The organism is Sphingomonas faeni (assembly GCF_024273235.1).
In the GTDB taxonomy this organism is placed as follows: Bacteria; Pseudomonadota; Alphaproteobacteria; order Sphingomonadales; family Sphingomonadaceae; genus Sphingomonas; species Sphingomonas faeni_A.
In genome coordinates this window covers 1-91,331 of record NZ_JANBVH010000019.1, presented here as the reverse complement: position 1 = coordinate 91,331, position 91,331 = coordinate 1, and the positions used below count along the sequence as shown (strand labels likewise).

93 protein-coding genes, 2 pseudogenes and 1 riboswitch are annotated in these 91,331 nt (G+C 63.6%); of the genes and pseudogenes, 40 read left to right on the top strand and 55 right to left on the bottom strand.

The features are described 5' to 3' along the window. A protein-coding gene (locus tag NLI89_RS12205; protein ID WP_439144508.1) for an IS3 family transposase occupies positions 1-1,107 on the bottom strand; the annotation gives its coding sequence in 2 pieces (ribosomal slippage) (positions 1-855 and positions 855-1,107; 1,108 coding nt annotated over the 2 pieces). This gene is flagged as partial in the annotation. 138 nt (positions 1,108-1,245) lie between these two features. Further along, positions 1,246-1,322, top strand: a riboswitch (Fluoride riboswitch). 23 nt (positions 1,323-1,345) lie between these two features. On the opposite strand from NLI89_RS12205, the gene NLI89_RS12200 reads away from it, so the two are divergent. Then, complete coding sequence (locus NLI89_RS12200; protein WP_254687267.1) at positions 1,346-2,710, top strand: voltage-gated chloride channel family protein; 1,365 nt, start codon at positions 1,346-1,348, stop codon at positions 2,708-2,710. Positions 2,711-2,720: 10 nt separating this feature from the next. On the opposite strand, the gene NLI89_RS12195 is transcribed toward NLI89_RS12200, so the two are convergent. From NLI89_RS12195 to NLI89_RS12170, 6 genes are all read right to left on the bottom strand, one after another. Then, positions 2,721-3,197, bottom strand: coding sequence for a hypothetical protein (locus tag NLI89_RS12195; protein ID WP_254687266.1), 477 nt, complete (start codon positions 3,195-3,197; stop codon positions 2,721-2,723). Between the two features lie 12 nt (positions 3,198-3,209). Continuing rightward, positions 3,210-4,454, bottom strand: a complete 1,245-nt coding sequence (locus NLI89_RS12190; protein ID WP_254687265.1) for a molybdopterin-dependent oxidoreductase — start codon at positions 4,452-4,454, stop codon at positions 3,210-3,212. 106 nt (positions 4,455-4,560) lie between these two features. Continuing rightward, the gene (locus tag NLI89_RS12185) at positions 4,561-5,712 is read right to left on the bottom strand and encodes a TDT family transporter (protein WP_254687264.1); all 1,152 of its coding nucleotides are present in this window, start codon (positions 5,710-5,712) and stop codon (positions 4,561-4,563) included. Next, on the bottom strand, positions 5,709-6,581 hold the full coding sequence (locus NLI89_RS12180; protein ID WP_254687263.1) for a LysR family transcriptional regulator: 873 nt from the start codon (positions 6,579-6,581) through the stop codon (positions 5,709-5,711). The genes NLI89_RS12185 and NLI89_RS12180 overlap by 4 nt, the downstream gene beginning before the upstream one ends. 88 nt (positions 6,582-6,669) lie before the next feature. Continuing rightward, on the bottom strand, positions 6,670-7,653 hold the full coding sequence (locus NLI89_RS12175; protein WP_254687262.1) for a malate dehydrogenase: 984 nt from the start codon (positions 7,651-7,653) through the stop codon (positions 6,670-6,672). 46 nt (positions 7,654-7,699) lie between these two features. Next, a complete protein-coding gene (locus NLI89_RS12170) occupies positions 7,700-8,869 on the bottom strand; it encodes a YncE family protein (RefSeq protein ID WP_254687261.1) in 1,170 nt (389 codons plus the stop codon). A 244-nt stretch (positions 8,870-9,113) separates the two neighbouring features. Here NLI89_RS12170 and NLI89_RS12165 point away from each other — a divergent pair, with 244 nt between their 5' ends. The 3 genes from NLI89_RS12165 to NLI89_RS12155 are packed head-to-tail and all read left to right on the top strand — an operon-like array spanning position 9,114 to position 11,412. Continuing rightward, positions 9,114-9,593, top strand: coding sequence for a hypothetical protein (locus NLI89_RS12165; RefSeq protein WP_254687260.1), 480 nt, complete (start codon positions 9,114-9,116; stop codon positions 9,591-9,593). Between the two features lie 23 nt (positions 9,594-9,616). After that, the gene (gene copM / locus NLI89_RS12160) at positions 9,617-9,997 is read left to right on the top strand and encodes a CopM family metallochaperone (protein ID WP_254687259.1); all 381 of its coding nucleotides are present in this window, start codon (positions 9,617-9,619) and stop codon (positions 9,995-9,997) included. Then, complete coding sequence (locus NLI89_RS12155) at positions 9,994-11,412, top strand: YncE family protein (RefSeq protein ID WP_254687258.1); 1,419 nt, start codon at positions 9,994-9,996, stop codon at positions 11,410-11,412. Before copM (NLI89_RS12160) ends, NLI89_RS12155 begins: the two co-directional genes overlap by 4 nt. A gap of 507 nt (positions 11,413-11,919) precedes the next feature. On the opposite strand, the gene NLI89_RS12150 is transcribed toward NLI89_RS12155, so the two are convergent. From NLI89_RS12150 to NLI89_RS12135, 4 genes are all read right to left on the bottom strand, one after another. Then, the gene (locus tag NLI89_RS12150; RefSeq protein ID WP_159513025.1) at positions 11,920-12,567 is read right to left on the bottom strand and encodes an RES family NAD+ phosphorylase; all 648 of its coding nucleotides are present in this window, start codon (positions 12,565-12,567) and stop codon (positions 11,920-11,922) included. Continuing rightward, positions 12,564-13,322, bottom strand: a complete 759-nt coding sequence (locus NLI89_RS12145) for a hypothetical protein (protein ID WP_159513024.1) — start codon at positions 13,320-13,322, stop codon at positions 12,564-12,566. The genes NLI89_RS12150 and NLI89_RS12145 overlap by 4 nt, the downstream gene beginning before the upstream one ends. Before the next feature lie 454 nt (positions 13,323-13,776). Beyond that, positions 13,777-16,152, bottom strand: coding sequence for a hybrid sensor histidine kinase/response regulator (locus tag NLI89_RS12140; protein WP_151989837.1), 2,376 nt, complete (start codon positions 16,150-16,152; stop codon positions 13,777-13,779). Positions 16,153-16,232: 80 nt separating this feature from the next. Further along, positions 16,233-16,676, bottom strand: a complete 444-nt coding sequence (locus tag NLI89_RS12135) for a MerR family transcriptional regulator (protein WP_234422486.1) — start codon at positions 16,674-16,676, stop codon at positions 16,233-16,235. Between the two features lie 69 nt (positions 16,677-16,745). Between NLI89_RS12135 and NLI89_RS12130 the strand changes: the two genes are divergently transcribed. Both NLI89_RS12130 and NLI89_RS12125 read left to right on the top strand, forming a co-directional pair. After that, on the top strand, positions 16,746-17,408 hold the full coding sequence (locus NLI89_RS12130; protein WP_151989839.1) for a cation transporter: 663 nt from the start codon (positions 16,746-16,748) through the stop codon (positions 17,406-17,408). 338 nt (positions 17,409-17,746) lie between these two features. After that, a complete protein-coding gene (locus NLI89_RS12125) occupies positions 17,747-18,196 on the top strand; it encodes a hypothetical protein (protein WP_199860798.1) in 450 nt (149 codons plus the stop codon). Here the strand turns inward: NLI89_RS12125 and NLI89_RS21890 are convergent. The 17 genes and pseudogenes from NLI89_RS21890 to NLI89_RS12045 form a co-directional block, all read right to left on the bottom strand. Beyond that, positions 18,127-18,273, bottom strand: a complete 147-nt coding sequence (locus NLI89_RS21890; RefSeq protein ID WP_225883583.1) for a YHS domain-containing protein — start codon at positions 18,271-18,273, stop codon at positions 18,127-18,129. The genes NLI89_RS12125 and NLI89_RS21890 overlap by 70 nt on opposite strands. 347 nt (positions 18,274-18,620) lie before the next feature. Continuing rightward, positions 18,621-19,619 (bottom strand): annotated as a pseudogene (locus tag NLI89_RS12120) (HAD-IC family P-type ATPase); the annotation flags it as partial. A gap of 208 nt (positions 19,620-19,827) precedes the next feature. Beyond that, positions 19,828-20,034, bottom strand: coding sequence for a hypothetical protein (locus tag NLI89_RS12115; RefSeq protein WP_159513023.1), 207 nt, complete (start codon positions 20,032-20,034; stop codon positions 19,828-19,830). A gap of 356 nt (positions 20,035-20,390) precedes the next feature. Continuing rightward, entirely contained in the window at positions 20,391-21,308 is a 918-nt protein-coding gene (locus tag NLI89_RS12110) for an NAD(P)/FAD-dependent oxidoreductase (protein WP_159513022.1), read from the bottom strand. Between the two features lie 79 nt (positions 21,309-21,387). Beyond that, positions 21,388-21,858, bottom strand: a complete 471-nt coding sequence (gene copM, locus NLI89_RS12105; RefSeq protein ID WP_236559362.1) for a CopM family metallochaperone — start codon at positions 21,856-21,858, stop codon at positions 21,388-21,390. Beyond that, entirely contained in the window at positions 21,855-22,541 is a 687-nt protein-coding gene (locus NLI89_RS12100; RefSeq protein WP_159513021.1) for a ZIP family metal transporter, read from the bottom strand. Before NLI89_RS12100 ends, copM (NLI89_RS12105) begins: the two co-directional genes overlap by 4 nt. Next, entirely contained in the window at positions 22,529-22,876 is a 348-nt protein-coding gene (locus tag NLI89_RS12095) for a hypothetical protein (RefSeq protein ID WP_159513020.1), read from the bottom strand. Before NLI89_RS12095 ends, NLI89_RS12100 begins: the two co-directional genes overlap by 13 nt. 62 nt (positions 22,877-22,938) lie before the next feature. Continuing rightward, positions 22,939-23,295: a flagellar hook-basal body complex protein FliE gene (gene fliE / locus NLI89_RS12090; protein ID WP_151989786.1), complete on the bottom strand. Its 357-nt coding sequence runs from the start codon at positions 23,293-23,295 to the stop codon at positions 22,939-22,941. A 59-nt stretch (positions 23,296-23,354) separates the two neighbouring features. Next, positions 23,355-25,838 (bottom strand): heavy metal translocating P-type ATPase, encoded by a 2,484-nt coding sequence (locus tag NLI89_RS12085; RefSeq protein ID WP_151989787.1) that lies wholly within the window; start codon positions 25,836-25,838, stop codon positions 23,355-23,357. Beyond that, positions 25,831-26,448: a cation transporter gene (locus NLI89_RS12080; protein WP_151989788.1), complete on the bottom strand. Its 618-nt coding sequence runs from the start codon at positions 26,446-26,448 to the stop codon at positions 25,831-25,833. The genes NLI89_RS12085 and NLI89_RS12080 overlap by 8 nt, the downstream gene beginning before the upstream one ends. Further along, positions 26,445-26,822: a hypothetical protein gene (locus NLI89_RS12075; RefSeq protein WP_254687257.1), complete on the bottom strand. Its 378-nt coding sequence runs from the start codon at positions 26,820-26,822 to the stop codon at positions 26,445-26,447. The genes NLI89_RS12080 and NLI89_RS12075 overlap by 4 nt, the downstream gene beginning before the upstream one ends. Beyond that, the gene (locus NLI89_RS12070) at positions 26,819-27,307 is read right to left on the bottom strand and encodes an SRPBCC domain-containing protein (RefSeq protein ID WP_151989790.1); all 489 of its coding nucleotides are present in this window, start codon (positions 27,305-27,307) and stop codon (positions 26,819-26,821) included. The genes NLI89_RS12075 and NLI89_RS12070 overlap by 4 nt, the downstream gene beginning before the upstream one ends. Positions 27,308-27,362: 55 nt before the next feature. Beyond that, positions 27,363-30,581, bottom strand: coding sequence for an efflux RND transporter permease subunit (locus NLI89_RS12065; RefSeq protein WP_151989791.1), 3,219 nt, complete (start codon positions 30,579-30,581; stop codon positions 27,363-27,365). A gap of 4 nt (positions 30,582-30,585) precedes the next feature. Continuing rightward, positions 30,586-31,758, bottom strand: coding sequence for an efflux RND transporter periplasmic adaptor subunit (locus NLI89_RS12060; RefSeq protein WP_151989792.1), 1,173 nt, complete (start codon positions 31,756-31,758; stop codon positions 30,586-30,588). Beyond that, positions 31,755-33,068: a TolC family protein gene (locus tag NLI89_RS12055; protein ID WP_151989793.1), complete on the bottom strand. Its 1,314-nt coding sequence runs from the start codon at positions 33,066-33,068 to the stop codon at positions 31,755-31,757. The genes NLI89_RS12060 and NLI89_RS12055 overlap by 4 nt, the downstream gene beginning before the upstream one ends. Positions 33,069-33,125: 57 nt before the next feature. Beyond that, complete coding sequence (locus tag NLI89_RS12050) at positions 33,126-33,458, bottom strand: hypothetical protein (protein WP_151989794.1); 333 nt, start codon at positions 33,456-33,458, stop codon at positions 33,126-33,128. Between the two features lie 32 nt (positions 33,459-33,490). Continuing rightward, positions 33,491-34,141 (bottom strand): cation transporter, encoded by a 651-nt coding sequence (locus NLI89_RS12045; RefSeq protein ID WP_151989795.1) that lies wholly within the window; start codon positions 34,139-34,141, stop codon positions 33,491-33,493. A gap of 70 nt (positions 34,142-34,211) precedes the next feature. On the opposite strand from NLI89_RS12045, the gene NLI89_RS12040 reads away from it, so the two are divergent. After that, positions 34,212-34,604, top strand: a complete 393-nt coding sequence (locus NLI89_RS12040) for a MerR family transcriptional regulator (protein WP_151989796.1) — start codon at positions 34,212-34,214, stop codon at positions 34,602-34,604. A 320-nt stretch (positions 34,605-34,924) separates the two neighbouring features. Here the strand turns inward: NLI89_RS12040 and NLI89_RS12035 are convergent, their stop codons facing one another. Both NLI89_RS12035 and NLI89_RS12030 read right to left on the bottom strand, forming a co-directional pair. Beyond that, positions 34,925-35,308: a MerR family DNA-binding protein gene (locus NLI89_RS12035; RefSeq protein WP_151989797.1), complete on the bottom strand. Its 384-nt coding sequence runs from the start codon at positions 35,306-35,308 to the stop codon at positions 34,925-34,927. Continuing rightward, positions 35,305-37,566 carry a heavy metal translocating P-type ATPase gene (locus tag NLI89_RS12030; RefSeq protein WP_234422476.1) on the bottom strand — a complete coding sequence of 754 codons (2,262 nt, stop codon included), beginning with the start codon at positions 37,564-37,566 and terminating at the stop codon, positions 35,305-35,307. Before NLI89_RS12030 ends, NLI89_RS12035 begins: the two co-directional genes overlap by 4 nt. 414 nt (positions 37,567-37,980) lie before the next feature. On the opposite strand from NLI89_RS12030, the gene NLI89_RS12025 reads away from it, so the two are divergent. Beyond that, the gene (locus NLI89_RS12025; RefSeq protein ID WP_145147227.1) at positions 37,981-38,313 is read left to right on the top strand and encodes a four-helix bundle copper-binding protein; all 333 of its coding nucleotides are present in this window, start codon (positions 37,981-37,983) and stop codon (positions 38,311-38,313) included. 34 nt (positions 38,314-38,347) lie between these two features. Here NLI89_RS12025 and copD read toward each other — a convergent pair whose 3' ends face one another. Both copD and copC read right to left on the bottom strand, forming a co-directional pair. After that, positions 38,348-39,277: a copper homeostasis membrane protein CopD gene (gene copD / locus NLI89_RS12020; RefSeq protein ID WP_151989798.1), complete on the bottom strand. Its 930-nt coding sequence runs from the start codon at positions 39,275-39,277 to the stop codon at positions 38,348-38,350. A gap of 2 nt (positions 39,278-39,279) precedes the next feature. Further along, entirely contained in the window at positions 39,280-39,651 is a 372-nt protein-coding gene (copC, locus tag NLI89_RS12015) for a copper homeostasis periplasmic binding protein CopC (protein ID WP_151989799.1), read from the bottom strand. A gap of 119 nt (positions 39,652-39,770) precedes the next feature. Here copC and NLI89_RS12010 point away from each other — a divergent pair, with 119 nt between their 5' ends. The 14 genes from NLI89_RS12010 (at position 39,771) to NLI89_RS11945 (ending at position 53,246) form a co-directional block, all read left to right on the top strand. Further along, positions 39,771-40,043 carry a hypothetical protein gene (locus tag NLI89_RS12010; RefSeq protein ID WP_151989800.1) on the top strand — a complete coding sequence of 91 codons (273 nt, stop codon included), beginning with the start codon at positions 39,771-39,773 and terminating at the stop codon, positions 40,041-40,043. Then, positions 40,040-40,480 carry a periplasmic heavy metal sensor gene (locus tag NLI89_RS12005; protein WP_151989801.1) on the top strand — a complete coding sequence of 147 codons (441 nt, stop codon included), beginning with the start codon at positions 40,040-40,042 and terminating at the stop codon, positions 40,478-40,480. Before NLI89_RS12010 ends, NLI89_RS12005 begins: the two co-directional genes overlap by 4 nt. Further along, complete coding sequence (locus tag NLI89_RS12000) at positions 40,477-41,070, top strand: RNA polymerase sigma factor (RefSeq protein ID WP_151989802.1); 594 nt, start codon at positions 40,477-40,479, stop codon at positions 41,068-41,070. Before NLI89_RS12005 ends, NLI89_RS12000 begins: the two co-directional genes overlap by 4 nt. 46 nt (positions 41,071-41,116) lie before the next feature. Continuing rightward, complete coding sequence (locus NLI89_RS11995) at positions 41,117-43,093, top strand: copper resistance system multicopper oxidase (RefSeq protein ID WP_151989803.1); 1,977 nt, start codon at positions 41,117-41,119, stop codon at positions 43,091-43,093. Between the two features lie 65 nt (positions 43,094-43,158). Next, a complete protein-coding gene (locus tag NLI89_RS11990) occupies positions 43,159-44,307 on the top strand; it encodes a copper resistance protein B (RefSeq protein ID WP_151989818.1) in 1,149 nt (382 codons plus the stop codon). Next, positions 44,298-45,053, top strand: a complete 756-nt coding sequence (locus NLI89_RS11985) for a PepSY domain-containing protein (protein WP_151989819.1) — start codon at positions 44,298-44,300, stop codon at positions 45,051-45,053. Before NLI89_RS11990 ends, NLI89_RS11985 begins: the two co-directional genes overlap by 10 nt. After that, positions 45,050-45,643, top strand: a complete 594-nt coding sequence (locus NLI89_RS11980; RefSeq protein ID WP_409349185.1) for a DUF305 domain-containing protein — start codon at positions 45,050-45,052, stop codon at positions 45,641-45,643. The genes NLI89_RS11985 and NLI89_RS11980 overlap by 4 nt, the downstream gene beginning before the upstream one ends. An 81-nt stretch (positions 45,644-45,724) precedes the next feature. Continuing rightward, positions 45,725-46,099 carry a DUF305 domain-containing protein gene (locus NLI89_RS11975; RefSeq protein ID WP_151989804.1) on the top strand — a complete coding sequence of 125 codons (375 nt, stop codon included), beginning with the start codon at positions 45,725-45,727 and terminating at the stop codon, positions 46,097-46,099. 58 nt (positions 46,100-46,157) lie between these two features. Then, complete coding sequence (locus NLI89_RS11970; RefSeq protein ID WP_151989805.1) at positions 46,158-46,604, top strand: DUF411 domain-containing protein; 447 nt, start codon at positions 46,158-46,160, stop codon at positions 46,602-46,604. A 38-nt stretch (positions 46,605-46,642) separates the two neighbouring features. Further along, entirely contained in the window at positions 46,643-47,002 is a 360-nt protein-coding gene (locus NLI89_RS11965) for a hypothetical protein (protein WP_221211910.1), read from the top strand. 88 nt (positions 47,003-47,090) lie between these two features. Next, positions 47,091-48,320: a TolC family protein gene (locus NLI89_RS11960; RefSeq protein ID WP_151989806.1), complete on the top strand. Its 1,230-nt coding sequence runs from the start codon at positions 47,091-47,093 to the stop codon at positions 48,318-48,320. A gap of 11 nt (positions 48,321-48,331) precedes the next feature. After that, on the top strand, positions 48,332-49,786 hold the full coding sequence (locus NLI89_RS11955; protein WP_234422475.1) for an efflux RND transporter periplasmic adaptor subunit: 1,455 nt from the start codon (positions 48,332-48,334) through the stop codon (positions 49,784-49,786). Next, on the top strand, positions 49,783-52,923 hold the full coding sequence (locus NLI89_RS11950; RefSeq protein WP_159513019.1) for an efflux RND transporter permease subunit: 3,141 nt from the start codon (positions 49,783-49,785) through the stop codon (positions 52,921-52,923). Before NLI89_RS11955 ends, NLI89_RS11950 begins: the two co-directional genes overlap by 4 nt. After that, positions 52,920-53,246, top strand: coding sequence for a copper-binding protein (locus NLI89_RS11945; protein ID WP_159513018.1), 327 nt, complete (start codon positions 52,920-52,922; stop codon positions 53,244-53,246). Before NLI89_RS11950 ends, NLI89_RS11945 begins: the two co-directional genes overlap by 4 nt. 238 nt (positions 53,247-53,484) lie before the next feature. Here NLI89_RS11945 and NLI89_RS11940 read toward each other — a convergent pair whose 3' ends face one another. From NLI89_RS11940 to NLI89_RS11925, 4 genes are all read right to left on the bottom strand, one after another. Continuing rightward, the gene (locus tag NLI89_RS11940; RefSeq protein ID WP_159513029.1) at positions 53,485-55,434 is read right to left on the bottom strand and encodes a cytochrome c/FTR1 family iron permease; all 1,950 of its coding nucleotides are present in this window, start codon (positions 55,432-55,434) and stop codon (positions 53,485-53,487) included. Positions 55,435-55,584: 150 nt separating this feature from the next. After that, on the bottom strand, positions 55,585-56,649 hold the full coding sequence (locus tag NLI89_RS11935; protein WP_236559360.1) for a retropepsin-like aspartic protease: 1,065 nt from the start codon (positions 56,647-56,649) through the stop codon (positions 55,585-55,587). A 273-nt stretch (positions 56,650-56,922) separates the two neighbouring features. Then, the gene (locus NLI89_RS11930) at positions 56,923-57,696 is read right to left on the bottom strand and encodes a transporter (RefSeq protein ID WP_159513016.1); all 774 of its coding nucleotides are present in this window, start codon (positions 57,694-57,696) and stop codon (positions 56,923-56,925) included. Between the two features lie 67 nt (positions 57,697-57,763). After that, positions 57,764-58,162, bottom strand: a complete 399-nt coding sequence (locus NLI89_RS11925) for a MerR family transcriptional regulator (protein WP_145147252.1) — start codon at positions 58,160-58,162, stop codon at positions 57,764-57,766. Positions 58,163-58,528: 366 nt separating this feature from the next. Here NLI89_RS11925 and lpdA point away from each other — a divergent pair, with 366 nt between their 5' ends. Continuing rightward, positions 58,529-59,938 carry a dihydrolipoyl dehydrogenase gene (lpdA, locus tag NLI89_RS11920; protein WP_159513015.1) on the top strand — a complete coding sequence of 470 codons (1,410 nt, stop codon included), beginning with the start codon at positions 58,529-58,531 and terminating at the stop codon, positions 59,936-59,938. Then, positions 59,935-62,067, top strand: coding sequence for an NAD(+) synthase (locus NLI89_RS11915; RefSeq protein WP_159513014.1), 2,133 nt, complete (start codon positions 59,935-59,937; stop codon positions 62,065-62,067). The genes lpdA and NLI89_RS11915 overlap by 4 nt, the downstream gene beginning before the upstream one ends. A 63-nt stretch (positions 62,068-62,130) precedes the next feature. Here the strand turns inward: NLI89_RS11915 and arsH are convergent, their stop codons facing one another. The 9 genes from arsH to merC all read right to left on the bottom strand — a co-directional run bounded on the left by arsH (position 62,131) and on the right by merC (position 67,942). Beyond that, complete coding sequence (gene arsH / locus NLI89_RS11910; RefSeq protein WP_159513013.1) at positions 62,131-62,874, bottom strand: arsenical resistance protein ArsH; 744 nt, start codon at positions 62,872-62,874, stop codon at positions 62,131-62,133. Between the two features lie 30 nt (positions 62,875-62,904). After that, positions 62,905-63,228 carry a YnfA family protein gene (locus NLI89_RS11905; RefSeq protein ID WP_151989808.1) on the bottom strand — a complete coding sequence of 108 codons (324 nt, stop codon included), beginning with the start codon at positions 63,226-63,228 and terminating at the stop codon, positions 62,905-62,907. Continuing rightward, positions 63,225-64,511, bottom strand: coding sequence for an arsenic transporter (locus NLI89_RS11900; RefSeq protein ID WP_151989809.1), 1,287 nt, complete (start codon positions 64,509-64,511; stop codon positions 63,225-63,227). Before NLI89_RS11900 ends, NLI89_RS11905 begins: the two co-directional genes overlap by 4 nt. Further along, positions 64,511-64,939 carry an arsenate reductase (glutaredoxin) gene (gene arsC / locus NLI89_RS11895; protein WP_151989810.1) on the bottom strand — a complete coding sequence of 143 codons (429 nt, stop codon included), beginning with the start codon at positions 64,937-64,939 and terminating at the stop codon, positions 64,511-64,513. Before arsC ends, NLI89_RS11900 begins: the two co-directional genes overlap by 1 nt. A gap of 11 nt (positions 64,940-64,950) precedes the next feature. Further along, positions 64,951-65,283, bottom strand: coding sequence for an ArsR/SmtB family transcription factor (locus NLI89_RS11890; protein WP_151989811.1), 333 nt, complete (start codon positions 65,281-65,283; stop codon positions 64,951-64,953). Positions 65,284-65,367: 84 nt separating this feature from the next. After that, complete coding sequence (locus tag NLI89_RS11885; protein WP_151989812.1) at positions 65,368-66,717, bottom strand: dihydrolipoyl dehydrogenase family protein; 1,350 nt, start codon at positions 66,715-66,717, stop codon at positions 65,368-65,370. Positions 66,718-66,774: 57 nt separating this feature from the next. Continuing rightward, on the bottom strand, positions 66,775-66,939 hold the full coding sequence (locus NLI89_RS21745) for a GDCCVxC domain-containing (seleno)protein (RefSeq protein WP_302675749.1): 165 nt from the start codon (positions 66,937-66,939) through the stop codon (positions 66,775-66,777). 56 nt (positions 66,940-66,995) lie between these two features. Beyond that, positions 66,996-67,403, bottom strand: coding sequence for a mercury transporter MerT (locus NLI89_RS11880; protein ID WP_151989814.1), 408 nt, complete (start codon positions 67,401-67,403; stop codon positions 66,996-66,998). Next, a complete protein-coding gene (gene merC / locus NLI89_RS11875; RefSeq protein WP_151989815.1) occupies positions 67,403-67,942 on the bottom strand; it encodes an organomercurial transporter MerC in 540 nt (179 codons plus the stop codon). Before merC ends, NLI89_RS11880 begins: the two co-directional genes overlap by 1 nt. On the opposite strand from merC, the gene NLI89_RS11870 reads away from it, so the two are divergent. From NLI89_RS11870 to NLI89_RS11855, 4 genes and pseudogenes are all read left to right on the top strand, one after another. Beyond that, entirely contained in the window at positions 67,941-68,336 is a 396-nt protein-coding gene (locus NLI89_RS11870) for a MerR family transcriptional regulator (protein WP_151989816.1), read from the top strand. The genes merC and NLI89_RS11870 overlap by 2 nt on opposite strands. Before the next feature lie 138 nt (positions 68,337-68,474). Further along, positions 68,475-68,651 (top strand): annotated as a pseudogene (locus NLI89_RS11865) (integrase core domain-containing protein); the annotation flags it as partial. A gap of 306 nt (positions 68,652-68,957) precedes the next feature. After that, entirely contained in the window at positions 68,958-69,191 is a 234-nt protein-coding gene (locus tag NLI89_RS11860; protein ID WP_254687256.1) for a hypothetical protein, read from the top strand. Continuing rightward, on the top strand, positions 69,188-69,817 hold the full coding sequence (locus NLI89_RS11855) for a sensor histidine kinase (protein WP_254687255.1): 630 nt from the start codon (positions 69,188-69,190) through the stop codon (positions 69,815-69,817). The genes NLI89_RS11860 and NLI89_RS11855 overlap by 4 nt, the downstream gene beginning before the upstream one ends. A gap of 73 nt (positions 69,818-69,890) precedes the next feature. Here the strand turns inward: NLI89_RS11855 and NLI89_RS11850 are convergent, their stop codons facing one another. Then, a complete protein-coding gene (locus NLI89_RS11850; RefSeq protein ID WP_254687254.1) occupies positions 69,891-70,838 on the bottom strand; it encodes a hypothetical protein in 948 nt (315 codons plus the stop codon). 131 nt (positions 70,839-70,969) lie between these two features. Between NLI89_RS11850 and NLI89_RS11845 the strand changes: the two genes are divergently transcribed. The 6 genes from NLI89_RS11845 to NLI89_RS11820 all read left to right on the top strand — a co-directional run bounded on the left by NLI89_RS11845 (position 70,970) and on the right by NLI89_RS11820 (position 76,315). Next, positions 70,970-72,451 carry a TolC family protein gene (locus NLI89_RS11845; RefSeq protein ID WP_254687253.1) on the top strand — a complete coding sequence of 494 codons (1,482 nt, stop codon included), beginning with the start codon at positions 70,970-70,972 and terminating at the stop codon, positions 72,449-72,451. Next, positions 72,448-73,458 (top strand): HlyD family secretion protein, encoded by a 1,011-nt coding sequence (locus NLI89_RS11840; protein WP_254687252.1) that lies wholly within the window; start codon positions 72,448-72,450, stop codon positions 73,456-73,458. The genes NLI89_RS11845 and NLI89_RS11840 overlap by 4 nt, the downstream gene beginning before the upstream one ends. Next, positions 73,455-74,576 carry an ABC transporter permease gene (locus NLI89_RS11835; protein WP_254687251.1) on the top strand — a complete coding sequence of 374 codons (1,122 nt, stop codon included), beginning with the start codon at positions 73,455-73,457 and terminating at the stop codon, positions 74,574-74,576. Before NLI89_RS11840 ends, NLI89_RS11835 begins: the two co-directional genes overlap by 4 nt. Further along, positions 74,576-75,700: an ABC transporter permease gene (locus tag NLI89_RS11830; RefSeq protein ID WP_254687250.1), complete on the top strand. Its 1,125-nt coding sequence runs from the start codon at positions 74,576-74,578 to the stop codon at positions 75,698-75,700. The genes NLI89_RS11835 and NLI89_RS11830 overlap by 1 nt, the downstream gene beginning before the upstream one ends. Positions 75,701-75,939: 239 nt before the next feature. Beyond that, complete coding sequence (locus tag NLI89_RS11825) at positions 75,940-76,185, top strand: hydroxyisourate hydrolase (RefSeq protein WP_254687249.1); 246 nt, start codon at positions 75,940-75,942, stop codon at positions 76,183-76,185. Then, positions 76,139-76,315, top strand: a complete 177-nt coding sequence (locus tag NLI89_RS11820) for a hydroxyisourate hydrolase (RefSeq protein WP_254687248.1) — start codon at positions 76,139-76,141, stop codon at positions 76,313-76,315. The genes NLI89_RS11825 and NLI89_RS11820 overlap by 47 nt, the downstream gene beginning before the upstream one ends. A gap of 257 nt (positions 76,316-76,572) precedes the next feature. Here the strand turns inward: NLI89_RS11820 and NLI89_RS11815 are convergent, their stop codons facing one another. The 6 genes from NLI89_RS11815 to NLI89_RS11790 all read right to left on the bottom strand — a co-directional run bounded on the left by NLI89_RS11815 (position 76,573) and on the right by NLI89_RS11790 (position 82,120). After that, complete coding sequence (locus NLI89_RS11815; RefSeq protein WP_151992012.1) at positions 76,573-77,121, bottom strand: GNAT family N-acetyltransferase; 549 nt, start codon at positions 77,119-77,121, stop codon at positions 76,573-76,575. Between the two features lie 210 nt (positions 77,122-77,331). Then, positions 77,332-78,495 (bottom strand): patatin-like phospholipase family protein, encoded by a 1,164-nt coding sequence (locus NLI89_RS11810; RefSeq protein WP_254687247.1) that lies wholly within the window; start codon positions 78,493-78,495, stop codon positions 77,332-77,334. Then, on the bottom strand, positions 78,492-78,938 hold the full coding sequence (locus tag NLI89_RS11805; protein ID WP_165954596.1) for an acyl-CoA thioesterase: 447 nt from the start codon (positions 78,936-78,938) through the stop codon (positions 78,492-78,494). The genes NLI89_RS11810 and NLI89_RS11805 overlap by 4 nt, the downstream gene beginning before the upstream one ends. A gap of 1 nt (position 78,939) precedes the next feature. Next, on the bottom strand, positions 78,940-80,313 hold the full coding sequence (locus NLI89_RS11800; protein WP_151992014.1) for a Dyp-type peroxidase: 1,374 nt from the start codon (positions 80,311-80,313) through the stop codon (positions 78,940-78,942). Next, positions 80,313-81,008: a hypothetical protein gene (locus tag NLI89_RS11795; RefSeq protein WP_254687246.1), complete on the bottom strand. Its 696-nt coding sequence runs from the start codon at positions 81,006-81,008 to the stop codon at positions 80,313-80,315. The genes NLI89_RS11800 and NLI89_RS11795 overlap by 1 nt, the downstream gene beginning before the upstream one ends. Positions 81,009-81,031: 23 nt before the next feature. Then, the gene (locus tag NLI89_RS11790) at positions 81,032-82,120 is read right to left on the bottom strand and encodes a catalase family protein (protein WP_234422826.1); all 1,089 of its coding nucleotides are present in this window, start codon (positions 82,118-82,120) and stop codon (positions 81,032-81,034) included. 94 nt (positions 82,121-82,214) lie between these two features. Between NLI89_RS11790 and NLI89_RS11785 the strand changes: the two genes are divergently transcribed. Next, positions 82,215-82,856, top strand: a complete 642-nt coding sequence (locus tag NLI89_RS11785) for a TetR/AcrR family transcriptional regulator (RefSeq protein WP_254687245.1) — start codon at positions 82,215-82,217, stop codon at positions 82,854-82,856. Positions 82,857-83,211: 355 nt separating this feature from the next. Next, a complete protein-coding gene (locus tag NLI89_RS11780) occupies positions 83,212-83,856 on the top strand; it encodes a recombinase family protein (RefSeq protein WP_133192378.1) in 645 nt (214 codons plus the stop codon). A gap of 23 nt (positions 83,857-83,879) precedes the next feature. Here the strand turns inward: NLI89_RS11780 and NLI89_RS11775 are convergent, their stop codons facing one another. Beyond that, the gene (locus NLI89_RS11775) at positions 83,880-85,313 is read right to left on the bottom strand and encodes a transposase (RefSeq protein ID WP_240699135.1); all 1,434 of its coding nucleotides are present in this window, start codon (positions 85,311-85,313) and stop codon (positions 83,880-83,882) included. Between the two features lie 156 nt (positions 85,314-85,469). After that, complete coding sequence (locus NLI89_RS11770; RefSeq protein ID WP_254687244.1) at positions 85,470-86,054, bottom strand: recombinase family protein; 585 nt, start codon at positions 86,052-86,054, stop codon at positions 85,470-85,472. Positions 86,055-86,444: 390 nt separating this feature from the next. Here NLI89_RS11770 and NLI89_RS11765 point away from each other — a divergent pair, with 390 nt between their 5' ends. From NLI89_RS11765 to NLI89_RS11750, 4 genes are all read left to right on the top strand, one after another. After that, positions 86,445-87,629, top strand: a complete 1,185-nt coding sequence (locus NLI89_RS11765) for a tyrosine-type recombinase/integrase (RefSeq protein WP_151992504.1) — start codon at positions 86,445-86,447, stop codon at positions 87,627-87,629. A 640-nt stretch (positions 87,630-88,269) separates the two neighbouring features. Further along, positions 88,270-89,622 carry a plasmid replication protein RepC gene (gene repC / locus NLI89_RS11760; RefSeq protein ID WP_151992016.1) on the top strand — a complete coding sequence of 451 codons (1,353 nt, stop codon included), beginning with the start codon at positions 88,270-88,272 and terminating at the stop codon, positions 89,620-89,622. Between the two features lie 183 nt (positions 89,623-89,805). After that, the gene (locus NLI89_RS11755) at positions 89,806-90,693 is read left to right on the top strand and encodes a replication initiator protein A (RefSeq protein WP_151992017.1); all 888 of its coding nucleotides are present in this window, start codon (positions 89,806-89,808) and stop codon (positions 90,691-90,693) included. A gap of 92 nt (positions 90,694-90,785) precedes the next feature. Continuing rightward, positions 90,786-91,061, top strand: coding sequence for a hypothetical protein (locus tag NLI89_RS11750; protein ID WP_151992018.1), 276 nt, complete (start codon positions 90,786-90,788; stop codon positions 91,059-91,061). On the opposite strand, the gene NLI89_RS11745 is transcribed toward NLI89_RS11750, so the two are convergent. Next, a partial coding sequence (locus NLI89_RS11745; RefSeq protein ID WP_254687243.1) for a lytic transglycosylase domain-containing protein occupies positions 91,028-91,331 on the bottom strand: 304 nt, incomplete at its 5' end. The genes NLI89_RS11750 and NLI89_RS11745 overlap by 34 nt on opposite strands.

Here is a 91,331-nt window from a genome sequence, read left to right as displayed (position 1 = left end):
TATGGTGCCCCTCGGGGCGGTGTTGCACAACCCGCCTGGCAGCATCGGCGGGCGTCAGCCCGCCAACACCGCTATGCGGGCGCACATGGTTGTAGTCGTCGCGCCAGAGCCGCAGCACCGAGCGAGCGTGACCGAGCGACACGAACAGCGTCTCGTTGAGGCATTCGTCACGCAGACGACCGTTGAAGCTCTCGACGTAGCCGTTCTGCTGCGGCTTGCCGGGTGCGATGTAGTGCCACTCGATAGGTCGCTCCTGCGTCCATCTCAGGATCGCCAGGCTGGTCAACTCGGTGCCGTTGTCGCTCACGATCATCAGCGGCGGTACGCCTCTGATGGCGATGATGGCGTCGAGCTCACGAGCGACACGCGCGCCTGACAGCGAGGTGTCGGCCACCAACGCCAGGCACTCGCGCGTGAAATCGTCGACCACCGCCAGGATGCGGATGCGTCGGCCGCTGATCAGCGTGTCGCTGACAAAGTCGAGGCTCCAGCGCTGGTTCGGACCTTGCGGCAGCGCCATGGGCGCTCGGGTGCCCATCGCTCGCTTGCGGCCACGCCGGCGCCTGACCCGCAGGTTCTCCTCGCGGTACAGCCGCAGCAGCTTCTTGTGGTTCATGATCAGCCCCTCGCGGGCCAGCATGATCCCCAGCCGCCGGTAGCCGAAGCGGCGACGCTCCGCCGCGATCTCGCGCAGCCGCGACCGCAGGTCGCCATCATCACCACGCCGGGGCGCGTAGCGCACCGACGTCCTGTCCACGCCGAAGATGGTACACGCCCGACGCTCGCTGATGCCGAACAGCTGCCGAACATGCTCGACAGCCTTCCGCTGAGCGGCGGGCTTCACCAGTTTTTTGCGGCGACTTCCTTCAGCACGGCATTGTCGAGCATGGCGTCGGCCAGCAGCCGTTTGAGCCGGCCGTTCTCCTCCTCAAGCACCTTCAGCTTGCGCGCCTGCGACACGTCCATGCCGCCATACTTCGCCTTCCACGCATAGAGCGTCGCGCTGCTGATCCCATGTTTGCGACACACGTCGGCGGTCTTCATCCCGCCCTCCTGCTCGCGCAGCACCGCGATGATCTGCTCCTCGCTGAACCTGGTCTTCTTCACGTCCGTCTCCTCACGAAGGCGGACTCTAGCTCAAACTGGCAGAGTTTCAGGGGAGCACGTCAAGACGCTGCCGACTGCCCGGTCCGAGCATTTGCCCGACCAACATGCCCATTGACGGTTGGGGCAAACGTCTCATAGATCGACTTTGGCAATGGATTTCTGCCGGGCAATTTGGCCGAACCGCTCTGATAAGAGCTGATGATTCCTACTTGGCGCCTTCAGGCAGCAAGGAGGAATTGTGCGCGCTACCTTTCGCAATCTCGTCGGCACGCTGAACGTCGCGGCATTCATGCGCGATCGTCACGACCATGCGATCTCTGTCCTGCGCTGGGCGCTGATCTTGCTGCCCATGGCGGCACTCGTCGGGACGCTATGTGCGGCGTTCCTGCTGAGTCTCGATACCGTTACGCGACTGCGGTTTGCGTCGCCTTGGCTGCTCTATCTGCTGCCGGTGGGCGGGTTCGTTGTCGGATTACTGTACCATCTCATCGGGCGCTCGGTGGAGGGCGGCAACAACCTGATCGTGGAGCAGATCCACGAGCCTGGTGGCGGGGTGCCTCTGCGGATGGCGCCGCTCATCTTCTTCGGCACAGTGGTGACGCATCTTTTCGGTGGCTCGGCCGGACGTGAGGGCACCGCCGTCCAATTGGGCGGAAGCCTTGCCAGCGGTTTCGGCCGCGCGCTCCGCCTCGATGCGGGCGGCACGCGCATCCTGTTGATGACGGGTATCGCAGCCGGGTTCGGCGCGGTCTTCGGCACGCCGATCGCAGGCGCGGTCTTCGCGCTCGAAGTGCTGGCGATCGGCCGCGTCGAATACTCCGCGCTAGTGCCTTGCCTCGTTGCGGCGCTGGTCGGAGATTGGACGTGCCTCGCCTGGGGTATCCATCACGGTGTCTACCCGATCGGCGCGTCGATACCGGTCGATGCGCTGCTCGTGACGAAGGCAGGTGTTGCGGGGATCATATTCGGACTGGTTGGTCTGGCCTTCGCCGAAGCCAACCACCTGGTCGGGGGATGGCTCAAGCGGATTGTTCCCTATGGTCCGCTACGTCCAGTGATCGGCGGGGTCTTCGTTATCGCGCTCGTCTTCTTGTTCGGCACGCGCGACTATCTGGGCCTGGGTGTCCTGGCAGCGAGGCCCGACAGCCTTACCATCGCCAGCTTCTTCGGACCGGACACGCATCCGTGGAGTTGGGCGATCAAGCTCCTGTTTACCGTCGTTACGCTCGGCGCGGGTTTCAAAGGCGGTGAAGTCACGCCGTTGTTCTTCATCGGCGCAGCGCTCGGTAACGCGCTGGCGCCTTTCTTGGGCGTGCCGACGGGCCTGTTCGCCGCGATCGGCTTTGTCGCGGTCTTTGCCGGGGCCGCCAATACCCCGCTCGCCTGCACCTTCATGGGAATCGAACTGTTCGGCGCCGGCTATGCGGTGCCGATCGCCGTCGCCTGTTTCGTGGCCTATCTCTGCTCGGGCCACAACGGCATCTACCTGTCGCAGCGCGTTGCGATACCCAAGGTGCCCGCGAACGGCCTTGCCCCCAATGCAACACTGCGCGAGACACGTACACGCTGCACAGCACTTCGCGCGCAGAACCGCGTGCCGTGAGTTGATGGGCCTAGCCTGATCCCCCCGATACGTCGGGCGCAGCCTTCGGATCGGGGTCCTGTGCCTTGCCCTTCGCGGCGCCCGGCTGCTTTGTGCTCATGGCGGTCAGATAGGCAACGATCGCCGGCACATCGGCTGCGGCGACGGGCGCCTTGTAGACCTCCCGCATCTTGGTGACCTCCGCGGTCCACTGGTCGGCGGAGAGTGGTGGCTGGTTGAGCGCCATGCTCGCCGAATGACACGACGTGCAGTTGGCATTGATGACGTCGGCATGCGGGCCGGCGGGATATTGACCTTCGTCGGTCGGGAGATCGATCGAGGTGGACGCCAGTGAGAAACCGCGGGCCGAGACGCTAGGCGGTGGTGGCGCGGTCGGGGCGGCAGGCGTCGGGGCGACACGGCTGTTCGGGGAACCGATCGCAAGCAGCAGAACGACGGTCGCGCCGACGAACCCGAACGACAGCGTGCCGATGGAAGGCGTTTTCACAGGCGTTGCTCCTCAGCCGACGACGATGTTGGTGGTTTCGATGTTGCCGCGCATGAAACCGCCCGGGTTCCAGATCGGCATCATCGGCTGCGCGAGGCCGGCGGTGTTCCAGCAGCGCGACATCAGCCTGGTCGGGCCCGCATGGGTGAGCGGAACCTGCGCATCCCAGCGGCGGAAACTGTATTTGCCGTGATCGGGGCCGAGCGTCGTCTTGTACCAGGTCTTGCCGTTGTCGGTCGACACATCGACCTTGGCGACGCCGCAATCGCCCCCCATCGCAATGCCGCCCAGCGGGATCGAGCGGTCGAACGCGATCGCCTGCCCTTCGTCGAGGCTCGTGACCCAACTGCGCGGGATCATCTTGTTGATCGGAACGGCCGGGAAATCCTTCTGGCCCGGCCGCACGTTCGCGCCTGGAGTGTCAGGGATTTTGTAAGCCTTGGCCATCCAGTAACCGTCGTCGGGTGCGGCGAGCACCTCGATGTCGTTCAGCATCTTGACCCAATAGGTCGAATACCAGCCGGGTACGATCAGCCGGACCGGGAAGCCATTGAGGAGCGGCATCTGCTCGCCGTTCATTCCGAACGCCAGCATCACTTCGCCGTCGCGTGCGTGGTCGATCGACAGCGACTTGGCGAAATCCGGTGCGCCCGTGACCACCGGCTGGTCGAGCGCACCGAACCGTACCGCGACCGCGCCCGGCTTCACGCCGGCGATGTCGAGCACGTCGCGTAAGCGAACGCCGAGCCATTTGGCGTTGCCCATCGCCCCGTGACGCCACTGCGCGCCCGCGACGGGCGGCTGGAACAGCGCACGCGAATTACCCGAGCATTGGTTGATCGCCGCCAGCTCGACGCGCGGCAGCTTCAGCAGTTGCGCGAGCGAGATCGACAGCGGCCGCGTGACCGCGCCGTGCACCTTGATCCGGAATGCCTCGACATCGATCGCGGTCGGGATGTCGGCCCAGTGCCAGCGGACGAAGAACTGGTCGTTCGGCGTGAAGACGTCGCCATTGAACACGCTCATCGGCGTTTCCAGCAGCGGCGGGTGGATCCGCTGGAGGATCATGCTGCCCTTGCCGGGGAACGCACTGGTCATCGGCCGTTCCGATGGGCCACCCGGCAGATGCAGGTCGACCATGCTCTGCGCCAGCGCGGGTGCGGCGATCAGCGCGCCGCTGCCGATCGCGGCCTCTGCAAGAAAGCGACGGCGGTTCGTCGCCTGCGCCAGTTTCGTATCCAGGCTGTCCACCAGCATTCTCCCGTTATCTCATGATCTGTATGCGCGACCTGTCCGCCGGTCTGCCCGGTACGGGTCGATCAGATGCGCCGGTTCGATCCGGCAGGACGATCAGTTCGGCCCTTTAATTGGCTTGGGCGATGCAGGGCGACACGAACAGGTTGCCGCGCCAGCCACCTGCGACCGTCTTGGCCCCGACCAGTAGCCACATCGCTGCGAGCGCCACCGTGAGGACGGTGCCGACGATCCCGAAAAAGCCGAGCTGGAGCGTCGTGCCGAGCTTGAAGGTGGCGACCGTGTAGACGCCGAGCGGGAAGGTGTAGCCCCACCAGCCGAGGTTGAACGGGATACCCGCGCGCCAGTAGCGGATCGTGATCAGCGTCGCGAGCGCCAGCCACCACAGGCCGAAGCCCCAGAGCAACAGCCCGGCGATCGTGCCGATTCCTTGCGCCACTGCGCCGATCGAGCCAAGCCCGTTGGCGGCGAGGATCGCGGGCGCGTCGCTACCGAGCACCAGCATCCCGAGCGCGCCGGTGCCGATCGGACCGAGCGCGAGCCAGCTCGAGGCGGCCATGCTCTCGTGCGGCAGCTTGTGGAGCGCCATCCGCAGGATCAGGATCGCGAGAATGCCGAACGCGACCGGCACCGAATAGGCCCACAGGACATAGGAGGTCGCCAGCACCACGAACTGATGATGGGCGTCCGCCAGATGCGGTGCGAGCAGGCCTCCGCTCGCGCCTGCGACCTCGGCTGCGACCACCGGCAGCAGCCAGACTGCGGTCATCGCATCGAGACTGTGCTGGTGCCGTGTGAACATCAGATACGGGATCGCTACACCGCAGGCGAGCGACATCGCGACGTCGATCCACCACAATGTCTCGGCGATCGGGATCACGCCGGCGCCGAACCGCGGCAGGCCGAACGCCAGGAACCCGTTGATGATCGTCGCGAGGCCCATCGGGATCGTACCGATGAACATCGATACGGTGTTGTGCCCGAAGATCCGCCGCGCCTCGTGCCCGAAAATCGTCCAGCGCGCGGTGTAGAGCCCGGCGAACAGCGTGAAGAGCGCGATGTTGAAATACCACAACACCTCGCCGACCGGGTGCAGCGACGTGCCTACGCCCGGCACCTGCGGCAGGGCGAGCGCCAGGATACCGGTGCCCATGGTCGCGGCGAACCAGTTGGGGGTGAACTGCCGGATCATCTCGCGCGGTGAGTCGAGCCGGCTGAGCGGCTTCAGGCCATCAAGAACGGGTTTCAGATCGGCGGTCACTTGCCAGTCTCCTTGATGAGATCGGTCAGCGCGTCGGCCGCCCGGGTACGATAGCGCTCTTTATGCCGCAGCGCGTAGAACGGACGCCGCGGCAGACCGAGCGGCAGATCGTGCAACGTTCCGGCCGCGATTGCAGGTGCGACGACATGCTGCGACAGGACCGCGACGCCTGCGCCGGCCTCGACCGCGCTACGCACCGCCTCGTTCGACGGCAGGGTCAGCGCGGTGGTGAGGTCCGACGGATCGACGCCGCGCTGGCGCAACACCTCCTCGAACGACGAGCGCGTGCCCGATCCCTGCTCGCGGACGATCCAGCGCGCGGCGCGGATCCAGTCCTCGTCAATCGTGTCGGCAGCGCGGTTGCTAACCAGCACCATGCGGTCGTTCGCGACCGTCCAATGCGCGAGCGCGGGCTCGTCGATCACACCCTCGACGAAGCCGAGCTCGACCGCACCGTCGAGCACGCGCGCCGCGGCCCCTTCCGTGTTGTCGATCGCCAGTTCGATTGAGATCGCGGGGTAGCGCGCATGGAACGCGGCCAGCTGGCGGGGCAGCCAATAGCCCGCGATCGTCTGGCTTGCGACTAGCCGCAGAGTGCCGCGCTCCAGTCCTGCATATTCGGCCAGTGCAAGTTCCGCGCTGGCGGCACGGCCAAGCACTGCGCGTGCGTCGACCAGGAACATGCGGCCCGCTTCGGACAGTTCGATCCCGCGGCCGACCCGGTGGAATAGCGGCACGCCGTGGCGGGCTTCCAGCGCGGCGATGGCAGCGCTTGCGGCCGACTGCGTCACATTGAGCGCTTCGGCAGCGCGCGTCATGTGCTCGCGCTCCGCGACACCGACGAAAATCCTGAGTTGTTCGAGGGTCATGCCCGATCTCCTTGCCCTAATGATAGGGAAAGGAGATCAATCGCACCAACCAAAGATTATGGTCGTTCCAATCAGGTATGCCGATTGGTCATTTCAGAATATCGATGACCGCCTCACGTTCATCGACCAGTTCGGCAATCGTGCGATCGAGCATCGTTCGCTGGAATGGATCGAGGGTTAGCCCCTCGATACGCGCATAGCCACCGCGCTCGCAGTGCACCGGCACGCCGCACACCAGCCCTTGCGGGATACCGTAGGAGCCATCTGACACCACGCCCATCGACACCCAATTATCGCCTGCCCCGTGCACCCAGTCGCGCAGATGGTCGATCGCTGCATTTGCGGCCGACGCGGCCGAGGACGCACCCCGTGCTTCGATGATCGCGGTTCCGCGCTGCGCAACGGTGGGGATCAACGCTTCGCGGTACCAAGGCTCGTCTCCGATACGGTCGGCGAGCTTTTGGCCGTCGAGTTCGGCATTCCCCCAGTCGGCAAACATCGTCGGCGAATGGTTTCCCCAGACGACGAGCTTTGTAATCGCATCGACACCGACACCCGCCTTGGCGGCAAGCTGTCCCTGCGCGCGGTTGTGATCAAGGCGGATCATCGACGTGATGTTTTCGGCAGGGAAACCCGGTGCGCTTTGCGCAAGGATCCAGGCATTTGTATTGGCGGGATTGCCGACGACCAGGATCTTGGCGTCGCGTTTGGCCACTGCGTCCAGCGCTACGCCCTGCGTCTTGAAGATCGCTGCGTTGGCAGCGAGCAAATCACGGCGCTCCATGCCCTTTGAGCGGGGACGAGACCCGACTAGCATGGCCGCATCGATGTCCTTGAAAGCCACCATCGGATCATCAGTAATGATCACATCTGCCAGCAGCGGAAACGCGCAATCCTCCAGTTCCATGACCACTCCGCGTACTGCGTCCAGCGCCTGCGGCACGTCGAGCAGTTGAAGGATAACGGGCTGCTCCGGTCCGAACACGTCACCCTGCGCGACCCGGAAGAGCAGCGAATAGCAAATTTGTCCTGCGGCACCGCTGATCGCGATCCTGACGGGGGGCTTGGTCATTTTGGAAAGGGCTTTCGTTGGAAGATTACAGACGGTGTGAGACTGATCAACGCGCCGCCAGGGCAAGCGCCGCATCGCGCCCGGATGGCACCAGATTGGCGCGACCTTTTCCTGATCTTACGGCACCAGGAACGTAGATCAGGCTTTGCGCATCCGTACTGATCGGGATCGTCGACACGGTGGTGTACGTCAGCGTGTCGATCCCAGCGACCTTGTTGGTTCCGGCCAGGCTGGCATAGATCCTCGTACCATCGCCCGACGGCCAAACCGCACTCGGAGCCGCTTGTAGCGGGACGGTTGCCACAGCCTCCAGGCTGTCGGTTCTATAGACCTTGATTGCAGGTTGATCGCCGCCAACGCTGACATAGGCAAAGGAATCGTCTGCGCGCTGGGCGAAGTTGACCGCGCCCGTTGCTGGACCAGTGTTTATCACTTCGCGTACCGCAAACGGCGGTTTGGCAGCAAAGACCGTGGTCGTGCCGCTCTCGCGGCGTGTTGCCCAGATCTGTTTGCCATCTGGCGAGACCGCGATTGCTCCCGCACCTGCACCGTTGCTGGCAACGTGTCCGACGACGCGCCGATGCTCGACGTCGACAACCAGGATGGACGGCCTTTCAGTAAGCGATACAAAGGCATAGCGTCCGTTTGGCGACAGGATGGTCGCGCCCGCTCCGCCACTTGCTGGTACGCGGGTGATCTCCCGCGCGGTCTTAGGATCCACGACCGCGATGGCATGTTCATCGCCGAGCGAAACCCAGAGTTCGTGCCCATTGGGCGTAAACGCGACGGCAGTAGGCGACGTCTGGAACACGGTCCGGCCTCGTTCCGTGTTCGTGGCCAGATCTACGAGCGTCACACTGTGCTGCGCTAATGCCGATACCGCCAGGGTCCGCCCGTCACGCGTTGCAGCCAGGTGCTGGACTTTGAGGCTGGAAAAGCTGGGCTCAGCTATCGCGCTTTTGGCGAGGTCGATCCGTCCCAGTTCGTTGCCCGCTGCAGGATCGATGACAACGATCTTCGTCGATGTAGGGTCAGACACATAGATCCGGTCATGATGGCTGAGGTCGATATCAGCCTTCGACCACGGTGCCTGAACCGCCTTGATATCGTAGGCAAAGTCGTCCGCCGCAGGTGCAGCCCAATAGGCCTGAGCGATTGCCGGGACTGGCGCTACGGAGGCCAACATCGCGGCAACCAGAACGATCGCAGCTTTCATCGTTTGATCCTTATCACGGACCCGGCGGGTGATCGTGCCGATCCGATGCCGCTAGATCGACCGATATGTCCCTCGCGTCCAACGCATGGTCGCGATGATTTCAATACGAAAACGCGATCATAGGTCTGCAACCGTTCTTGTTAAATGATTGGAATGACCGTGGTTATGCGTTGGACCGACCGCCCCGCCGCAATCATCTATCCTGTCACGCTCGGCATTCATCGAGACGCGCGGAGACTTCCTCATGGCAACACAGCCGATCTACGATCTCGCTACCGAGACACTCGTTGCAGCTAAGCCTGTACGTCGACATCTCGCAATCGTGCCGGATGCAGGCAATTATGACGAGCTGGAAAGGACGGCTCCAGGCATCGCATCGCGCGGCGTCCATCCTGCCACGTTGGGCTTGCTCGTCGGCGTGTATGCAGCAATGTTGCTGACTTTCTGGACCTTCTTCGCACGTGATGCAGCTACGGCGCTCGTCCTGACGGTCGTGTCGGTCTTCATGATCCTGTATTTCGGTCTGATTGCTGGCGGCATCGTACTCAGCGATACTCCCGCCCCCGGCGAACCCCTCCGTTCGTTCTCGGAGTTCATCAAGGGCCCGGTCGATATCCTGACGGGCACGATCACAGGGCGCGAAGCGGCTATACAGATGCTCTTTCTCCCGGCCTGCATGGCCGTGCTAGCAACGATTATCGGCATCATCGCTCGCGTGTCGTAAACAGGAAAACTAGGGACAGGACGATGAGATCACGCACGACCTTGCTGATGGCGATAGGCTTGTCCGTATCGACCGCTGCTATCGCGCATACGGACGGCTTCGCGTCCGCGATGGATGCGGCGATGACGCGGATGCACGGCGCGATGATGACCGGCTATTCAAACGATCCCGATCGCGACTTCGCAAGGATGATGATCCCGCATCATCAAGGCGCGATCGACATGGCTGAGATCGAGCTGCGTTACGGCAAGGACGAACGCCTGCGCCGGCTTGCGCAAGGGATCATCGTCGAACAGCGTCAGGAAATCGCGGTGATGCAGGGCATCATATCCGAAGGCGGCGCGTTGCCACGTCACACCGAACCGACCGCGACTGGTCACCCCCATCACGGAGACCGTCCATGAAGCGTTTCACCCTAACCGCCTGCGCCGCCTTGTGCTTTTCAGGCCCTGCGTTTGCCCAGCAAGTGCCCAATGCGACCCCCGACATCCCTGTCAGCGCGCAGGACCGGTTCTACACGTCGGACCAGTTCTCCAACACCGTGTCGGTGATCGACCCGTCAACCAATACGCTGCTCGGCGTCATCAAGCTCGGCGACCAGACCCCCGCCAACCTTAGCCCGCTCTACAAGGGGCAGCTGCTTGTCCACGGCATGGGCTTCTCGCCCGATCGTAAGACGCTGGCGGCGATCTCGATCGGTTCGAACTCGGTGACGTTCATCGATACCGCGACCAATGCCGTGAAGCACACGACCTATGTCGGGCGCTCGCCGCATGAGGCGTTTTTCCGCCCCGACGGTCGCGAAGTCTGGGTCGCGGTGCGCGGCGAGGATTATATCCAGGTGCTCGACGGCAAGACCTTCGCGCCGACCACGCGCATCCCCGTCCCCAACGGCCCCGGCATGACGATTTTCTCGCCGAACGGAAAATACGGTTACGTCTGTTCGAGCTTCACACCAGAGACCGTGGTGATCGACACCGCCTCGAAGAAGATCGTCGGTCGCGTCAAGCAGGCGAGCCCGTTCTGCCCCGACATCGCCGCGACGCCCGACGGCAAGCAGGTCTGGTTGACGCTGAAGGACGTCGGCAAGGTCATGGTGTTCGATGCCAAGCCACCGTTCGCGATCCTGAAGACGTTCGACACCGGCGCGATCACCAACCACGTCAACATCGCCCGCACTAAGACCGGCCAGTTCGCCTATGTGACGGTCGGCACCGAGAACGTCGTCAAGGTATTCCGCACCACCGACTTCGTGCAGGTCGCAAGCATTCCGGTCGGCGCGCTGCCGCACGGCTTGTGGCCGTCGGGCGACGGCACGCGGATGTATGTCGGGCTGGAGAACGCCGACGCTGTTGCGGCGATCGACACCGCCAGCAACACCGTCATCGCGACGATTCCGATCGGTCAGGGGCCGCAAGGCGTGGCCTATGTTCCTGGCGCGGTGCCAGTAGGCGAAGGCCGTGCAAACCTGATACCGCTCGCACAGGCCGGCATGAAGATCCAGCTGACCCTCGCCGGGACTGGCCGCAGCCAGGTCACGTTGTTCGATCAGGGCCAGGTCCAGATCCTGCAGGCGGCGGTTGCGGGCCTCAGCCCAAAGATGCCCTATGTCCTTGGGCTATCTTCCCGCGCTGATGGTGGCGGCGTGATCCAGCCTCTGGCAAAGTTCATGACCAATCCGGCGGGCGGCGCGCTCGTCAACACGCTCGGACCGCTCCGCCAGATCGTCAGCGACGCGAAGGGCGACATGCGCCGGTACCTCGTCATTGCGTCAGGCGACCCGATGATGCCGGGCGCTGTCGTTCAGGTGCAGAAATGAGGGTTCAGGTGAACCCTGCGATCTCCTGTCCGTATCCAGTATCTTGGTCATGACGCCGGTATAGGTTGCCGCAGCGTCTTGAGACTGTCGGAAAACACATGATAGGCGACGCAGAGCACCGCAAATTCTGGAGAATTGCGGCGTGGGGCGGTGGCGCACGTGCTCTAGGTTCGCACTATTGTGCGAGATACCCTGTCGGATTGAGAAAGTGCGCGACAACCTCGGAGGCGGGGTTTTTCGTCAGGGGAGCCGCGGCTGTTATTTTGGCGTGAGATCGACGCCCCGCGGAGTCACTACCGTGCAGGCTGGCTCGATGCCGAGCAAATCTCGGAAGCCCCGCGAATGGCCGATTCATCCGAAACCCGACATTCCCGGCCGATTGCCCGAACGACTGCTTCGTCCCAGGTCTCGCCATTCCGGCAGCGATGCGCGACGATCCGCAAAGCTGAATGAACGTCGGAAGTTGGGGAGGCCAATAGGCGCCAGGAATGGCGGGAATTGGGTCGATCATACGATCAGCGATACGCCCGATCGATCCGCCAGTGCCTTGAACCGCGCGGCAAGGCTTGGGTCGGCATCAACCCGGACGGCGCTGACTACGCTGAGCGCTCCGGGCGGCACGCGATCGCCGAAGAACATCACCGCCAGCGACGAGGGATAGGCGCGAGACTCCCAGACCATCCCGTGCGTGGCGGCGTCCTTGCGGTGCAGCGCCGCGGACCAGCGCCGCGTATCCGAGAACTCGCTCGCGGGTGTGTCGATCAACTGATTGCGAGCAATGCCGAGTTTCATCAGGTCCGGCGCGAGGAAAGAGCGCAGCGCCAGCGGGCTGGCGACCCGCAGCACCGAGCAGCGCACATCCGCGAGCTTGCTAAGCGGAAACGTCTTGAAGGACTGAGCAGGATCGAGATCATGGAAGATCGTCTCGTAGACCGCGGCCTCAAATCCATCCGCGGCATAGGCGGTCGGCACGCGTTTGCGCACGGGGCCGATCGGCGCGAATCGCGAGGAGCCAAAGCCCGGATTGAACGCATCGCCGGCAAGCTTTTCGGCGTGAATGCGCCAGAGAACGGCGCCTACGGGCAGATCGGTGACGTGGGTCGCAAAGGCGGTCGGCGGTTTGGGGACAATGCCGGTCGGCGCCAGCGCTGTCACCCGCCGATCTCGTCGCTCTCATGCGCCGCGGCGTCGAGGACGGCCGCTTCATCGTCGAGGAGTTCCCTCGGAGCGGGTCCACCCAGCCACGAGTTGGTCGACACGAACCAGAAGGCGGTTTGCCATGGTGACCGGCTCGTCGGCAGGACCTCCAAAATCCTCTTGATGAGGGGAAGCGGCTTGCCGTCGGCGTCGAACTGGAAGGTCGGGAAGCGGTCCTGTCCCTGGTAGGGGACCGCGAAGACGCGGCGCTGCGCTTTCCAGCGCGCGGCGGTCTGGTGGCGGTTCTTGGCTTCATGCCCGGCGCGCGCCGCGACCTCGGCCGAGGTCAGCGTCTCGACCTCGTGCATGAAGCGCTGGCGGATGGCGGTGTTGTCAGCCGCGACTGCGGTATGGAACTCGGCCATCGGATCATGGGTATCGGCCAGGACGTCGAGGAGCTGCTCGATCTTGCGCTCGAGATGCCGCGCGCGGACATCCGGCAACAGCTTGTCGACGATTGCGTAGAGTGCCTGTCGATCCGGGTCGGCTGCGATGCCCGTGGCGGTCAGCTGCTCGATCGCGTGATCGACGGCGGTTCGATACTGTTCGGAGAAGCCCTCAACAGTAGGCGCTATATATAAGGTGTCGCTGGCGGCTTCGGAACGCGGAGCCCCGCGCCGCTTGGCCGGCTTGGCGCGCGCGGTCTCGACCAGGCTGGCGAACACCAGATTGGCGAAGGCGCTCGGATCGACAGCGGTGGCGAGGGTCGCCATGGACAGCTCCTGTGGTTAGTCTCGCTAACATATAACCGAACTAACCAAAATTGCCACCCCACGGAGGCAATGGCGCTTAGTCATGCTAACACATAAGCGATCTAACCACGCACGCCACTGCCGATGTTTATTCCAGTAACTGCCCTTCCTGGAAAAAAGAATGCGGCCGGGCAGGGAGGGTTTCGTCGGTTCTCCTGACATGTTGAAACCTTCGCCCGGGCGACACCCAGCGGCGATTTCCGTCCGAAGCATCGAGCGGTCGAACGGAGCAGGAGGTCGTCGGCGTGGCGCGGCATGAGTGGGCGTGACCGATAGCTCCTCAGTTTCCGAACGCATCTCTACCCGATTAATGATAGGTTTTGAGACATACTTTTGAGACAAGCTCTGGCTTCCAATGCGGCCCGAGAAATCTTTGGTTTGACCGCTGCCGCATGAGAGCGTCGACCGAACTCCGTCATGAGGTGCCACCGACGTTCATCATCTCCGCGACCTTGGCCGCGAGCCCTTGCATCGTGAAGGGCTTGGTCAGCAGCTCCATACCGGGTTCGAGGTGGCCGTTGCCGACCGCAGCGTTCTCCGCATAGCCAGTGATGAAAAGCACCTTCAGGTCGGGGCGGAGAGAGCGTGCGGCGTCCGCGACCTGGCGCCCGTTCATGCCGTTCGGCAAGCCGACATCGGTGATCAGCAGTTCGATCTTCGCGCCCGATTGCAGCACCTTGATGCCCGATGCACCATCTGCCGCGCCGATCACGGTGTAGCCCCGCTCGTCGAGCACCTCGTCGATGAGATGCCGGATCGTGGCTTCGTCGTCGACCACCAGGATCGTCTGACCGCTGGCCGTTGCGGCGGTAGCGATCGCCTCCTCCTCCTCGCCCAGCAGGGCATCGCCGGCATAGCGGGGGAGATAGATGCAGATCGTGGTCCCATGCCCCAGCTCTGAGTAGATTCTTACCTGGCCACCCGACTGACGAGCGAAGCCGTAGATCATCGACAGCCCGAGCCCGGTCCCCTTTCCGATCGGCTTGGTCGTGTAGAAGGGCTCGAAGGCGCGCTCGATTGTCGCTGGCGACATGCCCGTGCCGCTATCCGTGACGCAGATCGACAGATATTGCCCTGCCGACAGGTCGCGCGCACGGGCCGCCCGGTCGTCGAGCCACTTGTTCGCGGTCTCGATCGTGATCCGACCGCCATCGGGCATGGCATCGCGCGCGTTGATGCATAGGTTGAGAATCGCGCTCTCGAGCTGCGTCGCGTCGATCATGGCGGGCCACAACCCCGCCGCTCCCACAACCTCGATATCCGTGGTCGGCCCCACCGTTCTGCGCAGCAGGTCCTCGACCCCGGCGATGAGACGGTTGACGTCGGTTGGCCTTGGATCGAGCGTCTGCCGCCGTGAGAAGGCGAGCAGACGCTGAGTCAGGGAAGCTGCGCGCCGCCCAGCTCCCTGCGCTGCGTGAATGAAGCGCTCGGCATCGTCGAGCTTGCCTCGCTCCAGACGCATCTGGAGCAGTTCCAGATTGCCCATCATGCCCGTCAGGAGGTTGTTGAAGTCATGCGCCAGCCCTCCGGTGAGCTGGCCGACCGCCTCCATCTTCTGCGCCTGGCGTAGCTGATCTTCGAGTTGCCGCTGCCCGGTCATATCGACACCGACGCCGGTTCGCCGGACAGGCTTGCCGCTCTCGTCGAAGTAGGTGTGTCCACGCGACAGCACCCAGTGGATCGACCCGTCGGGGTGAACCAGACGATACTCAAGTTCCAGATCGCCTGATCGTTGCAGCCCGCCATCCATCGTTTTCTGCAGCGACGAGCGGTCCTGCGAATGGACGTTGGCCAGAAACTCTTCGCGCGGCAGGCCCGCTGCGGCCCGCTCCGGATCGAGCGCGTACAGGGCCGAGATCGCCGCGTCGCAGAAGAAGCAGTCGGACGCGACATCGTAGGTCCACACGCCGACGCCACCAACGGCTGAGAGGGCGAGGCGCGCAAAGTCCTGCTCGTCGTGCAGCCTTGCCTCCATCTCCCGCTCAGCGGTGACATCGCGACCCGTTGCATAGGCGATGCCGCCGGCCGGAGCGGCAACCCATGAGATAGTACGGGTCGAGCCATCCTTGTGACGGTAGCGGTTCTCGATCCGTGGCTGATTGCCGGCTGCAGCCGTTTCATAGGCGTCGACCGTCTTGCCGTGATCGTCCGGAACGACGAACTCGTTGACGTGATGCCCGACGAGTTCGTCAGGCGCATAGCCGAGGACCGTGGTCCAGGCTGGATTTACACGCTGGAAGACCCCGTCGAAGTCTATGACCACGAGAAGATCGGGCGATGCTTCCCAAAGGCGGTCGCGCTCGGCCGTGCGTTCGGCGATTTGCTGCTCGAGAGTTTGGTTGAACTGGCGCAATTTCGCTTCGCTCTCGCGCATTGCAGCCTCAGCCTCACGCCGAGCGCTGATGTCGCTTGCTGCCCCGAACCACTCGATGATCTCGCCATCTGCGCTCAGTAGCGGAACGGCACGGGACAGCGTCCAGCCGACGGTCCCATCCGCACGCACAACGCGATGTTCGAGATCGAATATCTTCTTGAGCCGGATCGCTTCATCGATGGCGGCGGTTACCGCCGGCTGATCGCTTTCGGGAATATAGGCCAGCAACCAGGAACGGTTCGGGTTGGATGACGGGGTGCTGGGCAGGAAACCGCCCCCATCCAGTTCCTTCATCTCGCCCCAATCCGGACTCATCCGGTACAGGACGTCTGTACTCGCTTCGGTCAGAAGCCGGAGCCGGGCTTCGCTTTCGAGTAGGCGCTGTTCGACGCTAACAGCGCTAGTGGTTTGATCCATTATATCACTCTTAACACGCTGATCTTCTTTTGGTCTCTAGCACTGCCCATTGCGGCACCAAACGCAATCAGGGCCTTCCATCAGTTCGGGCCGTGGGCTCGGCTCTGTGTGAAAGGCATGTCCACGGTCGGACCCAAGGCTTCGATAATCCTGCAGTCGGCCACGGTGTTTCGGCTGCAGGAGTCGATCAACGCGTCCAGTTCGCCCGCGAGGGCCGTCAGATCAGCAATTTTCCGCGTAATCGCATCCCGATGCCGATGGGCGATCACGTCCACGGCCATGCAGGACTGTTCGCGACGACCGGCGAGCCCCATCAGCTCCCGGACCTGATCGATCGAGAAGCCGAGATCGCGCGCTCGACGGATGAAGGACAATCGCCGCAGATGCTCGCCCTCGTACGTCCGGTAATTACCGGCCGACCGGGCTGGTGCCGGCAGCAAGCCGATCTGTTCGTAATAGCGGATCGTCTCGACCTTGGTGCCTGTCGCCGAAGCCAGCTTACCGATCGTCAGTTTCTCAGACACAGCCCTTGACCCTCTACCGACTAGAGGGTGCATATAGGCTGCTAGATCGATTCTACCGAGGTGGCAAAGATGGCCTGCACGAGCTGCGCGTCCGACAAGGCGGGCACCCTGAACGACCCAAAGTGGCGGCGCGCCTTGTGGATCGCGCTCGCCATCAACGGCGGCATGTTTGGGGTCGAAATCGTCGCTGGGATTACGGGCGGATCGAAAGCGCTTCAAGCCGACGCGCTCGACTTTTTCGGTGACGCCGCCAATTACGCGATCAGCTTGGGCGTCGCCGGGATGGCGATAGCTTGGCGCGCGCGGGCAGCGATGCTGAAGGGAGCGACGCTTGCCCTGCTCGGTCTTTATGTCTTGCTCGCGGCGGGCTGGGGCGCCTTCCACGGCACTGTACCCCATGCCGAGGTCATGGGCATCATTGGGGTCGCGGCGCTTATTGCAAACCTGCTGGTCGCAGTCATGCTGTACCGCTTTCGCAGCGGTGACGCGAACATGCGCTCGGTTTGGATCTGCTCGCGCAACGACGCGATCGGCAATATCGCCGTGGTGCTGGCTGCAGGCGGCGTCTTTGGTCTGAACAGCGCCTGGCCTGATCTTGTGGTGGCGACATTGATGGCGGTGCTCGGTCTGTCGGGCGGCTTCCAGATCATGCGACAGGCGCGTGCCGAACTGCGATCTGGTCTCACGCCTGCCCCCTCCGCTTACAGGCAGCCGTTGGAACGGGTTGGGTAAGCTTCTCCGGTAAAAAGCCGAATAAAGGGCTACCGACTTTGCCGTGTATTTTCGCCTTACACTCGTTCAGTCTGTTGAACTTGGGCCCGTCTCAGGCGGAACCAGGGCGTGAGATGCGTCGGTTCCACCATCGCTTGCCCGCTCGCGAATAGCTCTAGAACAGTTAGTAGGGACCTGTCGCTACCGAGGCGATCCTCGCAAAAACGTTCGATAGATGAACGCTCAGGTGCGGCGCGCGGCTGTCGCTCCTGCCGAAGAAATGCCGTCGCAATCTACCTCGGCGGGGAGGGCCTCGCCGAGGTAGCATTTCAGTTCGAGCCAGAATCGCTCTTGTCACGATGGCCGTCTGGATCGACATCGCCCGGAGTATGGCCAGGGTGATCGTGGTGCTCGCCTGGCACGTCCCGCTGGCCACTAGTATCCCGGTCGCCGTGTTCGTCGAGATCGCCGGGCACGTGGCCCGGGTGATCGTGGTGCTCTCCTGGCACCTCTTGCTGCCCGCTCGTGTCGCGGTGACCGTGGGGGTCGAGATCACCAGGCGTATGTCCGGGATGGTCGTGATGCGAGCCAAGCTTCTCTTCGGGCATTTGCGCTCTCCTTTATTATGGATTGTTCTAACGCGCTCGGAGGGGGTTAGTGTCCCGCTCGCGCCGTCGGCGACATATGATCGGGAGCCATGTTTAATGAAGGGCTGCCTTGATCGTGCGGCATCTCTCCCTCATCGATACCGGTCTGGCTCTGCTTCAAACCTTTGTTGGCATGCCGATGAGCAGAAAAAGAGCCGCTGATCCTCGCTATCGACGTAGTGTCTCGTCATGTGAGGGTCGATGGTTGCGCCGCAGACCGGATCTACCACGTCGTTCATACCAACCGTCGCGCCACCTCCATGATGGTGGTGGCCGTGATAGCCGTAATGTCCCCCCGAGCCGGCAGCGGAGCTGCTCATCTTCTGATCGTCCCCATCGTCCATTGTTGCTTCCCATTTAAAGTATGCATTCGACCGCTGAACCCAATTCACGCTTCTATCGTTCCCATGTATCGGCCGCCGTTCTTCTCAGGGAAGCCGGGGGTGATTGCGGGAAAAGGGTTCTATTCAGCGCGGCTAAGATCTTTGTCGACACCAATGATTTAGCGGTCGCAGCGGTGAAGATAGAGGGCGCACGTCACGCCGGCGGCTCTGCCGCCGACGAGCGATGCATTGTGCGATCGGCGTCATGCTGCTTGTACAGCGGGATCGCGATAGGCGAGCAGGCGCAGCGCATTAAACACGACCAGCAGCGTCGAGCCTTCATGCATCGCGACGGCCGGGCCGATCCCAAGGCCGAGGATCGTCGCGGGCACGAGTAACGCTACGACGCCGAGGCTGACGAACACGTTCTGCTGGATGATGCCGCGGGTATGGCGGCTCAAGCCGACGGCGAACGGAAGATGGGCGAGATCGTCGGCCATCAGTGCAACGTCGGCGGTTTCCAGCGTGACATCTGATCCGGCAGCGCCCATCGCGATGCCGACTGTCGCACTCGCCATCGCCGGCGGATCGTTTACGCCGTCGCCGACCATCGCCACCTTGTTTTCGCCAGCGAGTGTCTTGATCGCCGCGACCTTGTCCTCCAGCATCAGATCGCCCCAGGCCTCGTCGAGCTCAACCTCCTGGCGACGACATCGGCAACCTTTTGATGATCGCCCGAAATCATAATTATCCGAGTGATACCCATGTCGCGCAGACTCTTAAGCGCAACCTTGGCTGCCTCGCGAGGCATATCAATCAGGCCGATCGCGCCGATGTCCCGGTCACCCTTGCGCACCCATTGTGGTACGTCCGCTCTCGCGAAGGGCGGCGATCGCTTCGGTCGTAGCGGTGTGTAGTGCGGGGACACCCTCAACGGCGAACATCTCGGCCTTGCCGATCCAAACCGTTTCACGGTCGACAGTTGCGGTGACGCCGCGCCCTGTCAGGATCTTAAGATCCGTAGCGCTCGTAAGGTCGCGCCCACGTAGGCGCTCGCCTCCATCCTTGACGATCGTCTGCGTCAGCGGATGATCGCTCAAGGCTTCAACCGCTACGGCGAGTGCCAACAGATCCTCCGCACTCGCGCCGTCGACGGCCATCGTGTCGGTGATGCACGATCGCCCTTCCGTCAGCGTCCCCGTCTTGTCGAACGCAAACGCCTTCAGCGAGCCGAGGTTTTCCCTCGGCGCGCCGCCTTTCAGCCTGTAGCACACCCGGCACTCGGCACTCGGCACAGCGCTTCGCCGACAGTGCGGGCGCGCCGTTCATGGCTTATACCCTCAACCTGCCAAGTCGTATGGTCATATCGCCAGCTAATCGCAGCGCCCACAGTGAGGTGGTCCCATATTTCGGGCAGCAAGCTACCCTTCTTGGCCGAGCCAGCGCGCCCGCGACACCCCCTCCGCAAATTTAGTGAAACCAATCAATTTCACCTGCTACTTTCCGGAGAATACCAATGACCAAGTTCAAGCTCATCAGCGCCACTTTCGCCCTCACGCTCTCGACCGGCGCTTTCGCGGCGTGGCGAACTGCTGCGCCGACATGGCGGGCTGCAAGGACGGCGCTGACTGCTGCGATCATGGGGACAAGGCCAAGGGCGGCGATCACGTCGGCCACGCCATGCCGAACATGAAGTAACAAGGTTGCCGGGGGGCGGGGGGCCGCTCCCCGGCATTTAATTCTCGCCAGTCGAGCTAGGGTCCGGCCGCTGCATTCGCGGTCCCCGTTTTACCCCCTCGCGCCACGGGCGCATAGTCGAGGGCAGAGAAAGGCGCAGCGTTGCCGCTCGCCCACGGATCGCATCCTGCGTCCGCCCCATGTCGCGCGCGATCTGGCCAACACTCTGGCGTGCGTCGATCCGCTTGCGCAGTTCGACGTCGGTCTCGTCCGACCAACGCTGGCCATAGTTATGGGTCAAATCCCGGGATTCCATTGCGGGTAAGGCTGATAATCTTCCTTCAGCTGATCTTCGTTCAGCGGGTATGGCCATCGCGCTTGCGAAGGTCATTATGCAAAGTTGTCGCGGCGATAGCTGCATGGCCCATGGCGACGCTTATCTGATCCAGCGATATGACGATGTCGCCGGCAGCGTAAACGCCCGAAACGCTGGTGCGCTGTTTGGTGTCGACCACAATACAGCGCTCGTCGCTGAGCTTGGCCCCGAGCTGCCGCGCAAGGGCGTTATTGCTATCCGAACCGAGCGCTGGGTAGATCGTGTCAAACTGCAATTGTGTCTCATCGGCCAGACGCAGCGTTACGTGTTCTTCAGCAAAATCGATTTGGTCGAGCGCACTTGGCGCTACCGCAATACCTGCCGCCTCCAGCGCCCCGCGGTCGCAAGCGTCGAGTTCGAGCGTCTTGTGCGCCACTAGCGTTATTCGATCGGAAAACGTGCGGAGAAACAGCGCCTCAGCGACGCCATGAGTGTCCGCGCCGATGACGCCGATAGCTTGGCCAGTCGCTTCATAACCGTCGCAGATCGGGCAGTAGCGTAGCAGGCCGCGCTCCAGTGCGTCGCGATGGGTCGCAGCGTCGATCGAGGGGCGACGGTTCTCGACTCCCGTTGCGATCAGGATCGATCGCGCGGACAGGGTTATTCCAACTCCGCAAGCGTCGAAGTCATCAGCGTTTTGCGCCACCGTGTCGATGCGGCCGTTCACAATCGTAGCACCGTAGCGCTCGGCCTGTTCGCGCATCCGGTGTAAAAGGTCTTCACCTGCAATCCCGTCCGGAAAACCGGCGTGGTTGTGCGAACGCGGTATCCATTTCACCCGGCTGTTTCCCTCATCGACCACGATAATGCGCCGATGATAGCGTGCGAGGTAGATCGCGGCGGTCAATCCTGCTGGCCCCCCGCCGATGATGAGCGCATCGCATCGATATTCCGTCACGCCACCCGCCCCATCTGAGCCCGAGCGGGCATGGGGCACAGGGGTAGTGCAGCATCATCGGAATGACTGCGAGACATCATCAGGAGCCCTTTCTGGCAGCTCGACGCTCGGCAAGCCAAGCCCGCATCGTCGTGATCTCGGCCTGTTGCGTTCGGATCACCTCCTCCGCCATTTCCCGAATTTTCGGATCGGTGCCGTTGGCGATCTCGGCACGCGCCATCTCCACTGCACCTTCGTGATGCGGGATCATGCCGCGCAGGAAGTCGGTGTCCGGATCGCCGGTCGATGGCATGACCATGCTTGTCTTATCGTGCGCAGGGTTCGCCCCGTGGATCGCGTCCTTGGCATGCTGCACGTTCGATCCATGGATCGCATCGGTCGGACCGGATTCATTCGACGTGAATTGGTACGAAGGCTTCTCGGCCGAACACGCGGACAGGGCCGCAGCCACGCCCAAAATAAGCCATTGTGCCTTGATTATCGACATTTCATTCCCCTTGCTGGATCGATCGCGGCGCACGTCGGCGCCGTTTGAGGTCAGGCTCGTCACATCGCGATTTCCTCAATGAGGAGGAGCGAGAGGAAGCCGACGAAGAACATTGCGCTGATGAGCGGCGTGTCTGGCTTCTCGTGTGCTTCGGCCAACAGCTCTTCGGTGACGAGAAACAGGAGCGCCATGAGGCCGAAGCACAGGAAGCCCGCCACTACCGGAGGTGACAGGCCAGCGACAGGGATCGCCAGCAATGCGCCGATCGGCAGCAGCAGCGCGAGCGCCGTCACGGTGAGGATGATCTTGAGTTTTGAGGTAATGGATTCGGCGAGTTCCGTCGTCAGCGTTACACCTAGGAACAGCACCTCCAGCGTGAGCGCGACGGTGAGCAGGGCGCCCGCCTTGGCACCGGCGACGAACGCAAGGCCCAGCACCAGCCCGTCGACGACGATGTCGATCCCGACCGCCGATATCAGCGTGACCGGTCCCGCGGCGCGGGCTTCGTACGCCTTGAGCCCCAGCATGACCGCGACCCCCGCTGAGCCGCCGATAAAGGTTGCCAGCGGCGAGCCAGCATGCAGCACTTGGGGCAGGATTTCGGTTGCCGCAGCGGCGAACACGACACCGGCGGCGAGGTGCTGCATCGCGGATACAAAGGCGTCGCCGGGCCGACGCCATATCGCAAAGATGCCGCCTAGGATCACGGCAAGCACCGGAATGATCGTATAGGTCAGCGCCAGCATGATTTTCCCCTGAACGACAGATGCTCGTTGATGCCTTGCTTGCCGATCCGCTCGAGATGGAGCCGATCTTGGCCGATCATGACCGTAAGCCGTCCATCGGCAGTCCGGACCTGCGCGCGTGGCACAGTCAGTTGCTCACGATCTTCCCGCGTCGCACCGATGAGGTCGACGACGAAGGTATTGGCACTCAGACCGGTCACGATCGACGTTCTATCTTCACAGGTGAAGACATGCATCTGCATCTCGGAACCGGCCGACAACGTGTTGTGCGTATCGGCGTCGTCATCCTGCCGAACGGGCGAGCAGGCGCCCGCCAGCACGACGATCAAAGCCATGACCGCCCGCCAACCCCACACGCTCTTCGGCTTGGCCGTATGCGCAGGCGCAGGGAACTGAGTCATCCAAGGGGCATGCTCATAATGTCCTTGTAGGCTGACAGGAGCTTGTTCCTGACCTGAAGCGTCGCCTCGAAGGACACCGAAGCGCGGTTCTGCATCAGCGCCACGGTGGCGATATCGGTGGTCTCGCCACGCTCGTAGCGGTCGGTAGCGACGTCCTCGGCCTCCTGTGCCGCGTTCACCTTGCCGACGATGCCCTTCAGGGTGTCCCCAAACGTCGCCGGCGCGTCGGTCCGCGGCACGGTCGAAACCGCCCCAGGTGTCGTGGCTGGTGGCGTCAGGCGGTTGAGCGTCTGACTGCGCGCAAGGATCTGCGCACGGACGGCAAGGACACCGGACACGGTGGGATCGGACATCACGAACACTCCTTTCTAACCTGCGGAGACCGCATGCGATGGATGCGGTCTCCTGGGCATCAGGCGGTCTGCGTCGTGGCGAACCGATCGCGATAGGCGAGCAGACGCAACGCGTTTACGACCACGAGCAACGTCGACCCTTCGTGCATGGCGACGGCCGCTCCGATCCCGAGACCGAAGATCGTCGCAGGGACCAGGATCGCCACCACGCCCAAGCTGACAAAGACGTTCTGCCGGATGATCGATCGGGTCTGTCGCGACAGGCCGACCGCGAACGGCAGATGGGCCAGATCGTCCGCCATCAGCGCTACATCGGCGGTCTCCAGCGCTACGTCTGACCCCGCCGCGCCCATCGCGATCCCAACGGTCGCATTGGCCATCGCGGGTGCGTCGTTTACGCCGTCGCCGACCATCGCGACCTTGCCGTCACCGCGCAGCTTCTTGATCGCCTCGACCTTGTCTTCCGGCATCAGGTCGCCCCACGCTTCGTCGATGCCGACCTCGCGCGCAATCGCATCCGCGACCGCTTGATTATCGCCCGAGATCATAATCATACGGGTGATGCCGAGGGTGCGCAGCGTCGCCAGTGTCGCCTTGGCGGCAGTCCGCGGCGTGTCCATCAGCCCGATGACCCCCAGATCCACCTCGCCGCGTCGCACGACCATCGTCGTCCGCCCGCCCGCACGGAGCCGTTCGACTGCGGCCATCGTTTCATCGGTCAATGCGGCGATGCCGTCCTTGCCGAACATCTCGGCCTTGCCGATCGTTACCGGATCGCCCTCCAGCGTCGCGCGGACGCCGCGGCCGGTCAGGCTTTCCAGATCGCTCGCCTGTGGCAACGCGGCGTCGTTCAGGCGTGTCCTGCCGTCCTTGACGATCGCCGCGGCGAGAGGGTGATCGCTCAGGGCCTCCACGGCGACGGCCGTCGTGAGCAGCCGGTCCTCGGCGATGCCCGTCATCGCGACGACATCGGTGATTTTGGGCTGGCCTTCTGTTAGCGTGCCGGTCTTGTCGAAGGCGATGGCGGTCAACGAACCGAGGTTCTCCAGCGGCCCACCGCCCTTCACCAGCACACCCCCGCGCGCGGCGCGGGCGACACCCGACAGGACTGCGCTTGGTGTCGCGATCGCCAGCGCGCACGGGCTAGCGGCGACGAGGACCGCCATCGAGCGGTAGAAGCTGTCGCGGAAGGGTTCGTCGACGACGACCCAGGCGAACAGCAGCAGGACGGCGAGGCCCAGCACGACGGGCACGAACACCCGTTCGAACCGATCGGTCATACGCTGCGTCGGCGACTTCTGCGTCTCGGCCTCGCTGACCATCTTCACGACTTTGGCGAGCGCGCTGTCAGTCGATAGGCGCGTGACCTCGATCTCGATCGCGCCGCTGCCGTTGATTGTGCCGGCGAACACGCGACTGGCGGCGTCGACGCGGTCGGGATTGGCCCGCGCCTGGTCCGTATCGGTGACTGCGGTCTTGTCGACCGGGATACTTTCGCCCGTCACTGGCGCCTGGTTGATGCTGCTCGAACCCAGCGTCAGGAATCCGTCGGCAGGCAACCGTGCATTTGGTTTGACCACGACAATGTCGCCGACCACCAGCGTGTCGACGGATATCTCGCTGATCTTGCCTTCGCGGCGGACGAGGGCGGTTTTCGGTGCCAGCTCGGCCAGAGCCTCCATCGCCCGCTTGGCGCGACCCATCGCATAATGTTCGAGCGCGTGGCCGAAGCTGAACAGGAACAGCAGCAGCGCGCCTTCCGCCCAGGCGCCCAGCGCGGCTGCGCCCGCCGCGGCGACCAGCATCAGTGTGTCGATCTCGAACCGGCGCATCCGCAGATTATCGATCGCTTCGCGGACGGTAAAGAAACCGCCCAGCACATAGGCGGTCAGGTAGCAGGCGAGCGGCAGCCACGATGGCGCCCCGGCGACCAGCTTCTCGATCGCGAAGCCGATGCCGAGAACGGCACCGCAGCCCAATGCGAAGAACAGCTCGGTATTCGGCCCCAGGATGCCGCCATGATTGTGGTTATGCCCCTCCTTGCCGTGATCGTGCTCGCCGGGGCCATGGTCATGGCCGGCGTGATCGTCGCTAGCGGCCTGCGGGACGGCTGCTTCGCGCTCGACGACGGTGCCGCGGATCGTAGATTCGTCGGTCTGTTCCCGGTCGAACTCGACCCGCACCCGGCCACTTGCAGCAACCTCGGCCTCCAGAACGCCGGACACAGCCTTCAATCGATCGCTAAGGGTGCGGGCGCGCCGCTGATGCATCGTGCCGATGTCGAATACGGCATGGCCGTAGCGCTCACCTATCTGCGCGCCCGCGCCGGTCGCGACCTCGCGAATACGGGATAGCGGGAGCTGGTCCGGATCGTAATGGATGCACAGTTGCGCCGGCGCCTCGCCACTGGCGGGGACGACGTGCGCTTCGCTGACGCCCTCGCGGTCCGCCAGCCGTTGAACAAGCCGCGCGACGCAGGCGTCAGCCGCATCCGGGACGTCGGGCAGGACGACGGCGAGGTCGAGCCTGGTCTTCTCAGCCATTCTGATTGTCCTTGTTTTTGCGCGCGTCCTGTTTCGCGTCACGCAGGATCTTGATGCCGCCCCACAACTGGATTGCGGCTGTCGCCAGCCCGACCACGAGGTCCGGCCAGTTCACGCCCAACCACATGACAAGGACGCCAGCGACGACGATCCCGCCGTTCGAGATGAAGTCGTTGAGGCTGAAGGTCGTCGCCGCGCGCAGGTTGACGTCCTTGTTCTCCAGCTTTTGCAGGAGGCGCAGACACAGATAATTGATGATGCCAGCGACAATCGACATGCCGATCATAGTCGGGCCGATCGGATCGCTGCCCTGGGTAAAACGCCGCGCGACATCGATGAGGACCGCGACCGCGAACAGGAGCAGCATGATGCCGGACACCCTGGCCGCAGCTTGCTTCCAGCGTGCGCCGCGGCTCAACGCAACAAGGCTGAGCCCATATACCGCGGCATCGGAGCCGTTATCGAGGCCATTGGCGATCAGCGCACTGGAATCACCGAACAGTCCTGTGGCGACGAACGCCAGTGCAAGCCCGGCATTGAGGATCAGGACGATCCAGAGCGTACGTCGCTGGCGATCCGTCCCGCTGGTTTTAGATACAAGATTGCTCATAGGCTTGTCGCTTTCTCACAAAGCACGGGGCGTTTGCCGGGTGCCTCGATCTTGATCTGGTTGCCCGAGAATGTCGCGCTTTCCGCATCGCCGACATACTGGAGACCTTGCAACGGCGCGGTTAGAACGACCGAAGGTGCATTCGCATCGCGCCGTAACTCGACTGTGAGCCCTTGATCCTTGAAGTCGACCAGAAGCGTCTGGTTATCGTCGCATCGATAGGGGTGACGGCCGGGTGTCCTGCTGGTCACCGCAGTGTCCGCAGCGTGGATCTCCTGCTCGGTCGGTGGACCCTTCCGGGGCTCCTCGGAACAGCCTGCCAACACCAGCACGATGCCCATGCCAAAACCCAAGCCAAGATGATGCATCGTCATCGCTGCCTCCGTGCCCCAGTGCGCGCAGGTCCAGTCCGGCTATTGGAAACCGGCACCGCCGACAGGCGCCGAAGCTGGCGATCGAGGCACCTGTCCGACTGCACGAGGCTTGCTTGAAGCCTGCGGCGCATCAGTGCCCAGAGCGGACGACCCAAGATGCCTGAGAAGCGCAGGCTATGGCGCAGGCGGGTTCCAGCGGGATCGCTTTCCAGCGCGTAAGATTCCTCGAACAGCAAGAACCTGGCGACGCCCGCCGTCCATGCGAACGCCAGCGGCTTATCGACGCGGATGATATCCGCCTTGGCCGTCACCGGCTTGTCGAGTCCGCCGATGCGGAACGTGTAGTTGGCATCACCGCCGCAGACCGCGGCACCGGAAAGCTGGATGAACGGCTTCCACTGCGGGTGGCCGGCGAAGTCCGTGAGGACCGTCCAGACACGCAGCGGGGATACGGAGAGTGTCGTTACATTGTCGATCGTCGTCATGAGCGAGCCCCCTTTCTTGAGGCGTGGGGGAGGGCACGACCGCCCTCCCCCACGATCATGCGGGTTGCGGGAGCGGTGAGGTATCGTCCGTGTCGTCGACCTTGACCGCCTGCTGCCCGAAGCGGGCGTAGAGCGTCGGCAGCACGAACAGCGTCAGCAGGGTCGCCGAGATCAGCCCGCCGATGACGACGGTTGCGAGCGGCTTTTGCACTTCCGCGCCGGCCCCGCTCGCGAACGCCATCGGCACGAAGCCGAGACTTGCGACGAGCGCGGTCATGACGACGGGGCGTAATCGCTGAAGGGCACCCGTATGCGCCGCTTCGGCGCGGTCCATGCCGGAACGGATCAGGTCCTGCACCGAACTGACCATGACAAGTCCGTTGAGGACCGCGATGCCCGACAGCGCGATGAACCCCACCGCGGCCGAGATCGAGAAGTCCATGCCGCGCAGGAAGAGCAACAGGACGCCGCCCACCAGCGCGAACGGCACCCCTGTAAACACGATCGCCGCATCGCGCACCGATCCCAATGCCCCGTAGAGCAGGAACAAGATCAGCACGAAGCAAGCCGGCACCACGAGCTGGAGCCGCTGGCTGGCTGACTCCAGATTCTCGAACTGCCCGCCCCATTCGAGGTAACTGCCCGCCGGCAGGCGTACCCCACTCGACACGGCGGCCTGTGCATCCGCCACCACGCTGCCGACATCGCGCCCGCGCACGTTTGCCTGGACGACGACACGGCGCTTGCCGTTCTCGCGGCTGATCTGGTTGGGCCCGTCGACGACGCCGATATCGGCGACGCTGGACAGCGGCACGTAACCACCGCCGGCTACAGGCACCTGCACCTGTTCGAGAAGCCCCAGATTGGCGCGCTCTGCATCGGACAGACGGATGACGACCGGGAAACGCCGGTCGCCCTCGAAGATCATGCCGGACTCGCGTCCTCCGAGCGTGGCGGTGATGGTGTCCTGCACGTCCTGGGCAGTGACGCCGACCCGCGCCATCGCGTCACGATTCACCCGAATGTCGAGCATCGGGAGCCCCGTCGTCTGTTCGACCTTCACGTCCGCCGCGCCTTGCGTCTTGCGCAGGACGCCGGCGATCTGTTCGGCAGTGCGGTTCATACTGGCGAAGTCGTCGCCGAACACCTTGACCGCGATATCGCCGCGCACGCCGGCGATCAGCTCGTTGAACCGCATCTGGATCGGCTGCGTGATCTCGTAGGCGTTGCCGGGAAACTGCGCGAGCTTGGTCTCCAGCCGCTCGACCAGCGCGGCTTTCTCCAGCTTGGGATCGGGCCATTCGTCATGCGGCTTCAGGATGACGAACATATCGGTCGCGTTGGGCGGCATCGGGTCCGAGGCCAGCTCGGCGGTGCCCGTCTTCGAGAAGACGAACCGCACCTCGGGCTGTTTCGACACCATTCGTTCGATCGGCACCTGCATCGCCTGGCTTTGCTGCACCGACGTCGCCGGAATGCGCAGCGCCTGGATCAATAAGTCGCCCTCGTCGAGCTGGGGGAGGAACACCTGCCCGAGCGTCGTGAAGGCGAGCGCCGCCAGTACGAGGCTGACCACGCCGGCACCGATGGTGATCGACGGCCGCTTCATCGCCTTTTCCAGACCCGGTTCGTAGCGCTTCTTCAGCCACGAGATGATCCGCCCGTCCTCCTCGTTGACCTTCCGCGACAGCCAGATGGCAATCGCCGCAGGTACGAAGGTCAGCGACAGAACAAAGGCAAAGAGCAGCGCGATGATGACGGTCAGCGCCATCGGCACGAACGTCTTGCCTTCCACGCCGGTCAGCGTGAGCAAAGGCACGTACACGAGGATGATGATCGCCTGCCCATATACGGACGGCCGGATCATCTCTCGCGCTGCGGTCGCGACCGCATCCAGCCGCTCCTTGACGCTTAGCAGCCGGCCTTCGTGATGCTGTTTTTCGGCAAGACGCCGCAGGGCATTCTCGACGATGATGACCGCGCCGTCGACGATCAGCCCGAAGTCGAGCGCACCCAGACTCATGAGGTTTGCTGACACCCCGAGCCGAAGCATACCGAACCCGGTGAGCATCATCGTGACCGGGATGACCGCGGCAGCTATTAGCGCCGCACGGAAGTTGCCGAGCAGCAGGAACAGCACGACGATGACGAGCAGCGCGCCTTCGGAGAGGTTCTTGGCGACCGTTTTGATCGTCGAATTGACCAGCGCGGTACGATCCAGCACCGGCTGCACCACCACATCAGGTGGCAGCGAGGCGTTGATAGTTTTCAACCGGTCGGCGACCGCGGTCGCCACGTTGCGGCTGTTCTGGCCGATCCGCATGATCGCGGTGCCGACGACGACTTCGGTGCCGTTCTCCGACGCCGAGCCCATCCGGATCGCCTGCCCCGTGCGGACGTTGGCGACTTGGTCAAGAGTAATGGGGATACCGTCACGGGTGGCAACGACGGTGCGCGCCAATTGGTTCGCATTGCGCACCAGCGCGTCCGACCGGACCGCCAATCCTTCACCGTTGCGATTGACGAACCCCCCTCCGACGCTGGTGTTGTTCTTTTCAAGCGCGGTGCCAAGATCTGTCAGTGTAATCTTGAGCGACGCCAGTTTCTGCACGTCGGGGACGACAAGATATTGCTTGGCGTAGCCACCGATCGAATCGATGCCCGCCACGCCGGGTACGTTCTTGAGCAGAGGCGTGACGATCCAGTCCTGCGCGGTCCGCAGATAGGTCGCCTTATCTTCAGGCGTAGTCAGCCGCTCGCCTTCCGGTGTGATATAGCTGCCGTCAGGTTGCTGCCCCGGCTCGCCAGCGCGGTGCTTGTCGTCCTTTCGGTGTTCCAGCCGGACAGTCCACATATAGACCTCGCCCAACCCGGTCGCGATCGGCCCCATCTCTGGGTTCACGCCATCGGGCAGGCTTTCCGCGACGCCCTGCAACCGTTCGCCGACCTGTTGGCGGGCGAAATAGATGTCGGTGGATTCGTCGAAGACCGCGGTGATCTGCGCGAAGCCGTTGCGGCTGAGTGAGCGGGTATTGTCGAGGCCGGGGATGCCGGCGAGCGCGGTTTCGATCGGGAACGACACCTGCTTCTCGACCAGCTCGGGCGAGAGCGCGGGCGCGCGAACGTTGATTTGCACCTGATTGTTGGTGATGTCCGGCACCGCGTCGATCGGTAGCCGGGAGAGCGAAAAGGCGCCGATGACGGCGACGATGGCGGTGAGGAGCAGGACGAGCCAGCGCTTCTCAACCGCCCAATTGACGATGCGAGCGATCATGACATCAATCCTCGTGCGCCGCTTCGCCCTTGCCGAGTTCGGCCTTGAGCGTGAAGCTGCCGGTGGTGGCGATCTGCTCCTGGCCGGTCAGGCCCGAGCGGATGATGACGGTATCGCCGGCCGCGTCGCCGAGCGTGACCGGGGTCGACTGGAACCCCTTGGCCGTACGGACGAAAACGACTGATTTGCCTTCGACCGTCTGCACTGCCGTCGTCGGCACGCGGACCGCATTGCTGCCTCCGCTACCGCTGAGTTGGACCGCAGCGGTGACGGGCTCGCCGACGCGCCACTGACCGCCACCATTGTCGAGCGTCGCGATGACCGGCACCTGCCGTGTCTGCGGATCGAGGGCTGGCGACACGAAACTGATTCGAGCGCTCGCCTGCCGCCCCGGCGCCGTCACGGTAACAATATTACCTGGCTTCACCCGGCCGGCATCTTCTGGCCTGAGGTTGAGCGCCAGCGACACCCGGCTGAGATTGGCGATGCGATAGAGTTCGCTGTCTGCTGCGACCGTCTGCCCTAGCACGACCGGTCGGGCGATGACCTGACCGCCGATCGGCGCGACGATGCCGAGCCGGTTGAGCCCGCCCCCGCCCCCGCCCGCTGCCGACACCTGGCTCTGCGCCTGCCGGTAGGCGATACGTGCTTCGATTGCCGCGGTGCGCGCGGCGATCAAATCCTGCTCGGGCGACACGCGCTGCGCGAACAGCCGCTGCTCGCGGCTGAGATTGGAGTTGGCAAGCGCGAGCCGGGCACGCGATGCCTCGACCTCACCCTTGAGCTGTGCGGCCTCGCGGCTTTCGATGACGGCGATCGTCTGCCCGCGCCCGACCGATTGGCCGAGGTTGCGCGTGAGTGCCACGACACGCCCGCCGATTGCGGCCGAAACGACCTGCGTCCCCTGCGGGTCGCCCTCAATCGTCGCCGGCAGTTCGATCGTCCCCGCACCGCCCGTGAGCGGGCGACCGATCTGGACGCCCGCCGCGGTGATCTGGTCCGCCGAGAGCGTTACCGCACCCTCATCGGCATGGGCGGCTTCGTTACCGCCGGCTTCGGCACCTGCGCTGGTTTCGTTTCCGGCAGTCTCGTTGCCGCCTTCGGAGCTGCTGCCACAGGCCGCGAGCAACAGGGCAAGGCCGAACGGCAGAACGCCGCCCGTCAGGATGGTCTTCATCGGTCGGTTCCCCCGGTGTTGGTGGTCGGCGCAGGCGCGGTCAGCCGCTCCAATCGCGCACGGGCATTCTGATAGTTGGCGAGCGCGTCGATCGCGGCGACGCGCGTCTCGGCGAGCGTGCGTTCGGCATCGAGGAGATCCAGCTGGCCGAACTTGCCCTCGCGGTAGCCGATCCGCGCGATCCGCGCGGCCTCTGCTGCTGCTGCCAGCGCCGGCCCGACCGCAGCGCGCGCGGTCGTTGCCGCATTGGCGGCTTCGGCTTGCGCGTCGGTGATCGCCTGCTCGACGTCGAGCGCGGTTACGCGCCGCACCGCTTCGGCGCGCGTCCGCTCCGCCGTCGCCTGCGCGATGGCGGCGCGGCCGTTGTTGAAGAGCGGGATCGGGATCGAGATCGCGAACACCGCGGCGGTATCGTTCGTCGCTTCCAGCCGTCGGAGCGCCGGTCCGACGTTGATGTCGGGTACGCGGTTGGCGCGCGCGAGCCTGATGCCGGCATCGGCGATGGCAAGATCGGCATCCGCCGCCGCCAGCGCCAGCGTGCCGGCAGTCTGTAGCGGTGCTGCAGGGCCGAAGGTCGCCGGCGGCAACCGGTCGAGCAAGCCTGCGTCGAGCGTGCCGTCGATCGGACGGCCGAGCCGCCGCGCGAGATTGGTCCGTGCCGCCTCGGCGAGCCGGGTCAGCCGCTCGACATTGGCATCGGCATTGATACGCGCGACATCGGCGCGCTGTTGCTCCAGCGGCGACGCTCGCCCCGCCTGGACGCGCACCGCAGCCCCCCGCAGCACTTCGGCCGCGATCCGTGCCTGGTCGCGCGCCGTCACCAGCCGGCGTTCGGCCGCGATTGCCTCGACATAGAGCTGTGTGACCTGGACGCGGATATCGGCCGCGACGATCGCGCTCTGGAGTTGCGCACGTGATATTTGCGCGTCGGCAACAGCAACGCGGGCACCGCGCTTGCCGCCAAGCTCGATCGGGATCGCGACCCCCACCGTCGTCTCCGCGCTCCGCACGCCCCGATAAGGACCGGAGCCGACGACGTTCTCGACCTGCCCTTGGAAGACGGGGTTCGGCCGGAGCCCGGCCACCGTGCGGGCCGCCTGCGCCGCCTCGACCGATGCAGTAGCAGCGGCACCCGATGGCGCTGCTCCGCCCGCGGCAGACACCGCCTGATCGAGCGAGAAGCCGGGGAGCGGTTGCGCCGCGGTCGGCGTTTCAGACGGGGTGGCCGCCTGCGGCGCCGCCTCCTGTTGCGCCTGCGCTATCGATGCGCAGGACGCCGCGGCCAGCATGGCCGCGAGCATTGTTTTCATGAAATATCGATCCTGACAGAACACGTCGGGCCGGCAGATGCCGGCGAGCGGGTGTCGTCAGGCGGCCGGGGGCCTCAGCGCGGGATCGACGAGATGCGACGCGATGGCACTGGCGGGTGCGGGGAACGGATGCAGACCGTCAGCGCATGCCATCAACGGCAGCGCGTTGCTCGCTGGCAGGTTCAGTAACTGTCCGTGGCAGGTGGCATGGTGGTGCGGCACCGCCTTGTCGGCATCGCCTTGCGATTGATCGGCGTCGCCGTCGCTATGCACTGTGCCGCTGCACTCGATAGTCACCGGCCCTGCAACCTCGCGCGCGTGCACGGTCGCCGTCATCACCAGGGACGACGCAATCATGACGAGCAAAAGGGACCAGAGCCTGCGCAGCATTTCAGGCCGTCTAGTCGAAATACGTCCGAGTGTCATCGCAAGACTTCCGGTGCTACCGGCCGGGTCTCTCGCCATGCCGGGATCGCTTCGGCGAGAACACGCCACGCTGACCGCAGGAAGATGAGCGCGATGACGCCGCCCACCGCGATATCGGGCCATGCCGCGCCGGTCATGGCGATAAACCCGGCCGCAATAAGTACGCCGACGTTTGACGCCACGTCGTTGCGCGAGCACTCGAACGTGCTGGACATATTCACGTTCTCCGACCGGAATCGCCACAGCATCGCGAGGCAGGTCAGGTTGGCGACGAGCGCGGCACCGCCGAACGCCAGCATTAGTGAAGACGAGGGCGAAACGCCGTTGACCACCTTGTCGACGATCTCGAATACGACCGCGATGCCAAACATGAGGATGATGCCGCCCTTGGCCAGTGCCGCCCCGGCTTCCCAGCGGGGGCCGCGGCTCAACGCATAGAGGCTGAGTGCATAGACCACGGCATCGCCGAGCATGTCGACTGAGTCCGCCATCAGTGCGGACGACCGCGCGAACACCCCCCCGCCGAACTCGGCAACGAACATAACGAAGTTGATAACCATGACGGCGATCAGCACGCGTCGTTGATCGGTCTTACGGCCGAACTGCGCGATCGTGTCGCCTTTCCTGGAACAGCAGTCGTCCGCCATGATGCACTCGATTCGTGTGTCGGACCCCCCATATGCACCCTCATGTCACTAGAGGGTCAAGGGCTCATCCATGAAGATCGGCGATATTGCGAAGCGCACCGGGCTGAAGGTCGAGACCGTCCGCTTTTACGAGGGTGAGGGTTTGATCGCTGCACCGCGTCGGAGCGGGGGCAATTACCGCCTTTACGATGAGTCGCACCTTGATCGCCTGACGTTCATCAAGCGCTCGCGCGACTTGGGCTTTACGCTCGATCAGGTGCGTGACCTGCTCCGCCTGGCGGACGATCCGCGCGGATCGTGCGATGCAGTTGACGAGATGGCGGTGCTGCACATCGCAGAGATCGACCACAAACTCGCCGGCCTACAGACGCTGCGTGAAGAGATCGTCAAATGGGGGCGCTGCGACGCCACAACGATCGCCGAATGCCGGTTGATCGACGCGTTATCTTCACGGCTACCTTGAGCATTGGCTCGACAATGTCATCCAAAGTAAATTCGTTCGCCCCGCTCGAGTCGGTTCAACGAGAAGCCGGAAATGATCGGAAGAACCATAAGGATAAATTGAGGTGACCACCCGGCGCGGCGCGCCTTGGACGAGGAGGACGACGCCGAACTTCGGCGGCGTGTGGCTGGGAAGCAGACCATTAGCCAGATTGTCCGCGAGTTGGGTCGCACGATGGACACAATCCGCGGTCGTGTGGCGACTTTGCGGATCACGCTTCGCTTTTCGCAACGCCCGTGGCGGGACGGCGTTGCTCGTCGCGCCAGCGAGTAGGCGCGACCCTATGCTTCCATACGGCGAAGGATCGGGCAGTCCGGTCGATCATCTCCGTGGCAGCGGTTCACCAGGTCCAGCAGCGTCGATCGCATAGCTTCGAGCGTAGCCGCCTTACGCCCAAGTTCATCGGCGCGCGCCTGGGCGAGCATCTTTACTTCGCTGCTCGAACGGCTGCGATCCGACCAGAGGCCGAGGAGTGTGCGGATCTCCTCGATCGGGAACCCCAGATCGCGCGCATTGGCAATGAAGCGCAGCCGGTGAACATCGGCCTCTGAATAATCCCGGTAGCTCCCGCGCCGAGGCGGCGCAGGCACGAGGCCGATTTTCTCATAGTGGCGGATCATGCGCTGAGAGACGCCGCTGGCGTCCGACGCCGTTCCGATGTTCACAACTTCACCGCGTTGAGCCGCAGCGCGTTCAGAACGACAGTGAAAGACGAGAGCGCCATCGCCGCACCGGCTAGCATCGGCGAGAGCAGAATGCCGGCGACGGGATAAAGCACCCCCGCCGCGACCGGCACGCCGATGCCGTTGAACAGGAACGAGAAGAACAGGTTCTGGCGGATATTGCGCATCGTTGCGTGGGCGAGCTTGCGCGCCCGCACGATCGCCGACAGATCGCCGCGCGTGAGCGTCATGCCGGCGCTTTCGATCGCGACGTCTGTTCCCGTGCCCATCGCCAGACCCACGTCCGCAGCGGCAAGCGCCGGGGCGTCATTGATACCGTCGCCGGCCATCGCGACCTTGGCGCCGCTTGCCTTCAACTCGCCTATGATGCGCGCTTTGTCTTCCGGCCGCAGATCGGCGCGTACGTCATCGAGACCGCCTACCGCGCGCGCGACCGCATCCGCGGTCCCACGATTGTCGCCGGTGAGCATGACGACGCGCAATCCCTCTTTGCGCAGCGCGGCAATGGCGTCGCGCGCCGATGCCCGCACCGGATCGGCGACCGCCAGCAAGCCAGCGAGCGCCCCATCGATCGAGACCAGGATGACACCCGCGCCTTCGCTACGATGGCGATCAGCCGCGGCATCGACCGGCTTGGGATCAGCGCCGATCCGGCTCATTTGCGCGGCATTGCCGATGACGACCGAGCGGCCGTCGACCGTGGCGCTGACACCCAGGCCGGTTTGCGAGGCGAAGTCCGCTACCTTGCCGAGCTGCAATGCCCGCTCTTTGGCGGCAACGACGATCGCGTGAGCGAGCGGGTGTTCGGATTGCCCTTCGACGGCCGCGGCAAGCGCGAGCATGTCGTTTTCCGCGACTGCGCCGACCGTCTCGAACGCGACCAGCTTAGGCTTGCCTTCCGTGAGCGTGCCCGTCTTGTCGATGACGAGCGTATCGACCTTCTCTAGCCCCTGTAAGGCTTCCGCATTCTTGACAAGCACCCCGGCTGTCGCGCCGCGCCCGGTGCCGACCATGATCGACATGGGTGTGGCGAGCCCGAGCGCGCACGGACAGGCGATGACCAGCACGGCGATAGCGTTGAGCAGGGCATGGCCCATGCGCGGCTCAGGGCCGACTAGCGACCATACCACGAACGTCACCACCGAGATCAGCACGACCAGCGGCACGAACCATCCCGACACCCGATCGGCGACCGCCTGAATCGGGGCGCGGCTGCGCTGCGCTTCGGCGACCATGCGGACGATCCGCGCCAGCATCGTATCCGCGCCGACGGCGCGGGCTTCCATAATCAGGCTACCCGTGCCGTTGACGGTGCCCCCCGTGACGGCCGCCTCAACTTCCTTGAGGACCGGTGCAGGCTCGCCGGTGAGCATGGATTCATCGACCGACGAACGGCCTTCGACCACCACGCCATCGACCGGAATCGCTTCGCCGGGACGGACCCGCAGCCGATCGCCAGCGGCGACGTCGGCAAGACCGACCTCTTCCTCGGAGCCGTCAGTCCGCAGCCGCCGAGCTGTCTTGGGAGCGAGATCCAGGAGGGCTCGGATCGCGCGCCCGGTTGCCGCCCTGGCGCGCAGCTCGAGCACTTGCCCGAGCAGCACCAGCGTCACCACGACGCCGGCCGCCTCGTAATAGACCGGAACCATCCCACCGTGCATCCGGAACGTCGCAGGGAACAGGCCTGGCGCGAGCGTCGCGACCACGCTGTAGAGGAAGGCCGCGCCGACCCCGATTGCGATCAGCGTGAACATATTGAGATGGCGGGTCCGGATCGAGGTCCACCCTCGCTCGAAAAACGGCAAGCCCGCCCACAGCACGATCGGTGCGGTTAGCGCGAGCTGGACCCACGGCGAGACCGTGGGGCTGACGACATTGATGCCGAGCATCTCGGCAAACATCGAAACGACGAGGAGCGGGATCGTCAGTGCGCCGGCCACCCACAGCCGGCGTGTAAAATCGACCAGCTCGGGGTTGGGTGTGTCGTCGAGCGATGGTTCTTCGGGCTCGAGCGCCATGCCACAGATAGGGCACGTGCCCGGCCCCTCTTGGCGGACTTGCGGGTGCATCGGGCACGTCCACATCGCGCCCGGCGTCGCTGTTGGCTCAGCTTTTGGCTTATCGCCGAGATAGGCGTTCGGATCAGCCACGAACTTGGTCCGGCACCCGGCGCTGCAAAAATGATATTCATGGCCGGCGTGCTCGGCATGGTGCGCCGTTTTCGCCGGATCGACCGTCATGCCGCACACCGGGTCCGTTGCCTTGGTCGCGTCGCCGGGCACCTTGGGTCCCGAACAGCAGCCACCCATTTTGCCGGCCTGCTCGACTGGCACTGACGCGGTAGAGGCCCCAGAGCAGCATGAAGCGGGCGCGGCAGCCGGCTCGGCTGACTTTGCTGAGCAGCCGCAACCCCCGGTATGGGCATGAGAATGAGGATCGTTCATGGCGTAACTCCTTCGACCCGAAGGCATGTAGGGTCTGACACCGTGTCAGGGTCAAGGCCGATCGAGCTTAACCCGCGACAGTGCGCCCAAGCCGCCTAATATGAGCTACGCGGCCGAAGGCGTTGCCCCTCGAAAAGGGCCAAGCAGGCGAGGGAAAATGCGATCTGGCGCGTATCCCCTTTAAGGCGGGGATAAGACGGAGAATGACTGATGCATCAGATGGACCCGGCGATGAAGGCGTGCATGGACGCCTGCCACGAATGCCATATCACCTGTCTTTATATGGCGATGAACCACTGCCTTGAGGCAGGTGGGAAGCACGCCGAGCCGCAGCACATGAAAATTATGGCCGATTGCGCGCAGATTTGCGCAGTCGCGATCGACTTCATGGCCCGCAAGTCCGAACACCATCGTCATATCTGCCGCGAGTGCGCCGAGATTTGCCGGGCGTGCGCGGCGAGTTGCGAAGGGCTCGCCGGCATGGAGGATTGCGTCGCGGCCTGTAACCGTTGCGCCGAGGAATGCGAGAAGATGGCCGCCTGAGCGGCGAGGCGGGCGGCATTAGGCCGCCCGCCCCTCACATCGCCGAAGCGGGCGGTTCGAGTGTTCCCAGCCATGCGACGAGCGCCAGGATCGCCACCGCGCAGCTCGCCTCAACTGCGAGGCTGCGCCGCAGGCCGCGAAGCGCGCCATGATGATCGACCGCGGTGATCGAGCGCTCGAACGCCGGCGTAAGCCGAAAGCGGTTGAACGACGCAAGCGTGAGCATCGCGCCGAAGAGGACGAGCTTGGCGATCAGAAGCTGGCCGTAGACCGTAGCGGCGAGGTTCGGCAGATTGGCAACGCCGACCAGCAACCAGGCATTGACGATCCCGGTGACGGCAATCGTGCCGACCATTATCGTGCCCACCAAGCCAAACCCGTGCAGTGCGCGGTGCGTCAGGGTCAGATGGGCGGCGTCGACGCGACCGGCCGGCCGAGCGACGAGAAGCACGAGCCCGAGCAGGGCTCCGGCCCAGGCCCCGCCAGCGAGCAGGTGGAGAATGTCCGCGCCCAGATGCACCCAGCCGACTGCGCCCTCGTCCATCGCGCCGTGCCCTGCCCAAGCAAGCGTGGCGAGCGCCACGCCCGCAGCGAACGCCACTAGGCCGAGCAGAGCCGCGCGACCGGCCGCCACGAGGGCCGCGATCGAGGCCACCACGAGCGCAGCCACGCGCGCTTCCCACGCGGTGCCCGTCGCGGACCCGGAGAGGAGCATCCCGACCGCCTCCTGATCGACCGGCCAGAGCGGCGCCCCGGCCATCGCAGCCGCGAGCAGCGCGAGGCCGATCCCGGAGAACAGGAGGCCGAGCAGGCCGCTTCCGACGAGCCAGGGCCGCAGTGCGAGCGCATCGGCGCGCTCGCGGGCCTTGAGGCCATAGAGACTGAAAGCCGACAGGCCGAACAGCCCGCTCAGTGTCGCATAGAGCGCGAAGCGGACCGCGATCAGCGGCCAGTCGGTGTCCACCGTTACTTGACCGCGAAGGCGAAGTTGCCGGCCACCCGGTGCGTGTCGCCGGAAACCACGTGCCACGCGACGCTGTAGCGGCCCGGTGCGAGCGGCCCCTTGGGCGTGACGACGAGCGTGCGGCCATCCTCCGCGACCCCAGCCGCAGTCGCAACCTTCATAGGCGGGTGCGCGGTGCCCCGATGCGCGGTCATTATCAGATCCGCGCCCGAGAACTTCGGCATCAGCTTTTCGCTGAACCGAAGCGCGAGACGCGCGGGCTTGGCGACCGTCGCGTTCGGCGCCGGTGAGGCGGACAGCAACTTAGGGTGAGCCTGGGCGGCGCTGGCGAGCCCGAGAATGGCAAGGGCGGCAGGGACTAGGGCGCGACGCATGAGGTTACTCCGTGGTGTTCTGTCCATTCTACGCGGCGCAGGTGCGCACCCCTCACGCTAGCGATGAGGGATGATGGGCAGCGCTGCGTAACCAGTGTTAGAGGGGCGGAGTGGAAAACATGGATGATCTGGACAGAGCGTTGGCGAGGTTGGCGGGAGCACCTGTTCCGGCCGCTCTGGACGACGTCGAAGCACGTGTTCTCGCGCGCATTGGCACCCGGCCGGTCGTGCGGCAGGCCGGGCTCGGCATTGGTGTGGTGGCGGTCGCGGCATTGGCGATCGGCATGATCGGCGCCGAATTGCCGGCGACCGCGAGCCCCGCGGTGTCGCTCGCACCGCTCGGTGGGGCTTCGCCGCTCGCACCCTCAACTTTGCTGATCGGCGAGCCATGACCTCGACCAAGCGCGTCGTTCTGTGTGTCGTCCTCGCCTTTGTCGCGGCGATCGGGGGCGTGTTCGTCGGACGTGCGCTGTTGCCCCATCCCAAGCAGCCGGGTGCCGCGCTGCACGAGGTCCTGCACCACAAGCTCGCGCTCGATGCCGATCAGCAGGCAAAGCTGAAGGTTCTGGAGGACCGGTTCGCGGTGCAACGGCGCGCTCTCGAGCTGGAGTTGCGCGCGACCAATGCCCGGCTCGCCGAGGCGATCGAGGCCGAGCACGGCAACGGCCCGCGGGTCACGGCCGCGGTCGATCAGAGCCATGCCGCGATGGGCGAGCTGCAGAAGGCTACGTTGGCGCACATCTTCGCCATGCGGCAGCTTCTGCGAGCCGATCAGACCTCCCAATTCGATGCTGCGGTGGTGAAGGCGCTCACCGACGGCCAGGGGTGAGCCTCGATTGGACCACGCTGTCCGATGGCGAGCTGGCGACGCTCAGCATTGCCGGTCGGCAGGCCGCTTTTGCCGAAATCGTGCGGCGCTACCAACAGCCGGTGTTCCGGCTCGCGCGGGCTTGCGTCGGCGAACCGGACGAGGCGCTCGACCTGGTGCAGGAGACGTTCGTCGCCGCACACCAGGCTCTCCCGCGCTACGACGGACAGCGCGCCATGAAGGCGTGGCTTTCGACGATCGCGATCAACAAGTGCCGTGACTGGGCGCGAAAGCGCACGGTGCGCCGGTTCTTCTCCTTTGCGGTTCCCATCGATCGCCGCGCCGAAGCTGTGGTGGACGATCGGGTTGCGGTCGACGACGGCGCAGCCGACCGCCAGGAGTTGGACCGGGTGACAGGTGCCATTTCGACCCTGCCCATGAACCTCAAGGAAGCGCTGGTGCTGCGCACTATCGAAGGTTTAAGCCAAGCCGAAACCGCCGAGGTGTTGGGGATCAGCCAGAAGGCTGTCGAAACCCGCCTTTACCGTGCCCGTTCGCGCCTCCTCGAAAAGTTGAGCGCCGAACAAGGGATGGCCGCGCGGGACGCGTAGAAGGATTAAGACGGGCCGGTAGCGGCCCACCCTTCGAGGAGCTTTCATGTCGCGCGTTCTCGACCGCCGCCAAGTGCTGCGCGGTGCCACCCTAGCCGGAAGCGGCCTTGCATTGTCGGCCTACATGCCGGCGTGGGCGCAGCCAGTGTCCGCGGGGATCGCCAAGCCATTGCCGACCGTGTCGGGCGACGACATCACGCTGAAGGTCGCGCATCAGATGATGATGATCGACGGGCGGCAGAGCCATGCCATCGGCATCAACGGCACCGTACCCGCCCCGCTCATCCGCCTGCGCGAGGGGCAGAACGTGCGCCTCCACGTCGTGAACGAGCTGGACGAAGAGACGTCAATCCACTGGCACGGGCTGTTGGTGCCCTTCCAGATGGACGGTGTGCCCGGCATCAACTTCCCGGGCATCCCCGCGCGCTCGACCTTCACCTACGAGTTCCCGATCATCCAGAACGGCACCTACTGGTATCACAGCCACTCGGGGCTTCAGGAGCAAGAGGGACACTACGGCCCGATCCTGATCGACCCCAAGGACCCCGACCCGGTGCAGTTCGATCGCGAGCACGTCATCGTGCTGTCCGATCACAGCTTCCAACACCCGCACTACCTGTTCGACCGCCTCAAGAAGGAGTCGGGCTATTTCAACCGTCAGCGCCAGACCTTGGGCGGGCTGCTGGCCGGTAAGGATCAGCCGCTGAAAGAGCGGCTAATGTGGGGCAAGATGCGGATGGACCCCGCCGATGTCGCCGACGTGACCGCCTCGACCTACACCTATCTGGTTAACGGCCATGGCCCCAAGGACAATTGGACCGCTCTGTTCCGACCGGGTGAGCGGGTGCGGCTCCGCTTCATCAACGCATCGTCCATGACGACCTTCAACGTCCGCATCCCCGGCCTGCCGATGACGATCGTCGCGGCCGATGGGTTGAACGTGCGCCCGATCGAGATTGACGAGTTCCAATTCGGTCCGGCCGAGACTTATGACGCGGTCGTCACGCCGCCCGACATGCGCGCCTATACGCTGGTGGGCGAGAGCGTCGACCGGTCCGGCATGGCGCGCGCGACGCTCGCACCCCGCGAGGGCATGGCGGCCGAGGTCCCACCACTGCGCAAGCGCCCGCTCGCGACCATGAAGGACATGGGCATGGGCGGCCATGACATGAGCACCATGGATCACGGCTCCATGCAGGGCATGGGGAGCGGAGCAATGGGCGCGCAGGCTGGATCGATGGCGGGCATGGACCACAGCACGATGGGCCAGAGCGCGGGTGCCGGTTCGATGCAGGGCATGGACCATTCCCAGATGAACCATGGCGCGACCGGCGCTGCTGCCGGCGCCATGGCCGGGATGACCGCGCCGCAGGGTCAGAGCGGCGCGATGGCCGGAATGGATCACGGGTCGCGTGCCATGCCGGGCATGACGGATGGGCAGCCGATGGCCGGTATGGACATGGGCGGCATGAACATGCGCGACTTCTCGAAAGCCCCGAGCGTGAAGAAGGGACCAGGCGTCCAGACCATTTCGGCCATGCCCGTCGATCGCACCGGCGAGCCAGGTCAGGGACTGGAGAACGTCGGGCACCGCGTGCTCACCTATCGCGATCTGGTTGCGCTCGACCGCAATCCCGACACGCGGGCACCCGAGCGCGAGATCAAGCTCCACCTTACCGGCAACATGGAACGGTACATGTGGGGCTTCGATGGCGAGAAGCTGTCGGAGAGCCCCGATCCGATCACCCTGCTGCACGGCGAGCGGGTGCGCGTCACCCTCATCAACGACACGATGATGGGCCATCCGATTCATATCCACGGTCACTTCTTCGACCTGGTGACAGGGAAAGGCGCCTATGCGCCCCGGAAGCATACCGTGCTGGTCCAGCCAGGCGGCACGGTGAGCTGGGACGTGACAGGCGAGGAAGGCGATTGGGCGTTCCACTGCCACATGCTCTACCACATGCACGCAGGCATGATGCGCGTCGTCCAGGTCCGCAAGGCCGGGGAGGCGGCAGCGTGAACCGGTCGCTCCTTCTCGCCGGCCTCGCCTCGGCAGTCGTCGCCAGCCCCGTGTTCGGGCAGAGCATGGATCATTCCATGCACAACATGCCGGGGATGACCATGCCGGCAAAGCCCGCGGCCAAGGCGACTCCCACGCCCACACGGAAAGCAGCCGCGAAACCCGCGGCCAAGCGGAAGGCCCCTGTTCGGCGTGCGGCCCCCCGTCGTGCGCCGACCGCGCCGGCTCGGGCGGCCGATCCGCACGCCGGTCACGACATGAGCGGGATGCAGGGAATGAACATGGGCGGGCAGCAGGCCGCGCCCGCCCAGGACCCGCACGCCGGCCACGACATGTCCGCCATGCCCGGCATGGGCTCTCCGGCAGCAGCGGGGCAGGACCCGCATGCCGGGCATGACATGAGCGCGATGCCCGGTATGGCGATGGAGGGTAGTAGTCAGGCAGGCGCCAGGGTCGGGACCGACCTTCCTCCCGGCAACAAGCCCGCTCCCGCGCCGCCCGGCGATCATCTCGCCGATCGTGTCTGGGGGGCGGATGCCATGGCCAGCTCGCGAGAAAACGATCTGCGGCGCGAGCATGGCGGGATGACCTACTATCAGGTGCTCTTCAATCTCGCGGAGTATCAGGCCCGCAAGGGACGCGACGGCTACCGCTGGGATGGCGAAGCTTGGGTCGGAGGCGACATCAACCGGTTGTGGCTGAAGTCTGAGGGTGAAGGCAGCTTCGGCAAATCACTGGAAAGCGCCGAGGTGCAGGCGCTCTACAGCCACGCCCTCGATCCCTACTGGAACCTCCAGGCCGGCGTCCGCTACGACTTCAAGCCGAACCCGTCGCGCACCTATGCGACGATCGGGATCGAAGGCCTGGCTCCCTACCAATTCGAGGTCGAGGGCGCGCTGTTCCTCTCCGACAAGGGGGACGTGCTCGCCCGCGCCGAGGGCTATTACGACCAGCGCATCACCAACTACTTTGTTCTCCAGCCTAGGGTGGAGGCCAACTTTGCGGCCCAGGACGTGCGGGATAACGGGATCGGCTCCGGGCTGACGGACCTGGAGGCCGGTTTGCGGCTTCGCTACGAGGGCCGCCGTGAGTTCGCGCCCTATATCGGCGTGTCGTGGGAACGGCAGTTCGGCGACACCGCGCGCTTCTCGCGGGCGCGTGGCGACGACACGGGGGGCTTCAGCTTCGTCGCCGGCGTGAGGACCTGGTTCTGAGCCCGCGGCTCCGCCTCCACCTTGGAGCGAGCAAGATCCACCGCTGGCTTGCTCTCCTGATCGGCGCGCAGGCGATCGTCTGGTTCACCAGCGGCCTTGTGATGAGCCTGCTCCCCATCGACACCGTGCACGGCGATCATCGGATCGAACGGAACGCCGAGCCGGCGCTGTCGAGCACCCAAGGCTTCGCACCGTTGCCTGCCTTGCTCGCGTCGGTCGGAGCGCCGGTCCGACAGCTTCAGCACCGCATGCTGCTCGGGCGGCCGATCGTCGAGGCGCAGCTGGCGGATGGTCACATCCGTCTGCTGGACGCGCGCACGGCTGCGCCGCTCCCGCCACTGGATGCCAAGGCCGCAGGGACGATCGCTCAGAAGGCGTATCGAGGGAATGGTTTGCCCGCGCCCACCATCGAGCGGGTCGACCGACCCAGCACCGAGTATCGCGGGGCGTTGCCCGCTTGGCGTGCGACGTTCGCCGACAATGACGCCACCCGCATCTACGTAGCGGCCGAGACGGGACGGCTCACGTCGGTCCGGACAGGAACGTGGCGGCTGTACGATTTCTTCTGGGGTCTCCACATCATGGATTGGACGGAGCACGAGCGGTTCAACACGCCGTGGCTCAACGCTTTCGCCGCAGGCGGTCTCGTCTTTGCGGTATCCGGCGCAATCCTTCTCTTCATGCGCTGGCCGAGACGGGCGCGCCGCAAAGCCGGGGGGCATATGTCCAGACAGGGAGTCGCATGATGGATGACCACGAAGGCAAGATGAACATGGGGATGGGCTATGGTCGCTTCGCGGCAATGGTGGCGACCTCGACCGTTGTCATGTTCGGGCTGATGTACGTGAACGTCTATGCCCTCGGGCATATCGAATTCAGTCAGACACGGTTCTGGATGGCGTTCGTGATGGGCGCCACGATGGCGATCATCATGCTCCTCTTCATGTGGTCGATGTACAAGAACAAACGGACGAATGCCGCGATCATCGGGGGTAGCATCGTGGTGTTCGCGCTCGCGCTGTGGCTCGTCCGCAGTCAGGAGACGGTGGACGACGTGAGCTGGATGAAAGCCATGATCCCGCACCACTCGATCGCGATCCTGACGAGCGAGCGCGCTCACATCAAAGACCCCGAGGTTCGCAAGCTGGCGGACGGAATCATCGATGCTCAGGTTCGTGAGATCACGCAGATGAAGCGGGCCATTGCCAGGCTCGAGGCAAATCCTACGCCTGCGAATGCGCCCGACCTGCCCTCCTATCGTGACAAGCAGGTTCCCCCTCCCCCGCCTGAAACTGATGAGAGCGTCGGAGTTGATACCCTTCAGCCGATCCGCTGAATTCGATCACGGGCGTGAGGGATACGGTCCGCGCGCCCGTATCTCTCCTGTGGGCGGGGGCGTTTACCCAGGAGAGACACGATGAAGAAGATGACTGTTCTGGCCCTCGCGGCCGCGCTCGGCGCCGCTCCGGCCATCGCCCAGATGCAGGGCATGGATCATTCGGGCATGAACCACGGTCAGATGATGCAGCCGACGCCGGCGAACCCCTATCCGCCCTCTGAAATGCAGATGCATCAGAAGATGATGTCGGCCATGGGCGCCGATGCGACCGAGACCTGGGTCCGCAAAATGGTTGAGCATCATCGCGGCGGCATTGCCATGTCGCAGATAGTGTTGCGCGAAACCAAGGACGCAAAGGTCCGCCAGATGGCGACCAAGACGATCGCCGAGCAGAACAAGGAAGTCGGCGAGCTGAACGCCTGGCTGCGGGCGCACGGCAAGGCTGCACAGTGATCGGCCCCCGCCCCACCGCAGGGTTTGCCTGTGGTGGGGCGACCATCTAGGAACAGATATGACCCGCATCTGCCTTCTCGCCGCTGTTGCAGCGTTCGCCATGCCGGTTGCAGCCTTGGCTGCCGGGCCGGTGCTGATGCATCGCGATCCGGGCTGCCCATGTTGCGAGAAGTGGGCGCAGCAGGTGAAGGCTCAGTTCGGTCGCGCGGTCCGCGTCGTCGACGACGCGAACCGGCCCGCGTTCATGAAGGCCCGGGGCGTACCTGCGGACTTGGCCTCGTGCCACACGGCTATTATCGACGGCATAACGTTCGAGGGTCATGTGCCGATCGCCGATATGAAGCGGGCTCTGGCAACGCACCCGAAGGGTGTGACGGGGCTCGCGGTTGCCGGGATGCCGATGGGCTCGCCGGGCATGGAGATGCCGGGCATGACGGCCCAGCCCTACAACGTCGTTGCGTTCGGACCCGGTGGGCGGCGAGTATTCGCTCACCACGGCGGATAGTCGTTGACACCCGCACCCCCACGCCCGACCGTATCGGTGTGAAAGGTCATCTTTCCCTCCTTCTCCTCTTGGGAGCATTGGTTGGCCTGTTCGGTCAACAGGCTGCCTATGCAGGTGGGCCCGCGCTCGCGCCTGCGATGGAGGCGAGCCATGCCATGCCGACGGGAATGGATTGCGCCGGCACGGAAGGAATGCCGGAGGCCACGCACGAGCAACCCTGCAAGGGGCTCACGCTTGCGTGCATCGCGCAGATGGGATGCATGATTCCCATGACCATCCAGGACCGTCTCCCTTTGACGGCACCACGCGTTCCCCTGCCTCCCGTCGCCTACCGCGCCGTGGATGCACCCTTGGCCGGCCGCGACCTAATGCCGGAACTACAACCGCCCACCGTCTGAGCTGACCCGATCGCGGTCGTGCCTCGCCTTCTTGCCAGAGCGCGGGGCGAGCGTGTGATCGTATCATCCCTTCCAGACGGAATTAGCCATGCGCGCATCCATGATGCTGGCCGTCGCGGTGCTTTCAGCGAGCACCGCGCAGGCGCAATCTCTGACTTACGACCAAGCGATACGCGGGGCGGTTGCAAACGCCCCAGGGGCAGCCGCAGCGCGTGCAGGGGTATCAGCTGCCCAAGCAGAGGCCGGCGCCGCCGGAAGCCTCCCCGATCCACGGCTGTCGATCGGCGTCGATAACTATCCGATCTCGGGACCCCCGGCCTTCTCGCTGACCCGCGACGACATGACGATGGGGCGGGTCGGGTTTCAGCAGGACCTACCCAATCTCGCCAAGCGCCATGCCGCTCAGGCGCAGGCTCGGGCGGCGATCGTCACCGCGCAAGCGTCTCAGGAGGTCAAGTTTCGGCAAGTCCGGTTGGGGGCGGGACAGGCGTGGATGGATCTTGCCTATACTGAACGACGATTGGCAGCACTCGACGCGATCATCCGTTCGTTGCGTACGCTTCCCTCTGCTGCACGCACCGCTGTGGCGTCTGGGACGGCCCGTCCGGCCCAGAGCCTGGGTATCAACCAGGCCATCGCCGGGCTGGAGGATCGGCGCGACGAGCTGGTCGCCGCAGTTGCGCGCGCCCGCGCGATGCTGGCTCGCTGGACGGGCGTTCCGGCACCCGAGATCGCCGGCGACGTGCCGGTGATCGACCTGGTGCCGGCGAAGCTGCGGACGGCGCTTGAGCAGCATCCCGACATGGTTTCCGCCGACGCGAGCATTCATCGTGCCCAGGCTGATGTGGACGCGGCACGTGCAGAAAAGCGTCCGGATTGGGGTGCCGAAGTGGCGTACCAGCGTCGTGACCCTCGCTACGGAGACATGGTATCGGCGGGGGTGTCGATGAGCCTGCCGCTGTTCGCTCGGTCGCGCCAGGATCCTCGTATCGCGGCACGCCGATCTGCTCAAGCGCAAGCGGAAGCACAGCGCGAGGAGACGCGGCGCACTCTGGCAGCCGGCCTCGACGCCGCGCTGGCCGACCATGAGATGCACCATAGCCAATGGCAGCGGGCGCTACGCGTACTTCTCCCGCTCGCTCGGGAGCGCGCCGACCTGGAAACGGCGAGCTATGCCGCCGGTAGGGCGAATCTTACGGACATCATCGATGCCAAGACGGCCCTGGCCGACGCGGAGCTGACGGCGCTCGATCGCGAGGCGGATGTCGCTTCCGATGCCGTCCGGCTCACAATCACCTTCGGGAGCGACGACCGATGAGAGGCACGAACATGACCCGCGCCCGCCTTGCAACTGCTGCTGGTGCGCTTGCCCTTGTGGCAGGCGGCATCGGTTTTGGCATCGCGCGGCTTGGGAACACGGCCAGCTCGCCAACGCAGCAGGCCCAAACGAACCAGCGCAAGATCCTCTACTGGTATGACCCCATGATCCCGGCCGAACATCATGACGGTCCGGGTCTCTCGTCCATGGGGATGAAGACGATCCCCCGATATGCCGATGATGGCACCGGCGCGAATGCCATGCCGGGGGTCACTATCGATGCTGGCAGCATGCAGCGCCTTGGAGCGCGGATCGTGTCGGCCGAGCGAGGGACGCTCGCCAACGCGGTGACCGTGACGGGCAGCATTGAGTTCGACGAGCGCACCCTCGCCGTCATCCAGGCTCGCAGCGCCGGCTTCGTTCAACGTGTTTATGCACGCGCGCCCGGTGACGTGGTGTCCGCTGGAGCGCCACTGGCCGACCTCCTGGTTCCTGAATGGGCAGGTGCGCAAGCCGAGTACGAGGCGGTTCGGCGTACCGGGGATGCCTCCCTGACACGGGCCGCACGCCAACGCATGACGCTTCTCGGTATGACCGGTTCGACCGGCGGGCGAACGACGATCCGTACGCCGATCGGCGGGGTCATCAAGACGCTGAGCGTGCGACAGGGCATGACCTTGGCGCAGGGCCAGACCCTCGCTGAGGTGAATGGGCTCGGCACTGTCTGGCTGAACGCGGCCGTCCCCGAGGCGGGCGCCGGCACGCTGCGCGTCGGCACTCCCGTAACCGCCACGCTTGCGGCTTTCCCGGGGGAGACCTTCGCAGGCCGGATTACTGCCATTCTGCCTCAGGCGCAGGCCGAAACCCGCACGCTCACCGTGCGGATCGAACTGGCCAACAGAGGCGGCAGGCTTCGGCCGGGCATGTTCGCCAGCGTCGCACTCGGGCAGGATTCACGCGATAGGCTGCTCGTGCCCAGCGAGGCCGTGATCCGCACCGGTCGCCGCACGCTCGTCATGCTCGCTGGCCCCGGCGGGCGGTTCCGACCCGCTGAAGTGCGAACCGGCACCGAAGGTGGCGGGAAAACAGAAATTCTTGCGGGGCTCGCCGAGGGCGAGAAGGTCGTGGCATCCGGCCAGTTCCTGATCGATTCCGAGGCCAGCCTTGCAGGCCTCGATGCGCGGCCGATCGGCGGTGAAGCGAAGCCGCAACCAAAACAGCCGTCGGCTGCGACTGGTCAAGTCTATGAGACAGTCGGGCGTGTGGAGACGTTGGACGCGAGTTCGATAACGCTGTCTCATGAGCCAGTGCCGGCGATCGGGTGGCCGGCGATGACGATGAGCTTCCGCGTTGCCAATCCCGCCCTGCTGCGCGGCTACAAGAAGGGAGATCGTGTTCGGTTCGGTTTCGACCAGCCATCGGAAGGCCCGACCCTGCGCCGCATCATGCAGGAGCGCAGCCGGTGATCGCCAAGATTATCCGCTGGTCCGTCGCCAACCGGTTCCTTGTTGTGCTGGCAGCGCTCGCACTTGCCATCGCCGGCGTGTTCGCGCTGCGGGCCACGCCCGTCGATGCCTTGCCCGATCTATCGGATACCCAGGTCATCATCCGGACAAGCTGGCCGGGCCAGGCGCCGCAGATCGTGGAGAACCAGGTTACCTATCCGCTGACCACTACCATGCTGTCCGTGCCCGGCGCCAAGACCGTGCGCGGCTATTCCTTCTTCGGCGGCAGCTACGTCTATGTGATCTTCGACGAGGGCACGGACCTGTATTGGGCACGCTCCCGCGTGCTCGAATATCTGAGCCAGGTTCAAGGTCGGCTGCCACAAGGGGCACAGGCCGCCCTCGGCCCGGACGCCACCGGTGTGGGCTGGATCTACGAATATGCGTTGGTGGACCGCAGCGGCCGCCACGACTTGTCTCAGCTTCGATCGCTGCAGGACTGGTTCCTGCGCTACGAGTTGAAAACCCTCCCCGGTGTCGCTGAAGTGGCCAGCATCGGGGGCATGGTGAAGCAGTACCAGGTGCTGCTCGACCCGACCCGGCTTGCTTCGCTAGGCGTCACCCACGCCCAGACGGTGGAAGCCATCCGCCGCGCCAATCAGGAGGCGGGCGGTTCGGTGCTGGAGATGGGTGGGGCGGAGTATATGGTTCGCGCGTCGGGCTATCTTCGTACCGTCGATGATTTTCGCGCAATTCCGCTGAGGGTCGCCGGGGCCGGTGTCCCGGTGACGTTGGGCGACGTCGCCACCATCCAGATCGGCCCTGAGATGCGACGGGGCATCGCGGATCTCAATGGCGAGGGAGAGGTAGCGGGCGGTGTCGTCATCCTGCGCCAAGGCAAGAACGCCCGGGAGACGATCGAGGCGGTGAAAACCAAGCTGGTCGAGCTGAGGCGAAGCCTTCCCCCCGGCGTGCAGGTCGTCACCACCTACGACCGGTCGCAACTGATCGATCGCGCGGTCGAGAATCTGTCGAGCAAGCTCCTCGAGGAGTTCGTCGTTGTGGCGATCGTGTGCGGGCTGTTCCTCTGGCACGTTCGATCGGCCTTGGTCGCGATCGTCACCCTGCCGCTCGGCGTACTCGCCGCCCTGCTCGTCATGCGCGTCCAGGGCGTTAACGCCAACATCATGTCCTTGGGCGGGATCGCCATTGCGATCGGTGCAATGGTGGATGCGGCCATTGTCATGATCGAGAACGCGCATAAGCGGATCGAGCATTGGGAGCATGACCACCCTAGCCAAGCGCTCGCAGGCGAGGAGCGCTGGCAGGTCATCACCGAAGCTGCCGCGGAAGTCGGTCCGGCGCTGTTCTTCAGCCTCGTCATCATCACGCTCTCGTTCGTGCCCGTCTTTACGCTTGAAGCTCAGGAAGGCCGGCTGTTTGCACCGCTCGCCTTCACCAAGAGCTATGCGATGGCGGCAGCTGCCATTCTCTCCATCACGCTCGTCCCAGTGCTGATGGGGTGGCTGATCCGGGGTCGCATCCCTGCCGAGCAGGACAACGTCATCAACCGAGGCCTGACCCGCCTCTACCGGCCCGCCCTGGACCGGGTGATGGCGCGCCCCTGGGTGACGATCGCGGTCGCCATTGTGGTACTGGCAACGACAGCCTGGCCGCTCGCGCGGCTCGGAGGCGAGTTCATCCCCTCGATGGATGAGGGCGACCTGCTTTACATGCCATCGGCGTTACCGGGCCTCTCTGCCGCCAGTGCTTCCGATCTGCTGCAACGAACCGATCGCCTCATTAAAACCGTGCCTGAAGTCGCAACCGTGTTCGGGAAGGCCGGCCGGGCCGAAACGGCGACCGACCCCGCCCCGCTGGAGATGTTCGAGACGACGATCCAGTTCAAGCCACGCGACCAGTGGCGCGCGGGGATGACGCCAGCGAAGCTGGTGGAGGAGCTGGACCGAACGGTTCGCGTTCCCGGGCTCACCAATGTCTGGGTGCCGCCCATCCGAAATCGGATCGACATGCTGGCGACGGGCATCAAAAGTCCGATCGGCGTCAAGGTGTCGGGCGCCGATCTGGCCGAGCTGGACCGGATAGGGGCTAGCGTCGAGCGCATTGCAAAGACCGTGCCGGGCGTCAGTTCCGCCCTGGCGGAGCGGTTAACCGGCGGGCGCTACGTCGACGTGGACATCGATCGGGCGAGCGCTGCCCGGTACGGCCTCAACATTGCCGACGTTCAGGAGATCGTCGCGGGCGCAATTGGGGGCGAGACGATCGGGGAAACGGTCGAGGGCCTGGCGCGCTATCCCATCAGCGTTCGCTATCCGCGCGAGTTGCGAGACAGCCTGGAAGGGCTGCGGACGCTTCCCATAGTGACTGCCACGGGTCAGCAGATCACGCTCGGCACGGTCGCGGCGGTGTCGGTCGCCGAGGGGCCGCCAATGCTCAAGACCGAGAACGGGCGACCATCGACATGGGTCTATGTCGACGTCCGCGACCGTGACCTGGCTTCGACCGTTGCCGACCTGCAGCGCGCTGTTGCGAAGGGGGTGCGACTCAGCCCCGGCGTATCGATCGCCTATTCGGGGCAGTTCGAGTATCTGCAGCGTGCCGAAAGCCGGCTGATGCTCGTCATTCCAGCGACGCTCGCGATCATCTTCCTGCTGCTCTACCTGACGTTCGGCCGGCTCGACGAGGCGGCGTTGGTCATGGGGACCCTGCCCTTCGCTCTGGTCGGAGGCATCTGGATCCTCTGGCTGCTCGGCTATGCGCAGTCGGTCGCGACGGGGGTGGGGTTCATCGCCCTGGCGGGTGTCTCTGCAGAGTTCGGCGTCGTGATGCTGATCTATCTGAAACACGCCCTCGCCGCTCGCGGTCCTTCGCCTACGAAAGAGGAAGTCGTCGAAGCAATCCGCGAAGGCGCTCTGCTGCGGGTTCGGCCCAAGGCGATGACCGTTGCCGTCATCATCGCCGGCCTGCTCCCCGTCCTTGTCGGACACGGTGCCGGTTCAGAGGTCATGAGCCGCATCGCGGCACCGATGATCGGCGGAATGCTGACGGCTCCCCTCCTATCCCTGTTCCTCTTGCCCGCCGCCTACATGCTGTTGCGGCAGCGAGGTCTCACCAGTTCCAAAAGGAGTGCATCATGAAAGTCTCGTCTATACTTCGGGCAGGTCTTGTCCTGCTTCTCACCCCCCTCACCGCCAACGCTGTGGCCGCCCCAGCATCGCCGGCCGCGTCGGCCGCAAAGGTCGGCAAAGGTACGGGTACGATCACGGCTCTCGACCCGCGGGCAGGAACCGTCACGATCAAGCACGGTCCCATACCGGCGATCGGTTGGCCGGCGATGACCATGGCCTTCCGCGCCTCGCCTCCGGCTTTGCTCAAGAACCTTCGGGCGGGGCAGCGGGTCGCCTTCACGGCAAAGGCACAAGGCATGAACGCTCAAGTCACGGCGATCAGACCGCAATGAGGTAGGATGATAGCTGGTTTTCGACGGTCGCTGCCGGCGACCGTCGAAACTAGTGCTGCTTTGCGAGCACCGGGACGACCATCATCACGTTTTCGGTCAACAAGACGAAGCCCGGGGGTACATAGCTATCCCCGCCCGTGCAGGCGCACTTAAACGCGCGTTTGTGGACGGAAATCACCTCTATTCCGGAGATCCGACGTGGCTTTTACCGGCAACGGAACGACAAGGCAGATCATTCTCATTCCGCCGTTGCAACGCTCAAATTCGGCGCGGCTTTACGGCGGTTAAGGGAAAATCCGGCCAGGATTGCCAGCACCATGAGAAGCTGGGCCAAGATGGATTGCCAAGTAGGGAAGATCCCAAGGATGGATACCCGAGGCGCATCCGCAAGCGGAGCGATGTCGATGATCCCTGCCTCCTGTAGCGCCGCAACGCCTTTTCCAGCGAGCACCACCGTAAGCCCCGCCATCAGCCACGAACTGTAGGAGAAGACCTTGGCAATCGGAAGCTGGCGGCTGTAGCGGAGCATGGCCCATGCGATCACGGCGAGCAACGCGACTGCTGATCCCGCGCCGGCGAGAAGCGCACCGCCATTCCCCTGCGTCCATAGTGCGGCGTAGAACAGGATCGTTTCGAACACCTCGCGATACACCACCACGAAGGCCAGTCCGAACAGGAACCAGGCCGAGCGACCCGACAACGCGCGCGTCATCTTCTCTCGAATATAGCGCTGCCACTGATCAGCTTGCGCCTTGCCGTGCATCCATATTCCGACCGATAGCAGGACCACGGCAGCGAACAGGGAACCGAACCCTTCGGTCAGCTCTCGGCTCGCACCGCTGATCCCGATCGCATAGGTGGCGACCACCCAGGTTAACAGGCCAGCGACAAGCGCTCCGACCCAGCCACCATGGACATAGGGCAAGACTTCCGAGCGCTCCGCTTTGCGGAGGAAGGCGATCATGGCAACAACGATGAGCAGGGCTTCCAAGCCCTCGCGCAACAGGATCGTAAACGCGCCCAGGAAGGTCGATGCATCGCTGGAGGCGCCAGGGGCCAGCGCCGCTTCGGCATCGTCGAACAGATTATTCAGGACGAGCACCCGGTTCGCCAGATCGTCGGGCTCCGCACCCTGATCGACGGCAGCGCGGTATTCGCCCATCGCACCCTCGATCCGGGCGAGCAGCGTTGCATCGCGTGCGCCCAGCGTGGGTTCGATGGGCTCAAAACCATCCAAATAGGCGGACAGCGCTGCTTCCTTCGCTGCGCGACGATTGCCCTTGCGGGCGGCATCAAGGCTCGCTGCCAGCTTCTGCCGGACAATCGAGAGCGACGCAGGGGCCTGTTCGATCACAGCGTCGGGATGACGGCGTAGATAAGCCATGACCGCCAGTGCCCGCTTCTCGCCGATACTGTCGGCGAGCGCGGAAGGGGTGAGCGCCACGAGTGTCTGGAGGTCCGGCACCTGCTGGCGGAGCGACGGATCGGCCTTCCACAATCGCTCCCCTTCCCGCGCCTGTTCGTCGGTCAGTGCGAAGCTGCCGGCGCGAAAAGCCAAGGCCCAGCGATCCCCGTTTGAGAGCTCCGCAAAGCTCTGCATCGCCGTTCCGTCGATGCCTTGGGTTATCGCCTGATAGAGTGCAAATACGCTGCGCTGGCGGGCGCGTTCGACATCCGTGAACGCGATCGGCGGCGTCGTGAGCTTGGCCGCGTCGGGGCCATGTCCGTTGCCGGTCATGCCGTGACAGGCTGCGCAGGTGGAGCCAAACAGCGTCACCCCGCGAGCAAAGCTCGGTGGTGCTGCCGGGGCGAGCGGCACCGGGTAGGCTTTCAGTAGATCGGCTGCGAGCCCGTGTGCGAGCGTCCCGACTTCCTGCGGCGTTCCCTTGCGCCCGATCACGCTCTGGAGGCGCGCCACACCCGCGATCAGCGCCGCCCGCTCGGGCTTTGGCGGCAGCGCCGCAAGCCGCTGTGATACGGAGCCGGCAAACTCCGTCATCTCGGCATATTCGGCTGCGCTCTTTATCCGGCCGCCCTCGACCGCGCCGTTGTAATCGACCGCTACATAGTCGAGCAGGCGCCACGCGGTTTGGACGTCGTTCGGATCTGCGTTGGGCGCGGCATGCAGTGCCGTCAGCGGGATGAGCAAACCCATTAAGATCGCGAGCGCGACGGCAATGAGCCGCATGGAGGCGGCTTGGATCATGCGACCTGGAGGTGCGGCATCGATATTCAAAGGAAGGTTGAGCGGCGACATGCCGACCCCTTACAACCTCTAGCCGCTGTAGGAGCAAGCGATTTGAGACCCGCTCGCAATAACATGCTCAACGCGCAAGCGTCAGTAGTAGTCGCCAAGTTTGAGCGTTCGTGTCGTACCATCGGTGAGTGTCAGCGCGACCTTCTCTCCGGCAGGCCCATAGCGCCACTGCCACAGCGTGCCACGTGTGTAAGACGTGTCGATCGCAAGGCCCTTCACTGCCGCGATCCGATCGCCGGCCGCCCACCCCGATCGCGCCGCGGGACCCCCAGCGGCCACATGAACGACAGTCAGTTCCGTTGATGACGCGGCAAGTCCAAGGCCGCTTCTATCCTTCAGCATCGGCAAACGGGCTTTCACGGGGATGGGCCGCAACCACAATCGCCCCTGAGAAATGTCGAGCACGATATCGAACTGCCCCAACAGCGGCATGCCGATATTTCCCACGGTGCTTTCGGATGTCCAGCGATCATGAGCGAGCGCCGGAACCGAGGCTACTTGGAGCGCGCCCAGGCCCACCTTATCGGCAGTGAATGTTTTGACGATGTGCACTCCCTCGATTCCTCCGAGGGCCGCTGTCGACGTGATCTTGCCGGCTAAAAGGGAGTGGGCATCAGTATAAGCTGCGGACAGCATCAAGGCCGACGAGCTGCCGAAGTCGAGCATCAGCGCGACCGGATCCAGGCCCGCGATCGAGGCGAGCACGAACAGCTCTTTTTTGGTGCCATGACCGAGCACCAAAGACGTCCAATCGGGGCCGGGGGCGAAGCTGCCCGCTTTTTCAAAAGCGAAACGTCTGGTCGCGAAGTCCAGGGCAACGCAGCCGCCGGCAAGGACGTCGGCTCCGAGCATCATGTCGATCGGCCGACCGAAAGCAGCCGAGATCGCTCCGAGATCGGCCACAATCGCGAACGGCAGGACATGCGTCTGGCCGGCGAGCACCACCTCGACGTTGCGAACCAAGCCAACTTCTGCCTTGCCACCCAGACCGTTGATCCTTCGTGGTTCCAGGTTGGTCATGCCGAGCTTCGCGGCCAGCGATTTGCTGATCATCGTCGCGCCGCTGCCGCTGTCCAGGACCGCCTCGATAACGGCACCGGCCACGGTTGCCGACGTAATCAGCGTATCGCCTGTTCCGATCTCCAAGCGGCGCCAGACTGGCGGGGAAGCGAAGCCCTGCCAAGGTCGCGCCGGCTTGGTTGCCGCTCCCCATGATCGTACCGGAATTATCGTCGCGATCACTCCGCTACCCAGACGAGCCAGAGCAGTTCGCCGACCGACCCCCCCGGTTGGTGCCGTTTCGACGCTGCGTTTCACCACAATTCAATCGATTCCTACTTCTCGTAGCGCGTTCAGTCTCACTTACATGCTACAGTCACTGGAGGAGCAAGCCTCAATGTGAGAGAGGTGCGAGGTCGTCTAGAATCGCTTCGAGAAGCCAGCGGCGAGGAATGGATGTGGCGTTGTTGAACCGGCAACGCCGGTTCCGACGCTGAGATCGAGCTGGATGTCGTGGCCGATGATGTAAGCCACGCCTGCATCGATTATGACCGACGCTCTGCCACCCTTCTCCTCCGGAGCCTGGATGCCGGTATCCACGAAGAAGTTCAGCGTCTTGCTGGGATTGAAGTTCAACGTGGCAGCCGCAAGCCCTGCCGTATAGGTGCGGTTGGAGTCGTCCTGGAAAACACCAACGCCGATGTTGGGGTTCAGCGACCAGTTGTCGGCAAACGCCCAGTCGGCTGCCATCCTTAAATCTCCCGTCGTCTTGCTGTTTCGGAAATCTCCAGAGCCAGACGGTGGGAAAATACGAGCAATTGCGCCGAGTGAGACCTGCTTTGAACCTTCCGGAACATCAATGAAGTTGTATTTTAGTCCGATCGATGTGGGGGAGAAGCCATTTGAGTATGATGTATTGGTAGCGTCCTTCTGCCTCATCCATGAATAGGTGTTTCCCTCGACCCGTAACTCGACCTTGTCGACAACGCCGTAGCGGAGCAGGGTCGGAAAGAAGATTGTCCGCTCGTGTTCATCGCCGTCGTGACGAAACTCGGCCTGGATCGCGGTCTCCAATTGGAAGCGACCCTTTCCCACGGTTGTGCTGCCGTCCGCAATGCCAGGCCGATCGGCGTTGATGTAATCATCGGACGGGTCTGCGATGGCGGGCGTTGCCATCGCGATCGTAGCCACCATCAGGAGAGCTGTTGAGGCGCAGAGGCTCCGTAGTGGCATCACGTAATTTTCCGTTCTCGGTTCAGGGTTATGCGGTTGGTCCAGCGATAGCTTGGATAACGCGACACTCGGCCATCGTTTTGGCCGAACAGCCGGCAGCGCTCATTGCAGCCAGTTCATCGCGCAGCGCGCCTAGCTGGCGAAGGCGCTCCTCAACATCGGCGAGATGACGTGATGCGATCTCAGTGGCTTCCCCGCAGTCGCGGTCCGGCTGATCGGCGAGTGCGAGCAAGGAGCGGATCTCGTCGATGGAAAAGCCGAGACGCCTACCGTTTCGTATGAAGTTGAGACGATCGGTGTCCGACGCCCCGTAAGTGCGCCGGCCTGAGGTCGTGCGAGCGGGGCGGCCGAGTAAGCCGATGCCCTCATAGAAGCGGATCGTCGTGACCTTGGTCGCGGTGGCTTTCGCCAGTTCGCCGATTTGCATTCGAATGCCCGCTTTCTGCTGCCGGAATTACAATGAGCTTGATTCTACAGCTACTGTAGAATGTAGGGAAGATTGATGATGCGGCACAGGCGATTGCCTGCGGCTGCAAATTCTGACGAGAGGTGCCCGTGCCAAGTGATCTGATCAGCGCCCAGCGCACACCGGCCGGCGATACTGGAGACGGAGAGCGCTTCGTCCAAGAGGTGAGACCCTTCTATCCCTTTCTCCCCGCCTTGATGGTGCGGGTTCAGCGGACTTCACGTGGATATCTAGAGATGGGCTGAACTCGGATGTTCGCGCTGCTGGCGAAGCGGTTCCTTGCCAGCGGCGTTCAGCTCAGGTGACCGGTTTATCGAGGACGAACGAATGAACGACAGCTTCGACATCATCGTAATCGGCGGGGGCACGGCAGGCTATCCCGCCGCCATCCGCGCTTCACAGCTCGGGATGAGCGTCGCGTGTGTCGAACGTGGCGCCACGCTTGGCGGCACCTGTCTCAATGTCGGCTGCATTCCCTCCAAGGCTCTTCTCCATTCGACGGAGCTGTTTGCCGACCTCAGCGAGGGGCTTGAGAAGCATGGTATCGGCGTCAGCGGCGTTGCCCTCGACTTGGCGCAAATGATCAGCCGCAAAAATGAGGTCGTCGCTGGGCTTACCAAGGGCGTCGAACACCTCTTGAAAAAGAACAAGGTGGAATGGGTGAAGGGAAGCGCCCGTTTCACGGCACACGATCGCCTCGCCGTCGATCTGGCCGAGGGTGGCGCTCGATCTCTGACGGCAACCAAGGGGATCATCGTAGCAACCGGCTCGGATGTCGCGCGGCTGCCAGGTATCGACATTGATGAGGAGCGCGTCGTCTCGAATACGGGCGCGCTCTCGTTGAAGAAGGTGCCGGATCATCTGGTCGTCATCGGCGGCGGCTATATCGGCCTTGAACTGGGCTGCGTCTGGCGTCGGTTGGGCGCCAGGGTGACTGTGATTGAGTTCCTCGAGAGCATCGTGCCCAGCATGGATCGCGAGATCTCGCGACACCTGCTTAAAACGCTGAAGCAGCAAGGGCTAGACTTCCGGTTCCAGACCAAAGTGACGAGCGTCGAGAAGCGCCCCGACGACCTGCTTATCGCCATCGAGCCGTCAAACGGCGGTGCAACCGAGACCCTCGCGGCCGACGTCGTGCTGGTCGCAGTGGGCCGTAGACCCTACACAGACGGCCTAGGGCTGGACCAAGTCGGTGTCTTGCTCGACCCCAAGGGCCGCATACCTGTGGAGCTTGGTTTCAAGACTGTTGTCCCCGGAATTTACGCTATCGGCGACGTTATCGCGGGACCGATGCTTGCGCACAAAACGACGCTGGATGGGGTGCGCTGCGTGGAGGGGATCGCCGGCCGCTATCCAGGGGTCGACTACAACACCGTACCCGCCGTCATCTACACCTCTCCCGAGGTCGCGAGCGTTGGCAAAACGGAAGAGGAACTGAAGGCAGCCGGCGTCGACTACAAGTCCGGCACATTCCCGTTCCTGGCGAACAGCCGCGCGCGATGCAACGGCGACACCCGCGGGCTCACGAAGCTGCTGGCAGACGCGAAGACCGATCGCCTGCTCGGCGCTCACATTATCGGGCCGGACGCCGGAACGATGATCCACGAGGCCGTACTGGCCATGGAATATGGTGGGACGACTGAGGACATCGCGCTGACGACGCACGCCCATCCCACCTTGCCGGAGTCGCTGAAGGAGGCCGCTCTCGTCCTGCTCGGCCAAGGCATGCACATATGATCCAGAGCAAGGGCGCCGAGGCCTTTCTTTCCATCTACCGCCAAGGCTTTGTGCGAGTCGCTGCCTGCCGGCCGCGCTGCCGGGCCGCCGATCCCACGTTCAACCTCGCACAAACCATGGAACTAGCCCGCGAGGGCGACGCTCAGGCAGTAGCGCTGATGGTTTTCCCGGAACTGGGACTTTCGGGCTACTCAATTGACGATCTCCTGCTTCAGCGCGCGTTGCTCGACGAAGTTGAAGCGAGGATTATAGATCTGGTCGAGGCAAGCCGGACGTTGAGGCCGGTTCTCCTCGTGGGAGCGCCGTTACGGCGCGAAGGTCGGCTCTACAATTGTGCTGTCGCCATCCACCGGGGTCGGATTCTTGGTGTGGTACCAAAAGGCCACCTTCCCAATTACCGTGAGTTTTATGAGAAGCGGTGGTTCGCCTCCGGCCGTGACGTGCGTGGCGAGATCTATGTTGGAGGCGAGCCAGTTCCTTTCGGAATGGATTTGCTGTTCCAGGCTGACGACGTCGACGGCCTGATCTTCCACACTGAAATTTGCGAGGACGTTTGGGCTCCTGCACCCCCAAGCGACTTTGCCGCGCTCGCCGGCGCGCTGATCCTGACGAACCTTTCGGCAAGCAACATCGTGGTGGGCAAGGCGGACACACGACGGCGCCTCTGCGAGCTGCAGTCCGGCCGCTGCTGGGCAGCTTACATCTACTCCGCGGCCGGATACGGAGAGTCGACCACTGATCTCGCTTGGGATGGCCAGGCCTGCATATACGAGCTGGGAGCTCAGCTCGCGGAAACGGAGCGGTTCAGCGTCGCGTCCCAGATGGTCATTGCGGACATCGACGTGGAGCGGTTGCAACTAGAGCGCATGCGGACCGGCACCTTCAACGAGGCCGCTATCGCAAACGGGATGCCGGACCGGCGATTCCGACGTGTGTCCTTCCATCTCGATCCCCCGATGGGCGATCTCGGGCTGAGACGGAACATCGATCGTTTCCCCTTCGTACCTGATGATCCGGCCCGTCTCGACCAGGACTGCTACGAGGCGTTCAACATCCAGGTCAGCGGGCTTGCGAGGAGGCTGGAAGCAACCGGTTTAGCCAAGATCTGCATCGGCGTGTCCGGAGGGTTGGATTCGACCCATGCCTTGATCGTCGCGGCAAAGGCGTTCGATTTGCTTGGGCGTCCACGTACCGACATTCTCGGATTTACAATGCCTGGCTTCGCCACCAGCGCCAGGACGAAGTCCAATGCCCACGCCTTGATGAGTGGGCTCGGTGTGACCGCCGAGGAGATCGACATCAAGCCGCTTGCCAACCAGATGCTAGCGGATTTGCAGCACCCGTTCGCAACCGGCGAACCGGTCTACGACACGACTTTCGAAAACGTGCAGGCGGGACTCAGGACGGATCTTCTGTTCAGAGCTGCCAACCAGCGTAACGCCTTGGTGCTCGGCACCGGCAACATGTCGGAGCTTGCACTTGGCTGGTGTACCTACGGTGTCGGCGACCACATGAGCCACTACAACGTGAATGGCTCGCTTCCGAAGACTCTCATTCAGCACCTGATCCGGTGGACGGCTTCGAACCGGCTGTTCGATACCAATGTCACAGACGTCCTTCTGGACGTTCTCGGGACTACGATATCGCCCGAGCTCATCCCGCAGGCGAGCGAAGGAGAATCGCAGAGCACCGAAGGCAAGATCGGACCGTATGAGCTCCACGATTTCTGGATCTACTATTTCACCCGGTTCGGGCTGCGGCCCTCGAAGATCGCTTTTTTGGCATTCCACGCTTGGCAGGACGTTAGTGCGGGAAGCTGGCCGCCGGGGTTTCCCGAGGAGCAAAAGCGCGCCTACGAGGTGGGCGTCATCCGCGCCTGGCTTGAGGTGTTCTTACACCGCTTCTTCGCTAACCAGTTCAAGCGCTCTGCTCTGCCGAATGGACCCAAGGTCACGACCGGCGGATCGCTATCCCCACGCGGCGACTGGCGCATGCCTTCGGACGCGCATGGACAGGTCTGGATCGACGAGCTGCGTCGCAACGTGCCCGAAGGCCTTGACGTTATGGCCGATCCCTCGACGCAAACAGCGATTATTGTACCGGCTGAAGCCAAGCCTATCGTGCGGTAATGTTGCACTCGCTACGCTATTGCGGGCGTGGGCGGCAGTCTTCCCCGGCGGACGGGCTTAGCTTCAGACGCGGGCCGTCGCGATGCTTGATAGATCGGTTGTCGGATCCATCGGCACCCCGGCTTCCTTGCGCTCGGAATAGCGATCGATAAGCTGGTCAGCATGTGGACGGAGCAAGACGGTGAAGCGGACCAACTCCTCCATCACGTCAACGATGCGATCATAGTAACTCGAGGCCTTCATCCGCCCGGCGTCGTCAAACTCGTTGAACGCCTTGGCGACCGATGATTGATTGGGGATGGTGAACATCCGCATCCAGCGGCCGAGCACGCGCAGTGTGTTGACGCTGTTGAACGACTGCGATCCCGCTGACACCTGCATCACCGCCAGCGTGCGCCCCTGCGTAGGGCGCATGCCGCCCATGTTCAGCGGCAGATGGTCGATCTGCGTTTTCATGATGCCCGTGATTTGACCGTGTCGCTCGGGGCTGCACCAGACCTGTCCTTCCGACCATAGAGAGAGCTGCCGCAACTCATGAACGGCCGGGTGGTCGTCGCCCGCCACTTGATCGGGCAACGGTAGCGTCGACGGATCGAAAATCCTCGTCTCGCACCCGAAAAAGTGAAGAAGGCGCGCAGCTTCCTCGATGCATAGCCGCGAGAAGGAGCGCTCGCGCAAACTTCCGTAGAGCAGCAGGATGCGCGGTGCGGGATCAGCCGGACCGAGACCGAGCGCAGGCCGCTGGTGGGCATAGGCCGGATCGAGTGCGGGTAGATGGTCGGGTTCGGACAGGTCGCGAAGAGGCATTGAACATTCCAAAGTCAGATAGGGCCGGCGTTACGCACCACGCGGCGCGAGCAGGATCACGCAAGTTCCGATGAGACATAGGGCCGCGCCACCCACGTCCCAGCGGTCGGGCCGAACGCCCTCGACGCTCCACAACCAAAGCAGTGAGGCGCAGATGTAGATGCCGCCATAAGCGGCGTAGGCGCGCCCTGCCGCATCGCTGTCCACGCGGGTCAGCAGCCAGGCAAAGACGACGAGGGACGCTATGCCTGGCGCGAGCCACAGGGGTGACTTTCCCATGCGCAGCCAAGCCCAGAAGGCAAAGCATCCCCCAATTTCAGCAAGCGCCGCTGCGATGTAGATCAGGGCTGTCATCCAAGAGTGATCCTCAATGCCAAGGCGCCGAGCGTGATGAGCAGTACCGGCACGGTCAGCGTGACGCCGACGCGGAAATAATAGCCCCATCCGATCCGCACGCCCTTCTGACCGAGAACGTGAAGCCACAGCAACGTCGCGAGAGACCCGATCGGCGTCAGCTTCGGGCCGAGGTCGCAACCGATTACGTTTGCGTAGATCATTGCTTCCTTGACCGCGCCGGTCGCGTGCGCCGCGTCGATCGACAGCGCCCCGACCAGCACGGTCGGCATGTTGTTCATCACCGACGAGAGAATGGCCGCGATGATGCCCGTTCCGAAGGCCGCACCCCACACACCGCCTTGTGCCGTGCGATCGAGCAGCGCGGCGAGGTGATCGGTCAGGCCGGCGTTCCGCAGGCCGTAGACGACCAGGTACATGCCGAGCGAGAAGATCACGACCTGCCACGGCGCGCCTCGCAGTACCTTCCGTGTCTCGATTACATGGCCGCGCCCGGCGATCACCAGGAGCAGGATCGCGCCGGCAGCGGCAACTGCGCTTACCGGTACGCCGAGGGGCTCGAGTAGGAAGAAGCCGGCGAGCAGAAGCGCCAGGACAACCCAACCGGCGCGGAAGGTCGCGGCATCACGAATAGCCTCATGGGGCGCGCGCAGCGCTCCGACATCATAGGCTTGTGGAATGTCACGGCGGAAGAACAGCATCAGTGCGCCCAACGTGACGGCGATCGACACGAGATCGACCGGCACCATCACGGAGGCATATTCACCGAAGCCGACTTTGAAGAAGTCGGCCGACACGATGTTGACGAGGTTGGAGACGACCAGCGGCAAACTTGCCGTGTCGGCGATAAAGCCGGCCGCCATGACGAACGCCAGCGTCGCCTTGTCCTTGAAGCCCAGCGCGCGCAGCATGGCGATGACAATCGGCGTCAGGATCAGCGCCGCGCCGTCATTGGCGAACAACGCGGATACTGCCGCGCCCAGCAGCACGATGAGAACGAACAGCCTCAGGCCATGCCCTCTGCCCCAGCGTGCGACATGGAGTGCTGCCCATTCAAAGAACCCGGCCTCGTCGAGCAGCAGACTGATGACGATGATCGCGACGAAAGCAGCGGTCGCGTTCCAGACGATGCCCCACACCACCGGCACGTCCGAGAGAGTGACGACGCCAGCGAGCAAGGCGACGACGGCACCGCCCATCGCGCTCCATCCAATGCCCAGCCCTTTCGGTTGCCAGATGACGAGCGCGATCGTGGCGACAAAGATCAGGACGGCAAGAAGCATCAGGCGACGCGCTGACCCGAAGCGTTCACGACTTGCTCGCCATCCTCCTTGACGAACGCGCCTTGCTGGCCTGTCTGCAGCAGATCGAGGACCGCTTCCGACGGGCGGCATAGTTTCACGCCCAGCGGTGAGACGACGAGCGGACGGTTGATGAGGATCGGGTGCGCCATCATGGCGTCGATCAGCGCGTCGTCGGAGAGCGACGTGTCACCCAGCCCCAGCTCCGCATAAGGCGTTCCCTTCTCGCGCAGCAGATCGCGCGGGGTGATGCCCGCACGGTCTATCAACTCGACTAGCAGCGCGCGCGAGGGCGGGGTCTTTAGATATTCGACCACGTGCGGCTCAATCCCCGCATTGCGAATCAGGCCAAGGACATTGCGCGACGTGCCGCACGCGGGGTTGTGGTAGATGACGATATCGGTAGCCACAGGGTGTCCTTTCAGCAGCAAGGATCGAGTTCCGCGAGGAGCGGCGCACACAGCTCGGGCGATCCGGCGCAGCAATCCTTGACGAGGAACAGCATCAGCGCGCGCAAGCCGTCCAGGTCGGCGCGGTAGACGATCGAGCGGCTGTGCCGGTCGGACCGGACCAGACCGGCACGTGCGAGAATACCGAGATGCGCCGACATGGTGTTCTGTGGCACGTTGAGCTGACGAGCAATCTCACCCGCGGCCAAGCCATCGGGTTCGTGCCGCACCAGCAGACGGAACACGTCCAGGCGTGTACCTTGAGCCAAGGCACCCAATGCAGCGATAGCCGAATCACTTTCCATATATCCAGCATAATGGATATTAAGTGTCGGGCCACGCCTTATTGGTGGACCGTTACCGCGTCATGTTGTTCTTCGAGGCCACCTTCATCCAAGCATCGAGCCGATATCCGACGCCCCAGTTGGATAGGCGAACATGGTTGATCGCAAGTCGCCTGCCGTGAGATGGTGCCGGATTGCGAGCGCAAACAGGTTGATGACCTCTTCTGCGTGGGGTCCGACCAGGTGAGCGCCGACTATGCTGTCGTCGCCTTCATCGACCAGCACCTTGAACCCATAGACCGGTTCGGCCGCTTGCTTCGCGGTATACCAGCCAGGCACGAAACTGCTGTTCACGCGAAAGCGTATTCCTCGCTTGCGCGCTTCGGCTTCGCCGAGGCCAACCGACGCAATGGGAGGAAGTGTGAAGGCGACGCTTGGGACGCCCCGATAGTCTGGCTGGAGGTGATTTCCCTCCAGTATGTTGCCGGCGACCACCTTGCCATCGTGGCTCGACACCGGCGTCAGTGGCGGCCCCATCTGGGCCGCGTCGCCGGCTGCATACACTGCCGGGTTGGACACGCTTTGCAGATGCTCGTTAAGCGTGAGGCGGCCGTGCTCGTGCGCGATCCCCGCCGCATCCAGGTCGAGTGCTTCGAGCGCCGGCCTGCGCCCGGCGGCATGAACGACCAGGTCGGCCGCGAAGCTCTTGCTTTCCCCGCCCGTGGAGGCGCGGACTAAGAAGCCGTCGCCTGTCTTGTCGATCGCCTCGACCACCGTATCGAGCTGCACGTCGATCCCTGCGTCGCGCAGGCGCGGCGTCAGCCAGCCAACCAGATCGGGGTCGAAGCCGGTCAACATGCGCGGCCCGCGCTGGAGGATCGTCACCTCCGCCCCGGCGTTCGCCGCAATCGTCGAAAACTCGGCCGCGATGTAGCCCCCCCCGACGACCACGATGCGCCGGGGCAGGCGCTCCATTGCCAGGAATGCCTCATTGTCGATGACATGCTCTTCGCCGGACAATCCGAGCGGGACCGGCTCGGCACCGCTGGCGATGAGGACGTGTCGCCCGGTGAGGGTCTTTCCCTCCACGACAAGGGTGTTCGCGCCGGTGAAGCGGACCGAGCCATAAAAGGTTTCCACCCCCGCGTCATGGTAGCTCTGTTCCTGCTTGCCCGGCACCGGATCGGTGAAGGTGCGCTTGAACGCCATCAGCTCGCGCCAGTCGATGCGGTCCTCGCCCACCACCCCGTTGCGGCGCATCCGGCGCGCGTTGTCGATGACGGCCGCACCGTGGCGCAGCATCTTCTTGGGGTCGCATCCGCGCAGCGCGCAGGTGCCGCCATAAGGTCGGCAGTCGATCACGGCGACGCTCTTGCCTGCCTTGCGGACGCGCATGGCCGCGACCCGCGCCGCGGTTCCCGCGCCGATAACGACCAGATCATAGGTTTCGGGCATGAGCTTCTTCCCTGCTGCGGGTGTAAATGGCGCTCAGGTGTTGATCGCCAGACGCGATCAGGTGCAACAGCTCGCCGTTGATCCGGACGCGCGCGCCTCCTGAATCGGGGGGCATGGCACGTCCCCGAACGAGCAATAGACGCAGCAGTCCCCGGCATTGGGGCGGAGCACCGCAGCGCAACCCTTGCAGTCGTAGAAGAACTGACAGGCATCGGTCGGCATGGTGTCTGTCGATTGGTGGCCGCACTTCGGACAGGTCAACGTGGAGGTAAGCAGCACTACAATATCCACTTCATCAGCAAAGGCTCAATCGAATCCCAAATAGCAGCCAACCCGACCAGCGCCGTCGCAGCGATCAGAAGGCCGATGGCGCGGCGCGGCGCGGCATCGGCCGCGCAAGCGTCTCCCGCCGTGCAAGCCGTTTCGCGTTTGCGCCACCACATGATCCAGGCGACCACGAGTGCGACCCCGCTCAGTACAAGAAGCGGCGTCCGGATGCTCGCCAGCTCGGCGAGGCTACCGGCGAGCCCGGCACCCACGCCGATCGAGGCGAGCGCAAGCGGCAGGACGCAGCAGGCAGCGGCAGCCGTAACCGCGCTCAAGCCCAACGCACCCGCGATTGATGCGACACCCCAAACGGGCGGCGCATCCGGTGCCGAGGGTCGCCTTGCGGCGGTATCCGTCATTATCTGTTCCTCGACGGGACCGGATTGCTGAATCGCCGCCCCGGAGGGGAAACCAGATCGACAATCGAGACCCCGATCATCAACACCAGCCCCGCATAAAGCACCCATTCCGCCCGGATGCCACGAAGCGACATTAGCAGGGCGGCGATCAGGACGAGCACAGGGCCAATAACCCCAAGGGCTAGGCGGAGCCAAGTTTTGTGTCGAAATCCGCTGCTAAGGTTTGCCGCCAAAACGACGAGAGCGGAGAGCGGCAATATGTACCGGATGAAGGGGCCTTCATACTGACTTAGAAAGCTTAAGCCGATCCCGGCACCGAGGCTGCCAAGAGCCGGAAAGCACGCTGCACAACCGAAAGAGGCGATGATCGCACCGATCACGCCCGTCTTGTCGGCTGTCCGCGTCAGAGCGTCTTCAGTAGGCACATCGTTTCCTTTTTCCCGCTCCGCCGAAGCGACACGCACGTCGTCTAGCTTCTCGACAAGATCCTCGTCCTCGTCGCATATGCACCCTCCAGTAACTGTAGGGTCAAGGGCCATGGCTCTAAAAATCGGTGACCTCGCGAACGCGACCGGCACGAAGGTGCAGACGATTCGCTATTACGAAGAGATCGGATTGCTGCCTCCGCCCGCGCGAACCGAAGGCAACTTCCGAACCTATGACAAGGGGACCCTTCGCCGGTTGTCATTCATTCGCCGCTCGCGCGGCCTTGGGTTCAGCCTTGATCGGGTCCGGGAGCTACTTGGGTTAGCCGACCATCGCGATTGGTCATGTACCGCAGTCGAGACGATCGCCCGTGAGCACCGTAAGGCAATTGAGCGCAAGATCGCCGACCTATCAGCGCTTGATCACGAGTTGGCCCAAATCATTGAGAAATGCGGGCACGGGACGGTTGCCGAGTGCGGTATTCTTGAAGCGCTGTCTCCGTCCTAAGTCACCTCTGAGAACAGGTGTCAAAAACGGACGTGGCTGTTGAAAAAGTCTAAGCTGCCGACGTGGACTGTCTCGATCAGGGCTATAGCTACTCCCGAACAAGCCCTTCCCGATGTGCTACGGACCGGAGTTCATCTTGAAGGCACTTCGAAGGCACTGGACCGCTGGGCGTACGAGAACGGCGTGACGCTCGACGTTAGCCGGCCGGGCAAGCCGACCGACAATGCCTTCGTGGAGACGTTCAACGATCGCCTGCGCGATGAGTGCTTGAACGTCCGCTGGTTCCTGTGGCTGGCCGACGCTCGCGCCATGATCTAGGCGTGGCGAAAGGACTATAATGAGAGCCGTCATCACACATTGCTTGGCTGAATGACGCCGGTCGAGTATGATGCCGCGCCGGCCGAATGAACGCCGGAAACTCACCCGCAGCCTGGACGAGAAACCGGGGAACCCTCAGCTGTGCTTGCGCATAAGTGAGATCAGGTGGCCTCAGTGGGGCGGCCAATGTCTACGGATCACTTTAAGCTCTGGTAGTGCTACGTACCAATATGCATCCCGTTGAACTTGGATAGTTGTCAACTGCTTACCGCGGCGTTGCCGCCTTCACGAAGGAGCACTCTTATGAACCGAGCGCAGGCGATAGACTCCGCGATTAGCCTCATGAAAGGAGCGCTCCAGCAGCTTGACTCAGTTAATGAGACAGGAGCAGCGGCCTATCTGCAGCAGGCTATCAATGAATTGACAGGAGCTCCCCGGCCACAAACAGTTGAACAAGCGGAGGTGTTGCTCGAAACTCCGGAAGCGCGCGCAATCTTGGAACGACATTTGGCTTGCTACCAAATCGCCATTGAATGAAACAGGACGCAGGGGGGCGCGTGGCGGATCGAGATGAGTTGGTGGTGCGGGAACTGGAGCATCGGTTCAAGAACATCCTCACCATCGTGCGTGCTATCGTCAGTCAGAGCCTGGGGGCGGCATCTTCGATCGAAGATGCACGCGACGTGATCGACGAGCGACTGGCGTCGTTGGGCGGTGCCGTGGAGCAGCTCCTGTCATCGGACTGGAAGGCAGCGCCGCTTCCGGCCCTGGCGGATCAAGCCTTGGCTCACCTCTCCTTCTACACCGAGCGACTTAGTTTCCTCGGCGGAACGGTTGAGATCGGTCCGAGGGCAGCGATGACCTTGACGCTCGCCTTCCACGAACTGGCGACCAATGCGATCAAGTACGGAGCGCTTTCCAACGAAACAGGCACAGTCGAACTATGCTGCCAGGTGCGCGGGGCAGGTGACGATGCTGAGCTGCTGCTCCAATGGATCGAGCGTGGCGGACCGCCGGTCACGAGGCCCGAGCGACAGGGGTTCGGGACACAACTGATCTGCACGGCCACGGGTCGTAGCCTGCAGGGAAGCGCGATGTTGGACTTCCCTGCGACAGGGGCCGTTTGGACGCTGGTTGCTCCCCTAACGTCAGTCAGATCCTGAGCTGGCCAGTTGACTGCGACGGCCAAACGATCAGAGCGTCATAGCATGCTTGGGATGGTTGCCCGTACCGTTCCTACCGAGCGGACGGGATCAGGACGCGGCCTACGTCGCTGCTCGTTGTTGCGGTATTGGGCAAGCTTGAGGGGTTCAAGGGGTAGCGTCGGCCGTCGAAGCGCAATCGAACAGCGTGCTCCGAAGCGCCACCACCGGACACTGCTACGCCCAGGTCGTGCAGGCCGTGGCTTCGCGAGGGCAATAATCTGATCGGCAACTGGGTCACAGTCGCACGCCCAATAGTATCGTAACCCTTCCCTGTCGCCCTTAGGACGCCCATCGAACATCCACCGCTGCCGCAATATTCAGGGCCCGACGCATAGGCGACGATGTCCTGCTTACCGTCTTCGTCCAGGTCGACGAAGGCCGCATCGTAGGTCACGTGATTGCCTTCGAACAGCTTCTCGATCGCCTTGCGCGCGAGCGGCGTCTCCATCGGCAAAGAGGCAGTCGATATTGGCGCGGCGCTGTTCGCAATCATCGTCTGGATGTCGGCAGGTTTTCGAATGTGCGATCCCGGCGTCGTGTAGACCGACAGAATGCCGTTGGTCCAAAGTCCCACTTCAATTGCTTTGTGCGCCTGGTCGAGCAGGAGATAGGCAGCTTCAGACCCTCCCTCATGCGCCCGGTTGCCCGAGGTGAACAGCACCGTTCCATCGCGCTGGAGCGGCGAAGCCGTCTCGAAATTCTGCTGCAAGGTCTGCAACCTCGCTTCCCCCAGCAAGGCGCGGAGATCATCGACGACCGCGCTCTTGGTGAAAAGACCGATCTGCGACGGATACTGACCAACCTTCGGGCCAAGCGATGCCCAGGCGACGTCGGGATCAGCGTGCTGGTCGCCCGTGACCGAGGCATCAGCCGTTTGCTGAGCGTTGGTCGCACCGTGTTGATCCTGAGCCGGGGTTCGCTCACAAGATGCCAGGACGAGTACCGCTGCCGCGACCAGAAGACGTTCGAAGGGGACCATATTGTTACCTGTTCTATCTACCGATCCTGACGGCCAGCCTCTAGCAAGCCAACGATTACATCGAAAGTTCTCGGTGACGCTCGGTGTCGTCGTGGATGGCTGATCGTCGCCAATTGCCACGGAAATTGTCGATGGTTATCTCAGCCATCTGGGTTCTCACACCTTGTGGCCCGGCTTTCGGGCAGGAGCCAGGCGGCGAGCAAGCTGTGCCGCTCGATTTCACTGCCGCTTCCGCGCGGTTCGATGGCCGATCGTCGGCTCTGAGCGGTGCCGACCATGCAACGCGGGCAGCGCACGAGACGGCAGCGGCGGTTCGAACCCTGCACCGTCCGATCGTCACCGCGTCGGCACAGCTTCTCGAATATCAGAAAACCCTGTCGCTCGACCTTACCGGCCCGAAACAGGACGCGCTCGGTGACACGCAACAATATCTTGCCAACCTTCCCTCGACGCTGCCGCCTGGCTTTCAGGATATCGCTGCTGCGATCACCGGCAGGCTGTCGCAGGCCTTGCCGCAACTGTTCTCCGCCATTCCTGACAGTCTCTCCTATCGCTACCGGGATACGGTCGTACGCCCGACCGTGCAGGCGGTTCTGCCGATCTACACGGGAGGTACGATCCCGGCGGTGCAGCGCGCCGCGTCGGCAGGCGTGTCGCTCGCCGAAGCGAGGTCGGATCAGGTCCGTGATGCAGCGCACATCAACCTCATCCGGGTGTATTTCGGCCAATTGGCGGCGCGTGCCCTGGAAGCGTCAGCGCGCCAGTCCCGTGATGCGCTTGCAAGCCTTTATAGCGACGCGCGCAAGTTCGAGGCCGAGGGTGTGATCGCGCATGCGCGGACGCTCGAAGCCCAGGTTGCGCGAGACACGGCGGAGCGCGCGCTCGACCGCGCGGTGTTGGCACATCAGACCGCACGCGAGGAACTGGCTGACACACTCGATGTCAACGCGGTGCAGCCCACCACCCCGCTGTTCGTGCGCTCCCAACCGCTGGCGCCTGTCTCGGCCTTTCTCGGCCATGAAGATCGCCTTCCCTCGTCGCGCGAGGCCGATGCGGCCGGTGAAGTGGCCGCATCGGGTGTCGACCTCGCGCGGGCGCGATACAGGCCGCAGGTCTTCGCCTTCGGAGAGTACAACCTCAACCGCAGCGACGCGCTTCCCACCGAACCCGACTGGGTGGTCGGGATCGGAGCACGTATCACGCTGCTGTCGAACGTCGATCGCGGTCACACGCTGGCGGCGGCACGTGCCAATCAGGCGGCAGCGACAGATGCCGCCCGGGAGGCGCGCAAGACCGCGACGAGCGTCACGCGTCGCGCCTGGGACCTGGCGGAAAGCGCACGACGCTCGTTCCTGCTGCTCGACAGCTCGATAGCAGCGGCGAGCGAGAACCTGCGGGTGCAGCGCGTAGCTTTCGCGGAAGGCGAAGCCACCATGACGGTGGTGCTCGGTGCAGAGGCAGCGCTTTCGACCGCCCGCGCCCAGCGGATCGCGGCGGCGTATGAATATGATCTCGCGCTCGCCGGTCTGCTTGCCTCGGCAGGCGAGCTCGACCGCTTCTCCGACTATCTGAGGCAAGCCGATATTCACGTCATGCCTGAGCAATCCCGATGAGCGAACCGGCTGTGCAACCAGAACATCCGCGCCGGCGTAAGCGCATCCTTCTGTACGTGGGCCTGGCGCTCGTCGCCTTGCTTCTGGCGGTCGGCTTATGGCTCGCGGCGCAACCCGCGGCCCCGCCGCTTCAGGGGGAGGTCGATGCGGCTTCGGTCAATGTTGCGACTAAAGCGCTCGCACGGCTGGAAACGATCCGCGTCCACGAAGGCGACCGGGTCCGCGCCGGCGCGCTGCTCGCAACGCTGTCCAGCCCTGAAATCACGAATGGACAACAGCAGGCGCAGGCGGCGCTGGACAGCGCGCGGGCGGCGCAGACGCTTGCCGATGAAGGCGTGCGACCCGAGGATCTGACCTCCCTCAAGGCAACGTGGCAGGCAGCCCAGGCAGCAGCCGATCTCGCCGCCAAGACCAGTACGCGCGCGGACCATCTCTACGCCGAGGGCGTCATCGCCGCCCAGCGGCGCGATGAGGCGCATGCCGCGCGTCAAAGCAGCGCGAAAACGGCCGAGGCGGCGAAAGCACAATATGTGAAGGCCGCGGCCGGTGTTCGTCCGGCGGCCCGGGAAGTCGCGGCCGCGCAGGTCCGCATCGCCGCTGCCGGTGCGGCAACGGCCGACGCACTCGGGCAGGAAACCCGGCTCGTCTCGCCGATCGCTGGCGAGGTCGCGCGCCGCCTGGTCGAGCCGGGTGAACTGGTCAGCCCGGTTCTGCCAGCCTTTCAGGTCATCGATGTCGATCATCCCTATGTCACGATCAACCTCCCGGAAAGCCAGTACAACGGCATGGCAGTCGGACGGCGGTTGACGGGCCGCGTTCCCGCGCTCGATCGCTCGGTTGCCTTCCGTGTCCAGCACATCGCCCCGCAAGGAGAGTTCGCGACGTTCAGGGCCGATCGCCAGTCGCGCGGCTACGACGTGCGCGCGTTCGAGGTGAAGCTCGAACCCGTGCAGCCGGTGCCAGCCTTACGGCCGGGGATGAGCGTCCTGTTCGACTGGCCGCAATGAGCCTGTCCGTCGGCTTGCGCGTCGAGATCGGCCGACTGGCGCGCTCCCGCCTCGATCTGGCGCTGCTCACGCTGCTGCCAGCGGTTCTGCTCGCGTCGATGGCAGCGATGATCTTTCCAGGTTCGCTTCATAGCCTCAAGGTCGTCGTCGTCGATCGCGATGGTGGCACACTCGCGCGCGCAATCGTGCGCACGATCGAAGCCTCCCCAAGGCTCAAGCTGGCCGGGGTAACGCCACAGATCGGCGTCGCGCTTTCGGCGATCCGCCGCGAACAGGCGCAAGCGGTCTTGGTCATTCCATCGGGCATCGGCACAGCTGGCACAGAACACCAGCCGATCGAAATCCTCTATCAGGCACAGTTCCTTGCTGCGGGCTCGCTTGCCTCGACCGACTTGGAGCTCGCGACGGCCGCGGCGCTCGGCACGAATGCCACAAGCGCGACGCACCTTGCCGGGCTCGACCAGATACCGCGTCTGGCGCCCGGTATCCACGTGCGCCTGCTCGGAAACCCGACGCTCAGTCTGGAATGGTATCTGGGACTGCTGCTCGGCCCCGGCGTGCTTCACCTGCTGATCGCCGTCACCGCGATCGGCTCGGCCGGCCTTTTGCTGAAGAACAAGTCGTTCGAGACCTTCGCAGGCGCCACGGCCGCGCCGGCGATGTGGATCACTGGCCGGATGATCCCGCACGTCGCCGCAGGCACTTTGTGGGGAACTGCCTGGTTCCTCTGGCTGACCCTCGCACGTGGGTATCGGCTCGAGGGTAGCTTGTGGGTGGTCCTCTTAGGCCTGTTCCTGCTGTTCGTGGCGACGATTGCCATCGGCCTGTTCCTGTTGGCCATTACGCGGGAGACAGCGACAGCGCTTTCGGGTGCGGTCATCATCGCCGGATCGGCGCTGGCCTATTCGGGCGCATCGCTTCCGATCAATGGCGCGCCCTGGGTCGCGCAGGCCTGGAATGCGGTTCTGCCGCTCACCCACTATCTGCGCCTGCAGATGGACGAGGCGATGGGAGCGGCACTCCGCCCCGCGGTCGTAGAGGCGGGTTGGCTGTTGGTTTATCCGCTCGGCCCCGGTCTGCTCGCCCTGTTCCTGATGAGCCGTGAGCGGCGTCCATGATGACCCGTCTGCTCCACGCCTTCGAAGCCACGTGGTTCGAGGTTCTGCAAGCGCGCGAGCTCGTGTCGCTGGCGATCATATCGGTGCTATTCTACGCCTTCTACTACCCTGCACCCTATTCGCAGCAGCAGGCGCTGGCCCTGCCGATGGTCGTCGTCGACGGCGACCGAACACCGCTATCCCGGGCCGTGATCCGGCATCTGGGCGAGACGCCCACCGTTCGGATCGTCGCGCTGGTGCCCGACATCATGGCGGCGCGTGAAGAAGTGCGCCAACGGCGTGCCGACGGCATTCTCTACCTGTCGAAAGGTCTCGGCGGAGCGGCACTGAAGGGGCGGCCCGGGGCGGGGGCGGCCTTGATCGTCAACGGGACGTACTTCGTGCGTGCTGAAGGGATCGCCCGCGCGCTAGGCGATGTCGTGAGAGAGCAGGCGGTTGAAGTGACTGGGTCACTCACCGCTCATCGCAGTGGGTCCGGCGCGACAATCGTCATGCAGCCGCTGTTCAACACCACCGGTGGTTATCGCGACTACGTGTTCCCGGCGATCGCCAACATCATACTTCAGCAAACGTTGCTCTTCGCGTCGGCGCGGCTGATCGCTGAACGACGTCGGCGTGGTGATTGGCAGCGCGACCGGGCAACTGCCCTCGGCACCTGGATAGCGATGACACTGATCGGCATCTTTGCCGGTCTGTTCGTGTTCGGGTTCGCGTTCTGGGTGCAGGACGTGCCACGCACCGGCAATGTGCCCGGCCTGCTGCTCGCCCTTCCTGTGTTCGCGGCCACGGTAGCCGCTCTCGGACTGGTCGCAGGAAGCCTGTTCCGCAGCGGCGACGATACGTTGAAGCTCCTGATGCCGACCTCGGTGCCGCTCGTCTTCCTGGCCGGCTTCGCATGGCCGCTCGATGAAATGCCGGGCTGGCTGGCGGCGATCGCCTGGTTGTCACCGGCCACGGCCGCCATGCACCTGTTCATTCGCTTCAACCAGATGGGTGCCTCGATCGCTGAAGCCGCCACCCCGCTGTTGGTCCTGATCGGGCTGATGATCGGGTACGGGGCGATCTGGTGCTTCGGTCGATCGCATGCCGGATGCGAGGATCCGACCAGCGATGCGGCAGGCTGATCGGTTGCATGTTGTTTCACAGCCGATGAGTTTGGATACCGCCCCGCCACGAAACACAGGCGACGGAGCGGTACCAATTGCCGAAATACGCCGGCGTCCCCTTCTCGCAGACGAACCTTGGCAGCGTGCAAGTGCCTCAAGGGTGTCCCACCACCACCTTCGAGAGAGAAGGTGTTGATCGGGTGAGGTGTAAGCGGGCAGACGCCAAAAGCCAAGCTTCAGGCCCTTTGCGGCGCTCCGTGACTGCCGCGGAAATCTCGACACATGTGCTCGACCTCGCTAGCGTTATCGGAAAGCGTGACGTGCCGATGGTTCTGCTCAGGAAAAGCGACAAAGGCCGGTGGGATGAGACCAGGCTTAGCCGGACTGACGAGAACGGCCGCTCCCGCTCGTTCGGCGGGCCGTCGCGGTTCGCGCCCGGCACCTACAAGCTGCGATTTGAGATGTCGGGCTACCCGGACGCGAAGGCGGCGCCATTTTCTTAAGATAGATCTCGTATTTCGCGTCAACGACCCCGCCGCGCACTACCATGTGCCCGTCATGGTCAGCCCCTGCGGCTATTCCACCCTGGCAACCGACGAGCGATCACGCCTTGATCGCTGCTTCCGAACTTAGGCCCGATAAGTTCGTTCTCGAGCGAGCACAGGTAGTCGACCACGATGCCGGAATCGTAGCCGAGCATCGCAATGAAGTGAGCGCCCATGTCGCCGTATACGCGACCACTATCAGGAAGGGAGTGCCCATGATCACAGGACCGCAATGTAACGCGGCGCGTGTGCGGGTCGTTATCTGGCGCTCCAACGAATGGAACAATCAGGTATACGGGACGCCATGGGAGAGAGCGAGAGTAAGTCGGGGCAAATGTTACCGCATCAATTTGCAAGATTCTTGTCATGTTTCGGAGACAAGTCTGAGATGCTGCGGGTCATCCACCGCGCCTCGGGGCCATAGGTGGCGATCTTGAGGGATAGCTCGGGCGAGACGGGTTCTTCTGCAAAGCCGAGAGCGCGCCAATACCCAGCAGCCTTCTCTACGGCGATCAATTCCGCCTGAAGAAGTCCGTCGCGAGCCGCCGATGCGACCGCGTGCCAGACAAGGGCTCGCCCGATGTTCAAGCCCCGGCCGGCGACCGAGACTGCGAGGTCATGGACGAACAGCACCTCGCCAGCCGTATCGGAGAGGACGCTTCCAACCGGCGGAGGTGACTGGCGGATCCAACCATGAGCCAGAAGGTACGCGATGACTGCACCGTCACGCTCAGCCACAAAGCAGTAGGATGCACTTAGCCTGAGGCGACTGGCGAACGCTTCGGCGTCCTCGTGCAGAAACGCTGGGTACGAAATCGCTTGGAGGATCAGCCCGGCGGGCAGGTCGCTTGGCTCGAACCGTCGGATAGCTGGACGGGAAGGAATGCGCTGCATGCGTAATTGTACCTTCAGCGGCCATGTGAAAAGAAAGCAGGTAAAGCTTCAGGAAACGAGCCTTCCCGAGAGCGCAATTAGCAATGAATATCAGTCCTATTGGCGATGTCCCCTACTTCGCATTGCGGAGCCTATCTGGCGATTATCTTCACGCCTGCTATCTCGATCTTACGCTACTTCAGACGGACGATCCATACCGGCATAATGCCGCTAGCGATGATCGGGATGATCTGCGATGAGAAGATCGGCCGTTGTGGGCGGTGCTTTCAGCCACGTGCCGGCGCGTCCTCGCTCCACCCCATAAGCATACAGGCGGCGCATGTACCCCCTCTCGAATAACTTGTCGCTTGGCGCGACGTCGTTCCCGATGAACGTCACGTTCCAGTCGATGCCATGGCGATGCGCATAGACGTAGCTGGTATCCGCCAGCGTCAGCAGCGCCGCCTGCTGGTTGAGCGCGAAGGCGCGTTTCAGGATCGGGACGAGCCGGGGCTTCACCATCTGAAAATCGCCACCGAGCCGGCTGTTCATTAGCAGGTAGACATGCATGCGGGCGGCATCGTCGATGGGTACATCGCTTACCGCAAGGTGCGGCGGGATCGCAAGAATACCTGCGGTGGTCCCGCCATCGGCGTGAAGCTCGCGCACGTGTGCGCCACCTGCGGACGCGTCAATCACCACCGGCGGGAACACGACCGGGATGGACGATGAGGCAAGCAATACCTGGCGGAACAACGCCACCTTGTTCGGCAGCGCGCTGGAGGCGATGGCCCCCATGTCCCAGATAACGCTGCGTTGCGCATCGAGATTGGCGGTAGCGACAAACAGGCGTCGGCCCTTCGCCTGCTCCTCGGCGATGCGCGCCACAAGCTCCGGCGTCACCTCACGGGCGATCAGCTTCGCAAGCGGAGCGGTGGAAGCAACACTGGTAGAACCCGGGATCGCAAGCGGGAAACGGGGGTGAAATATGTCCTTGGCGGATACGCTAGTGTAGAAACGGGCGATCGAGGCATCGCCTTCCTTGCCCAAAAAGGCAAAGGGAGCGATCAGCGCGCCGGTGCTGACCCCGGTGACGATGCTGAACGCCGGACGCGTACCGCTCTGTGTCCAGCCGTTGAGCACGCCGGCGCCATAGGCACCCTCGTCCGCGCCGCCTGATAGTGCCAACATCGTCACTGGCTGCCCTGCCGACACGTCGGGTCGCATCCGCTGCGCGGCGTCCGGCGCATCCGCCCAGAACCGGGCTTGCGGCGCACCAGCGATCATGGCTGTGGCGCTTTGCGCTGCGGTGAATGGCGCACGGTCGAGTGTAGTGCACCCTGCGACGAACGCCAATGCGGTGATCGCGTTGGAGCGGAGGAACAGCCGTATCATGATGTGGCTCCAGCGGTCGCGACCGCTTCGTCTTTGAAAAGACGGAAATGGCGGGCAAGATCGGGGCGGATACACTTGAGTTGTCCCGACGCACGATCAACGCATATCATCGTGGATTTAATCATTGCCACGCATTTCCCGTGACGCTCGAAGCGAGTTTCCAACTGAGCGCAACAGCTTTGATAGCCGGTCACGCGCACCACAGCGATGAGCAGGTCGTGCAGCACAGCCGGCCGGTTGTATACCACGTCATGCCGGTGCGCGACCCAGGTCAGTGCTTTCACCTGCCCGAGAGGGGCCGTTTTGCGCCACAAAGCACCGATCGCCTCCTGCATCCACATGAGGTAAATGGCATTGTTCACATGAGCGAGATTATCGATTGCGCCTGGACCCGCCCGGATGGGATGGGGGTACTCGACATAGTGGCCGGTATCCTGCTCCATGTCAGTTCCACGATTCCGCAGCAATCCACCGCAAGGCGGTGAGCGAAGGCATGAACATATACTCGCCGCCACGCAGCCGGTTGAAGGTGGTAACGCCATCGATACGACTACGAGCCGGCTCGGCAGGAATGGTGAAGCGACCCGGCTCGTCGTGTAGGCCAACGATGGGATCGCGCTCATCGCCCAAGTCGATGAAATTACCGCGATTGATCCATTCCTGCTGCAGGAATTCGATCGTATCGAACGCACGGGCAGAGATGAAGATGAAGAAGATGCCGCGATCGTCCCGACTATCATCTGCGGCGGTCAAGTCGGCCGACCATCTCGGTCCGAAGGTCGAGGAACGGCGAATGATCCTGTGAATGTTTTCGTCTGTCAGAATCGTCAGCCGCTCGCCACGTGGATTAAGGCGTCGCATGTGCGCGCCGTGCGGGCACACAGTTCCGGACTTGTCGCCCGAAAAGTCGAATTCATTACGCCGCGATGGATCGGCACCCAGCACTTCGTCGTCGCGAGTCGGCGACAGGATCAGCGGTGCACCCGATCTCCAGCGGCCGAACATCTTGGCGGCCAACAGCTCCTGCGCCGCCTCATCCTTTGCGTGGCCGCGCACGAAATCGTTGAACGCCCCTGGGCGACTGTCGTACTTACGCAGCACGACATAGGAACCGTTTCGCCCCAGCGCGTCAGGATGAGGTATCTGCAGCGGCGCTCCCGTTTCGCTGTCCTCGCCGAGGATAAACTCGCCCGGCGCGATTGCGCGTTCCTGTCCCGGCTGTGGATCGACCCCGGCTCCCGCGACGGTCGGCTGTGACACTGAGTCACGAAAGCCGAATGGGTTCTTAGCATCTGCATCAGCTCCGAAGCGGTGCGTTCCGATCAGCGTCACGCCGCTCGACGCATGATATTCGGACATCGCCCGGTCGGTCGCTTCGTCGAGCCGGGCCTGATCGGACGCGAAGATGGTGAGCGCGATGTGGCACTGATCGTGGCGATAGGCTTCCTCCCACTGCTCGGGAGCATTTTCGCCCGCGTCGCGCAACTGGTCCGCGCGCGCCGCCATCCCTTGGCGGAACGACAGGGGAAAGCTGGCGAGCGAAGCATTGGGCACCCCAAGCGCCTTCAAACCGGCGTGGCTGATCGCCACGCCGGTCCATGCAGTAAGTTCTTCGGTCCAGTCTGCTGCAGCGGGGATATGCGGCGCGAGCCGTCGTAAGAGATCGCGACCACCCGCGGCGTCGTCGACGTGGAGCATCGCATGTATGCCGACATAAGGTTCAGGTCGCGCACGTAGGATCAACGCTTGGATGTCATCCAGTTGGAGCGTCACACGGTCAGGGCGGAAGCGGTCCTTGAGGTGCTGGAGGATACCCATCAGTAATCCACCCCGTGGGGCACCGACACCTGGTTCGACAGCAGGGCCAGCGCGTCCCGTGTCGCAGGATCCGCGGCGGTGTTGCTAGCCATAGAATCGAGGAAGGCATCAAGCGCCGTCTCCATACGCTGGAGGCGCCGCACGTCCACGACCGTCACCTGCGGGTTGGCAACGAACCAACCGGCTGCGTCGATCTGGTGATCGGCGATAAAATCCTTGACGGCGGCCGATGCAATACCGGGCCACCCTTCGATATTGGCGAACAACAGGTCCATCAAATCAGGGATCTTCGTCGCGAAGTCGTTGATATAGGTATCCCAATCACCGTCGTACGCCGTGGCGAACAGGATGCGCGTATCATCATCAAACAGGACGAAGCGCATGTCGTGAAGCGTGGACACCTTCTGCGCGCCGTCGAAATTGCCGCCGGTCAGGTTAAAGATGCGGCGCAGCCGGTCGGCGCCACCGGGCTTCAGCGTCGCGATTGCTGTCAGTTCGGACACGTTGCCCGATTGCCGCCCGGCTCTCCCCGCCGACCCGGCAGTACCCTTCAACAGCGGATTGTGATTGCGGATCATGCCCTCGATCGCAATTCGGGCGAGTGTCGGGGCATCGGCAGCTATTTCTGCAGCGACGCGACGAAACTCTGCAAGACGACTTTCGTCGTCGAGCCGGGGATCTGTGGTGTCGGCCATGGATGATGTCCTTTCGATACGAATCAATCCGGAATTTCATCGAGCGAACGCGGTTCGCGTCGAGCCACGGCATTCAGTCTGTGCCGCTGGCCCGAAGATGATTCGTACGCTGCCTTGCGGATCCGCATGATGCCGCCGAGCGGCCGGTGCGTTGCAACTCCGTTCCACGGATTGAAGGCGAGGTGATCGTCCCCGTGCACCTGCCTAGCCGGGGCGTAGGCATCCTGTGGAGGGAAGGTCAGTGTCGCGATGGCGCGATGCGGCGAGAGGGTAGCATCCCAAAGGACTGCCGCGTCCTCGACTGGCATCGTATTCGGATCGACGCAGAGTTGCGCGCGTAGTTCATAGGTGGCGCCGGCGTGGCGGAAATGGTCGACCACGGCGTCGCGCATGGTCGAAAAGCCCGCTTCGACTTGCCGTCCGGTCAGTTCGGCCACCGCTCCAACCGGTGCCAGCGACAGCTTCGCAACATAATCGCCGTAGCGAATAGCCGCCTGCGTGTGGAATGTCTCGCCCAGCATGTGCGCGTGGTCGCGCGCCAGTCCGTCGAGCGTGGCACCGGGGGAAGCACCCAGTGCTTCCAACGCGCCCTTTACGCCGCGGGCGGCAGCGGCGATCAGCCTCTGCGCCGCCTCAGGCGCATCCGCGTTCTTTTCGAGCAGGCCTAGCATGACCTTGTATTTGGCAATCGTACCGAAGGCGAGAGTCGGAAAATTGACCATCAGGAAATCCTGATTGGCTCCGCCGAGATCGGGCGTAAGGCGCTCGCCCCCAACGCCAATGACCTTGAGCGCGAAGCCACGTGGTGCTGGCACCGAATCGCTGTGAATATCGCCCGGTGCCGATGACAGCCGGGCCACGATCTCATGTTCGCAAGGGTGGGCGAAGATGCCTTGGGCCAGTTCGGCCGGGAGGTCCGGATGAACCGTCATCTGCCCTTTCAGGATTGCATGGCTCTTCGCATGTGCATCCCGATGCGCATGACGATGCCGCTCCGCATGGGCAGCCTGCGTCGCCGCCATCTGAGCCACGATCTCTCGCGTCAGCGCAGCCTCGTCCGGCTGCTCGACCTCAAGATCGTCGCGATAGGCAATGGGGCGGCTGGGTATCACGCGTGGCAGCTTTCCTAGACGAGAATGCCTGTAACATATCACCTGATATATTAGTTGCAATGCCGGCGCGGCTGTTGCCCTCGGACCTAACAGATTGCATTCCGGTCTGGTGGAATACGAGGCAACACTAACGACGCGGGGGATGCCAGGCCGCAGGAAGCGTCCCGAGATGCGGATGGAGACGCGGGCGCGACTGCTAGACGCCGCGATCGGGCTGATCGTCGCGAGCGGGGTCGCAGCCGCCTCGATCCGCGGCATCTGCGAACGCGCTGGCTTCTCGCAGGGCGCATTCTATTCGTATTTCGCCAGCAAGGACGATCTTCTCTTCACGCTGGTCGAAGAGCACATGGCGAGCCTGGCCCGAAAGCTCGACACGTTGGTGGCGGATACCCGTCATCAAACCGCAGAGTCCATCTTGGATACGATCGGGCGCAGCCTGGATGCCCTGTCCGTTGATGCGCGTCATTCCGTACTGATGGTTGAGCTTCACCTTCACGCACGACGCAATGCGCCATTCCGCACGCGCTTCGAACCGGTCAAGGTCGCGTACGAGGCCGCCTTCGCCGACGTCACCTCCCATCTGTTGAGGCGTACCGGCCTGACGCCAGCGATGCCGAGCATCCAACTGGCGCGCATCCTTCTCTCGCAGTGGTCCGGTTCGATCCTTCAAGAAGTGCACGATCCCTCTCCCTCGACCCAGATGCGTGAAGTGTTTGCCGCACTTGTGAGAAACTGACGCCGAACGTCCCCGGCCTGAAGGGCCGACAGGATATGACAACTTGTCACTCACGATCAGGGTCTGCCTCGTCCACGGTGCCACGGCAGGATGGCAGCAGGGCAACCCGCAGATCAAGCCGAAGCGGTTGGAGGCTGCTTCCGGTCCGGGTACGCACTCCCGAAGCAGACCCCAACCGCGCATTGCAATGACGCGCAGGCGCTCATCGTGATTGTCACTGGGCAACAAGAAAAACGACCGGTTTTCTGGCGGTAGCAGCTTTTGCCTCGATGGCGCCCCCTGGAGATCGGAAAACCCGTTGCGGAAACCACCAACACATTGCAGGGTGGTGGATATCTTTTCTGGCGGGGTAATGATGCTCATTGGATATGTGAGGGTGTCCAAGGCTGACGGATCGCAAACACTAGCGCCGCAGCGCGATGCGCTGCTCGCCGCTGGCGTCGATCCCTCACGCATCTATGAAGATCTCGCTTCGGGCCGCCATGATGCGCGTCCCGGCCTGACTGCCTGCCTCAAGTCGTTGCAGCCCGGTAATACACTGGTCCTCTGGAAACTGGATCGTCTCGGGCGCGACCTGCGGCATCTGGTCATCACTGCCGAGGCGCTGCGCGAGCGTGGCATTGGCTTGAAGGTCCTCACGGGTGCCGGCGCGCAGATCGACACTACTACCGCCAACGGTCGCCTCGCTTTCGGCATTTTCGCCGCCTTTGCCGAGTTCGAGCGCGAACTGATCGCCGAGCGCACACAGGCGGGCCTTGCCGCGGCGCGTGCCCGGGGGCGGATGGGTGGACGACCCCGCAAGATGGATAAGGCGACGCTGGCGATGGCGATGGCCGCAATGTCCGATCGCAATGCGATCGCAGCCGATGTCGCACGGCGTCTCGGGATGACGACGACGACGCTCTATATGTACGTAAATGGTGACGGCACTCCCAAGGCGCCGGGCCAGGCGCTGCTTGACGGTGTACCGTACCGCAAAGAACGACTGCGCGCCGCGTGATGAAGCGGATCGTGCCTCAGCAATCAGGAATATCGCCGAGCTGGCGGGACGATCACGTCGTGTTCGATCGATCGGGCCGAGATTGCAGCTGGGGTCAGGGCCGCGGGAACGCAGGCACCCCGGCGTGGCTTGCCCGTCAGCCGGTGTGGACGCGCCAGAATCATAAGGTTCATCACCGCCGCGCCGATCAGGAACTCTTCTTCCGCTCCGCGGATGCCGCGCAGGTGAAGCCGCCTCATGCCGTGCTTGCCCTTGGCGTCAGCGAAGAACCGTTCCACCCCGCGCCGCAACCGCATCGACCGCTTGTAGAGGCCGGTTTCTACCTCGGCTCTGGCAAGATCGCGGACGTCCTCATCATCCAGACGGACCAGAGTACGACGCCGCGCCGTTGTGCATTTCTTCCGAAGCACGCACGTCTCGCAGTCTCGGGCATCGGCGGCATAGCGATGCACGCCGGTGGGCAGATGGAAGGCGTGGTGCGGGAGCGGCTTGCCAGTCGGGCAGATAAAGCTGTCGGTATCCCGATCATAGGTGAAGGCTGTTCTTGGCAGCTTGCCCTTGGTCTGCTGCGTGCGGTCGATCACAGGGATGTGCGGGATTGCACCGTGGTCCCGCACGAAGCCGAGGAAGTGGGCGCTGCCATAGGCCTTGTCGGCCGCAACCCGCTTGGGGTGGTAATCGAAACGATCGGCGGACCGCCCGAGCATGACGCGGCCGGCATTGACCTCTTCCGCAAAGCGAGCGGGCGTGGCCTCGATATCGAGCGCTACGCCGCTCGGGGTGTCGACGAGCGCGTTCAGTGCATAGCCGAACCGCGCACGGCCCGGTCGCGCCGACCAAGCTGCAGCCGGGTCGGTCCGCGATACGCCGTCAAAGTCTTTGGAGCCGCGCGGCTTCGTAACAACACTGCTCTGATCGCTCAGCCACTCACGGACCGGGCGACCTGCGTTGGCCACGTAAGGCAAGTAGCCGGGAATCGTCTTGCGCTGCCAGCATGCGTCAGCCTCGATGAACGAGGCGTCGATTGCGGCATCCTTACCGCCAACAAGACCTTCGCCGATGCAGCGTCGAACCGTGCCCTCGAACAGGGTCCGGAACACGCCGGCGTCGCGGAAGCGACCGTGCCGGTTCTTGCTGAATGTCGAGTGGTGCGGAACCTTGTCTCCTGGTGCGAGGCGGCAGAACCAGCGGTAAGCCAGATTATAACGCAACTCCTCACACAGACGCCGCTCGGATGGGATCGCGTAGATACGACCGATCAGCGTTATCCGGATGAGGAGTTCCGGGTCGATCGATGGTCGTCCCCGCGTGCTGTAGTGACCAGCCAGCGCTTGCCTGAGTTCGCTCGTCTCAAGACATCGGTCTATGCGACGCAGCAGGTGGTCTGTGGGCAACATGGCTTCTATGGTGCGGCAGGACGCCCCTTCCCGCCCACCGCGACAGGTTGGTCCCATCATGGCGCTGCTCCTCTGAGTAGGGTCAAAACGAAGGAGCAACCCGGCATGTCCCGCATTTTTCAACAGGCCCGGACGGTTTCGACGCAACCGACCAGCTCACAGAGTTGCATGGGTTTAGGGCGTCATAACCTCACGTCAGAAGAGACGATGGGAGTGCTATGCGTTGGTCCCTTCGGCGCTGATCGCTGCCTGCTCCGGTGCGGGCAAATGGCGATAGAGGGTCGGAACAGAAACACCGATGCTCGGCGCAATCTCGCGAATGGTCATTCCGGAAGCCAAAAGTTTGCGCGCTGCTTCCAGCCGCTTGGGCGTCATTACCGTCTTTCGACCGCCTACCCAGCCCTGACGCCGTGCCACCACTAAGGCAGCCGTGGTGCGTTCGCGATTAAGCTCATGTTCCATTTCTGCCATTGCGGCCATGATGTGGAAGACGAGCTTGCCGGCAGTGCCAGCGGTATCGATCCCGTCGGTCAGCGATCGAAACCCGACACCACGCTCAGCTAGATCAGCGGCCAAGTCGACCAACCCCTTCATCGTTCGGCCTAGGCGGTCTAGCTTCCAAACGACGAGCACGTCCCCGTTACGTGCGTGGGAGAGAGCATCGGCTAATCCGATGCGGTTCGCCTTGGCGCCACTGGCCTTGTCACTGAACGTCCGCTCGCAACCTGCCTCGCGCAGTGCATCGAGCTGAGGCGTCAGGTCCTGTTCCGGCGTCGAGACCCTGGCGTAGCCGATCAGCATAGAATTTTCTCAAAACTCATCTCGCGTGCCTAACACGAACCCGATCAATCGAGAATGTGTTTTGATACGCCTGCTACCCCTGCTAGATGTTCTCACATGGTGGCGCATCAAAATCGATCGTTTGCGAGAGATGCGGCTGCGCTCGCGCAAAGGGAGCCGCGCGGCTCAATCGGCGCCCATGGCTGACTGCGAGCATGTCACGAGTGGGTTAGATGGCTCCGTCGCCCACTATTTTAGGTGCAAGTCCACCGTCTCAGGTGACGATCGCACGGTGCAGAACGTCCACCCTATTAGGGAAACCGACAGCTGTTCGGCTACTGATTCAGGATCGAACCAGGACCGATCGACCAGAACGAGCGAGCCTGATCCACTTTGCGAGGCGGCGCAGTGATGGTCACAGATAGCGAGCCTGCGTACCACGACGATGAGATCGTCGCATCGTTCTTGGTCACGGCTGCGAACGAACCGGCAGGCCCAACACCCAAGGATGATCGTCCGGCCGATCTCGACGCGATCATCAACGGAGCACTCACTGTCCTCGACCGCGTCGAACCTCAGGACCTCTACCTTCCCGATCTTGCGCCCGACGACCAAGAGCGCGTCGACCAGTTCCTGCGCCGCGGCCGCGCCGAGGCGACGCTGCAATCCTATCGATCTGACTGGGACCTGTTCCTCGCCTGGTGCACTGAGCGCCGCTACCGTCCGCTACCGGCAACGCCGGCAACCGTCGCCGCATTCCTGACGGAGCTCGCCACGTCGGGCTTCGTGCCGGCAGCTGACCAGTTCACCAAGACGGGCAAGCTTCGTATGCGGCGGGTGCCGAAGCCGCTGACCAGGGCGACAATCGACCGCCGTCTGGCGGCGATCGTCTTCGCGCACCGGATGGCCAAGATCGAACCGCCGACGTCGCAGCCCGGCGCGGGCGACCTGGGATTGGTCGTCGGCGGCATCCGCCGAACCAAGAAGGACGACGAGATCAACAAGAAGCGCGCGGCCGATGGCGACATCCTACGCGACATGCTTCGCAGCATCACCGGCGACGATCTGCGCGCACACCGCGATCGCGCGCTGCTTGCGATCGGAATGGGCGGAGCGTTCCGCCGTTCGGAGTTGGTGGCGATCACCGTCGCCCGCGTAACACGCGACGCCGAGGGGCTGACGATCCAGGTAAAGTCGTCCAAGACCGACCAGTTCGGCGAAGGCCAAGGCGTCGCCGTGCTCGACGGACCGAGGCTCGAGCCGGTGCGACACTATGAAGCATGGCTCGAACAGGCCGGAATCACGTCCGGCCCGGTATTTCGCAAGCTCACCCCACAAGGTCGGCTCACCGATAAGCCGATGAGCACCAAAGGCGTGGCGCTGGTGGTCAAGGCGGCCGCGGCCGCTGCTGGTTATCCGGCCGAGCTCTTCTCAGGTCACTCGTTGCGGGCAGGCTTTCTTACCGAGGCGGGACGCCAGAACGCCAACCTATTCAAGATGAGGCAGCATAGCCGGCATGCCTCGATCGACATGGTGGCGGAATATGTTCGGGACACGGAACGCTACCGCGATCACGCAGGGAAAGGCTTCATGTGATGAGGGGCCGGAAGACCCGGGTGGTTGTTCGCCGGTACTGGCGTCGGATAGCCGAATTTACAGAAATCACTTTCTGCAGCCGATAGATGGTTGGATCATGGGCATCATGACGATGCTCGTGACGTGGTCGGGCTTCCTTCAACCTGCAGTACCGCTACTCGCGATGAGCCTAGCGAGATAGATGTACTGAAAGCACGAGCCACGCATAGCGCCCGCGAATCCGGAGCCGCAAACGCTCGCAACGGTGTGTAATCGGGTTACACGCCCCCTTTCAGCCCCCTTGCCCGTCCCTCGCGCCACATAGAAATACTGAAAGCACGAGCATTTCTGGGATAGATTAACTGAAAGCACGAGCCACCGTGCAGGACGAGCAGCGATCGCGCCGTTTACGCTGCTCACGTCGTCCGCGTCTGGTCAGTTCAGGCTCGCTGCGGCCCCGCGATCACCCGATCGCGTGTCACCAAAAAGGGGAAGCCGTGCAGAAAAGAAAAACCCGGCACTAGGCCGGGCTTTTCGGAACCTCGGAAAAGGTCGTGTTGCAACGTCCCCTTAGCCGAGTCCCAATGACGCAGCAATAAGAAAGCGCAGTTCGCGCCACGGACTTCTGCGTCCGCACGGCATCCCAAAGGGGATTTGCCGAATGAACTCCTATGCTTACGCTCCGGGCGCCGGCCATAGGCGTCTTGATGAACGCACAGCTGCAACAGACCAGCTTGCGCAGCAGTTCGAGGGACTGCCGGAGGACGTCAGCCACCGGCAGGTCCTTACCGTCTTCAAGCGCGCAGCGCCTTACATCGGCATCCCTCCCCGCCTAGTCCACGCTGTCGACACGCTGATGAGCTGGTCGCGCTCGATCGATTGGGCGGACGGTCAGCGCCCGATCGTCTTCCCGTCCAACGAGAAGTTGACGCAGAAGCTCGGCATAGGTGTGCGTCAGGTGCAAAAGATGCTCGGCGCTGCGGCACGCCTCGGCCTAATCACACACCGAGATAGCGCGAACGGCAACCGGGTCGGTGCTCGTGGGAAGGACGGCCGGCTAATCTACGCCTACGGCATCGACCTCAGCCCTCTTGGCTTGCGATACGAGGAGTTCATGGCGGCCGCTACCAAAGGCGCCGAGGCGGATCTCCGAATTAAGGTGCTTCGCCAAAGACTGGCTGCGGCGCGGCGTCGTATCAGGACGCTTGCTCAGCTCGTTGATGACGAGCGGATCGACAGCATCGACGCCAGAACGGCTGTCGAGATCTCGCTTCTCGCAACAAGCCAGATGCGCCGCGTCCGTGATGAGGAGCTGTTGAGCGCTTGCGTCGACCAGATGGAGGCCCGGGCCGATGATCTTGCGAAGGCCGTCGCAGTCGCAACGCAGGGCTTTCCTGACCCTTTGATTCCACAAAAAGATTCGCCCTCGGGCGACTCTGACGACGCCCCCATTACAACTACAAAACAACCTAAAACTGCTAAAGCAGCTTACAGTAATGGCTATCCGGAAAAAAGTAGCAGAACGGAGTACGACGTCCGTTACCAGCAACCTCAAACCGAAGTTGAGGCCGACTTGGCGAAACACGGTGTTGATCCCGAGTTCATCGCCGCCGTCATCCCGGAGTTCATGCTTACCACCACGTCGAGACCGACTTGGGGTGATCTGATCAACACAGCAGAGCGATTGGTCGATCAGGCGGCGATCCACCGAAACGTGTGGCACGAGGCCTGTCGCCTTATGGGTCAAAAGGGCGCTGCAGCGTCGGTGATTGCAACCGCCCACAAACACATGCGGGGAGATGTCGATCGCCCAGGCGCCTACCTTCGAGGGATGAACAAGCACGCTGCTTCCGGGCAGCTCAACCTTGGCAGAACCTATCACGGGCTGAAGGACAGCGTCCGATCCGAAGGAATGCGGTCACTTGCGACAGGGTCGGATTCACGCTCGATTGGACAGCTTGCCGCGGCGGCGCTGGGCCTCGCTCGGGCCGGCCGCACTCAACGCTTGCTATGAGAAGATAGAAATACTGATAGCACGAGACGTGCCCCCCTGCCCCACTCTCTTAAGAGGGCGCGGCGATGTTAGCCGGGGCCACGACCGTGCAATCCTCGTGCTTTCAGTATATCTATGTCCTTCTGGGGTGATCGATAGCGCGAGCCGGGGTATGATCCTTCAGGAACTTGGAAGGGAGCGACGATGGCCAGGTCGAAAGCCATGCCGCAGCAAATCTCGCTGTTCGACATGGATAGCCCGTTGCACGGCAAGGTCCGCGGCGAGCGCTCCATTATGCACTTTCCATTTTTCGTGCTGTCGAAGAACCCCCACATGGAGCGCATCGAGTACCGTCGCGATAACGTGACGATCGAGATCCGCCCGAGCGACACCGGCGTTGCCACCATGTGGGACAAGGAGATCCTGCTCTACGTTGCCTCGCTGATCGCGCAGTCGATCGCTGACGGTCAGCCAGCCCAGGAAGAGGTGACCTTCGCAGCGCACGACTTTTTCCGGATCACAGGGGTCGAGCGTCCTTCGACTCGCGACTATAAGCGGTTCGCGGAAGCCTTGGAGCGGCTGCAGGGGACGCAGATCAAGACGAATATCGAGACCGGTTCCAAGATCGACCGGGGCTGGTTCTCATGGCTCGCTGAGGCTCAGGTCGAGTACGAGAAACTAGCCAACGGTGAGGAGGCGTTGCGGTATGTCCGTATCCGCCCCTGTAACTGGCTTTTCCGTGCGATCCAGCGCGACCAGCGGATGTACCACTACCACCACGACTATTTCCGGCTCGGTCCAATTGAGCGGCGCATGTACGAGATTGCGCACTGCTCGGGCGAGCCGATCGAAATGACCATCGAGGAGTTGCATCAGCAGGTCGGCTCGATGGGGCCGATCTCGCGGCTGAAGAGCCTCGCAAAGGAAATCCAGGCGGAGAACCGGCTCCCGGATTACGACGTCACCGTTATCAATACGATCACGGGCGAGCGCGTCGATGCGGTCGGTCGAACCCGCAAGACCAAAGGCATGGTAATCCAGATGCGGCCCAAGCACCGCACCGCCACAAAGCCCCAAGCGCTGGTGGCCTAGGCCCCCTCTCCTGTCCCGCAGAACGTTACGCAACGGGAATCGCTTCTCCTCCGTTAAGCCGGTGCCAAGGGCGTTGACGTTAAGGAGCGCTTATGTCGCAAGCTACCCTCGACGCCTGGATCTCACTCTACGCCGCAGTCGGACTGCTCGTCGCGATGTGCGCGATCATTGCAGGGATCAAAACGGTCCACGACTATCGCTCGGGAACCAGGACCCTGGCCACGACCACGGTGATGGACAAGGTTCTCGCGGCTCCCCGCGTTTGGGTTCGTTGGCAGCTCAATTACCTGCTCGGTGCGCCGGCGATACTCGCGATCGCCATGCTTTACGCCAATCACCTCGGGTTCGCGACGCTCGTCGACGTGTAGTTGAAAAGCTGGGCGCCGCGGAAGGTCGGCACACTAGTCGATAGTGACGCCGTCTGGATCGTGGCCGTCCTGAACGCGCTCGCGCTCCAGCCCCGCGTGATCGCTGAGACGTAGCCGATCGTCTCGCGAAACGGCGGGATACGCCCGTTTAGACGAACCCGACCCGGTCCTGCGTTGTAGGCCGCGAGCGCCAAGTCCACCCTCTTGAACTCGTCCAGATGCTCGCGAAGGTAGCGGGCCCCTCCCCTCAGGTTCTGCAGCGGATCGCGG

What these genes read in the sequence shown, in the direction of transcription:
- NLI89_RS12190 (WP_254687265.1), bottom strand. Translation starts at nt 4,454, where the DNA reads ATGCTGGTGGACAGCCTGGATACGAAACTGGCGCAGGCGACGAACCGC.
- NLI89_RS12180 (WP_254687263.1), bottom strand. Translation starts at nt 6,581, where the DNA reads ATGACCCTCGAACAACTCAGGATTTTCGTCGGTGTCGCGGAGCGCGAG.
- NLI89_RS12175 (WP_254687262.1), bottom strand. Translation starts at nt 7,653, where the DNA reads ATGACCAAGCCCCCCGTCAGGATCGCGATCAGCGGTGCCGCAGGACAA.
- NLI89_RS12170 (WP_254687261.1), bottom strand. Translation starts at nt 8,869, where the DNA reads ATGAAAGCTGCGATCGTTCTGGTTGCCGCGATGTTGGCCTCCGTAGCG.
- NLI89_RS12165 (WP_254687260.1), top strand. Translation starts at nt 9,114, where the DNA reads ATGGCAACACAGCCGATCTACGATCTCGCTACCGAGACACTCGTTGCA.
- copM (WP_254687259.1), top strand. Translation starts at nt 9,617, where the DNA reads ATGAGATCACGCACGACCTTGCTGATGGCGATAGGCTTGTCCGTATCG.
- NLI89_RS12155 (WP_254687258.1), top strand. Translation starts at nt 9,994, where the DNA reads ATGAAGCGTTTCACCCTAACCGCCTGCGCCGCCTTGTGCTTTTCAGGC.
- NLI89_RS12145 (WP_159513024.1), bottom strand. Translation starts at nt 13,322, where the DNA reads ATGGCGACCCTCGCCACCGCTGTCGATCCGAGCGCCTTCGCCAATCTG.
- NLI89_RS12140 (WP_151989837.1), bottom strand. Translation starts at nt 16,152, where the DNA reads ATGGATCAAACCACTAGCGCTGTTAGCGTCGAACAGCGCCTACTCGAA.
- NLI89_RS12130 (WP_151989839.1), top strand. Translation starts at nt 16,746, where the DNA reads ATGGCCTGCACGAGCTGCGCGTCCGACAAGGCGGGCACCCTGAACGAC.
- NLI89_RS12125 (WP_199860798.1), top strand. Translation starts at nt 17,747, where the DNA reads ATGGCCGTCTGGATCGACATCGCCCGGAGTATGGCCAGGGTGATCGTG.
- NLI89_RS21890 (WP_225883583.1), bottom strand. Translation starts at nt 18,273, where the DNA reads ATGAACGACGTGGTAGATCCGGTCTGCGGCGCAACCATCGACCCTCAC.
- NLI89_RS12100 (WP_159513021.1), bottom strand. Translation starts at nt 22,541, where the DNA reads ATGCTGGCGCTGACCTATACGATCATTCCGGTGCTTGCCGTGATCCTA.
- NLI89_RS12095 (WP_159513020.1), bottom strand. Translation starts at nt 22,876, where the DNA reads ATGGCTTTGATCGTCGTGCTGGCGGGCGCCTGCTCGCCCGTTCGGCAG.
- fliE (WP_151989786.1), bottom strand. Translation starts at nt 23,295, where the DNA reads ATGTCCGATCCCACCGTGTCCGGTGTCCTTGCCGTCCGTGCGCAGATC.
- NLI89_RS12085 (WP_151989787.1), bottom strand. Translation starts at nt 25,838, where the DNA reads ATGGCTGAGAAGACCAGGCTCGACCTCGCCGTCGTCCTGCCCGACGTC.
- NLI89_RS12080 (WP_151989788.1), bottom strand. Translation starts at nt 26,448, where the DNA reads ATGAGCAATCTTGTATCTAAAACCAGCGGGACGGATCGCCAGCGACGT.
- NLI89_RS12075 (WP_254687257.1), bottom strand. Translation starts at nt 26,822, where the DNA reads ATGACGATGCATCATCTTGGCTTGGGTTTTGGCATGGGCATCGTGCTG.
- NLI89_RS12070 (WP_151989790.1), bottom strand. Translation starts at nt 27,307, where the DNA reads ATGACGACGATCGACAATGTAACGACACTCTCCGTATCCCCGCTGCGT.
- NLI89_RS12065 (WP_151989791.1), bottom strand. Translation starts at nt 30,581, where the DNA reads ATGATCGCTCGCATCGTCAATTGGGCGGTTGAGAAGCGCTGGCTCGTC.
- NLI89_RS12060 (WP_151989792.1), bottom strand. Translation starts at nt 31,758, where the DNA reads ATGAAGACCATCCTGACGGGCGGCGTTCTGCCGTTCGGCCTTGCCCTG.
- NLI89_RS12055 (WP_151989793.1), bottom strand. Translation starts at nt 33,068, where the DNA reads ATGAAAACAATGCTCGCGGCCATGCTGGCCGCGGCGTCCTGCGCATCG.
- NLI89_RS12050 (WP_151989794.1), bottom strand. Translation starts at nt 33,458, where the DNA reads ATGCTGCGCAGGCTCTGGTCCCTTTTGCTCGTCATGATTGCGTCGTCC.
- NLI89_RS12045 (WP_151989795.1), bottom strand. Translation starts at nt 34,141, where the DNA reads ATGGCGGACGACTGCTGTTCCAGGAAAGGCGACACGATCGCGCAGTTC.
- NLI89_RS12040 (WP_151989796.1), top strand. Translation starts at nt 34,212, where the DNA reads ATGAAGATCGGCGATATTGCGAAGCGCACCGGGCTGAAGGTCGAGACC.
- NLI89_RS12030 (WP_234422476.1), bottom strand. Translation starts at nt 37,566, where the DNA reads ATGACGGTCGATCCGGCGAAAACGGCGCACCATGCCGAGCACGCCGGC.
- NLI89_RS12025 (WP_145147227.1), top strand. Translation starts at nt 37,981, where the DNA reads ATGCATCAGATGGACCCGGCGATGAAGGCGTGCATGGACGCCTGCCAC.
- copC (WP_151989799.1), bottom strand. Translation starts at nt 39,651, where the DNA reads ATGCGTCGCGCCCTAGTCCCTGCCGCCCTTGCCATTCTCGGGCTCGCC.
- NLI89_RS12010 (WP_151989800.1), top strand. Translation starts at nt 39,771, where the DNA reads ATGGATGATCTGGACAGAGCGTTGGCGAGGTTGGCGGGAGCACCTGTT.
- NLI89_RS12005 (WP_151989801.1), top strand. Translation starts at nt 40,040, where the DNA reads ATGACCTCGACCAAGCGCGTCGTTCTGTGTGTCGTCCTCGCCTTTGTC.
- NLI89_RS11995 (WP_151989803.1), top strand. Translation starts at nt 41,117, where the DNA reads ATGTCGCGCGTTCTCGACCGCCGCCAAGTGCTGCGCGGTGCCACCCTA.
- NLI89_RS11990 (WP_151989818.1), top strand. Translation starts at nt 43,159, where the DNA reads ATGGATCATTCCATGCACAACATGCCGGGGATGACCATGCCGGCAAAG.
- NLI89_RS11980 (WP_409349185.1), top strand. Translation starts at nt 45,050, where the DNA reads ATGATGGATGACCACGAAGGCAAGATGAACATGGGGATGGGCTATGGT.
- NLI89_RS11975 (WP_151989804.1), top strand. Translation starts at nt 45,725, where the DNA reads ATGAAGAAGATGACTGTTCTGGCCCTCGCGGCCGCGCTCGGCGCCGCT.
- NLI89_RS11970 (WP_151989805.1), top strand. Translation starts at nt 46,158, where the DNA reads ATGACCCGCATCTGCCTTCTCGCCGCTGTTGCAGCGTTCGCCATGCCG.
- NLI89_RS11960 (WP_151989806.1), top strand. Translation starts at nt 47,091, where the DNA reads ATGCGCGCATCCATGATGCTGGCCGTCGCGGTGCTTTCAGCGAGCACC.
- NLI89_RS11955 (WP_234422475.1), top strand. Translation starts at nt 48,332, where the DNA reads ATGACCCGCGCCCGCCTTGCAACTGCTGCTGGTGCGCTTGCCCTTGTG.
- NLI89_RS11945 (WP_159513018.1), top strand. Translation starts at nt 52,920, where the DNA reads ATGAAAGTCTCGTCTATACTTCGGGCAGGTCTTGTCCTGCTTCTCACC.
- NLI89_RS11940 (WP_159513029.1), bottom strand. Translation starts at nt 55,434, where the DNA reads ATGCGGCTCATTGCCGTCGCGCTCGCGATCTTAATGGGTTTGCTCATC.
- NLI89_RS11930 (WP_159513016.1), bottom strand. Translation starts at nt 57,696, where the DNA reads ATGGTGGCTACGATCGCGATGGCAACGCCCGCCATCGCAGACCCGTCC.
- NLI89_RS11925 (WP_145147252.1), bottom strand. Translation starts at nt 58,162, where the DNA reads ATGCAAATCGGCGAACTGGCGAAAGCCACCGCGACCAAGGTCACGACG.
- lpdA (WP_159513015.1), top strand. Translation starts at nt 58,529, where the DNA reads ATGAACGACAGCTTCGACATCATCGTAATCGGCGGGGGCACGGCAGGC.
- NLI89_RS11915 (WP_159513014.1), top strand. Translation starts at nt 59,935, where the DNA reads ATGATCCAGAGCAAGGGCGCCGAGGCCTTTCTTTCCATCTACCGCCAA.
- arsH (WP_159513013.1), bottom strand. Translation starts at nt 62,874, where the DNA reads ATGCCTCTTCGCGACCTGTCCGAACCCGACCATCTACCCGCACTCGAT.
- NLI89_RS11905 (WP_151989808.1), bottom strand. Translation starts at nt 63,228, where the DNA reads ATGACAGCCCTGATCTACATCGCAGCGGCGCTTGCTGAAATTGGGGGA.
- NLI89_RS11900 (WP_151989809.1), bottom strand. Translation starts at nt 64,511, where the DNA reads ATGCTTCTTGCCGTCCTGATCTTTGTCGCCACGATCGCGCTCGTCATC.
- NLI89_RS11890 (WP_151989811.1), bottom strand. Translation starts at nt 65,283, where the DNA reads ATGGAAAGTGATTCGGCTATCGCTGCATTGGGTGCCTTGGCTCAAGGT.
- NLI89_RS11885 (WP_151989812.1), bottom strand. Translation starts at nt 66,717, where the DNA reads ATGCCCGAAACCTATGATCTGGTCGTTATCGGCGCGGGAACCGCGGCG.
- NLI89_RS21745 (WP_302675749.1), bottom strand. Translation starts at nt 66,939, where the DNA reads ATGCCGACCGATGCCTGTCAGTTCTTCTACGACTGCAAGGGTTGCGCT.
- NLI89_RS11880 (WP_151989814.1), bottom strand. Translation starts at nt 67,403, where the DNA reads ATGACGGATACCGCCGCAAGGCGACCCTCGGCACCGGATGCGCCGCCC.
- NLI89_RS11870 (WP_151989816.1), top strand. Translation starts at nt 67,941, where the DNA reads ATGGCTCTAAAAATCGGTGACCTCGCGAACGCGACCGGCACGAAGGTG.
- merC (WP_151989815.1), bottom strand. Translation starts at nt 67,942, where the DNA reads ATGGCCCTTGACCCTACAGTTACTGGAGGGTGCATATGCGACGAGGAC.
- NLI89_RS11860 (WP_254687256.1), top strand. Translation starts at nt 68,958, where the DNA reads ATGAACCGAGCGCAGGCGATAGACTCCGCGATTAGCCTCATGAAAGGA.
- NLI89_RS11855 (WP_254687255.1), top strand. Translation starts at nt 69,188, where the DNA reads ATGAAACAGGACGCAGGGGGGCGCGTGGCGGATCGAGATGAGTTGGTG.
- NLI89_RS11850 (WP_254687254.1), bottom strand. Translation starts at nt 70,838, where the DNA reads ATGGTCCCCTTCGAACGTCTTCTGGTCGCGGCAGCGGTACTCGTCCTG.
- NLI89_RS11845 (WP_254687253.1), top strand. Translation starts at nt 70,970, where the DNA reads ATGGTTATCTCAGCCATCTGGGTTCTCACACCTTGTGGCCCGGCTTTC.
- NLI89_RS11840 (WP_254687252.1), top strand. Translation starts at nt 72,448, where the DNA reads ATGAGCGAACCGGCTGTGCAACCAGAACATCCGCGCCGGCGTAAGCGC.
- NLI89_RS11835 (WP_254687251.1), top strand. Translation starts at nt 73,455, where the DNA reads ATGAGCCTGTCCGTCGGCTTGCGCGTCGAGATCGGCCGACTGGCGCGC.
- NLI89_RS11830 (WP_254687250.1), top strand. Translation starts at nt 74,576, where the DNA reads ATGACCCGTCTGCTCCACGCCTTCGAAGCCACGTGGTTCGAGGTTCTG.
- NLI89_RS11815 (WP_151992012.1), bottom strand. Translation starts at nt 77,121, where the DNA reads ATGCAGCGCATTCCTTCCCGTCCAGCTATCCGACGGTTCGAGCCAAGC.
- NLI89_RS11810 (WP_254687247.1), bottom strand. Translation starts at nt 78,495, where the DNA reads ATGATACGGCTGTTCCTCCGCTCCAACGCGATCACCGCATTGGCGTTC.
- NLI89_RS11805 (WP_165954596.1), bottom strand. Translation starts at nt 78,938, where the DNA reads ATGGAGCAGGATACCGGCCACTATGTCGAGTACCCCCATCCCATCCGG.
- NLI89_RS11800 (WP_151992014.1), bottom strand. Translation starts at nt 80,313, where the DNA reads ATGGGTATCCTCCAGCACCTCAAGGACCGCTTCCGCCCTGACCGTGTG.
- NLI89_RS11795 (WP_254687246.1), bottom strand. Translation starts at nt 81,008, where the DNA reads ATGGCCGACACCACAGATCCCCGGCTCGACGACGAAAGTCGTCTTGCA.
- NLI89_RS11780 (WP_133192378.1), top strand. Translation starts at nt 83,212, where the DNA reads ATGCTCATTGGATATGTGAGGGTGTCCAAGGCTGACGGATCGCAAACA.
- NLI89_RS11775 (WP_240699135.1), bottom strand. Translation starts at nt 85,313, where the DNA reads ATGATGGGACCAACCTGTCGCGGTGGGCGGGAAGGGGCGTCCTGCCGC.
- NLI89_RS11770 (WP_254687244.1), bottom strand. Translation starts at nt 86,054, where the DNA reads ATGCTGATCGGCTACGCCAGGGTCTCGACGCCGGAACAGGACCTGACG.
- NLI89_RS11765 (WP_151992504.1), top strand. Translation starts at nt 86,445, where the DNA reads ATGGTCACAGATAGCGAGCCTGCGTACCACGACGATGAGATCGTCGCA.
- repC (WP_151992016.1), top strand. Translation starts at nt 88,270, where the DNA reads ATGAACTCCTATGCTTACGCTCCGGGCGCCGGCCATAGGCGTCTTGAT.
- NLI89_RS11755 (WP_151992017.1), top strand. Translation starts at nt 89,806, where the DNA reads ATGGCCAGGTCGAAAGCCATGCCGCAGCAAATCTCGCTGTTCGACATG.
- NLI89_RS11750 (WP_151992018.1), top strand. Translation starts at nt 90,786, where the DNA reads ATGTCGCAAGCTACCCTCGACGCCTGGATCTCACTCTACGCCGCAGTC.